The organism is Rhizobium sp. SL86 (genome assembly GCF_026672545.1).
GTDB lineage: Bacteria > Pseudomonadota > Alphaproteobacteria > Rhizobiales > Rhizobiaceae > Neorhizobium.
In genome coordinates, this window is sequence record NZ_JAPPRJ010000002.1 from 672251 (window position 1) to 787593 (window position 115343).

General features: G+C 62.0%; 109 protein-coding genes and 2 pseudogenes (2 of these 111 running past the window's edge). 67 read left to right on the top strand and 44 right to left on the bottom strand.

Annotated features, from left to right (window positions below; translation table 11 throughout):
• From ytfQ to OU993_RS15335, 5 genes are all read left to right on the top strand, one after another.
• Window positions 1-94: the 3' end of a galactofuranose ABC transporter, galactofuranose-binding protein YtfQ gene (gene ytfQ / locus OU993_RS15315; protein WP_268158804.1), read on the top strand. Its footprint begins 869 nt before the window's first position; the window shows 94 of its 963 coding nt (coding positions 870-963); the start codon falls outside the window, past its left edge; it ends in the stop codon at window positions 92-94.
• A gap of 96 nt (window positions 95-190) precedes the next feature.
• Entirely contained in the window at window positions 191-1723 is a 1533-nt protein-coding gene (locus OU993_RS15320) for a sugar ABC transporter ATP-binding protein (protein ID WP_268158806.1), read from the top strand.
• A complete protein-coding gene (locus OU993_RS15325) occupies window positions 1720-2721 on the top strand; it encodes an ABC transporter permease (RefSeq protein WP_268158808.1) in 1002 nt (333 codons plus the stop codon). Before OU993_RS15320 ends, OU993_RS15325 begins: the two co-directional genes overlap by 4 nt.
• Before the next feature lies 1 nt (window position 2722).
• Window positions 2723-3703, top strand: coding sequence for a galactofuranose ABC transporter, permease protein YjfF (yjfF, locus tag OU993_RS15330; protein WP_268158810.1), 981 nt, complete (start codon window positions 2723-2725; stop codon window positions 3701-3703).
• A complete protein-coding gene (locus tag OU993_RS15335) occupies window positions 3700-4422 on the top strand; it encodes a FadR/GntR family transcriptional regulator (protein ID WP_268158812.1) in 723 nt (240 codons plus the stop codon). The genes yjfF and OU993_RS15335 overlap by 4 nt, the downstream gene beginning before the upstream one ends.
• A 13-nt stretch (window positions 4423-4435) precedes the next feature.
• On the opposite strand, the gene OU993_RS15340 is transcribed toward OU993_RS15335, so the two are convergent.
• A complete protein-coding gene (locus tag OU993_RS15340; RefSeq protein WP_268158814.1) occupies window positions 4436-5029 on the bottom strand; it encodes a TetR/AcrR family transcriptional regulator in 594 nt (197 codons plus the stop codon).
• 230 nt (window positions 5030-5259) lie between these two features.
• Between OU993_RS15340 and OU993_RS15345 the strand changes: the two genes are divergently transcribed.
• From OU993_RS15345 to OU993_RS15355, 3 genes are read left to right on the top strand one after another with little or no spacing between them, the layout of a single operon-like run.
• Window positions 5260-5739: a (2Fe-2S)-binding protein gene (locus OU993_RS15345; protein ID WP_268158816.1), complete on the top strand. Its 480-nt coding sequence runs from the start codon at window positions 5260-5262 to the stop codon at window positions 5737-5739.
• Entirely contained in the window at window positions 5732-6751 is a 1020-nt protein-coding gene (locus OU993_RS15350) for an FAD binding domain-containing protein (RefSeq protein WP_268158818.1), read from the top strand. The genes OU993_RS15345 and OU993_RS15350 overlap by 8 nt, the downstream gene beginning before the upstream one ends.
• Entirely contained in the window at window positions 6748-9036 is a 2289-nt protein-coding gene (locus OU993_RS15355) for a xanthine dehydrogenase family protein molybdopterin-binding subunit (protein WP_268158820.1), read from the top strand. The genes OU993_RS15350 and OU993_RS15355 overlap by 4 nt, the downstream gene beginning before the upstream one ends.
• Before the next feature lie 73 nt (window positions 9037-9109).
• On the opposite strand, the gene OU993_RS15360 is transcribed toward OU993_RS15355, so the two are convergent.
• Together OU993_RS15360 and OU993_RS15365 are read right to left on the bottom strand one after the other, a co-directional pair.
• Window positions 9110-10804, bottom strand: a complete 1695-nt coding sequence (locus OU993_RS15360; protein ID WP_268158822.1) for a methyl-accepting chemotaxis protein — start codon at window positions 10802-10804, stop codon at window positions 9110-9112.
• A gap of 326 nt (window positions 10805-11130) precedes the next feature.
• On the bottom strand, window positions 11131-12534 hold the full coding sequence (locus OU993_RS15365) for an aminotransferase-like domain-containing protein (RefSeq protein ID WP_215567632.1): 1404 nt from the start codon (window positions 12532-12534) through the stop codon (window positions 11131-11133).
• Between the two features lie 393 nt (window positions 12535-12927).
• Here OU993_RS15365 and OU993_RS15370 point away from each other — a divergent pair, with 393 nt between their 5' ends.
• From OU993_RS15370 to OU993_RS15410, 9 genes are all read left to right on the top strand, one after another.
• A complete protein-coding gene (locus OU993_RS15370; protein WP_215567633.1) occupies window positions 12928-13410 on the top strand; it encodes an MSMEG_0572/Sll0783 family nitrogen starvation response protein in 483 nt (160 codons plus the stop codon).
• Window positions 13411-13475: 65 nt separating this feature from the next.
• Window positions 13476-14537 (top strand): Nit6803 family nitrilase, encoded by a 1062-nt coding sequence (locus tag OU993_RS15375; RefSeq protein ID WP_268158827.1) that lies wholly within the window; start codon window positions 13476-13478, stop codon window positions 14535-14537.
• Window positions 14461-15582, top strand: coding sequence for an MSMEG_0568 family radical SAM protein (locus tag OU993_RS15380; RefSeq protein ID WP_268158829.1), 1122 nt, complete (start codon window positions 14461-14463; stop codon window positions 15580-15582). Before OU993_RS15375 ends, OU993_RS15380 begins: the two co-directional genes overlap by 77 nt.
• Entirely contained in the window at window positions 15579-16121 is a 543-nt protein-coding gene (locus tag OU993_RS15385; RefSeq protein ID WP_268158831.1) for an MSMEG_0567/Sll0786 family nitrogen starvation N-acetyltransferase, read from the top strand. Before OU993_RS15380 ends, OU993_RS15385 begins: the two co-directional genes overlap by 4 nt.
• 2 nt (window positions 16122-16123) lie before the next feature.
• Window positions 16124-17098 (top strand): sll0787 family AIR synthase-like protein, encoded by a 975-nt coding sequence (locus OU993_RS15390; RefSeq protein WP_268159682.1) that lies wholly within the window; start codon window positions 16124-16126, stop codon window positions 17096-17098.
• A complete protein-coding gene (locus OU993_RS15395) occupies window positions 17095-18258 on the top strand; it encodes an MSMEG_0565 family glycosyltransferase (RefSeq protein ID WP_268158833.1) in 1164 nt (387 codons plus the stop codon). The genes OU993_RS15390 and OU993_RS15395 overlap by 4 nt, the downstream gene beginning before the upstream one ends.
• Window positions 18251-18535, top strand: a complete 285-nt coding sequence (locus OU993_RS15400; protein WP_268158835.1) for an MSMEG_0570 family nitrogen starvation response protein — start codon at window positions 18251-18253, stop codon at window positions 18533-18535. Before OU993_RS15395 ends, OU993_RS15400 begins: the two co-directional genes overlap by 8 nt.
• Window positions 18536-18546: 11 nt before the next feature.
• The gene (locus OU993_RS15405; RefSeq protein WP_268158837.1) at window positions 18547-19821 is read left to right on the top strand and encodes an MSMEG_0569 family flavin-dependent oxidoreductase; all 1275 of its coding nucleotides are present in this window, start codon (window positions 18547-18549) and stop codon (window positions 19819-19821) included.
• A gap of 15 nt (window positions 19822-19836) precedes the next feature.
• Window positions 19837-20664 (top strand): Pnap_2097 family protein, encoded by an 828-nt coding sequence (locus OU993_RS15410; RefSeq protein ID WP_268158839.1) that lies wholly within the window; start codon window positions 19837-19839, stop codon window positions 20662-20664.
• 28 nt (window positions 20665-20692) lie between these two features.
• On the opposite strand, the gene OU993_RS15415 is transcribed toward OU993_RS15410, so the two are convergent.
• Window positions 20693-21583: a helix-turn-helix transcriptional regulator gene (locus OU993_RS15415; RefSeq protein ID WP_268158841.1), complete on the bottom strand. Its 891-nt coding sequence runs from the start codon at window positions 21581-21583 to the stop codon at window positions 20693-20695.
• Between the two features lie 176 nt (window positions 21584-21759).
• On the opposite strand from OU993_RS15415, the gene OU993_RS15420 reads away from it, so the two are divergent.
• The 6 genes from OU993_RS15420 to OU993_RS15445 all read left to right on the top strand — a co-directional run bounded on the left by OU993_RS15420 (window position 21760) and on the right by OU993_RS15445 (window position 27767).
• Entirely contained in the window at window positions 21760-22977 is a 1218-nt protein-coding gene (locus OU993_RS15420) for an amino acid ABC transporter substrate-binding protein (protein WP_268158843.1), read from the top strand.
• 108 nt (window positions 22978-23085) lie between these two features.
• Complete coding sequence (locus tag OU993_RS15425) at window positions 23086-23949, top strand: branched-chain amino acid ABC transporter permease (protein ID WP_268158845.1); 864 nt, start codon at window positions 23086-23088, stop codon at window positions 23947-23949.
• Window positions 23946-24860, top strand: a complete 915-nt coding sequence (locus OU993_RS15430; protein WP_268158847.1) for a branched-chain amino acid ABC transporter permease — start codon at window positions 23946-23948, stop codon at window positions 24858-24860. The genes OU993_RS15425 and OU993_RS15430 overlap by 4 nt, the downstream gene beginning before the upstream one ends.
• Window positions 24857-25585, top strand: a complete 729-nt coding sequence (locus OU993_RS15435; RefSeq protein WP_268158849.1) for an ABC transporter ATP-binding protein — start codon at window positions 24857-24859, stop codon at window positions 25583-25585. The genes OU993_RS15430 and OU993_RS15435 overlap by 4 nt, the downstream gene beginning before the upstream one ends.
• Window positions 25578-26291, top strand: coding sequence for an ABC transporter ATP-binding protein (locus OU993_RS15440; protein WP_268158851.1), 714 nt, complete (start codon window positions 25578-25580; stop codon window positions 26289-26291). Before OU993_RS15435 ends, OU993_RS15440 begins: the two co-directional genes overlap by 8 nt.
• A 27-nt stretch (window positions 26292-26318) precedes the next feature.
• A complete protein-coding gene (locus tag OU993_RS15445) occupies window positions 26319-27767 on the top strand; it encodes an aldehyde dehydrogenase (RefSeq protein WP_268158853.1) in 1449 nt (482 codons plus the stop codon).
• 126 nt (window positions 27768-27893) lie between these two features.
• Here OU993_RS15445 and OU993_RS15450 read toward each other — a convergent pair whose 3' ends face one another.
• From OU993_RS15450 to OU993_RS15465, 4 genes are read right to left on the bottom strand one after another with little or no spacing between them, the layout of a single operon-like run.
• Window positions 27894-29294 carry an ABC transporter ATP-binding protein gene (locus tag OU993_RS15450; RefSeq protein WP_268158855.1) on the bottom strand — a complete coding sequence of 467 codons (1401 nt, stop codon included), beginning with the start codon at window positions 29292-29294 and terminating at the stop codon, window positions 27894-27896.
• Complete coding sequence (locus OU993_RS15455) at window positions 29291-30109, bottom strand: ABC transporter permease (RefSeq protein WP_268158857.1); 819 nt, start codon at window positions 30107-30109, stop codon at window positions 29291-29293. The genes OU993_RS15450 and OU993_RS15455 overlap by 4 nt, the downstream gene beginning before the upstream one ends.
• The gene (locus OU993_RS15460) at window positions 30106-31041 is read right to left on the bottom strand and encodes an ABC transporter permease (protein ID WP_268158859.1); all 936 of its coding nucleotides are present in this window, start codon (window positions 31039-31041) and stop codon (window positions 30106-30108) included. Before OU993_RS15460 ends, OU993_RS15455 begins: the two co-directional genes overlap by 4 nt.
• Window positions 31038-32561, bottom strand: a complete 1524-nt coding sequence (locus OU993_RS15465; RefSeq protein WP_268158861.1) for an ABC transporter substrate-binding protein — start codon at window positions 32559-32561, stop codon at window positions 31038-31040. The genes OU993_RS15460 and OU993_RS15465 overlap by 4 nt, the downstream gene beginning before the upstream one ends.
• Before the next feature lie 243 nt (window positions 32562-32804).
• Here OU993_RS15465 and OU993_RS15470 point away from each other — a divergent pair, with 243 nt between their 5' ends.
• Genes OU993_RS15470 through OU993_RS15495 form a run of 6 tightly spaced genes read left to right on the top strand, consistent with a single transcriptional unit; the run spans window position 32805 to window position 38517 of the window.
• Window positions 32805-34064 (top strand): ABC transporter substrate-binding protein, encoded by a 1260-nt coding sequence (locus OU993_RS15470; RefSeq protein WP_268158863.1) that lies wholly within the window; start codon window positions 32805-32807, stop codon window positions 34062-34064.
• Between the two features lie 57 nt (window positions 34065-34121).
• Window positions 34122-34991, top strand: a complete 870-nt coding sequence (locus tag OU993_RS15475) for a carbohydrate ABC transporter permease (RefSeq protein WP_268158865.1) — start codon at window positions 34122-34124, stop codon at window positions 34989-34991.
• A complete protein-coding gene (locus OU993_RS15480; protein WP_268158867.1) occupies window positions 34981-35790 on the top strand; it encodes a carbohydrate ABC transporter permease in 810 nt (269 codons plus the stop codon). The genes OU993_RS15475 and OU993_RS15480 overlap by 11 nt, the downstream gene beginning before the upstream one ends.
• Before the next feature lie 35 nt (window positions 35791-35825).
• On the top strand, window positions 35826-36578 hold the full coding sequence (locus OU993_RS15485; protein ID WP_268158869.1) for a glycerophosphodiester phosphodiesterase family protein: 753 nt from the start codon (window positions 35826-35828) through the stop codon (window positions 36576-36578).
• Complete coding sequence (locus tag OU993_RS15490) at window positions 36575-37636, top strand: ABC transporter ATP-binding protein (RefSeq protein ID WP_268158871.1); 1062 nt, start codon at window positions 36575-36577, stop codon at window positions 37634-37636. The genes OU993_RS15485 and OU993_RS15490 overlap by 4 nt, the downstream gene beginning before the upstream one ends.
• Entirely contained in the window at window positions 37636-38517 is an 882-nt protein-coding gene (locus tag OU993_RS15495) for a MurR/RpiR family transcriptional regulator (RefSeq protein WP_268158873.1), read from the top strand. The genes OU993_RS15490 and OU993_RS15495 overlap by 1 nt, the downstream gene beginning before the upstream one ends.
• A 408-nt stretch (window positions 38518-38925) precedes the next feature.
• Here the strand turns inward: OU993_RS15495 and OU993_RS15500 are convergent, their stop codons facing one another.
• The 22 genes from OU993_RS15500 to OU993_RS15605 all read right to left on the bottom strand — a co-directional run bounded on the left by OU993_RS15500 (window position 38926) and on the right by OU993_RS15605 (window position 58485).
• Window positions 38926-39930, bottom strand: a complete 1005-nt coding sequence (locus OU993_RS15500; protein ID WP_268158875.1) for a porin — start codon at window positions 39928-39930, stop codon at window positions 38926-38928.
• Window positions 39931-40509: 579 nt separating this feature from the next.
• Window positions 40510-40857: a DUF6481 family protein gene (locus OU993_RS15505; protein WP_268158877.1), complete on the bottom strand. Its 348-nt coding sequence runs from the start codon at window positions 40855-40857 to the stop codon at window positions 40510-40512.
• Window positions 40858-40885: 28 nt separating this feature from the next.
• Window positions 40886-41110 carry a hypothetical protein gene (locus tag OU993_RS15510; protein WP_268158879.1) on the bottom strand — a complete coding sequence of 75 codons (225 nt, stop codon included), beginning with the start codon at window positions 41108-41110 and terminating at the stop codon, window positions 40886-40888.
• 134 nt (window positions 41111-41244) lie between these two features.
• On the bottom strand, window positions 41245-41454 hold the full coding sequence (locus OU993_RS15515; protein ID WP_268158881.1) for a cold-shock protein: 210 nt from the start codon (window positions 41452-41454) through the stop codon (window positions 41245-41247).
• A 335-nt stretch (window positions 41455-41789) separates the two neighbouring features.
• On the bottom strand, window positions 41790-42884 hold the full coding sequence (locus OU993_RS15520; RefSeq protein WP_268159684.1) for an extracellular catalytic domain type 1 short-chain-length polyhydroxyalkanoate depolymerase: 1095 nt from the start codon (window positions 42882-42884) through the stop codon (window positions 41790-41792).
• A 187-nt stretch (window positions 42885-43071) separates the two neighbouring features.
• Complete coding sequence (locus OU993_RS15525) at window positions 43072-44103, bottom strand: fatty acid desaturase (protein WP_268158883.1); 1032 nt, start codon at window positions 44101-44103, stop codon at window positions 43072-43074.
• Window positions 44103-44297, bottom strand: coding sequence for a DUF4167 domain-containing protein (locus OU993_RS15530; RefSeq protein ID WP_268158884.1), 195 nt, complete (start codon window positions 44295-44297; stop codon window positions 44103-44105). The genes OU993_RS15525 and OU993_RS15530 overlap by 1 nt, the downstream gene beginning before the upstream one ends.
• A 509-nt stretch (window positions 44298-44806) precedes the next feature.
• Window positions 44807-45055, bottom strand: a complete 249-nt coding sequence (locus OU993_RS15535) for a hypothetical protein (RefSeq protein WP_268158885.1) — start codon at window positions 45053-45055, stop codon at window positions 44807-44809.
• A gap of 11 nt (window positions 45056-45066) precedes the next feature.
• Complete coding sequence (locus tag OU993_RS15540; RefSeq protein WP_268158887.1) at window positions 45067-45300, bottom strand: hypothetical protein; 234 nt, start codon at window positions 45298-45300, stop codon at window positions 45067-45069.
• A 160-nt stretch (window positions 45301-45460) separates the two neighbouring features.
• The gene (locus tag OU993_RS15545; RefSeq protein WP_268158889.1) at window positions 45461-45664 is read right to left on the bottom strand and encodes a hypothetical protein; all 204 of its coding nucleotides are present in this window, start codon (window positions 45662-45664) and stop codon (window positions 45461-45463) included.
• A gap of 301 nt (window positions 45665-45965) precedes the next feature.
• Window positions 45966-47492, bottom strand: coding sequence for a UxaA family hydrolase (locus OU993_RS15550; protein WP_268158891.1), 1527 nt, complete (start codon window positions 47490-47492; stop codon window positions 45966-45968).
• Between the two features lies 1 nt (window position 47493).
• Window positions 47494-48504 (bottom strand): zinc-binding alcohol dehydrogenase family protein, encoded by a 1011-nt coding sequence (locus tag OU993_RS15555; protein WP_268158893.1) that lies wholly within the window; start codon window positions 48502-48504, stop codon window positions 47494-47496.
• Window positions 48504-49619 (bottom strand): mannitol dehydrogenase family protein, encoded by a 1116-nt coding sequence (locus tag OU993_RS15560; protein ID WP_268158895.1) that lies wholly within the window; start codon window positions 49617-49619, stop codon window positions 48504-48506. Before OU993_RS15560 ends, OU993_RS15555 begins: the two co-directional genes overlap by 1 nt.
• 14 nt (window positions 49620-49633) lie before the next feature.
• Window positions 49634-50923: an L-fuconate dehydratase gene (locus OU993_RS15565; protein WP_268158897.1), complete on the bottom strand. Its 1290-nt coding sequence runs from the start codon at window positions 50921-50923 to the stop codon at window positions 49634-49636.
• Between the two features lie 82 nt (window positions 50924-51005).
• A complete protein-coding gene (locus OU993_RS15570) occupies window positions 51006-51851 on the bottom strand; it encodes a fumarylacetoacetate hydrolase family protein (RefSeq protein WP_268158899.1) in 846 nt (281 codons plus the stop codon).
• Between the two features lie 37 nt (window positions 51852-51888).
• A complete protein-coding gene (locus OU993_RS15575) occupies window positions 51889-52620 on the bottom strand; it encodes an SDR family oxidoreductase (protein ID WP_268158901.1) in 732 nt (243 codons plus the stop codon).
• A 14-nt stretch (window positions 52621-52634) separates the two neighbouring features.
• Window positions 52635-52964, bottom strand: a complete 330-nt coding sequence (locus OU993_RS15580; protein ID WP_268158903.1) for an L-rhamnose mutarotase — start codon at window positions 52962-52964, stop codon at window positions 52635-52637.
• 12 nt (window positions 52965-52976) lie between these two features.
• Window positions 52977-53789 carry an amidohydrolase family protein gene (locus OU993_RS15585; RefSeq protein WP_268158905.1) on the bottom strand — a complete coding sequence of 271 codons (813 nt, stop codon included), beginning with the start codon at window positions 53787-53789 and terminating at the stop codon, window positions 52977-52979.
• 2 nt (window positions 53790-53791) lie between these two features.
• On the bottom strand, window positions 53792-54796 hold the full coding sequence (locus tag OU993_RS15590; RefSeq protein ID WP_268158907.1) for an aldo/keto reductase: 1005 nt from the start codon (window positions 54794-54796) through the stop codon (window positions 53792-53794).
• A 67-nt stretch (window positions 54797-54863) separates the two neighbouring features.
• The gene (locus OU993_RS15595) at window positions 54864-55805 is read right to left on the bottom strand and encodes an ABC transporter substrate-binding protein (protein ID WP_268158908.1); all 942 of its coding nucleotides are present in this window, start codon (window positions 55803-55805) and stop codon (window positions 54864-54866) included.
• A 90-nt stretch (window positions 55806-55895) separates the two neighbouring features.
• Window positions 55896-56933 (bottom strand): ABC transporter permease, encoded by a 1038-nt coding sequence (locus OU993_RS15600; protein ID WP_268158910.1) that lies wholly within the window; start codon window positions 56931-56933, stop codon window positions 55896-55898.
• Window positions 56926-58485 carry a sugar ABC transporter ATP-binding protein gene (locus tag OU993_RS15605; protein ID WP_268158912.1) on the bottom strand — a complete coding sequence of 520 codons (1560 nt, stop codon included), beginning with the start codon at window positions 58483-58485 and terminating at the stop codon, window positions 56926-56928. Before OU993_RS15605 ends, OU993_RS15600 begins: the two co-directional genes overlap by 8 nt.
• Window positions 58486-58652: 167 nt before the next feature.
• Here OU993_RS15605 and OU993_RS15610 point away from each other — a divergent pair, with 167 nt between their 5' ends.
• Entirely contained in the window at window positions 58653-59324 is a 672-nt protein-coding gene (locus OU993_RS15610; RefSeq protein ID WP_268158914.1) for a FadR/GntR family transcriptional regulator, read from the top strand.
• Window positions 59325-59330: 6 nt separating this feature from the next.
• Here OU993_RS15610 and OU993_RS15615 read toward each other — a convergent pair whose 3' ends face one another.
• From OU993_RS15615 to OU993_RS15625, 3 genes are all read right to left on the bottom strand, one after another.
• A complete protein-coding gene (locus OU993_RS15615) occupies window positions 59331-60158 on the bottom strand; it encodes a VOC family protein (RefSeq protein ID WP_268158916.1) in 828 nt (275 codons plus the stop codon).
• A gap of 68 nt (window positions 60159-60226) precedes the next feature.
• Entirely contained in the window at window positions 60227-61345 is a 1119-nt protein-coding gene (locus OU993_RS15620; protein ID WP_268158917.1) for a mandelate racemase/muconate lactonizing enzyme family protein, read from the bottom strand.
• A 78-nt stretch (window positions 61346-61423) separates the two neighbouring features.
• Complete coding sequence (locus tag OU993_RS15625; protein WP_268158919.1) at window positions 61424-62401, bottom strand: GntR family transcriptional regulator; 978 nt, start codon at window positions 62399-62401, stop codon at window positions 61424-61426.
• A gap of 114 nt (window positions 62402-62515) precedes the next feature.
• On the opposite strand from OU993_RS15625, the gene OU993_RS15630 reads away from it, so the two are divergent.
• The 8 genes from OU993_RS15630 (at window position 62516) to OU993_RS15665 (ending at window position 71219) form a co-directional block, all read left to right on the top strand.
• Window positions 62516-63607 (top strand): Ldh family oxidoreductase, encoded by a 1092-nt coding sequence (locus tag OU993_RS15630; RefSeq protein WP_268158921.1) that lies wholly within the window; start codon window positions 62516-62518, stop codon window positions 63605-63607.
• A gap of 114 nt (window positions 63608-63721) precedes the next feature.
• Window positions 63722-64435: a FadR/GntR family transcriptional regulator gene (locus OU993_RS15635; RefSeq protein WP_268158923.1), complete on the top strand. Its 714-nt coding sequence runs from the start codon at window positions 63722-63724 to the stop codon at window positions 64433-64435.
• 55 nt (window positions 64436-64490) lie between these two features.
• Window positions 64491-65465: a sialic acid TRAP transporter substrate-binding protein SiaP gene (locus tag OU993_RS15640; RefSeq protein ID WP_268158924.1), complete on the top strand. Its 975-nt coding sequence runs from the start codon at window positions 64491-64493 to the stop codon at window positions 65463-65465.
• A gap of 74 nt (window positions 65466-65539) precedes the next feature.
• A complete protein-coding gene (locus tag OU993_RS15645; protein WP_268158926.1) occupies window positions 65540-66115 on the top strand; it encodes a TRAP transporter small permease in 576 nt (191 codons plus the stop codon).
• 3 nt (window positions 66116-66118) lie between these two features.
• On the top strand, window positions 66119-67525 hold the full coding sequence (locus tag OU993_RS15650; RefSeq protein WP_268158928.1) for a TRAP transporter large permease: 1407 nt from the start codon (window positions 66119-66121) through the stop codon (window positions 67523-67525).
• Window positions 67526-67550: 25 nt separating this feature from the next.
• Window positions 67551-68594 carry an L-idonate 5-dehydrogenase gene (locus OU993_RS15655; protein WP_268158929.1) on the top strand — a complete coding sequence of 348 codons (1044 nt, stop codon included), beginning with the start codon at window positions 67551-67553 and terminating at the stop codon, window positions 68592-68594.
• Window positions 68595-68616: 22 nt separating this feature from the next.
• Complete coding sequence (gene uxuA / locus OU993_RS15660; protein ID WP_268158931.1) at window positions 68617-69816, top strand: mannonate dehydratase; 1200 nt, start codon at window positions 68617-68619, stop codon at window positions 69814-69816.
• Window positions 69816-71219 (top strand): mannitol dehydrogenase family protein, encoded by a 1404-nt coding sequence (locus OU993_RS15665; protein ID WP_268158933.1) that lies wholly within the window; start codon window positions 69816-69818, stop codon window positions 71217-71219. Before uxuA ends, OU993_RS15665 begins: the two co-directional genes overlap by 1 nt.
• A gap of 88 nt (window positions 71220-71307) precedes the next feature.
• Here OU993_RS15665 and OU993_RS15670 read toward each other — a convergent pair whose 3' ends face one another.
• Together OU993_RS15670 and OU993_RS15675 are read right to left on the bottom strand one after the other, a co-directional pair.
• Window positions 71308-72282, bottom strand: a complete 975-nt coding sequence (locus OU993_RS15670) for an alpha/beta fold hydrolase (protein WP_268158935.1) — start codon at window positions 72280-72282, stop codon at window positions 71308-71310.
• A 28-nt stretch (window positions 72283-72310) separates the two neighbouring features.
• Window positions 72311-72829: a Dps family protein gene (locus OU993_RS15675; protein WP_268158937.1), complete on the bottom strand. Its 519-nt coding sequence runs from the start codon at window positions 72827-72829 to the stop codon at window positions 72311-72313.
• A 507-nt stretch (window positions 72830-73336) separates the two neighbouring features.
• Here OU993_RS15675 and OU993_RS15680 point away from each other — a divergent pair.
• From OU993_RS15680 to OU993_RS15730, 12 genes and pseudogenes are all read left to right on the top strand, one after another.
• Window positions 73337-74929, top strand: a complete 1593-nt coding sequence (locus OU993_RS15680) for a sensor histidine kinase (protein WP_268158939.1) — start codon at window positions 73337-73339, stop codon at window positions 74927-74929.
• Complete coding sequence (locus OU993_RS15685) at window positions 74922-75578, top strand: response regulator transcription factor (RefSeq protein WP_268158941.1); 657 nt, start codon at window positions 74922-74924, stop codon at window positions 75576-75578. Before OU993_RS15680 ends, OU993_RS15685 begins: the two co-directional genes overlap by 8 nt.
• A gap of 81 nt (window positions 75579-75659) precedes the next feature.
• Window positions 75660-76031, top strand: coding sequence for a response regulator transcription factor (locus tag OU993_RS15690; RefSeq protein WP_268158943.1), 372 nt, complete (start codon window positions 75660-75662; stop codon window positions 76029-76031).
• Between the two features lie 210 nt (window positions 76032-76241).
• Window positions 76242-77165, top strand: coding sequence for a 2-hydroxyacid dehydrogenase (locus OU993_RS15695; protein ID WP_268158945.1), 924 nt, complete (start codon window positions 76242-76244; stop codon window positions 77163-77165).
• A gap of 186 nt (window positions 77166-77351) precedes the next feature.
• A complete protein-coding gene (locus OU993_RS15700; protein ID WP_326493843.1) occupies window positions 77352-77681 on the top strand; it encodes an STAS domain-containing protein in 330 nt (109 codons plus the stop codon).
• Window positions 77678-78046: a response regulator gene (locus tag OU993_RS15705; protein ID WP_268155755.1), complete on the top strand. Its 369-nt coding sequence runs from the start codon at window positions 77678-77680 to the stop codon at window positions 78044-78046. Before OU993_RS15700 ends, OU993_RS15705 begins: the two co-directional genes overlap by 4 nt.
• A complete protein-coding gene (locus OU993_RS15710; protein ID WP_268158946.1) occupies window positions 78043-80208 on the top strand; it encodes a chemotaxis protein CheA in 2166 nt (721 codons plus the stop codon). The genes OU993_RS15705 and OU993_RS15710 overlap by 4 nt, the downstream gene beginning before the upstream one ends.
• A complete protein-coding gene (locus OU993_RS15715) occupies window positions 80205-80723 on the top strand; it encodes a chemotaxis protein CheW (RefSeq protein WP_268158947.1) in 519 nt (172 codons plus the stop codon). The genes OU993_RS15710 and OU993_RS15715 overlap by 4 nt, the downstream gene beginning before the upstream one ends.
• A gap of 142 nt (window positions 80724-80865) precedes the next feature.
• Window positions 80866-81387: pseudogene (locus OU993_RS28885) on the top strand (MCP four helix bundle domain-containing protein); the annotation flags it as partial.
• A 141-nt stretch (window positions 81388-81528) separates the two neighbouring features.
• A pseudogene (locus tag OU993_RS28890) lies at window positions 81529-82471 on the top strand (methyl-accepting chemotaxis protein); the annotation flags it as partial.
• A 293-nt stretch (window positions 82472-82764) separates the two neighbouring features.
• Entirely contained in the window at window positions 82765-84684 is a 1920-nt protein-coding gene (locus OU993_RS15725; protein WP_268158950.1) for a methyl-accepting chemotaxis protein, read from the top strand.
• Window positions 84685-84687: 3 nt separating this feature from the next.
• Window positions 84688-85176 (top strand): chemotaxis protein CheW, encoded by a 489-nt coding sequence (locus OU993_RS15730; protein ID WP_268155745.1) that lies wholly within the window; start codon window positions 84688-84690, stop codon window positions 85174-85176.
• Window positions 85177-85243: 67 nt separating this feature from the next.
• Here OU993_RS15730 and OU993_RS15735 read toward each other — a convergent pair whose 3' ends face one another.
• The gene (locus OU993_RS15735; protein WP_268158951.1) at window positions 85244-86233 is read right to left on the bottom strand and encodes a LysR family transcriptional regulator; all 990 of its coding nucleotides are present in this window, start codon (window positions 86231-86233) and stop codon (window positions 85244-85246) included.
• A gap of 155 nt (window positions 86234-86388) precedes the next feature.
• Here OU993_RS15735 and OU993_RS15740 point away from each other — a divergent pair, with 155 nt between their 5' ends.
• From OU993_RS15740 to OU993_RS15805, 14 genes are all read left to right on the top strand, one after another.
• Window positions 86389-87183, top strand: coding sequence for an alpha/beta hydrolase fold domain-containing protein (locus tag OU993_RS15740; protein WP_268158952.1), 795 nt, complete (start codon window positions 86389-86391; stop codon window positions 87181-87183).
• Window positions 87184-87248: 65 nt separating this feature from the next.
• Window positions 87249-88421, top strand: a complete 1173-nt coding sequence (locus tag OU993_RS15745) for an efflux RND transporter periplasmic adaptor subunit (RefSeq protein WP_268158954.1) — start codon at window positions 87249-87251, stop codon at window positions 88419-88421.
• Between the two features lie 91 nt (window positions 88422-88512).
• Window positions 88513-91704 carry an efflux RND transporter permease subunit gene (locus OU993_RS15750; protein ID WP_268158956.1) on the top strand — a complete coding sequence of 1064 codons (3192 nt, stop codon included), beginning with the start codon at window positions 88513-88515 and terminating at the stop codon, window positions 91702-91704.
• Window positions 91705-91918: 214 nt separating this feature from the next.
• Complete coding sequence (locus OU993_RS15755; protein WP_268158958.1) at window positions 91919-92977, top strand: aromatic ring-hydroxylating dioxygenase subunit alpha; 1059 nt, start codon at window positions 91919-91921, stop codon at window positions 92975-92977.
• A 2-nt stretch (window positions 92978-92979) separates the two neighbouring features.
• On the top strand, window positions 92980-93720 hold the full coding sequence (locus tag OU993_RS15760) for a GntR family transcriptional regulator (RefSeq protein WP_268158960.1): 741 nt from the start codon (window positions 92980-92982) through the stop codon (window positions 93718-93720).
• 86 nt (window positions 93721-93806) lie between these two features.
• Window positions 93807-94820: a PDR/VanB family oxidoreductase gene (locus OU993_RS15765; RefSeq protein ID WP_268158962.1), complete on the top strand. Its 1014-nt coding sequence runs from the start codon at window positions 93807-93809 to the stop codon at window positions 94818-94820.
• Between the two features lie 308 nt (window positions 94821-95128).
• Window positions 95129-95566: a helix-turn-helix domain-containing protein gene (locus OU993_RS15770; RefSeq protein WP_268158964.1), complete on the top strand. Its 438-nt coding sequence runs from the start codon at window positions 95129-95131 to the stop codon at window positions 95564-95566.
• Window positions 95567-95572: 6 nt separating this feature from the next.
• Window positions 95573-97396, top strand: a complete 1824-nt coding sequence (locus OU993_RS15775; protein WP_268158966.1) for a hypothetical protein — start codon at window positions 95573-95575, stop codon at window positions 97394-97396.
• 14 nt (window positions 97397-97410) lie between these two features.
• On the top strand, window positions 97411-97626 hold the full coding sequence (locus tag OU993_RS15780) for a hypothetical protein (RefSeq protein WP_268158968.1): 216 nt from the start codon (window positions 97411-97413) through the stop codon (window positions 97624-97626).
• 64 nt (window positions 97627-97690) lie between these two features.
• Entirely contained in the window at window positions 97691-97900 is a 210-nt protein-coding gene (locus OU993_RS15785; RefSeq protein ID WP_268158970.1) for a hypothetical protein, read from the top strand.
• 7 nt (window positions 97901-97907) lie between these two features.
• Window positions 97908-99089, top strand: a complete 1182-nt coding sequence (locus OU993_RS15790; protein WP_268158972.1) for a YcaO-like family protein — start codon at window positions 97908-97910, stop codon at window positions 99087-99089.
• Window positions 99086-99787, top strand: coding sequence for a TfuA-like protein (locus tag OU993_RS15795; RefSeq protein WP_268158973.1), 702 nt, complete (start codon window positions 99086-99088; stop codon window positions 99785-99787). Before OU993_RS15790 ends, OU993_RS15795 begins: the two co-directional genes overlap by 4 nt.
• 138 nt (window positions 99788-99925) lie before the next feature.
• Complete coding sequence (locus OU993_RS15800; RefSeq protein ID WP_268158975.1) at window positions 99926-100141, top strand: hypothetical protein; 216 nt, start codon at window positions 99926-99928, stop codon at window positions 100139-100141.
• 151 nt (window positions 100142-100292) lie between these two features.
• Window positions 100293-101096, top strand: coding sequence for a potassium channel family protein (locus tag OU993_RS15805; protein ID WP_442792971.1), 804 nt, complete (start codon window positions 100293-100295; stop codon window positions 101094-101096).
• Window positions 101097-101139: 43 nt separating this feature from the next.
• On the opposite strand, the gene OU993_RS15810 is transcribed toward OU993_RS15805, so the two are convergent.
• From OU993_RS15810 to OU993_RS15825, 4 genes are all read right to left on the bottom strand, one after another.
• The gene (locus OU993_RS15810) at window positions 101140-102573 is read right to left on the bottom strand and encodes an NAD(P)(+) transhydrogenase (Re/Si-specific) subunit beta (RefSeq protein ID WP_268158977.1); all 1434 of its coding nucleotides are present in this window, start codon (window positions 102571-102573) and stop codon (window positions 101140-101142) included.
• Window positions 102574-102589: 16 nt separating this feature from the next.
• The gene (locus tag OU993_RS15815; protein WP_268158979.1) at window positions 102590-104161 is read right to left on the bottom strand and encodes a Re/Si-specific NAD(P)(+) transhydrogenase subunit alpha; all 1572 of its coding nucleotides are present in this window, start codon (window positions 104159-104161) and stop codon (window positions 102590-102592) included.
• Window positions 104162-104390: 229 nt separating this feature from the next.
• The gene (locus tag OU993_RS15820; RefSeq protein WP_268158981.1) at window positions 104391-105839 is read right to left on the bottom strand and encodes an aldehyde dehydrogenase; all 1449 of its coding nucleotides are present in this window, start codon (window positions 105837-105839) and stop codon (window positions 104391-104393) included.
• 47 nt (window positions 105840-105886) lie between these two features.
• A complete protein-coding gene (locus tag OU993_RS15825) occupies window positions 105887-107389 on the bottom strand; it encodes an aldehyde dehydrogenase family protein (protein WP_268158983.1) in 1503 nt (500 codons plus the stop codon).
• Window positions 107390-107540: 151 nt separating this feature from the next.
• Between OU993_RS15825 and OU993_RS15830 the strand changes: the two genes are divergently transcribed.
• Window positions 107541-108398, top strand: coding sequence for a helix-turn-helix transcriptional regulator (locus OU993_RS15830; RefSeq protein ID WP_268158985.1), 858 nt, complete (start codon window positions 107541-107543; stop codon window positions 108396-108398).
• A 28-nt stretch (window positions 108399-108426) separates the two neighbouring features.
• Here the strand turns inward: OU993_RS15830 and OU993_RS15835 are convergent, their stop codons facing one another.
• The gene (locus tag OU993_RS15835) at window positions 108427-108891 is read right to left on the bottom strand and encodes an Lrp/AsnC family transcriptional regulator (protein ID WP_268158987.1); all 465 of its coding nucleotides are present in this window, start codon (window positions 108889-108891) and stop codon (window positions 108427-108429) included.
• Between the two features lie 133 nt (window positions 108892-109024).
• Here OU993_RS15835 and alr point away from each other — a divergent pair, with 133 nt between their 5' ends.
• Both alr and OU993_RS15845 read left to right on the top strand, forming a co-directional pair.
• Window positions 109025-110143 (top strand): alanine racemase, encoded by a 1119-nt coding sequence (gene alr, locus OU993_RS15840; protein ID WP_268158989.1) that lies wholly within the window; start codon window positions 109025-109027, stop codon window positions 110141-110143.
• Window positions 110144-110173: 30 nt separating this feature from the next.
• On the top strand, window positions 110174-111427 hold the full coding sequence (locus OU993_RS15845; RefSeq protein ID WP_268158991.1) for a D-amino acid dehydrogenase: 1254 nt from the start codon (window positions 110174-110176) through the stop codon (window positions 111425-111427).
• Between the two features lie 16 nt (window positions 111428-111443).
• On the opposite strand, the gene bglB is transcribed toward OU993_RS15845, so the two are convergent.
• The 3 genes in view from bglB to OU993_RS15860 are tightly spaced (at most 31 nt apart) and all read right to left on the bottom strand, a layout consistent with a single transcriptional unit that may run on beyond the window.
• Window positions 111444-112532, bottom strand: a complete 1089-nt coding sequence (bglB, locus tag OU993_RS15850; RefSeq protein ID WP_268158993.1) for a beta-galactosidase BglB — start codon at window positions 112530-112532, stop codon at window positions 111444-111446.
• A gap of 31 nt (window positions 112533-112563) precedes the next feature.
• Entirely contained in the window at window positions 112564-115071 is a 2508-nt protein-coding gene (locus OU993_RS15855; protein ID WP_268158995.1) for a hypothetical protein, read from the bottom strand.
• A protein-coding gene (locus OU993_RS15860; protein ID WP_268158997.1) for an HAD family hydrolase crosses the window boundary here: on the bottom strand, window positions 115068-115343 show its 3' end. It continues 1026 nt past the right edge of the window; 276 of the gene's 1302 nt are visible here — the last part of the coding sequence; its start codon lies off the right edge, out of view; the stop codon is at window positions 115068-115070. Before OU993_RS15860 ends, OU993_RS15855 begins: the two co-directional genes overlap by 4 nt.

Consider the following 115343-nt stretch of genomic DNA (forward strand, 5'->3'; position numbering starts at 1 on the left):
GCCTGCAAAGTTCATCATCACGGAGTCGAAGCTCTACACGCCTGCGGACGATCCGAAGGGCGAATACGAGCGCCGCAAGGGCCTCGGTTACTGAGCCACGGCCTCGGACGGGACCGCGATGCGGTCCCGTCTGCGATTTCGGCCGGCCTTGGCCAGCCTCAGGATGCATGACGGGTGGGCGTGAAAGACGATGACAACAGACAATGAGGTGGTGCTCGAAGCCAGGGGCATCATCAAGACGTTCGGCAATCATGCGGCGCTGAAGGGCGTCGACATCAGTTTCCGGCGCGGCGAGGTGCATGCGCTTCTGGGCGAAAACGGCGCCGGCAAATCGACCCTCATCAAAATCGTCACGGGCGCCTATATTCCGGATGGTGGAACGATCCATCTCGAGGGGCAACCCGTTTCCTTCGCAACCCCGCAGCAGGCACAGTCGCTCGGCATTGGCACGGTCTATCAGGAGGTGAACCTCCTGCCGAACATGACGGTCAGCGACAACCTCTTCATCGGCCGCCAGCCGACCTCTGCCGGCATCGTCAACCGCAAGGCAACCGACGAGATGGCGCGCGAGGTCCTGTCCCGTTACGGTCTCGATATCGATGTCCGTGCGGAACTCTCCACCTATTCCGTCGCCGTTCAGCAGATCGTTGCCATCGCACGTGCCGTCGAACTTTCCGGCAAGGTGCTGATCCTCGACGAACCGACCGCCAGCCTCGACCGCCACGAGGTCGACAAGCTGTTCCAGATCATCCGCACTCTGAAGGCGAGGGGCCTTGCCATCGTCTTTATCACCCATTTTCTCGATCAGGTATTTGAGTTGTCCGACCGCGTGACGGTGCTGCGCAACGGCTCCCTGATCGGCTCGGAACGGATCGATGCGCTCAACCGGACAAGCCTGGTGCGCATGATGCTCGGCAAGGATCTCGTCCAGCATCACCACACACCGGTGGAAGGGCAGGCGGAAGGCGGCGAAACGCTGATGACGGTGCGCCAGCTGGGTCTGACCGGCAAGGTGCAGCCGATCGATCTCGAAATCCGGAAGGGAGAGGTCGTCGGCGTTGCCGGCCTGCTCGGATCAGGCCGCACGGAAATGGCGCGGCTGATGTTCGGCATCGACATTGCCGACAGCGGCGGGCTGCATATCGACGGCAGGGAACGCGTTGTGCGCTCCGCGCGCGAGGCGGTGGATCTCGGTTTCGGTTTCTGCCCCGAGGATCGCAAAGCCGATGGCATTTTCGGTGATCTTTCTGTGCGCGAAAACATTGTCATCGCCATGCAGGCTCGGCTTGGCTGGTTCAAGGCGCTGAACCGCGACGAACAGATGGAAATCGCCGGCAACTTTATTGAGGCGCTCGATATTCGCACCGCTTCCGCCGACCTGCCTGTCAAGCTTCTGTCGGGGGGTAACCAGCAGAAGGTGATCCTGGCCCGCTGGTTGGCGACGGACCCGCGTTTCCTCATCCTCGACGAGCCGACGCGCGGTATCGATGTCGGGGCGCATGCGGAAATCGTCCGCATGATCAGCCGGCTGCGCGAGGACGGACTGGCGCTCGTCGTCATTTCGTCCGAACTGGACGAGATCGTCAGTTATTCCTCCCGCGTCGTGGTCATGCGGGACCGGACGCTCGTTGCCGAACTGGAAGGGGCGGATATCACACCCTCGAAGATCGTCCAGAGCATTGCGGGACAGGCGGGCGAACCGGTCGCGGAGGTGACCGCATGAGACGCCTCAGCCTGAGTGACATCGCCAAACCGCAGCTTCTGGCGCTCGCCTTCATCCTGGTGCTCAACTGGATGGTCTTTCCCGGATTTTTCAACGTCACCTGGCAGGATGGCCGGTTGTTCGGCAGTCTGATCGATGTCATCAATCGTGGCGCGCCGGTCGCGATCCTTGCCATCGGCATGACGGCGATCATCGCGACGCGCGGTGTCGACCTCTCCGTTGGCGCCGTTATGGCCGTTGCGGGTGCTGTTGCCGCGACATCCGCCGTCGCCGGCCAGCCGCTCATCGTCACGCTGGCCGGGGCACTGCTGGTGGGACTTGCCTGCGGCCTGTGGAACGGCTCGCTCGTCGCCTTCCTCGGTATCCAGCCCTTCGTCGCGACACTGGTGCTCATGGTGGCCGGGCGCGGCGTGGCGCAATTGATCACCGAGGGCTCGATTGTCACCTTTTCCGATCCCGCCCTGATCTTCGTCGGTACGGGCTCGGTCCTCGGCCTGCCGATGCCGGCGGTGATCGCGCTGATCCTGATGATCGCAGCCCATCTGGTCATGCGGCGCACCGCCATCGGCCTCTTTGTCGAAGCGATCGGCACCAATCTTTCGGCGGCCAACTATACCGGCCTGCGCGCCCGCACGGTCATTCTTGGGCTGTATGCCTTCGGCGGTTGCTGTGCGGCGCTTGCCGGCGTCATCGCGGCTGCCGATATTCGCGGCGCGGACGCCAACAATGCCGGGTTGTGGCTGGAACTGGACGCCATCCTTGCCGTCGTCATCGGTGGGACATCGCTTTTGGGTGGACGCTTTTCCATCCCGATGTCCGTGCTGGGCGCCGTCATCATCCAGGCGATGAATACCGGCATCCTGGTCTCGGGGCTGCCGCCGGAATTCAACCTGATCGTCAAGGCAAGCGTCATCATCCTGATCCTCGTGATGCAATCCGACAGGGTCGCGGAGGTGGTGTCGCGCCGCTTTGGCCGCATGACGACGAGGGGAAAATAACATGAACCCGCGCTACAGACCTCTCGCCGCGACGACGATCATCTTCGTCATCGCCTATGCCATCTGCATCAGCCAGTACCCCAGCATGTGGTCCACTCGCGTGCTCGGCAACTTCCTCACCGACAACGCCTTTCTCGGCATCGCCGCGGTGGGGGCAACCTTTGTCATCATCTCCGGTGGCATCGATCTCTCGGTGGGCGCCGTGGTCGGCCTTGCCGGTGTGCTTGTCGCGGTGCTTGTTTCCCAGTTGGGGGTTCACCCCGTGGCGGCCTTCGTCATCGTGCTGGCCATTTCGGCTGCCTTCGGTGCCAGCATGGGAGCGGCGATCCATTTCCTGCGCGTGCCGCCCTTCATCGTCACGCTGGCCGGCATGTTCATGGCGCGCGGCCTTGCCTCGATCCTGACGCAGGATTCGATCCCGATCGATCACGATGTCTATCGTGCCATTTCGGGGCTCTATTACCGGCTGCCGGGCGGTGGGCGCCTCAGCGCCATCGGCCTGTTGATGCTCTTCGTCTTCCTCGTCGGCGGCATCATTGCCCACAAGACCCGCTTCGGATCCTACGTCTATGCGCTTGGCGGCAACCCTACGTCGGCAGCGCTGATGGGGGTTCCCGTCGCACGAACAACGATCGGCATCTATGCGCTTGCCTCCTTCCTGGGCGGGCTTGCGGGTATCGTTTATTCGCTCTACACCTCCTCCGGTTATCCGCTTGCGGCCGTCGGAATGGAACTCGATGCGATCGCTGCGGTGGTGATCGGCGGCACACTGTTGACCGGCGGTTATGGCTTCATTTTCGGGACACTCATCGGCGTGATGTTGCAAGGCCTCGTCCAGACATACATCGTCTTTGACGGAACCCTGTCGAGCTGGTGGACCAAGATTGCGATCGGTCTCCTGCTGTTCATGTTCATTCTTCTGCAGAAACTGGTGTTTTCCGCACAGGGGCGCGGCCCAAGGCTGAAGAGAGCTCCTGCATGATCGAGCCGGGGAGCCTTCTTCGCTCCCTGACCGAGCGAACGGTGGCACGCAATTTCCAGTCGCGTGTCATTCATGAAATCGGGGCCGGAGTGATCTCCGGCCATTTTCCGATTGGCAGCACGCTTCCAAATGATGCCGCCCTGATGGATGAGTTCGGCGTCTCGCGCACCGTGCTGCGCGAGGCGTTGAAGACACTGGAGGCCAAGGGGCTTCTGGAGGCGCGGCCGAAGGTCGGCACCAAGGTTGCCAAGAAAAGCCGCTGGAACCTCTATGATCCGCAGGTGCTTGCCTGGCACCTGACGGCGCCGCCGGACCGCGAGTTCCTGACAGGTCTAGGCGAAGTGCGCCGCTCGCTGGAGCCGCTGGGTGCCGCCCATGCCGCAAGCCGCCGCAGCGCCGAGCAGGTGCGCCTGATGCGCTACTGGATCCAGCAGATGGAGATGTCACTCGACCAGGCGAGCAACTTTTGCGTCGCCGATTTCGAACTTCACCGGATCATTGCCGAAGCCTCCCGCAATCCCTTCATTCGGGGGCTCAACGGAGTGATCGAGCTGTCGCATGCCTTCGCTTACCTGAAGCCCGTCAACGAGCCCGACGATGCTGATCTCCTGCCGTTCCTCACGCTCCATCGAGATCTGGTGATCGCCATCGAACGGGCGCGCGAGGACGAGGCGCAGGAGGCCATGCTGAAGGTGATCGCCTTCGAGCAGATCCTGTAGGGAGCCGGGAGGGTCAGGCGGACGGTATCCGGCGATGACGCAAGCCATCCATCAGAAGGCCGATCAGGCGGTTGGCGCGTTCACGCCATTGGGGTGTGTCGGGAATGGAATAGATGCTGGAGAGCGCGTGGAGAACGTCCTCAGTCTCCACATCGGAGCGGATCGTGCCTGCCTCGATCGCCTTGGCGATGAGGGCGGAGAAGGCGTTTCGAAGCAGCGCAGACCCATCCGAAAAGAGGGCAGCGTTGGACACAATGAGAAGCTTCAGGCTGTTGGCCATGCCTCGTTTGGTCGCCATATAGGTGACGAAGCGGTACATCCAGTCTTCCAGCGCCTCATCCGGCGCCTTTTCCGCGGCCAACTGTTCTGCGGCTTCGGCAAGCAATTCCAGTTCGCGACGGTAGACCACTTCAACCAGATGTTCGCGCGTCGGAAAATGCCGGTACAGCGTGCCGATGCCGACGCCGGCGCGTCTGGCAATCTCTTCCAGCGAGGCGCCGGATCCGCGTTCTGCAAAGGCCTCGGCCGCCATCCGAATGAGCTTGTCGCGGTTGCGACGTGCATCGGCCCGCAGACGCGGGGCGTTCTTCGGCTCGGGAGAGGCCAATTGTTACGCTCCAGCACAGAAGGGCTTGACGAACATGCGCGAGCCACTAGGTTAAACGGAGGCGCCTCCGTTTGTGTGGAGAGCCTGACACTCCTTAATTCATGAGGGGGCCGGATGTCATGTCGAATTGGACATACGCCCTTGCTCATCATCATCTAGGCTCTGGCCGCATCTTGGCCAGCCCACCCGCCCCACAGATTTGCATTCGTGACGAGAAGCAGGAGCTTATCATGACACGGACCATCACACTCTCGCTCGACATCAATGATCGACGATATGACGTCGACGTCGAGCCCCGCGTGACGCTGCTCGATGCGCTGCGCGAGCATGCCGGCCTGACCGGTACCAAAAAGGGCTGCGATCAGGGCCAGTGCGGCGCCTGCACCTGCCATGTAGACGGCAAGCGGGTGCTATCCTGCCTGATGCTGGCCGCACAGGCGGAAGGCCGCAAGATCACGACCATCGAAGGACTGGCGACGGGTGGCGGAGATCTGCACCCGGTTCAGGTCGCCTTCATGGAAAACGACGCCTTCCAGTGCGGTTACTGCACGCCGGGCCAGATCATGTCGGCGGTGGCCTGCATTCGAGAAGGCCATGCCGGCTCCGACGAAGAAATCCGCGAATACATGTCCGGCAATCTCTGTCGCTGCGGGGCCTACAACAACATCGTCGCCGCCGTGCGGCAAGCCGCGGAGATGGCCGATGCTTGATTTTTCCTATTCCCGTGCCGGCTCGCTGGCGGAGGCCGGCACTCTGGCCGCAGGCGAGGGTGTGCGTATCCTGGCGGGTGGAACGACGCTGCTCGATCTCGCTAAATGCGGCGTGGAAATGCCGGAGACCGTGATCGACATCCTCAGTCTTGAAGGTCTCGACGGCATCAGCGTCGAGGCCACTGGCGCGCGGATCGGGGCCCTCGCAAAGATGAGCGCGGTGGCCGATCACGCCGGTATCTCCGCGCACTGTCCCGCCATCTCCCAGTCGCTGACGCTGGCCGCCTCTGCCCAGCTGCGCAACATGGCGACCATTGGCGGCAACCTGCTTCAACGGACCCGCTGTCCGTACTTCCGCGATCCGGTTAGCTTCCCGAATTGCAACAAGCGCAATCCGGGATCGGGTTGCGCCGCCATCGGCGGGGTGACCCGCAATCACGCGGTGCTCGGCACGAGCGAGCAGTGTATTGCCACCTATCACGGCGATCTGGCCGTCGCGCTCACGGCCTTCGATGCGGTGGTCGAGACGGATCGGCGAACAATCCCGATCGATGCGTTCTTCCTGCTGCCGCAGGATCGGCCGGACCGGGAGACGGTTCTGGAACGCGGTGAGATGATCACCGGAATTTCGATCCCCGCCTCGGCTGCGGCGAAGAACTCGCTGTATCTCAAGGTCAGGGACAGGCAATCCTACGAATTTGCGGCGGCGAGTGCGGCGGTCGGTCTGGAGTTTGAGGCGGATGGGCGCACACTGAAGGATGTCCGCGTGGCTGTGGGCGGCGTCGCGACCAAGCCGTGGCGGGCGAAAGGCGTCGAGGAGGCACTTTTGGGAAAACCGCTGACGACGGCGGCGCTCGCGGAGGCCGCGCGTCTTTCCGTGGATGGCGCGATGTCGCATGGCGGCAATCACTACAAGATCGACCTTCTGCCGCGCGTCGTGGCGCGCGCCATAGAGACTGTTGCCGTAACGCTTGCACCGCAGTTGGCTGCAGAGCTGGGAGAACCCGCATGACGATCATGGAACCCCGCAAACACGGCAGTTCTGCCGATGGCGTCGTTGGAGGCCGGCTCTCGCGCATCGAGGGCCAATTGAAGGTCACAGGCGCCGCGACCTATGCGCTGGAATATCCGACCGAAGGCCTTGCCCATGCGGTGCTCGTGCAGAGCACCGTTGCGGCCGGTCGTGTCGTCAAGGTCGATACCGCAAGCGCCCTTTCCTCACCCGGCGTGCTGATGGTGCTGACCCCGGAGGACGATCTGGGACTTCGCGTCTCGGGTGACTGGGGCGGCAACCCTCCCGAGGATCTTCCCTATCATCCGCTGCCGCGCGAAGTGCAGTTCAACGGCCAGTCGATCGCCGCCGTCGTGGCGGAGACCCGTGAACAGGCCGCCGAAGCCGCACGGCTGGTGAGCGTGACCTATGAGGAGCAGCCAGGCGTTGCGGATCTTGACGATCCGAAGGCGGGCGAGGGCAAGCTTCTGGCCCATCTGAGCGTCGCCTGGGGCGATGCAGAGGCGGCTCTTGTCGCCGCTCCGGTTCGGATCGAGGCAGACTATCGCACCCCGCGCGAATACCATTGCGCCATGGAACCGCATGGCCTGACCGCCAAATGGGAAGATGATCAGCTGATCATCTGGGAACCCAGCCAGTGGTCGCATGGCATGGCGCGCATGTATGCGGAATGGTTCTCGCTGCCGAGCGAGAATGTGCGGATCATCTCGCCCTTCATCGGCGGGGGTTTCGGCTCCAAGGGCCAGCCGCTGGCCTTCGGCGCGGTGGCTGCGGCGGCCGCCCGGAAGCTTGGTCGCCCCGTGCGCCTCGCTGTGACACGCCCGCAGAACTTTACCAGCTATGGTGGACGTGCCGCCACACGCCAGACGATCAAGCTTGGTGCCACGCCGGACGGCATTTTGCAGGCGATCATCCATCGCGGTGCCAATGAGACTTCGGTTTATGCCGACGTTCCGGAACAGACCGGTGCGGCAACACCGATCCTCTACAAGGTGGAGAATTTTTCCTCCGAGTCCCGGGTCGTGCCGGTCAACACCGTCAGCCCTGGCGCGTTGCGCGGCCCCGGCAAGAATCCCAGTGCCTTCGGCATCGAATGCGCCATGGAGGAACTGGCCTATGCGCTGAACATGGATCCGCTGGAACTCAGGCTGAAGAACTATGCGGATCACGACTATCAATCCGGCAAGCCGTGGTCGACGCGCCAATTGCGCGAAGCCTTGACGCAAGGGGCGGAGGCCTTCGGCTGGTCAAAACGCAATCCGGCGCCGCGTTCCATGCGCAAGGGCCGAAAACTCCTTGGCTGGGGCATCGGTTGCGGTACGTTCCCGGTCATCCAAGCGCCGAGCGAAGCGATGATCCGCATTCTCTCGAATGGTCGCGTCGAAGTCGTCTCCGGATCGATCGACATGGGGCAGGGGACCTACACCATCCTCGCCCAGACGGCATCCGAAGCGCTCGGCGTGCCCGTGGACCAGGTGGATGTGGTGCTGGGAGACTCGCGCCTTCCGGGTGCTGCCATTGCCGGCGGCTCCATGCTGGCGGGCTCGATCACGGGGGCCGTCCACAAGGCGGCGCTTGCGGCCCGCGACGAACTGATCGGACTGGCGCTCGGTGCTTCCGGCTCACCCTTCCGGGACACCGGCGCCAATACGCTCACCATCCAGGACGGTCGCCTGTCCCTTCCGCGCGAGGACAGCCCCACCATGAACCTGCCGGAGCTGCTGGCATCCCTCGGACGCGACCACATCGAGATCCGACGCAACACACTGCCGGAAGACCTCTCGCTGCAGGACCAGCAGAAGAGCTGGGGCAATATGTCGAGGGTGCAGGGCCCGACCATGGGCGACTATTCGATGCACAGCTGGTGCGCGCATTTTGCCGAAGTGGAGGTCGATGAAGACTTCGGCACGGTGCGGGTGTCGCGCATGGTCTCCGCCTTCGATTGCGGCAGGCTCTATAATCCGCGCCTCGTCGAAAGCCAATGGCGCGGCGGCATCATCATGGGCATCGGCCAGGCGTTGTTGGAAGAAGGTGTCGTCGATCCGCGCAACGGCCGCACGATGAACAGCAATCTCGGGGATTATCTGGTGCCGACGAATGCGGATATTCCGGACATCGAGGTGATCTCCGTCGGCATTCCCGATCTGCGGGCCTCGGCGCTCGGCGGCAAGGGCGTTGGTGAGGTCGGTATCGTCGGCGTTGCGCCGGCCATTGCCAATGCGGTGTTTCATGCCACCGGTAAACGGGTGCGAGACCTGCCTATCACACTGGAAAAACTCATCTGAGTTGCTGAATGTCCGAGCCCCAACAGGGGCTCGGACGATGTCTACCGAGTTGCGCTCGTGGACCAGCCGAGGGTCAGGCACTCTGCCTGAAATCCTGGTCTTCTCCGTCCGGACCGCCCATCGACATGTCCAGGACAAAACCCTGGGCGCGCGCCTGTTGCTGAGCCACGCTGCGGGGTGCATGACGGGATCCCGGATGAGCTTTTGCAGCCTGTCCCTTCCGGGCGGGCGCCGAAACCGCCTGGGCCTTGCCAGCTGTTTTCTGTGCGCCCTTGGCCCTGTCGACGCGGAAAAAGGCGATCGAGGCCTGCAGTTCCTCGGCCTGGGCCGCAAGCTCTTCCGAGGTTGCCGACATTTCTTCCGAGGCCCCGGCATTCTGCTGCGTTACCTGGTCAAGCTGCTGGATCGCCTCGTTGATCTGGCCCGCTCCGACATCCTGTTCGCGGCAGGCCGCCGAAATTTCGGCGACCAGTTCGGCCGTCTTCTGGATATCCGGCACCAGGCGGTTCAGCATTTCGCCCGCTTCGGTCGCAACCTGCACCGTGCTGCTGGACATGGCCGAGATTTCAGCGGCCGCCGCCTGGCTGCGCTCGGCAAGCTTGCGCACTTCGGAGGCCACGACCGCAAAACCCTTGCCATGTTCGCCCGCACGGGCGGCCTCGACAGCGGCGTTCAGCGCCAGAAGGTCGGTCTGGCGGGCGATTTCCTGGACGATGGAAATCTTCTCCGCAATCGTCCGCATGGCACTGACCGCCTTGCTGACGGACTTCCCGGAGGCCTCGGCGTCACGCGAGGACTGGCGGGCGATCTTTTCCGTCTGGGCGGCGTTATCTGCCGTCTGCTTGATGTTGGCGGCCATCTGTTCCATCGAAGCCGAGGCTTGCTCCGTGGCTGCGGCCTGTTCGGTAGCGCCCTGGCTCAACTGTTCGGAACTTGCCGAGAGTTCCTGGCTGCCGGATGAGACGTTGTCGGAGGCAGTTAGCGCGTCGCCCACAACGCCGCGCAGGCGTTCAATCATGTTGTTAACATAGTTCAGAAGTTCTCCGATCTCATCCTTTGTCTGAATGACGGCAAGTTGGGTCAGGTCCCCTTCGGAAACATCCCGTACGGTTGCGACGGCAACACGCAGGCCGCGATTGATGGAACGGGCAATCAGTAGCACAAGGATCGTCGCCGCAAGCGTAGCGAGGCCAGCAATCGACAGCATGATCATCCGCGTCTTTTCGTAATCTGCATGTGCCGCATGTTTTGCTTCATCCAGCAGGTTGGCTTCCAGAGCAACGATCTCGTCAAGAAGCGCGTCGATCTCACCCACCGTTGCCCGGTTTTCGGTCGATGACAGGGTCAGGGCGCCGGATTGATCGCCGGCCAGCATCAGTTCGCGGATCCGGTCGTCCTGTCGGCGGTAGGTTGCTTCAAGCTGATGCAGCTTTTCAAAAATCACTTTCTCTTCGCCACTGGCGAGTGCCATCACCTTATCGAAGGCGGCATCATGCAGCTGGCGGTGATGATCGATGGCGGCGATCGACTTTCGCGCCTCCTCGTTCGAAGCTGCAAGCAGCATGATCTTCTGGTGCCGGACCTGCTGGAGTTGTTCGACCTCGATGCTTTGCGCCAACTGAAGCCGTGCCGCCGGTTCCTCCAGGACGGCCTCGAGCTCAGCGCTGAGGTTCCCAAGCGCCACAATGCCCAGCGTTGCGATGCCCAGCAGCATCGCGATCAGGAAACCGAATGCCAATGTCAATTTCAGTTTGATGCTAGCACGCATGGTGCCCCCTTACGTCGTTGAAGCCCGAACAGCCCACGAAATGACTCGATCGACACAGAAGTGGAGAAAAGCCGGCAGCTGCCGGCACGCGCATCTCATTTGCGGTGACAGGAGCATTGTTCAGACGCATCTAAGGAATCGCTAAAACAATAAATCCAATTATTGGGACTAGCAAAAATAGATCACAGGGGCGGCAATTATGTTCCTATAGTTGGTTATCAAGTTCTTTCGCTGTATCGCCCCGCTTCGTATGACAAAGTGGATGCACAGTTTTCCGAAAACCTTCAGGGCTTGCGATATCTGAGCGACCTTGCCGATTGCGCCGATCAGAAGAACGATCCGGCCATTTCAGGTGTGCCCTCCAGGGCATGCGCCATGAATTCCAGGCTGTGGTGCAGTTTTTCGCGGGTAATGGGGCCGCCAATGCAGATGCGGACGGTTTCCTGAGGCTGCTGCTCCACCGTGAAAGCGTCGCTGACCACGATGCCGAGGCCGGTATGACGCATATGCGAGGCGAAGGTCGATCGGGTCCAGCCTTCGGCCAGCGGCAGCCAGATGTTGAAGCTGAGCGGATCGGCCCTGTAGCTCCCGGCGCGTAAATGACTGGCAACGATCTGCTGGCGGGCCTCAGTCTCCTTGCGGATGAAACGCAGGATCATGTCCGCCGTACCGTCCTCGATCCAGCGGGTGGCGAGTGCCGTGTTGAGCGGCGAGGCCATTACCGTATTGGCGCGCATGGCGGCTCCGAAGGGCCAGGCGGATTTCGTGTCGGGGGCGACCACGAAGGCCAACCGCAGTCCCGCGCCGATGCATTTCGCCAGTCCGCCGATGTGCCAGGTGAGGTCCGGCGCCATGGAGGCAAGCGGCGGCGGCGCATGCAGCGGAATAAAACCGTAGGCGTCGTCCTCGATGATCGGCAGGTGGAATTTTCGGGCGACCGCACAGATTTCCTCGCGCCGCTGGACGGGAATGGTCAGCGTCGTCGGGTTCTGCAGGGTGGGGTTCAGGTACAGCGCCTTGGGCGATCGTGTCGCGCAGGCATGCGCCAGCGCATCCGGCAGGATGCCGTGTTCATCCATCGGCAGGCCGCACATGCTGAGCCGCAACTGTGCAGCGATCGAGCGGATGCCGGGATAGGTGATGTTTTCCGAGAGGATCACCTGACCGGGTTTGGCGAGCAACGTCAGGATCGCAAGCAGCGCCGGATGGGCACCGGGGGTCACGAAAATCCGCTCCTGCGAGGGAACCAGCGCGCGCCGGCCAAGCCAGGCGGCAGCGGCATCCTTGTCCATCTCCGCGCCGCCAAAACCCTGGTAGCGCAGCAGCGGCACGATGGAGGAAGCGACCGCACACAGCCCTTCGCGCATCCGCTCGATCAGGTCCGGGTCATCCGGTTCCGGCGGCATGTTCATGGAATAATCGGCGGCGGACAGCCGCCGTTGGTCCGGTGCAGCCTCGAGGGCAAAACCGCGGCGTTCCTTGTCCTGTCCGCCGGTCACGAAGGTGCCGCGCCCGACATGGCTGTCAATCAGGCCGCGCTTCTTTGCTTCGACATAACCGCGGGCGACGGTGGTGAAGTCGATGCCGAGCCGCTTCGCCAGATCGCGCTGTGGGGGAAGGCGATCCCCGACGACAAGCACGCCGCTGCGCAGGTCCATCTCGATCACGTCCGCGATGGCCATATAGCGCGGGCTACTGCTGCGCCGAAGGTCCGGCATCCATTCCATCATCTTTTGTCCCTTCATTCTCTGATTGACCGTATATCGATGCGATCAATTCCTGTCATCTCTTTTCAAATGCGGCCGGTCTCTTGCGGCGCTGTCGTTCGAAACACGTTCCGCTTTGCGCGTCATCGTCATGGTGCCGGATGGCCTGGAGGTTCGTCTATCGCCCGATTGTTCGCATATTGACGGGGTTACGGAAGCGGCAAATCGCCTGAACTTTGGCAGGCTCTTGCGCGAGTCTTGAACCGTGTTTCTGCGAGGCGGGAATAATTGACAGGATAAATGAATGGATATGCTCACGGATTGATCGGTTCTTGCCAAAACTCAATTTGGCACGACCCTTGCAGATTACCCTGTGCCCCAGGAGGGGAGCCAGTTTTTACGTCACAGGAGCCACGGATGCCCGCAGTCACGAAACCCGCCCATGAAACCGGGGATTTTTTTGTCGATTATGAAGAGAAGGTGTTTGAGGACGTACAGGCCAAGGAAGGCGAGAAAGCCCTCATTACCTTTCATACGGTGGCCTTCGAAGGCTCCATCGGTCTTGTCAACCTGCTGCAGGCCAAGCGCCTGAAGCGCAAGGGTTTCGAGACCTCGGTGCTGTTGTATGGCCCCGGCGTCACGCTCGGCGTGCAGCGGGGTTTTCCCAAGCTCGGCGACGAGGCCTTCCCGGGTCACCTCAACTTCAACAACCAGATCAAGGGCTTCATGGAGGAGGGCGGCAAGGTCTATGCGTGTCGTTTTGCCCTGCAGGCGCTTTATGGCCACGGCGAGCCCTCGCTGATCCCGGGCATCAAGCCGATCAGCCCGCTCGACGTGCTCGACCTGATCCTCATCCACCGCCGCGACGGGGCCTTCATCCTCGATACCTGGACGCTGTGACGTGCTGTGGGGCGCGGACAATCCGCCGCGTCCCGCTTTTCCATGACAAGGCAAGGAATTCGACCGTGGACAAAAAGACCGTCAAGGTGGCCGCAGCCCAGATCTCTCCCGATCTCACCGCGCGCGACAAGACGCTGGCGCGGGTGCTGGAGACGATCCGCGACGCCGCGGCACAGGGCGTGGAACTGATCGCCTTTCCGGAAACCTTCGTGCCCTGGTATCCCTATTTCTCTTTCGTGCTGCCGCCGGTCCTTTCCGGCAAGGAGCATGTCCGGCTTTACGAAGAGGCCGTCACGGTGCCCTCCGATGCCACCCGCGCGGTGGCGTCTGCCGCCCGCGAGGCCGGCATGGTCGTGGTGCTCGGCGTCAACGAGCGCGATCATGGTTCGCTCTACAATAGTCAACTGGTGTTTGATGCCGATGGCCGCCTGATCCTGAAGCGTCGTAAAATCACGCCCACCTTCCACGAGCGGATGATCTGGGGCCAGGGTGATGGTGCTGGCCTTAAGGTGGTCGAAAGCGCGGTCGGCCGCATCGGCGCGCTCGCCTGCTGGGAGCACTACAATCCGCTTGCCCGTTATGCGCTGATGGCGCAGCACGAGGAAATCCACGTCGCGCAGTTTCCGGGCTCGATGGTCGGACCAATCTTCGCCGACCAGATGGAAGTCACCATCCGCCATCATGCGTTGGAAAGCGGCTGTTTCGTCGTTAATGCCACCGGCTGGCTGACAGATGAGCAGATCCGTTCAATCACGCCTGACGAGGGTCTGCAGAAGGCGCTGCGCGGCGGCTGCATGACCGCCATCATCTCGCCGGAAGGCAAACATCTCGCGCCGCCGATTACCGAAGGTGAGGGGCTCCTCGTCGCCGATCTCGACATGAGCCTGATCGTAAAACGCAAGCGGATGATGGATTCCGTCGGCCACTATGCACGGCCCGAACTTCTGTCGCTGGCGCTCGACAACCGGCCAACCGCGCCGATGGTGACGAGCCTTGCGACCTTTCCCCCTTTCTCGACCGAAACCGATACCGCCACAGGGAGCACGACCGATGGACACGCTGCAGCCGTCGCCAATGACCGAAACGCTGATCAACGAGTTGCAGTCCTACGGAGCGAGGCTCGTTGATCCGAAGGCCGGGCACGAGAGCCGAAGGGGCGGCGCCGGTCCCTCCGACCACAAAGCGCTGACGATCGACGGCATGACGGTGATGGTGCCGGTGCATACGGCACCGGCTTTTGAGAGCCCTTATCTGGTGGAAAAACCGGATGAGCAGGGCAAAAGCCGCATCAGTCGCGATGGGCGCGTGCTGGGGGAGGTGAGTTTTCCCCTACGTCCGCGCTTTTACGAACGGAGCACGGCGGACGGCATTCCCTATTCGCAGATTGCCGTGCTGCATGGGCGCGACGTGTTGGCGACCACGGTTTTGCAGACGTGCATCCGTTACCAGAGCCGCACGAAGACCTGTCAGTTCTGTGCCATCGGCCAGTCGCTGGCGGCTGGCCGCACCATTGCCCACAAGACCCCGGCACAATTGGCAGAGGTCGCCAAAGCCGCCGTCGAACTGGACGGCGTCAAACACATGGTGATGACAACCGGCACGCCGAAAGGGGACGACCGGGGTGCGGCCGTTCTGGCGGAAAGCGCCCGGGCCATCAAGGTGGCGGTTGACCTTCCGATCCAGGGCCAGTGCGAACCACCCGAGGACGACATCTGGTTCGAGCGCATGAAGGAGGCCGGCATCGATACGCTCGGCATGCATCTGGAGGCGGTGACGCCCGAGGTGCGGGCGCGCATCATGCCCGGCAAGGCGCAGGTCTCACTTGCCAAATACATGGCCTCGTTCGAGGCGGCGGTAAAGGTGTTCGGGCGCGGCCAGGTCTCCACCTATATCCTTGCCGGCCTTGGCGATACGCGCGAGGCAATCCTCGAGATCAGCGAGAAGCTGGTGGCGCTTGGCGTCTATCCTTTCGTGGTGCCCTTCGTGCCAATTTCCGGCACGCCGCTGGAAAGCCATCCGGCGCCGGCACCGGAGTTCATGCATTCGATCCTGAAACCGCTGTCGGAAATGCTGGTGGTGAGCGGACTGAAGGCCGTCGATATCAAGGCCGGTTGCGGCAAGTGCGGTGCCTGTTCGGCGCTGTCCACCTATGAACGGAGGCTGACGGCATGATGATCGAGCCGATAGAGGCTTTCCGTGCCGCCGAATATCAGGTGAAGTTCGCCACCTGCCCCTGGGAACGGGAAAGGGCGCATGCCCTGCGTCAGGCGGTGTTCTGCCGCGAGCAGGGGATTTTCCGCGGCAGTGACCGCGACGCGATCGACGAGACGGCGATCCCCATCGTCGCGCTCTCGATGCTCGGTGTGGTGGCGGATGATGTTGTCGGCACGGTGCGTATCCACGAGCCGGAGCCGGGGCTGTGGTGGGGTTCTCGGCTGGCCGTGCACCGCGATTATCGCAAGATCGGTGCGCTGGGTGCTACCCTGATCCGGCTTGCCGTCTCCTCCGCGCATGCCATGGGCGCCCATACCTTTCTCGCGCATGTGCAGGTGCAGAATGCGCTTCTGTTCCGCCGCCTGCACTGGAGTGTGCTGGAGGAGGTGGAGATCCACGGCAAGCCGCATCTGCGCATGCAGGCTGATCTTTCACACTATCCGCCCTGTTTTTCGCCGGAAGCCGGTTTCGTTGCCTTGCCGAGGAAGGCCGCATGACGATGACGCAGGAGGAGTTCCAGGCGGTCGTGTCGGCGCTGCGGGGAAGTGCCGGCATCGCCGCCAAGCGCGATATTGCTGTCGCCACGCAACAGCTCAGTCTCGCCGTCCAACCGATTGCGGTGGGTGATGATTGCGCGGCGATCGCCGACGGCGACGGCTTCCTGCTGCTGGCGATCGAGGGTTTCATGAACGAATTCGTGGCCGGCGATCCCTGGTTTGCCGGCTGGTGCGGCGTGATGGTCAATCTCTCCGACATCGCCGCCATGGGCGGCCGGCCGATCGCTGTGGTGGACGCCCTCTGGGCGGCGGGGGAGCAGGGTGCCGAACCGGTTCTTGCCGGCATGAAGGCCGCTTCCGCGGCCTTCGGCGTCCCCATCGTCGGCGGTCATACCAACCTGAAGACCGATCGCGGGCAATTGTCGGTCGCGATCCTCGGGCGTGCGAAGAACCTGCTGACGAGTTTCGACGCCAAGCCCGGCGAACGGTTGCTGGCGGTCATCGATCACCGCGGCGGCTACCGCGAACCCTTCAACAACTGGGAGGCCGCGACCCGGGCGCCTGCCGAAAGACTGCGCGGCGATCTCGATCTTTTGCCGCAGATCGCCGAGGCCGGCTGGTCGAAGGCGGCCAAGGATATCAGCCAGGGCGGGATCGTCGGCACGGCAATCATGCTGGCGGAATGTTCCGGCGTTGCCATCGAGATCGACCTGGAGGCCATTCCGGTCCCGGCAGGCGTCACTCTTGGCCGGTGGCTCGCGACCTTCCCGAGCTTCGGTTTTATCCTCTCCGTGCCGCAGGTGCATGTGGCCGATGTGCTTGCACTGTTCGCCAGCCGAGATCTGACTGCCGCCGCTATCGGCACGATTGGCGAAGGCTCGAAGGTCCGGGTCACCTCATCGGCGGGTACGGCCATCATCCGCGATTATACAGAGCAACCGCTGATGCAGTTCACGCTGGCGGAGGCTGCCGAATGAACCGGCCTTTGCGCATTGCCATGCTTGCCCATTCCACCAATCCACGCGGCGGCGTGGTACATGCCATGCATCTGTCGGAGGCCTTGGCCGAACTCGGCCACGAGGTGACGCTGTTTGCGCCGGATTCCACCGGCAAAGGGTTCTTTCGCAGCCCAAAGGTTCCGTCACAGGCCTTTGCCGTCGAAAGAGCCATGTCGGGGATGACGGCGATGGTCGAACAGCGCATCCGGGACTATGTGCACTTCTTCGAACGGCGTGGCACGCGGGATTTCGACCTCTTCCATGCCCATGACGGCATTTCGGGCAATGCACTCGCAACCCTTGCCGCACGTGGACACATCGACGGTTTTCTGCGCACCGTGCATCATGTCGATGACTTTGCCGATCCAAAGCTGATGGATCTGCAGGCCCGTTCGATTGATGCGGCCTCTCGGCTTTTCACCGTGAGCGATCACTGGAGGCAGTATTTCCGGCACAAGGGCCGTGTGGCGACCTGCGTCGGAAATGGTGTCGATGCCAGACGCTTCCGGCGGCTGGAAGACGAAAGCGATGTGCGGCTGAGAACCCGGCTTGGCATTACCGGTGCCCCGATCTTTCTCGCGGTCGGCGGCATCGAAGCGCGCAAGAACACCCTGAACATCCTGAAGGCTTTCGCGGAAACACGCGCCGTGCTGCCCGCTGCCCAACTGGTCATCGCCGGTGGCGTGTCGCTTCTGGATCATCACGATTATCAATCCGCCTTCAACGTGATGCTCGCGTCCAGCCCTCCGCTTGCCGGTGCGGTGCATGTGATCGGGGCTGTTCCCGACGCGGAGATGCCGGCGCTTTACCGGATGGCGGATGCCCTCGTTTTTGCTTCGCTGAAGGAGGGCTTCGGTCTGGTGGTGCTGGAGGCGATGGCAAGCGGCCTGCCCGTTGTGCTGTCGTCCATTCCACCGTTTACCGAATACGTGCCGGAGGCTGCTGCGCTCTGGTGTGACCCGCGCCGCGCTGCCTCGATTGCCGATGGCATGGTGTCCGCCGTGCGCGCGGACGTGTCGAGCGCCCGAATTGCCGCCGGGTTCGAAACGACCGCCCGCCATGACTGGAAAAACGCCGCAGCCGCCCACCTGCCGGCCTATCGCGCGGCGGCGCGCAGCAAGGAGACCGTCCATGCCTGAAATGCGGTTCATCGTCATCTGGCCGAATGACGTGGAGGAGGAATGTTATTCGCCCTCGCTCGTCATCCGCGACTTCTTCGAGGAAGGCCGAACCTATCCGCTGGCGGATTTTCTCGCTCGCAGCCGCGAGTCCCTGACGATTGCCAGCGACCGTGTGAAGGCCCGTTACGGCCATGCCTGCTCGCTGGCGCTCGGCCAGCTCGCCGCGATCGAACAACGCGCCAAAACGTTCGATGCCGCCTCTGCCGAGGTCGCGGTCAAGCGTTTCATTCTCTGAAAGGTGTCCCAATGCCCATGTCTCCTCTTAAGAGCCATTACAGCACCGTTGTCGTCGGTGGCGGTCAGGCGGGTCTTTCGGTCAGCCATTACCTGAGCCGTGCCGGGATCGATCATGTCGTTTTCGAAAAGAAGACGGCGGCGCACAAATGGAAGGACGAGCGCTGGGATGCCTTTTGCCTGGTGACGCCCAACTACCAGTGCCTGCTCCCCGACCACCCCTATGACGGACCAGACCCACACGGGTTCATGGTCAAGGAAGAGATCCTTGCCTATCTCGACCGCTTCAAGGCCAAGGTGAAGGCGCCGATCTTTGAGCATACCGATGTGCGTCTGGTCGAGCCGCTGGCCTCGGGCTTTCGGGTGGAAACGAGCGCCGGCACGGTGACGGCGGATGCGGTGATCCTGGCGACAAGCCTCTACGCCGACCGTTTCATTCCGCGCGCGGCAGAGCGCCTGCCGGACGACATCCTGCAGCTTCACACGGCGGATTATCGCAATCCGCAGAGCCTGCCGGAGGGCGCCGTGCTGGTGGTCGGCTCCGGCCAGTCCGGCTGCCAGATCGCCGAGGATCTGCATATGGCCGGCCGCAAGGTGCACCTCGCCACCGGCAACGCACCGCGCTGCGCCCGTTTCTATCGGGGCCGCGACGTGGTGGACTGGCTGACCGATATCGGCCAGTACGAGATCACCGTCGAGCATGACGGGATGACCAAGAAAAAACACGACACGAACCATTATCTGACTGGCCGCGATGGCGGGCGGGATATCGACCTGCGCAAATTCGCGCTGGAGGGCATGGCCCTTTATGGCCGTTTCGATACGGCAAATGGCGCCCGGATGCAGTTCCAGCCGAACCTGCGCCGCAACCTCGACGAGGCGGACCGGGTCTATAACGGCATCAACGCGCTGATCGATCGCCATATCGAAACAAATGCCATCAAGGCGCCGCCACCGAGCGTCTATGAGCCGCTTTGGGAGCCCGCGGCAGAGGTGACCGAACTGGACCTCGATGCGGCCGGCATCACCAGCATCATTTGGGCGACGGGTTTTACCCCCGACTGGTCTTATGTCGCCGTCCCGATCTTCGATGGCACCGGCTACCCGGTCCAAAGGTGGGGGGTCACCGGTGTACCCGGCGTCTACGTCCTGGGTCTGCCCTGGCTCTGGACCTGGGGCTCCGGCCGTTTCCTCAGCGTCGCCAAGGATGCCGAACATGTGGTGGATCACCTCATCTCCTGCCTGCCGCAGCGACTGGGTGAAACGCGACGTGCGGCCAATGCCTGAGGTTTCGCCTTGGACATGCTGACCCCACACCATCTTGCCGTGGCAGGGCGCACGCCACCCGACCCGGTGGACCACGCGCTCCATCCCGAACTGCTGCTCGGCATGCCGCATCTGACGCCGTTCGGCCTGTCGCGCACGTTCCTGCTGAAGGAGCTCGGGCATCGGCACTGGCTTCTGCTTGGCCGGCATCTGGGGCTTGCCGTGCCGGATTTTTGCACCCCCGACGGGCGGGAGGCCTATGCGGCGATCTCCGCCATGCGGGTGGATGTGCGCCTGTCGGCTGCCCGTGCCAATGACCGTCTGGAGATTGTCTCGGATGTCTATCCGGTCTCCGGGTCGCGTATGGAAAGCCTGCACCGGCTGTTCGTGAATGGCCGCGCGATTGGAGAGGTCGTTTTGCAATCGGTGTTCGTTGCCCGTCAGGAGAAGGAGAACCGCTCGATCCGCCGGGCAATGGTTCGCCATTTCCGCAGTGACGGTGAGCCTCAGGACAGTCTCCTTATGCGCGAAATAGCTACGTTGCGGGATTGGCCGGTGATAGGACAGGCAATGGCACGGCAGATGCGCTTCCGTCCCTGTCCCTTCGAGGAGTTCAACGGCGCCGGCCTCTTTTATTTCGCCGAGTTTGCCGCCCTCGTCACCCGCGCCTTCTGCGCCTGGGAGGGTGAGGAGGCAGCTTTGCGTCTCGACCGGCCAATGTCCATGCTGTTTCTCGGCAATATCGAAGCGGGCGAGGAACTGACGATTGGCCTCCATTCCCAAGAAGACGGCGATCGGGCTGACAGATGCAGCATCAGTGGCTCTGACGGAGTGGTGCTTGCCCGGGTGCTGATGGCGGTGTGAGACGCAGGCTCTGCCGCGGCGTCTTTTCTCACGGCCACGCGGCGTAGGAGGAATCCTTGCCGGCCTGGCGTTGCAGGAAGCGTCGGCGGTAGCGCCCCGGGGTCTGACCGGTCCTCGCCCGGAAGAAGCGGTTGAAATACCCCGCATCCGCAAATCCGAGCCGGAAGGCGATCTGGCCAACGGTCATGCCGGTGTTCGTCAGAAGTTCGCACGCCTCGCGAATGAGCACCTGATGCAGATAGGCCTGCGGCGAAAGCCCGGTCGACCGCTGGACGGCCGAACCCAGTCGCTCGCGGCTCACCTGCAAGGTGGAGGCATAACGGGCGATCGGCCAGTGATCGCGCATGTGATGGTGAGCCAGCGCCACGAAACGTTCGGCGATGCCCTGTGGCGCGCGTCCATGATTGCTCATGTCAATGCGCAATAGGCGCCAGACCTGCAGAAGCAGCAGCGTGATGTAGAGTTCCTGGGCCAGTTCGGAGCCCGGCGGTCTGTCCACCCGCTCGCGCGCCAAGCCGTCGACGATCTGCAGGAAGGGATTCGGATCATCGAGCGGCAGAGAAATGCGTTGCTCCAGCGCGCGGCGGATCTCGCCGCCCACGGCATCGGCGGTCAGGGCATGGGCAATCACCGTGTCCCGCACGAACAGCAGTGTCGCGCGCGTTCCGGCACGCGCCTTGATTTCGTGTCTCGCGCCGGGTGGCAGCCAGATCAACCGTGCACCGAGGACTTCGGCGACTTCAGCGCCGTCGTCGGGGGAGACAAGGCCGATCCCGCCGGCCTGTGCCAAGATGAGAGCCGCATGCCCGACCGGCACCGCATAGCCGACACGCGTCAGTGGGCTGCGGATCTGCTGCAGCGAAAGCGCTGCCGTCAGGTAGAGCAGCGGGGTTTCTCGATGGGGCAGGGTGCGGAACATGTCCCTACTCTGCAAGAAATTGGATGTTCACGCAAACAGAAGTACAATTTTTCATCGCAAGAGTGCATTTCAAACATTTGTCACCCTGATAGGGTCACGGTGCAACCAGTAGCGACTGTGGAGGGTCCTGCGCGTTGCGGAACGCCCGCTCATGTGCCGGGCCACGGGAGGACATCATGACAAGAATGACACGTCGCAAGGCGATGACGGCTTTGGCCTGCGCAACGGCGATTGGGTTTTCGTTCGCATCGAGCGCTGCCGTCGCAGCCGAGCCGCCGATCAAGATCGGCTATGCAGTGGCAAAAACCGGCGCCAACGCGACCGGCGCCGGCATTACCACCATTCCCAACTATCAGCTCTGGGTCAAAGAGGTGAACCAGGCCGGCGGGCTGACCATGCCGGACGGAAAGAAGCGGATGATCGAAGTCGTCGAATATGACGACCGGTCGTCCAACGAGGATCTCGTGCGTGCCATCGAGCGCCTGGCGAGCCAGGACAAGGTGGATTTCATCCTGCCGCCATGGGGCACCGGCCCGAACCTCGCGATCGCGCCGCTGATGGACCGGTTCGGTTATCCGCAGCTGGCGGTGACCTCGGTGACCGACAAGGCGCCGGAGTTTGCGGCACGCTGGAAACGCAGCTACTGGATGCTCGGCGGCGGGCATGATTATGCCGTTGGTCTCGCCAATGTCCTGAAGGCCGCAAAGGCCGCGGGTACGATCAACAACAAGATCGCGATGGTCTCGGTTGCCGACGGCTTCGGCATCGATCTCGTCAAGGGCGCCCGTCCGGCCTTCAAGGACGCCGGTTTCGAGGTTGCCTATGACAAGACCTATCCGCTTGGCACCTCCGATTTCGCCGCACTGATGAACGAGGCGAAGAAGAGCGGCGCCGACAGTTTCGTCGCCTTCTCTTATCCGCCGGATTCCTTCGGCATGACGAAGACAGCGCAGTCGATCGGCTTCAATCCGAAGGTCTTCTACGTCGGTGTCGGCGGGGCTTTCCCGATCTTTCCGAAGGTGTCTGACGGCAAGGCCGAAGGCGTGATGTCGATTGGCGGGGTCGATGCAAGCTCACCGGCAATCCAGGACTATTTTAAGCGCCACACGGCAAGCGCCGGCGCGCCGCCGGACAGCTGGGCATCGGCGATCACTTATGCCTCGCTGCAGATGCTGCAGCAGGCCGTGCAACGGGTAGGCCTCGATCATGCCAAGCTCGCCAACGAGTTTTCGACCAGCAGCTTCGATACGATCATCGGCCCGGTGAAGCTGAAGGACAATCAGCTGCGCGACCTGTGGTGGGTCGGCCAGTGGCAGGGCAATGCCTTCAAGGGACTTGATCCCGCCGGCAAGACCGGAGCGGTCCCGGCGGTCATTCCGAAACCCACTTGGTAATTCTGCCTGAACGCCGCCACCGGCCCGTCAAGGGGACGGTGGCGGATCAAGCCTGCACCCCGTGACGGATCCGGCCGCTGCGGCACGGGTCCATCTCCAGGACACGCCATGACAACCCTCATTCTCGGCCTGGTGCTTGGCGGCACCTATGCGCTTCTGGCGCTTGGCCTGACCATTCAGTACGGCATTGCCCGGATCATGAACCTCGCTTACGGCGAGATCACGCTTGCGGCGGCCTTCGTGCTCGTCTTCCTGTTCCAGGCCGCCGGCATCTCGCCTCTCGCCGCCATTCTTCTCGTTGGCCCCTTGGGTTATGCGATTGGCTGGGCTCTTTACGCTGTGATGATGCGCCCGCTCGTTGCCCGGTCCGGCGGCGGCAGCCGACTGGAGGTGGATTCGATCCTCGCCACCTTCGGCCTGCTTTTCGTCATCCAGGGCCTGCTGTTGATGGTCTTCGGCTCGAACTTCACCTCGATCGCCTATCTGGATCAGGGGATCTCCGTGTTCGGCGTGACAGTTGCGCTGAACCGGCTGCTGGCATTCGCCGTCTGCGTGATTGCCGGAGGCGCACTCACCTTGGCGATTTCCCGCAGCCGCTGGGGCCTCGTCATGCGCGCTGTTGCCCTGACACCGTCCTCCGCACCGCTGGTCGGCATCGATGTCAACCGCGTCGCGCGGCAGGCCTTCGCACTTGGCTCTGCTCTTGCCGCCATCGGCGGAACGAGCGTGGCAATGTACCAGACCTTTTCCGCGACGGACGGCGTCGTATTCACGATGAAGGCGCTCGTTATCGTCATCATGGGCGGCGTCGGCAATGTGCCCGGGGTTCTGGTGGCCGGTTTCGCGCTCGGCCTCGTCGAGACATTCGTCGCCACCATGATCGATCCCGGCCTGACGCTCGCGGCCACCTTCGCCATCTTCCTTGGTGTGCTGCTCTGGCGCCCGCAGGGCATCTTCGGGAGACGCGCATGAGCAGGATCGCGCTTGCCGTCGTCACCGTCGTCCTGCTTGCGGCTATTCCGGGCTATCTCTCGGACTACAGCCTGGGCCTGATGATCGGCCTTGTCACTTACGTCACGCTCGCGTCCGCCTGGGCGCTGTTTTCCGGCCATACGCGGTATGTGTCGCTTGCCACCGTCGCCTTCTATGGCTCCGGCGCCTATACGGTCGCGGTGCTGAACGAAAGCCTTCCTTATCCGCTGGTCCTGCTGTGCGCCGGGCTTATCGGTTTCCTGCTGGCCCTGATCGTCGGACTGTCGACGCTCAGGCTCGCCGGCATCTATTTCGTCATCTTCAGCTTCGGGCTTGCCGAACTGATCCGGCAGCTCATCACCTGGTACGAAGTCAATGTTACGGGCACGCTTGGCCGCTACATCTTCCTCGATGTCACGGCCCGCGGCATCTATTGGCAGATGCTCGCACTCGCCGTATTCACCATCGGCCTCAGCGCCTGGATCGGGCGTCATCGCCTGGGTCTCGCCCTCAAGGTGATTGGCGATGACGAGATGGTGGCGGCGCATTCCGGCATCGACCTTTCCCGAACCAAGCTCATTGCTTTCACTCTTTCATCGACGATCATCACGCTCGCGGGGGCGATCGCCTCGCCGCGCTGGACCTATGTGGAGCCCAGCCTCGTGTTCAACCCGACGGTGAGCTTCCTGACCGTGATCATGGCGCTTCTCGGCGGCGCAAACCGCCTTTGGGGGCCTCTGATGGGTGCCGTGCCGCTGTTTTTGCTCTTCGAATGGCTGTCCGTCAGTTTCCCAGATACCTATCCGGTCATTCTCGGCTTGATGTTCATTGCGGTCGTCTTCCTGTTCCCGCAAGGTTTGCTGAGCAGCGCCGAGGCATTCCGAAATCGCTTGAAGGGAGGCACTGCATGACCATGCTTCACGTTACACGCGCCCGGAAGAGTTTTGGCGGGCTGGTTGCGGTCAACGACGTGTCCTTCGACGTGGCAGGCGGCGAGATCCTCGGCCTGCTGGGGCCAAACGGATCCGGCAAGACGACGCTTCTCAATCTGATCTCCGGGGCGCTTGCCCCCACCGCCGGTCGCTTCGTGCTGAACGGGCAGGATATGACGGGACAGCGGGCGGACATCATTGCCCGGCAGGGCATTGCCCGGACCTTCCAGCTGGTGCGAATCCTGCCGTCACTGACGCTACTTGAGAACGTCATGGTGCCTGCCGCCTTCGGTCCCGCCCGGCTCTGGGGTGAGGCGGTGGTTTCGGTGGCCCGCGAGGCACTGGAACAGGTCGGGCTGTCCGACCGCCTGTCCGCCACGGCGGGTGATCTCACCTATCTCGATCAGAAGCGCCTGGAACTTGCCCGTGCGCTTGCGGCACGGCCCAGGCTTCTGTTGCTGGACGAGTGGCTCGCTGGACTCAATCCCACCGAGCTTCGCGATGGCATCGCGTTGATCCAGAGCCTGTCGACCACCGGCATCACCATCATCATGGTCGAACACATCATGGAGGCCGTGCGTGCGCTGTGCCCACGCTGCCTGGTGATGAATTCCGGCACGCTGATTGCCGATGGACCGACGCAAGCCGTGCTTTCGGATCGTCATGTGATCGCCGCCTATCTCGGGGAGGTGGAACATGCTTGAGGTGCGCAATCTTTCGGTCCGCTACGGCAAGCATCTCGCCCTCGACGATGTTTCGGTCACGGTGAACACAGGCGAGATGGTGGCCATTCTGGGCGCCAACGGGGCTGGAAAATCCTCGCTGCTCAACGCGATCGGACGGCGCGTTCAGGCTGCTTCCGGCACGCTGCTCTACAGGGGCCAGGAATTGAGCCAGCTGCCGCAGCATCTGCTCGTTGCCTCCGGCATTGCGCTGGTGCCGGAAGGACGCGGGATCTTTCCGCGCCTGTCCGTGGAGGAAAACCTGACGCTCGGTTCCCTGCCGGCCCGGGACAAGAGGAATACAGGGCAAAGACGTGAGCTCGTCCATGCCATCTTTCCAAAGCTTGCCGAGCGACGGCATCAGATCGCCGGCACCATGTCCGGCGGCGAGCAGCAGATGGTGGCCATCGGCCGGGCGCTGATGTCGGATCCGGATCTCCTTCTGCTGGACGAGCCATCCCTCGGCCTGGCGCCGATCGTGACGCAGGAGGTCTTTGCCGCTCTGGCGCGGATCCGCGGCAACGGCCTGACGATCATGCTGGTGGAGCAGAATGCGCGGGCGACGCTTGCCCTAGCGGACAGGGCCTACCTGCTCGAGGCCGGCCGGGTGACAGGAAGCGGTACCGCTTCCGATCTGCGCAACGATCCGGCCGTCGTCAACGCCTTCCTGGGAGGATCGGCCGCATGAACGGCAATGCGAGCGTGAAATAGGCCGATGGACGCCGTGAACCTCTTTATTGGCGGGCGAAAACACTCGGCGGAAGGCGGACGTACGTTCACACGTGCCAATCCGGTGACGGGAGAGGTGGTCACCGTCGCCGCCGCCGCGTCGCTTGAAGACACGCACCGCGCCGTCGATGCTGCAGCGCAGGCCTTTCCAGACTGGTCGGACAGTGGACCCGGCATCCGACGCAACGCGCTTCTGGCGGCTGCGGCCAATCTCAAGAGCCGTGCCGACGACATCATCGATGCGATGACGCAGGAGATCGGGGCGACGAAGGCATGGGCGCAGTTCAACATCAGCCTGGCCTGCGACATGCTGATCGAGGCGTCGGCGCTGACCACGCAGATCAGGGGAGAGATCATTCCCTCGAACCGTCCTGGATCGACCGCCTATGCGATGCGACAGCCGGCAGGTGTCGTCCTTGCCATGGCGCCATGGAATGCTCCGGTCATTCTGGGCGTGCGATCGATCGCCACGCCGCTCGCCTGTGGCAATACCGTCGTCATGAAAACCTCGGAGCTTTGCCCGCGCACCCATTCCCTCGTTGTGGAAGCGGTGGCGGCAGCCGGCTTTCCACCCGGTGTTCTCAATGCCATCTCCAACCACCCCGATGATGCACCCTGTCTGGTGGAGGCGCTGATCCGCAATCCGGCCATCCGGCGGATCAACTTCACCGGGTCGACGCGGGTCGGCCGCGTCATCGGAGAACTGGCAGGACGTCACCTGAAGCCGGCCGTGCTGGAGCTTGGGGGAAAAGCGCCGATGATCGTGCTGGACGATGCCGACATCGACAAGGCGGTCGCAGCGGCCAGTTTCGGCGCCTACATGAACCAGGGCCAGATCTGCATGTCGACGGAGCGGATCATCACGGTCGGCTCCATTGGCGATGCCTTTGCGGCGGCCTATGCGGGCAAGGTTGCGACGCTTGTCGCGGGCGATCCGAGACAGGGTACCGCGCCGCTCGGCTGCCTCGTGAACCAGGCTGCGGCAGATCGGGTGAACGATCTCGTCGCCGATGCCATTGCGAAGGGCGCAACCCTGATCGCAGGCGGTGGGACCCGAACCCTGATGAATGCCGCGGCGCTGGATCACGTGACGCCCGAAATGCGTCTCTACCAGGAAGAAAGCTTCGGACCGGTCTCTGCCATCATCCGGGCGGAATCGATCGATGAGGCCCTGCGGATCGCCAATGAAAGCGAATTCGGCCTCGCGTCCTCGGTCTTCGGCCGCGACGTCGCGCGCGCCATGCGGGTGGCAAAACGGGTCGAAGCCGGCATATGCCACATCAACGGCCCCACGGTGCACGACGAGGCGCAAATGCCGTTTGGCGGCGTGAAGGCCTCTGGATACGGTCGCTTCGGCGGGGCCTGGGGTATTGCGGAATTCACCGAACTCCGCTGGATCACCGTTCAGGATGGCGATCTGGACTACCCGATCTGAACGAACCGCGCGGGCCGCAAGTCGTTGAAACTGTGGGCAGAGCGATGGGGGGCAAAGAATGGCGAACCATCGACGTCCGCCAGGTTGCGCACAACCTGGCGGCCATCCGCCTGCGCCGCTTTTGTCTCATGCCGCAGCGATGTCGATGACCTTGTCACATGTTTTGTCGATCAAGGCCTTGTCATGGCTCGTGAGCAGGATTGCGCAGTCGCGCTCGCGGGCAAGCTCGACCAGCAGATCCACCGTTTCCTGCTGCGTGATCGGGTCGAGCCTGGACGTCGGTTCATCAGCAAACAGGAAGACAGGCTCCAGAAGCATGGCGCGGGCAATGGACAAACGCTGGAGTTCGCCACCGGACACGTCCGACGGGCGCCGTTGGAGGAGGTCTTCAGACAAGCGCAATCGCTTGAGAAGCGCCGATAGGATCCGCCTGTCCAGCCCATGAAGGCGGATCAGGTCGTCGAGGTTCTGCCCGATCGTGATCCTGGCGGGAAACGAGGAGGGCGGGTCCTGGTAGATCTTCTGGAAGCGATGCCGGGCAGCGCCGGGCAACCGCGCAATCACGCCGTCATCCGGTTTGATCAAACCGAGCAGGATATCGCCGAGAGAGCTTTTACCCGAACCACTCGGCCCGCTGACGCCGATGATCTCGCCCCGGTGGATCTTGAGGTTCTGGCCGGAGAACAGCAGCTTGCCGCCACGGGTCTTCGACAGAGCGTCGGCAACCAGAATGGGCTCACTTTGCAGGCCTTGTCTTGCCATCGCCGTCCAGTTGGCGGGATCGGCCGCAATCAGCCGCTTCGTGTAGTCGTGCGACGGGTTCGAGAGGACGGCCTCAGTCTCGCCCTTTTCGATGACCTGACCCTGCAGGACGACGGCGATCTCGCCGCCCATCTGTCTTGCCAGCGCAAGATCGTGGGTGATGACGAGCACCGAGCCGCCTGCCTCGACTTCCTTCATCAGCAACGCGATCACGTCGTCGCGGCGGGCGACGTCGAGCCCCTTCGTCGGTTCGTCGGCAATCACGATGCGCGCTCCGCCGGCACGGGCTGCGGCAAAGGCGACCCGTTGTGCCATCCCTCCGGACAGCTGGTCGGGAAGCTTTCCTTCGGCATCCTCCACGCCCAGCGCCTTCAGGTCACGACGGGCCTCATCCAGGGCGGCCGCCCGTTCAAGATGACGCACAAGCCGATGCCCCTCGGCCACCTGATCGAGGGCGCGCATGGTCGGATCGAGTGCCAGCCACGGTTCCTGCGGCAGAATTCCGAGGGTCCGTCCCCAGAGGGGGCGCAGCGAGGCCGGTTTTGCCAGATCGAAGTGCGTGCCGTTGAGATTGGCCACGCCCGTTGCTGAAAGCCCGTCCGGCAGAAGCCCCGCGACCGCCTGTGCGAGCAAGCTTTTCCCCGAGCCCGTCTCGCCGACGATGGTGAGCACGCGGCCCTGTGCCAGCTCGAACGAGGTTGGCTCAACCAGTTGCTTATTGCCGGCGAAAACGGCAGCGTCGGTGACCTTCAGGACAGTGTTCATGGCTTTTCCTTCGCGCCAATCAGCTGCAGGGCGAGAACCATCAGGAAGATGACGAGGATCGGCTGCAGCAGCGCATGGGGTGCTTCCTCGTAATAGGGCAGGAGTTCAATCATCATGGCACCGAGTTCCGGTGTTGGCGGGCGCACGCCGACGCTGACGAAACCGAGCGCTGCGATTGCCATGATCGCGGATGCCGCCCCATAAGACCCTACCGTCACAAGCATCGGCGCAAGTTCCGGCCAAAGGTGACGCCGCAGAATGGTCCAGGGACCAAAACCAAGAAGCCTCGAGGCCTCGACCGATGGCGAAAGCAGCAGCGGTTTGGAGAGTGCCCTGGTCAGGCGGAAATATTCCACCCAGAGAACGAGCGATATGCCGAGGTAAAGCATCAAGGGGTTGTCCGGCACGATCGCAGTCAACATCAGCACCAGCAGCAGGCCTGGAAGCGCCAGGAATGCTTCGGAAATTCCGCCGATGAAGCGGTCGATGATCCCGCCGCGCCACGCAGCCGCAACACCCAGCAGGACCCCCGGCACCATCGCCGTCACCACGGAGAGAAGGGCAAGCCCGAGGGAGAGGCGCAGAGCGGCCGAAAGCCTGGCCTGCATCGAGCGACCCAGGTGATCGTAACCAAACCAGTCAGCAGTACTCGGCCCCTGCAAGGATAACCTCAGACTCTGCTTCAACGGATCCGGTCCACCGAACAGAAGCGGCAGGAAGGCAAAAAGGACGAGCCCGCCAAGGATGGCAAGGCCTGCCGCCCTGCGGACCGGGAAACCGGTTGCGCGCGGCAATGCATATTCCGGGGAAGTCATGTACGGCGTTCTCTCGGATCAATCAGGTGGCACAGGGCATCAACGAGCGCATTGAGGGCAACGAACAACAAACCCATGATGAAGGCCGCGCCCTGGATCATCGGCACGTCGCGGCCGAAGATCGCGTGGACGAGGGCATGGCCGATGCCAGGCCATGCAAACAAGGTTTCGACCACGACCACGCCTTCGATCAGGTACACGAACTGAACGCCGAGATAGGTGATGATCGGCACGGCGACGTTGCGAAGCCCGTGGCCCCGGAAGACCTCCCATTCGCTCAGGCCCTTTGTTCGGCCGAAGGTGTAGAAGGCGGTTTCGGACACCGAACGCATGGCGTCGCGCGCCACCCGGTTGGACACGGCCGCCAACCCAAGAGCCAGCGTGAGGGCGGGGAGGACCAGATGTCCTGGGTGATCGTGGCCCGCGACCGGGAACAGACCCAGTGTCAGGCTGAAAATGATGATGATGCCAAGCCCGACCACGAATTGCGGCAGCGCCCGCATCCCCGTGGAGATCAGGATGAGGCTGCGATCGAGCAGCCCGCCTGGCCGCAGACCTGCAAGAATACCAAGCGGCGGTCCGATCAGCAGCGACAGAAGGATCGCAACCGCCGCCAGTTTCAGTGTGTGGCCCAGTTGGGTCGACACCTCTTCCCATACCGGCTGTCCGGAGATCAGCGAGGTGCCGAATTCGAAACGCACGAGGTCGAACATCCACTGGCCAAGCGCCACGAGCGCCGGCTGGTTGATCGACAGTTCGGCCGCCACCTTCGCCGCGGCCGCACTGTCGACGATGTCATAACCGTAACGGCCTGCCGCGATGCGGTATGCCAGATCCCCAGGCAGGAACCGCGTCATCACGAAGGTCAGGAGACCGACCATCAGGGCAACGAGTGCCGCCTGGACCAGCCTGCCGAACAGGAGACGGATCATTCAGCCCACCGCATTTTGTCGAGCCCGAAGGAACGCTCGTAGGGATCGATGCCCGCGCCTTCCAGTTTCGGAGAAATGGCAACTGTCTGCTGGTACCAGGCAATCGGGATGACCGGGAGGTCGTTTTGAATGGCGGCGACGGCTTCCCGCCGCAATTCTGCGCCCTCAGCGGCATCGGCAATACGCGTCAGCTTGGAGAGAGCCGCGTCAAAGTCCGGATTGGACCAGTTCATCGCGCCCCAGTCCCCACCCTTCGGACCGTAATCCGTCAGCATGGTGCCGATCGGGTCGGGCACGAGTGCGAAGTTGCGGGCCATGAGACCGAGGTCGAGACTGCCGTCCTGATGTTTGGCCGGGATTTCGCTCGAATTGGTGGAGTTGATGGTCAAAGAAACCCCGATCTCGGCCATCTGGTCCTGCAGTACGGCGGCGATCAAAGGCAGTTCCGGACGGTCCGGATAGGTGGTGAGCGTCAGGGCAAAAGGTTTGCCGTCTTTTTGCAGGATTCCATCGGCGCCCGGCGTCCAGCCAAGCTCGGCCAGCAGTGCCTTGGCTTTTTCCGGCTCGTAGGCCAGGGGCGGAAGATCCTTGTCATGCCAGATGCCGAGGCTCGGCGGAAAGAGCTGCGTTGCGGCCGCCGGATACCGGAGCACCGCCACGGCCAGGCCCTCACGGTCGATTGCCAGACTGAGCGCCTCACGCGCCTTGCGGTCAGCAAGGACATCGCGGCCGGCATTCACCTTCAGCATTACACTGCGCGGGATGGAGACCGAGAGGACCTTCACCTTGTTGCTCTTGGAAAGCCGGGTGCGGCTTGCCGGATCGAGGTTGAAGACGTAGTCGGCATCGCCGCTTTCTGCCATCAGAGCCCGCGTTTCGGCGCGGCTGACGGAAAGGTAGGTCGCCTTTTCGATCTGCGGCTTCGCGCCCCAATAATCGGGATTGCGTTCAACGGTCAGGCTCTGCGGCGGTGCAAAGCCGGTGAGCTTGAATGGACCGCTGCCAATGATCGCCTTGACGTCGGAACCGGTATAGGCGGAGGGCGCCAGAACCTGTGCACGGCTCTCGGCCAGGAAGGCGAGCAAGGGAGCGAAGGGCGCCGTCAGCCTGATCGTCAATTGTTTGTCGCCGACCGCATCAATGGACTGGATGGGTGTTTTGCTGAGCAGGCCCGGTTTGCCACGTGCAATCTCCAGGGCGTTGGCAACCGCCTTGGCATCGACTGGCGCGCCATCGTGGAACCTGGCGTTCGGCTGCAGCTCGAAGGTCCACAGCTTGCCATCTTCGGACAGGCTCCAGGCTTTTGCGAGAGCGGGAATCGGGCGACCTTCGGCGTCGGCCTCCACCAGTGTCTCCACTATACCCATGCGCAGGAAGACATCACCTGACGTCGTGGGGTCCATACCCTTGATCTCGAATGGCGCGACGATGTCCACGACACCGTCACCAGCGGATTTTGCAGGCCCTGAGAGAGAGATGGCTAGCGCAAGCGCAGCCAGAATGGTTGGCGTCCTGATCATGTCGTCTCCTGCCGTATGTTATATAATTACACCTCCTAGAAAGTTTGCGCCGCCCTGTCCAGAGCTGATCTGATGACACCTGTTGATAGATGATGCTTTGCCGCTGCACGGAAAAGCATCAAGGGCCGGTAAGCGCATGGGGCGGAGGCTTGCGTCATCAAGTCTTCATCCGGGCTTCATGCAAGTGTCTTGTATGGTTGCTAATTCGCTCTCATTGCAATTTCTTTTGCATTGGAGAGAGAAATGACACGCAAATTGCATTCCCTCGTTGCATCCAGCATGCTCGCCCTATTCGCCACGATCGGATCGGCTGAAGCTGCCACGACCGTGAAGTTCTGGCATACGTTCAGCAAAACCAACGGCGAAGCGCTGAACAAGATCATCGCCAATTTCGAAGCAGCCAATCCCGACATCGACGTCGAGCCGGAATTCGTTGGCAATTACAACGATCTTGTCGCCAAGCTGCAGGCTGCCATTCCGGCCAATCGTGCGCCGGATGCGGTCATCCTGGAGATTACCCGCTACGGTCTCTTTGCCAACAACAAAGTCCTGACCGACCTCACGCCTTACGTCGATGCGGATCCGCTGAAGAACGATCTGTACGATTTCGCGCGCGAAATCGGCGTGATCAACGGCAAGAATTATGTCGTGCCGTTCAACTCCTCGACCCCGGTCCTTTATTTCAACAAGGACATCCTGGCCCGCGCCGGCCTGTCCGCCGATCTCCCGCTGAAGACGTTCGACGAGGTTCTGGCCGCGGCGAAAACGATCCAGGCAAAGCTTGGTTCGGAAGGCATTTCCGGGATCGGAGCCCCTGGCCAGTTCGCCCGCTGGGGTCTCGTCATGTCCAACGACAGCGAGTTGATCAATCCGAAGACCAACGAGATCCTGCTCGACAAACCGAACACGATCGAAGCCTATCAGTGGATGGGCTCTCTGGTCAGCGAACACAAGGTTGCCTCAGCTGATGGCGTGACCGACGAGGACAAGGGCAATGCCGCCTTCCTGGCCGGCAAGGTGGGCATCGACATGGATTCGATCGGCAGCTATGGCGGCCGGAAAAAGACGCTGGGAGACAATCTGGTCGTGCGGCCCATGCCCTGCAACAAGGTCTGCTCGGTTCCGATCGGTGGCGCCGGCATCGGCATCATGGCTTCTTCGCCGAAGGCAGTTCAGGATGCCGCTTACAAGTTCATCAGTTATGCCGCTTCACCGGAGGCCAATGCCGCCTGGTTTGCCGCGACCGGTTATCTGCCGATCAACAAGAAGAGTGCTGCCCTTCCGGTTGCCGTGAAGGCGCTGGAAAGCCAGCCGGGCATCGACATGGCGATCAATTCGCTGCCTTATGCCCATGGCCGTGCCCGTTCCACCTTCGTCACCTGGATGCGCTCGAACGAATACAAGGTGTGGCAGTCGATTGCCCTTGGCCAGCGCAAGGCGGACGAAGCGCTGAAGGACTTTGCCGAACAGACGCGCAAGGAAAGCCAGCGCGCCGGAAACTGATCTCTCCTTCCTCAAGCGCGCCGGTCGGACTGGGTCCGGCCGGCGCAGGTCTTCACAATGCTCCGGAAATTGACGCCTTATCTCTTTGTCGCGCCGCTGATGATCTTCATCGCGGTGTTTACCTATGTTCCGATTGTCGCGAGCCTGAACCTCAGCGTGCGCCAGTGGAATTTCCTCACGCCGGACATGCCTTTCGTTGGCCTGCGCAATTACGAGGAATTGTTCGCCTCATCCGAATTCTGGAATTCGTTGTGGGTGACCACCGTCTTTGCGGTACTTTCGGTCCCGCTCCGGCTGGGGGCTGCTCTTGCGATCGCCAGCCGCCTGGTGCGCGAAACACTGCCCTCCCGCCTTTTGCGCGGTGCTTTGTTCCTGCCGTCTGTCACATCCACGGTCTCGATCGCTGTGGTGTTCTCCTGGGTCTTCGCCACCGATTACGGCATGATGAACGCCATCCTCAGCGGGCTTGGCCTCGGTCGACCGCAATGGTTGCAGGATCCACATCTGGCGCTCTGGGTGCTGATTATCGTCAACACCTGGCGGCAGCTTGGTTATGACATCGTCATCTATATTGCCGGCCTGCAGGCGATCCCGCAGGAACTCTACGATGCCGCCGCCGTCGATGGCGGGAGACGTTTCCACGTCTTTCGCCGCGTGACGATGCCGCTGGTCATGCCCACCACCTATTTCCTGCTGGTCATCTCAGTAATCGAGGCGTTCCAGGTCTTCACCATCGTCAATGTTATGACCAGAGGCGGACCGGCAGGCGCCACCGATATGCTGGTGAACCTGCTCTATGAGATCGGTTTTGTGCTGTTCGATATCGGGCGTGGCTCGGCACTCGCCGTCATTCTTTTCGTCCTTCTGGTGACGCTCGCCATCCTGAAGTCGCGCATCATCGGCAGCAAGGTGCATTATGAAGCCTGAAAACCCCATTCTGACGACGCTATCGGTGGCCGCCGGCCTGCTCTTCCTCTCGCCGGTGCTTTATTCGGTGTGGATGTCGTTCCAGACGGCTGATGCCTTCTACACCGGCAAACTTGTCTTCACGCTGGACAATTACGGCCGTGCCGTCGGCGAGTTCAATTTCGCCCGCTATCTCGTCAACAGCCTGATCGTCTCCGGCCTTGTCACCGTTCTCGGCATTACCGTGGCGACGCTCGCCGCCTTCGCTTTTGCCCGTTTCACTTTTCGCGGCGGCGATCTGATGTTCGGCGCAACCGTCGCGACCCTGATGATTCCGAGCCATATCAGCCTCATTCCCAATTACCTGACACTCGCCAAGGCCGGATTGCTTGATACCTATGCGGGGCTGATCCTGCCGGCGATTTCCAACGGTTTTGCTGCCTTCTTCTTGCGGCAATACATCCGCGGCATCCCGAAGGCGTTGGACGAGGCGGCCTATATGGATGGCGCAACGCCGCTCACCGTGCTGTGGCGCATCATCGTGCCGCTTTCCCGTCCGGCCATTGCCTCCATGGCGCTCTACATCTTCATCACCGAGTGGAACAACTACATCTGGCCGCTCGTCGCCGTCGGCAAGCAGGATCTCTACACGCTGCAAATCGGCCTGGCGCGGCTCTACAAGATCAATCCGGGGGAGGGGCTTGTGGACTGGCCGCTGGTCATGGCCGCCTCCACCATCACCATCCTGCCTGTGCTCATCGGCTTTCTGCTCGTCGAGCGCCACCTTGTGCGCGGCATCACCATGGGCGCCGTCAAATGATTCAGTCAGATAACGAAATGGGGAAGAACAGACGCATGACACGCATTGCATCCCATCGCGGCGGCACCCTCGAATATGGCGACAGTACACCACGCGGATTTGCGGCCACAGCCGCCATGCCCCTGGATGAGGTGGAATTCGACGTTCACCCGACATCAGACGGCGCGATTGTCGTCCATCACGACCCGACGCTGGAAGGGACGACCGACCGTTGCGGCGCGATCGCCGGCCTGACGCTTGCGGAGGTAAAGGCCGCCACCATCAATTACAGTGCCGGCGGCCATCCGCTCACGCTCGACGAACTCTGCGGGCTCTATGCCACGAGCAGTGTCGATTTTCGTTGCGAGATCAAGCCGGGCGTCGACGCCAGGCCCTATGCGGGCTTCGTGCCGCAGGTTGTCGATCTGCTGCGCAAACACGGCATGTTGGAACGCACAACCTTTTCCTCCTTCCTTCTGTCGTCGCTGGAGGAACTGGCTGCGGCAACGGGCCGGCCACGGCTCTGGCTGGTCAGTCCGCCCGTCTTGCGTCAGGTCGGCGTGCACGGGGTGATCGACCTGTGCCAGGCGCAAGGCATTCCTGAAATTGGCGTCAATATCGACACCGCAGATGCGGAACTTGCCGCGATCATACGCGCTGCCGGGATCGATTTCGGCTGCTGGGCCGCGCATACGCCAGCACAGATCAACAAGGCGCTGACGCTTGACGTCAAGGTGTTCACCACGGATCGGCCGACCTTGGCGATGGCGCTGCGCACCGCCTTTTCTCACGGGGAGGTCGCAGCATGAGCGGCATTGTTCTTCGCAATATACGCAAGACCTATCCTGGCGGCCCGACGGTTCTGCACGATGTCTCGATGGAGTTTCATCCCGGTGAATTCATCGTCATCGTTGGCCCTTCCGGCTGCGGCAAATCCACTTTGCTGCGGCTGATCGCCGGGCTTGAGCGTGCCGATGCGGGCGAGATCGAGATTGCCGGCAAACGCGCCAATGATTTGGCCCCGCAGGACCGCGACATCGCGATGATCTTCCAGAACTATGCGCTTTATCCGCACATGAGCGTGCGCGAAAACATCGCCTTCGGTCTGGAATTGCGCGGTATGCCGCGGGCCGAGCGCAACCGCCGGGCAGAGGAGGTGGCGCACATGTTACAGCTCGACGCCTACCTGGAACGCAAGCCGGCTGCGCTTTCCGGTGGCCAACGCCAGCGTGTCGCCATGGGGCGCGCCATGGCGCGCAACACCTCGACCTTCCTGATGGACGAACCGCTGTCGAATCTGGACAATGCGTTGCGGGTGGCCATGCGCACCGAAATCAAGGAACTGCATCGCCAACTGGGCGCAACGATCGTGTACGTGACCCACGATCAGACGGAGGCCCTGTCGCTTGCCGACCGCGTTGCGGTGATGAAAGACGGTCATCTGCAGCAGTTTGATCGCCCAGAGGCCATTTACGATCGTCCGCAGAACCGTTTCGTCGCGAGTTTTCTCGGCGTGCCGCCAATCAATTTCATCGCCGCCGACCGGCTGCCGGGCTGGCAGGGCATGCAAGGCCTCACGGCGGGGCTTCGCCCGGATATCCTGACGGTCCATACGGAAAGACCGGCCCGCCCGGCGCTTGAAGCCCGCATTGTCCTGTCGGAGATGACGGGTTCGGATCTGCTGTTGCATTGCGACAGCCCCGCAGGACGGCTGACGGTGACGACACCACGACGCGAGAGGATGCTGGCTGCTGATCCGTTGTGGATCTCCTACGACCTTGACCGGACGCTGTTCTTTGATAACGACAGTGGCGAGCGGGTTGATCTCGAACGGAATGTGCACAGCATTTTCAACACGGAAGAATAATGGATAAACAGGATCCGTTTCCCCCGGCGCTCGGCGATCTGATCAGCCGCCATTCCACCCGCCTGACGGATGCCGATACGCGGCTCCTGGATGTTCTGGTGCGGGATCCGATCCGGGCCGCGATGGAAAACGGCAAGGATGTTTCCTTCCGCGCCGGTGTGCACCCGGCGTCGGCGGTCAGGCTTGCCCGGCGGCTGGGCTTCAAGGGTTATCCGGAGTTTCGCAGTTTCCTGCAGGCGAACCTGATGGAAGGTGGTGGCGATTTCGAAAGCTCTGCCGCCCGAATGGCCGCACGCCTGGTGAGGGCAGAGGAGGGCGGTCTGCTCGCTTCGGTCCTCGATAGCGAGATCGCCGCGCTGAACAATGTGCGAAACACCGTCGCGGACAGCGATATACGTTCGTTTTCGGAACGCCTGCGCGACAGTCGGCGGATTTTAGTCTTCGGGCGCGGGCATTCGTCGGCGCTTTCCGCGCTGATCGCGCTTCGATTGGTGCGCTCCGGATATAACGCCATCAACCTCGCCGGGCAGATCGACCAGTTGCCGGAACTGCTCTGGTCACTTTCCAAGGGTGACGTGCTCTGGCTTTTGTCCTTCCGCCGCATCGCACCGCTTGTGCACGAGGTTCGCCGGATTGCTGCAGAACGTGGTGCTGTGACCCTGGCATTGACGGACCTGCACGCAGCCCGGATCGATCCGGCGCCGGACCATCACATCTCGATTTCACGCGGTGAACCGGGCCAGTCCCAATCGCTCGTTGTGCCGATGACCATTGCCAATGCGGTTATCCTCGATCTCGCCGCCATCGATGACGGTCGTTCGATCAGCGCTCTCAACGATCTGCGCTCGTTCCGGGCGGATTCACGGTTGAAGCTAGACTGACGGGGTCATTGCGTGTTTCGCGGGATAATACACATTATGGAACTTCCGCATCCGTCGGTGCCGAGGCAAAGATGTCTTGCTGATGATCGCATATGGCGCAGTAACGGTCGCCGCGCTGTTACGCCCGCTGATAAAAAAATCTCCCCGGCGGGACCGAGGAGATTTCGGATCTCGCTGTCGACGAGAACCTTGACTGGAGTTCTATGGCTCTCCCGAGGGTTCGGGGTGGATCAGAGCAAACATATAACTACATGTCACCTTTAGCCCACCGAGCCCCTTTTGTCGTGGAAAAAAAGCGTGAAGTGAAGATTTTTTTTGATCGTCACTAATTGTTTTGCTTCTCAACCTATTATTTTAAAACGAAAAAAGCCCAGCACAGCTGGGCTTTCTCCGTCAATCCTGAATGGATTAGAACGAACGCTGCAGACGGAAGAAGCCGGAGGTGTAACCGTCGCCGGTGTTCACATCGTCACGCTCGGTGTACTGAACGGATACCTTTGCAGCAAAGCCCTTGGTGATTGCGTAATCGAGCGTTACGCCGGCCTTCCAGCCGTCGAGGCTGCTGTTCCAGGCAATGTTGTCCCAGTACTGGAAGCCGGGAGTAACCTTGAACTTGTCGGTGATCGCAGCTTCGTAAGCAACGGCGTAGGCCCACTCGGAAGCCGAGTAATAAGCGTTGGTGCCGGACGAATAGACAACTGCACCTTCGAGAGTGCCCGGGCCGATACCGGCGCTCAGGATTCCACGAACAGCACCCTCTTCGCGGTCGACGTCGTAACCGCCGAGAAGGGCAGCCTTGACCGGTCCGAATGCGCCGGAGATCTGGCCTTCAACGCCGAGCGTGTCGTTGTTGGTGAAGGTGGGGCTGTTCAGTTCGTCCACGAAGATGCCGGCCTTGAAGGCGCCAGCCGTGAACTCGTAACCGATCTGATTGATACGGTTCGAGCCGAGTTCGTCGGTTTCACCAACGATGCCCAAGTCCCAGTAGTTGTAGCCGTAACCAGCGCGGAAGCCGCCAAGCGTCAGGAAGGCTTCGTCGAGTTCGATCAACCCGTCATTGGCGTTCGTGCTGTTGCTGGAATCGTCAGCCCAAGCACGAACCGTGATGGTGCCGCCGAGCGGACCGTATTCGGTGTCGGACTTCGAAGCGAAGGTGACCAGACCGCGCGTACGGGCATTCCAGTTCGGCTGCGAGTCACGCTCGTCCGCGTCAACCTGGAAGCGGACGTAACCGCTGATCTTGAGGCAGGTTTCGGTGCCTGGGATGTAGAAGTAACCCGCGCCGAAAGCATCGCACACGCGAACGTATTCCATCGGCTCCGGCTCAGCGGCAACGATGGCGTCGGCAGCCTGAGCGCCGGATACTGCTGCGAGGGCCGCAGCGGAGCCGAGAAGAAGGCTCTTGATGTTCATAATGACCTCCAGTCATACTGTTTTACGACGCAAGCTTGAGAAACTTTCGAATCCCATCCGCCTGCTTGCGCCCCCTCCTAATGACAGATGACCCGCTCGGCGCGCAATAAGTGATAGTCAATTACAATCGGTTCTATCCTTCATAATCCGCTTATGTAGTAAATGAGCAACAATCACATTTTCGTTCCTTGACATCGGTTTTCCCATGCCCGGTGTCGGCGTTGCGTTCAGCACCACAGACGCCGCCACACCGAAATCAAATATCTAAATAATTGAAAACATTATCGGATGTGATCCCGCACGGCGCGTGACTTCCCCCCTTCCCTCTTGTCCCTGGACGAGCGGAAGACAGAAGAAAGACCCGGACGGACATGGCGACGGCTCGTCGCGCAATAGCGGATTGGGGCGGCAGACCGGCAAGGGCTGGGCCGTTCAGTGTCCCGTTGATGGCACGCAGGCGCTGTTAAGCCGGAAAAGCCCAGGTCTGCATGGCCAGCGCCCGGAGTTGGAAGCCGCCCCGGAGGGACATGAGGATGGGCGATACGCTCCCGCAAGTGCCGCCCCTCCCGATATCGTTGATCAGGCTTTCCTTGCCTTGCGGTTGGCGTAGCGCCGGTCACGTTCGGCCTTGCGTGCCTCTTCGTCTTCGATGATCCGTGCTTGTTCGGCGAGGCCTGCTGCCTCAGCGGCTGCCTGACGCTCCGCGGCGTCCGCTTCCATCCGCTTCTGGTCTTCGAGCTTCACGCGCTCGCGTTCAATGCGTCGCTCTTCGCGAGCTGTCGCAATGGCTGTACGTTCGGCCTGCCGCGCCATTCTATCAGGGTCTGCGGCCGTCTTTGCCGCCCGATAGGCTTCGAGCAAGGCGGCCTTGGCGTCGGCGGATGCGGTGCGGCGGTCAACGATTTCGTTATTTCTGGCGTTTTTCATTCTAATCCCAGCAATGGTGCCCAGGAAATCAGCGCGTCTTGGCGCGCTTGGGCGTGAGTTTGGATGGCGCGGACAGGCTGTCGGCCTGTTCCTTGGCAAGACGTGCCTCGCGCAGCCGCAGGGTTTTGGCATCCCTGGCCTGTGCGATGGATTCCAGTTCCGTCAGCGCGCTATTCTTCGAAAAGAACTGCGTCTGAACATGACCGAATGCGATCTCCGCCTGCTGGCGGGATTTGCTGTGTGTTTGTGTCATTGGACCTGACCTTATTCAGTGGCGACATTGAGTGCCGACCGAAATGGAAAAGGCCAGGCAATTTGCCCGGCCTTTGATGAAATCGCTTCCGGCAGTGCCAGTACATCCGTGGTCACCGGGAAGCGGATAACCGTTTATGCGGCCTGCAGGTTGGTGGCCGACATTTTGCCGGACTTGTGGTCGCGCTCCAGCTCGAAGCCGATCTTCTGACCTTCGACAAGATCGCGCATTCCGGCGCGCTCGACGGCAGAGATGTGAACGAAGGCGTCAGCGCCGCCGTTGTCGGGCTGGATAAAGCCGAAGCCCTTGGTGGAATTAAACCATTTTACTGTGCCATTGGTCATGATGAACCCTTTCAAAGCATAGTGTGAGGGACCGTGAAACGGATGCTGCACGGGTGGAAACCGACAATTTTTGAAAGGGAAGTTCGCTTAAAGCGCGGTGCCAATCGCGCGGTAGACAAAGCTCGGCAAGCAAAAGATCGATGAAGTTATCTATATCGGAACGTGTTCACAAAAGCAATGAAAAGTTTTCGATAAATGTCGTTTTCGACCATAAATTGTACGGCGTGCCGCATTCGGCGTTCAATTCTGCTCATTGCCGAGGCTTCAAGACCCTCGGTAGTCTTCTCAAGGACGATCGGACAGCGGATACGCGTCAAAAGTGACAAAACAAAGCGTCACTTCATCAGGCCTGCAGACCGTAAGGCGTCTTCGATGATCTTTTGAATGCCGCCTGCATCTGTGAGCGGACCGTTTGCGATGAATGGCGCCGAACGCCTGCCGACGCCGGCAGATTTCGACTTCGATGTTTTCTTTTCGAAGGACGGGATCAAACCCCAGCCGCGAGCGGCATGCAGCGTGGAGGAAAAACCCACATCCAGCATGTAGGGAGCCGGTCTGCTATAACCATCGCCGCCGTCGATCGGCGCTCCATGTCCCATACCTTCGATTTCAATATATTCGAGGAGGACAGTGCCATCGGCATCCTGCCAAGTCGTCCGGGTATGCCTGTCGTCCGTTTCCGTGCGACCGGCCGCGTTGTCCAGCCCATGCACGGCCTGCCACTGCGCAATAATGGACTTGCCGTTCACCGGCGCCACCGTGGCATCGCTGGTCCCGTGGAAAACCGAGATCGACGGCCAGGGCCCTGCAAAGTCGGATGCCCGGCGAAGCCTTGCCTGGAGTTGTGTCGCATCGGGAATTCCGCGACCGCGCATCAGGTCGAAAGCCTGCGGCACCCTGCCCGCGCAGCCATAAGGAAGCCCTGCAAGGATGGCGCCGCCCGCAAACACCTCGGGATAGGTCGCCAGCATCACGTTCGCCATGGCGCCACCAGCCGAAAGGCCCGTAATGTAAATGCGCGCCGGGTCGATCTGATAGTGCTCGACCGTCGCGTCGATCATCTGGCGGATGGAAAGCGCCTCCCCCTCGCCGCGCCGGATATCCTCGGGCACGAACCAGTTGAAACAGGTATTGGCATTGTTCTGTCTCGTCTGCTGAGGATAAAGAACCGCAAACCCGTATTCGTCCGCAAGACGGGACCATCCGCTTCCATCTTCATAAGCGGCAGCGGATTGGGTGCAGCCATGCAAAGCAACCACCAGTCCCGACTGCGCCGGCAGGTGGGCGGGAATATGAAGTTTGGCTTGCAGCATGCCCGGATTTGAGCCGAACGGGTGAAGATCAGCCCCATTGGGATAGGGAGCTTCTGCAGGCTGGTTCATGGCCCGAAAATTCGCAAGCCGGGCCAGGGTGTCAGACATCGATCGCATTGGTTTATCCTTTTCGCATCCGACAGGATGACGATACGCTATCCTCAACGCATCGTCGCACCATACGTTGCTGCACCGCACAATGTTTGTGAATTTTTCTTTGGGACATGTTTTTCCTGCGTCGCACATTCGACCGGCGACACGGAGCCGAACGCCTTCTTGCGCGCAGCCCGTGTCTATGACGCCGTCACAGAAGCGCTTTTGCCTCCCGCAGGGTCACAAGTCTTTGTGCATTTTCATCCCACAGGATGAGCTTCACGCAACCCAGACTGTCACGCAGTCCGATGCGACCGAGACCAGCCAGTTCCGGATGGTCACGAAGGACCTCGGGCAAGCGATAAAAGGGAACCTTGCTCGACAGGTGGTGGATGTGATGCATGCCGATGTTTCCCGTAATCCAGCGCAACGGACTCGGCAGGTCGTAATGTGAAGCGCCGTGCATGGCCGCATAGGGAAAGTCCCATTCCGGGGGTCTGGACCAATGCGTGTCTTCGAACTGGTGCTGAACATAAAACAGCCAGACGCCAGCGGACCCGGCAAGCAGGACAATCGGCAGATGAACCATCAGAAACGGCACGATCCCGATCGCCCAGATCAGGATCGCGGCAAGGATCGCCACGGCCGCGTTGGTTGCCATGGTCGAAACCCAGGGCAAGGCGCCGGCCCGCATCATTCCAAAGGGCAGTCTTTGTTTGAAGAGAAACAGGAAGGCCGGGCCGATGCCGAACATCACCAATGGATGCCGATAGAGACGGTATGCCAGTTTGCCGCGGGGCGACAGCGCCGCGTATTCGGCAACGGTGAGCGTGGTGATATCACCCACGCCACGTTCATCCAAATTGCCGGCAGAGGCGTGGTGTTCGGCATGGGCGCGCCGCCAGTAGTCATAGGGTGTCAATGTCAGGATGCCGATCGCCCGTCCGGTCCAGTCGTCCCACCGGCGGCGGCCGAAAAGTGAACCGTGACCGCAATCATGCTGCAGCATGAACAGCCGCAACAGAAAACCGGCTGCCGGGATAACCAGGATCAGGCCGAACCAATAGCCATACACCAAGGAGACCCAGGTGGCTGCCCAAAGCAGCACAAAGGGCACAAGGGTCACTGCGAGCTCGAACAGGCTGCGCTCGATCCGCGGCTTGCGGTAGTTCGAGAGTATCTTGAGCCACGCCTTTTCATTTCCGGCACCCGGATGGACATCAGCGGATGTGGGGTCGATCATCAATCGGCTTCTTTCTGTTCGGCGGCGCTTCGAAGGAAATGCTCTGCGTGCTGGAGGTCATTTTCGGCGCCGACTCGGTCGCCAGCCGACAACTTGTACTCGGCAAACTGTAAATGTTGCCGATATTTTTCCAGCAACCGCTGTTTATTCGTCTGCCCGCCTTGTAGGGCACGCCGGCTCGGTTTCCTGTTCATGATTGTTCGAGCGTCATGCTCGCTCCTAATTTCGGACATGCGTCTCAATCGATCTGCTCGGCAACAATCTGGCGAAGCTCCTTGCGGCTCAATCCGCTGAAGGGCTTGGGTGCAGGTCGCTGCAAGAGGGCCTGGGATGCGGAGGCCATTGAGGAATTCAGGGCTATGGTAATGGTCATTATCTTCCACGCGCAGGAGCAGGCTCGACTGCGACTACAAAAATTGTTTGGGAGGTTGGCGAGCAGTTCGGCATCAGCCGTTCAGTGCTCGCATGATACGTGTCTATTACAGCATTGTGGCCATAACACGTCGGACGTTGTCGGGTTCCAACAGAACCGCCGGAGGGCGACGAGACCCGCACGTAATAGTGCGCCAGGCAAGCGGGGCAGCACCCGGCCCCTCGTGAAACCCTCAAACCGGCCCCTCAAAGTCAAGGGTGCGGGACAATGGGTTTTGGATCGTCCGGTCCGCCAACGCCCCTTCACCACCGGCGCGTCTCGTGGATGGCCTTACGCGGCACGCCGCGGAAGCGGATAATGGGCTGCATCATACAGCGAACGAATTTCGCTGCTTCCAAAACGTGCCCCACGAACCTCGAGAATTGCTCCCCGAAGCTGGGAGCCGGGCAGTTCTTCGATTGCGAAACGAATGGCCTCTGCCATACTGTCGAACCGCTTGTAACGGGGGCCGCTGATGCTTCCTCCGAGCCGCCTGCCAGCGAAAAAGCCGGCAGGTGATGCATAGTCAATCTCAATCATGGTCAATCTTTTCAAAGCTGTGCGGGATCAAAACCGGCATGGCCAGGATCGGTCCGCCCGATTAGAGGCATTGGGTCGCCCGCGCGACGGCCCGAGGCGGGAAACCGTGTCAGGCCGACAATCCGCAACCTGTCGCAATGCTCGGGCAGATCGACGGAGATAGAGGGACGGTTGTCGCCATACTCGCGCCGGCCGATCCTCACGAGGTTGCGCGACATGCAGGCGGAATAGAACTCTCTACGCATGGCTTTGCTCCTTGTTCAACGAGGCGCCGACCATGAAAGCAACTGTGCCAGACAAGAGCGACGAACGAGACTGCGATTAGGACGCGCGCAGTCGACGCGTTTCGAGATAGGCTGGCGGGGCGATCCGGCATCAAACACGGAGCAGACGGCAGCCCGTTTATTATTTCTTCTTGGCACGCACCGCCGGGGCAGGGTTCGCCATCGCTTCCTTTTCCAGGCGCAATTGGCGCAACCTGGAGGTCTTGCTCACTCTGAGCGCGTTTTCGGAGGATATGATGTGTCGCGCGGTCTGATCGGTCACGGCAGCCTTTTCGCCCGCTGAAAGTCTAACCGGGGCGGCGTGAGCATCCTTTGTCGTCGACATCAAATATCCTTCCATCGTGCGGAAATTACGTCCCGCCGATCGCGCGACATCACAGCCGGATATAATTCAAGCAAAATGCTGTCGCTTCGATTTCAATTCCCTTTGATATGGGACGTTTTTTCAAAATTACAATGGATTGCCATTGCCACCGAAATTTTACGTACCAAGACCTGATCGTGCCAGCTGGTAGAACTTTGCGATTACGACAGCCGGATTGGCGGAACAACAGGATCGTCCGCGCCAATCGACCAGAGGCAATTGTTCAGCAAGTCAGGCTGGTGCGTCCAATCAGAGTGGCGCCTCACATGACGGCGCCGATCTGCCAGGGCACGAACTCGTTGCGGCCATACCCCAATTCTTCCGACTTCGTCTGTTTGCCGGAGGCGACTGCCAGGATCTCGTCAAAAATCTGCCGGCCCTTCTCTTCCAGCGAAACACCTTCGACGATATCGCCGCAATTGATGTCCATGTCGTCCGGCATGCGGGCATAGAGTTCGCTGTTGGTCGCGAGTTTGATCGAGGGCACCGGCTTGCAGCCATAGGCGGAGCCGCGGCCGGTGGTGAAACAGAGGATGTTCGCACCGCCCGCCACCTGGCCCGTTGCCGCCACCGGATCGTAGCCGGGCGTGTCCATGTAGACAAAACCCTTGCGGTCGATCCGCTCCGCATAACGATAGACACCGCGCAGCGTGGAATTGCCGCCCTTGGCAACGGCACCCAGCGACTTTTCGAGGATCGTGGTCAGCCCGCCGGCCTTGTTGCCGGGAGAGGGATTGTTGTTCATCTCGCCGCCGTTCTTGGCGGTGTATTCCTCCCACCAGTGGATGAGGTCGACGATCTTCTGGCCGACTTCGGCGCTTTCGGCGCGGCGGGTCAGAAGATGTTCGGCGCCATAGATTTCGGGCGTTTCCGAGAGGATCGCCGTACCGCCCTGGCGCACCAGCATATCGGCGGCAACCCCGAGGGCCGGATTGGCGGTGAGGCCGGAATAACCGTCCGAGCCGCCGCATTGCAGGGCAAGCGAGAGCTCCGAAGCCGGGATCGGTTGGCGCTTGGTACGTGCCGCAAATGGCAGCATGTCCTTGATGCGCGCAACACCCGCTTCGACCGCCTTGCGCGTGCCCCCGGTCTCCTGGATCGTCAGCGACTGGAAATGATCCCCCTCGGCAATATGATAGGTGTCCTTCATGCGCGGGATCTGGAACACCTCACAACCGAGGCCGACGAGCAGCACCGCGGAAAAGTTCGGGTGACTGGCATATCCCCACTGGGTGCGCGCCAGAACGTCAAAGGCCTCGCCCTTGCCCGCCATGCCGCAGCCCTGGCCGTGCGGCAGAGGCACGATGCCGTCGATATCCGGATAATCGGCAAGAATGCCGGAGCGCATGATTTCGTCGGCGACATAATCCACGACGGTGGCCGAACAGTTCACCGAGGACAGGATGCCGATATAGTTACGGGTGCCGGCGCGCCCGTCTGGACGACGAAACCCGTCAAAGAAGGCCGGAACTTCCCCTGCCCTGAGGCCCTCGACGGGTTTGGCATCGGCGGCGAAGGCATAGTCGCGCTCGAAATCTTCCCCCATGGTGACGTTCTTTTCGTGCACCCATTCGCCGGGCTCGATGGCCGTGCTGGCGAAACCGATGATCTGGCCGAACTTGCGGATCGGTTCGCCCGGGGGGATCGGTCGGGCGGCGATCTTGTGGCCACGCGGCACGCGGGCGCGGGTCACGATGTCGCCTTCCACCGGGCTTCCCGCCGGCAGGTCGGCGATGGCCACGACCACATTGTCCGCTGCATTCAGGCGCAGGATACGTCCGATCGTCATCTCAAACCTCCAGGATGGCCTTGATCACGCCGGCTTCCGGTCGCGACCAGTCTTCAAAAAGCTGAACGCCGTCTTCGAGACGCCCAATATGGGTATTCAGTGCCCGGGTAGGAACCTTGGCGGCCTGAATCTGCCGCACCACTTCGGCGAAGTCGTCCGGCTGGGCATTGCGGCTGGCAAACAGCGTCGCCTCCCGTTTGTGGAACTCGGGATCGGAAAAGGTGATGTCCTGGCGAACCACGGAGAGCAGCACATAACGCGCGCCGTGGGCGAGGAAATTGAAGCCGCGCTGCATCGGGATCGCATTGCCGGTCGCGTCGATCACCACGTCGAAACCGTCGCCTTGTGTCATCTTCTGAACTTCCGCCTCGGCGGTCTCGTCGGCGAACAAGCTCGCATCGGCGCCCAGCCGTTCCACCGCAAAGGCGAGGCGATCGCTTCGCGTATCCATCACCGTCACTTCGGCCCCCCTCGCCTTGGCAAAGATGATCGCCGACATGCCAATCGGCCCGGCGCCGGTGATCAATACGCGGTCGGAACTGCCGATATTGCCGCGCTTGATGCCATGCGCGCCGATCGCCAGGAATTCGATCATCGCCGCATCGGCCAGCGCGATGTCGCCGGTCGGGATGACATTCTGCTCGGGCACGCAGACATACTCCGCCATGCCGCCGTCACAGTGAACGCCGAGAACCTGGATGTTCTGGCAGGCATTGGTCAGCCCCTTGCGGCAGGCATGGCACGCACCGCAGGAGAGATAGGGGACGATATAGACGGGATCGCCCGCCTTGAATGCGCTCGTCGCCGGCGCTTCCTCGACGGTTCCGGAAAGCTCATGGCCCATGACCCGTGGATATTCGAGGAACGGATGTTTGCCCGCATAGATGTGGAAATCCGTACCGCAGATGCCGACATGGCGGATGCGCACCAGCACCTCGCCTTCCGCCGGTTTGGGAACCGGACGCTCGATGACGGAAAGACGGCCGGGCTCGTTACAGATGAGGGCTTTCATCAGAGGGTCCTTTGCGTTTTGGCGATGATGGCCTGAAGCGTGGGCGCAGGTCTGCCGCACCAGTCCAGGAAGGCGGCAAGACGCCGCTCGATCTTCAGCGCGTGGTTTCCGGCAATGTCGGACAGCCGGTGTTCAAGATAAGGGTTGAGGAAGCGCGCCAGCGTCGTTTCGACATACGTGCGGGCCTCTCTTTCCATGCCCATCGCTGCAAAACCGGGTACGACCTCATCCCAGTATACTGCGTCGATCCGGCTGCGCACGCCCGGGTCGGAGAGAATGGCACGCACGGTTTCATCCTTCGGTCGCCCACCCGAGAGCCAGATGTCGGCCAGAACCGTGTGGCCGAGATTGAGGATATGCAGCTTCAGCCGCTCGAAGGGTTCGATATCCTCGGCCACAACGATCGCCGGATGCCGGCAGGGCAGCGTCAGGCCCGGCTGGTCCTCGATGGCCCAGAGCGCATAAGGTTCGGCGACCGCACCGACCGGTTCGAGCGCTTCGGAGACGATGCGATCCACCAGCGTATTGGCAAAGACGATGTTCGTGTCCAGCCAGTCGACAAAGTCCTGGGTCGCTCCTGCCTCGATCGCAAATGTCCGGACGAGCCCTTTCAAAACCGGTCCATTGCGGTTCACCAGTTCGCAGGGAAGGATGGTGATCGGACGCCCACCAGCCTGGAAACGGGCGTGCAGCAATTGCGCGAGCTTTGCCGGAAACGATGCGAAGGGGGTCTCGACACCAAGGCCTTTGACCCGTTCGGACACGTCTACGTCATAACCGGCATCGCCGGTATTGGAGAGCACGAACTCTGTCCGCTCAACGAAAAGGTCAACGATCTCCGCCCAGTCGCGAGCGGTGGAAAGACCCCGTTCGACGCTTTTCACCTTGACCGTCCGGTCGACCGGTTGCCCATCCTCCAGTCCGCGGATGATCACCGGGTAACCTTCTTTGTCGCCAAAGGCGGCAAGCCGCCCGGCGCGCGAAACATCGCCGGAGGTCTGCACCACAACCACGTTCGGCACGTCCTGTCCCGCCTCGCGGGCCTCATGCAGAAAGAGATCCGCATGGGCCTGAAGAAAGCGGCTGGTGCCGAACTGAAGGATCAATCCGCTCATCATCGCCTCCGGTCTCACGCCGCCTCCGGTTTGCCGAAGGTGTAGGTGGCGATCGACTCCGGCTTCATCTCGATCGAGAAACCCGGGCGCGTCGGCGGCATGTAGGCCGCATTCTCGATCCGGCAGGGATCGAGGAAATGTTCGTGCAGGTGATCGACATATTCGATCACGCGGCCGTCCTTGGTGCCAGAGACGGCGATGTAATCGATCATCGACAGGTGCTGCACATATTCGCAAAGCCCGACGCCGCCCGCATGCGGCCAGACTGGCTTGCCGTATTTCGCCGCCAGCAAGAGCACCGCCAGTACCTCGTTCAATCCGCCCATGCGGCAACTGTCGATCTGCACGATGTCGATCGCGCCCTCGGTGATGAACTGCTTGAACATGATGCGGTTCTGGCACATCTCGCCGGTTGCGACCTTGATCGGGGCAATCGCCTCGCGGATCTTGCGGTGACCGGCAACGTCATCCGGGCTCGTCGGCTCCTCGATGAAGAAGGGTTTGCAAAAGGCAAGCGCCTTCATCCATTCGATCGCCTGACCGACTTCCCAGACCTGGTTGGCATCGACCATCAGATAGCGGTCGGGGCCGATCACCTCGCGGGCGATGGTGAGGCGGCGGATGTCGTCTTCCAGGTCGCGGCCGACCTTCATCTTGATATGGTTGAAACCCTGATCGACCGCCTCCTGCGCCAGGCGCCGCAGTTTCTCGTCGCCATATCCCAGCCAACCGGCGGAGGTCGTGTAGCAGGGATAACCCTCGCATTCGAGAATGGCCATCCGCTCCGCCTTGCCGTCTTCGGCTTTGCGCAGAATCTCGAGCGCCTCGTCACGCGTCAGCGCATCGGTGAGGTAGCGGTAGTCAACGATGTCGGCAATCTCCTCCGGCGTCATCGTCGCAACGAATTTCCACACTGGAAGACCGGCTTCCTTGGCCATCGCATCCCAAAAAGCGTTGACGACGGCGCCGGTGGCGAGATGCATCGCGCCCTTGTCCGGGCCGATCCAGCGCAACTGGCTGTCGCCGGTCAGCTTGCGCCAAAACTTTCCGGGCGCCGCCTTCACCTCGCCGAGATCGACGCCCACCACCAGATGGCGCATGGCCTCGATCGCCATGCAGCAGATGTCGTTGCCGCGACCGATGGTGAAGGTCAGGCCATGACCCGCAAGACCCGCTTTATCCGTTTCCAGCACGACATAGGCCGCCGAATAATCCGGATCGGGATTCATGGCGTCGGAGCCGTCCAGACTTGCCGATGTCGGAAAGCGAAGGTCGTAAACGCGAAGGTTCGTGATGCGGGTCATGTCAACCTCTTCTGCGGGTCCGCGCTTTTCGGGAGCCGGCTCTCCCGGCGGACCAGCAGGATCGTCTTGTGCCGGATATGCCTCAGGCGTCGGCCTTAAACGTCTGCTTCTGCCTGCCGAGGCCTTCGATGCCGAGTTCGACCACGTCGCCGGGTTTGAGATAGCGTGGCGGCTTCATGCCCATGCCGACGCCGGGCGGTGTTCCGGTCGAAATCACGTCGCCCGGATGCAGCGACATGAACTGCGAAAGGTAGGAGACGAGGAAGGCGACGCCGTAGACCATCGTGGAGGTCGTGCCGTCCTGCATCGTCTCGCCGTTGACCTTCAGCCACATGGACAGGTTCTGCGGATCGGCGATCTCGTCCTTGGTGACGAGCCAGGGGCCGATCGGCCCAAACGTGTCGCAGGACTTGCCTTTCGTCCACTGGCCGGAGCGTTCGGTCTGGAAACCGCGTTCGGAGACGTCATGGCTGACGCAATACCCGGCGACGTAGTCCAGAGCCTCTGCCTCGCTGACGTATTTCGCCGTCTTGCCGATGACGATGCCGAGTTCCACTTCCCAGTCGGTCTTTTCCGAACCGCGCGGGATCAAGACGTCGTCATTCGGGCCGCAGATCGCCGAGGTGGCCTTCATGAAGATCACCGGTTCGGGCGGAACGGCCATGCCGGATTCGGCGGCGTGGTCGGAATAGTTCAGCCCGATGCAGATGAACTTGCCGGTGCCGGCCACGCAGGCGCCGAGGCGTTCGGCGGAGGATACCTCCGGCAGCGATGCCGTATCGATGGAGGCGAGCTTGGCCAAGGCGGCCGGATCAAGGGCGGCACCCGACAGGTCGGAGAGGTGGGCGGAGAGATCGCGGATCGTGCCATCGGCAGCCAGAAGGCCGGGTTTTTCGGCGCCGATCGGGCCGTAACGAAGCAGTTTCATCGGTTATTCCTTTCGCGTCATTCTGGAGTTGGCGGCGTCAGATCGACCAGCCGCCATCGATGCCGTAGGCTTGGCCCGTCGTGTAGGTGGCGCTGGCAAGGTAGACGGCGAGATCGGCGATCTCTTCCGGCTTGCCAAGACGCCCCATCGGCTGGCGGGCGATGAAGGCGGCGCGCGCCTCGTCGTAATTGCCCTGCGCACGCATGCGCTCCTCCAGCGACGGGCTCTCGACGGTGCCCGGGCAGATCGCATTGCAGCGGATGCCCTTGGCCACATAATCCGCCGCCACCGATTTGGTGAGGCCAATCACGGCGGCCTTGGTCACACCATAGGCGCAGCGGTTCGGGACACCCTTCGAGGACGATGCGATGGAGGCCATGTTGATGATGGCGCCGTCCTCGCGCTCGATCATGCCCGGCAACACCGCCCGGATGGTGCGGATCATCGCCCGGACATTGAGGTCGAAGGCGAAATCGAGGTCCTTGTCGGCCATGTCGAGAACCGTGCCGCCATGCACGACACCGGCGCAATTGAACAGGACATCGACCCGGCCGATCTTCTCGAAAAAGGCGCTCACGGCAACCGCGTCCAGCACGTCCAGCCGCGCGGTCTCCACATTCGCCACACCGTTCAATGATGCCAGCGCCGTCTCGTTGATATCGGTTGCCCAGACGGTCGCCCCGGCCTGCGCATAGGCGAGCGCGCTCGCCCGGCCGATCCCCTGCCCTGCCGCCGTCACGACGGCGATCTTTCCCTGTAATGTGCTCACGTCGAATTCCTTCTTCAATCCATATGGAAGACTTGTTCCATCATCGCCCACCATTCACCTTCCTTACGGGTTTCGAAGGGTTTCTGGCAGGGGATGCAGAAGGACCACCATTCCTGATTTTTCGGGTCGGCCGCCATTTTGGCCATGTCGGCCTCGAAATCCGTGCCGTGATATTCCCAGTAGCCGAACAGCATGTTCTCCGGCTCCTTCAGGAAGATCGAATAGTTCTTCACGTTGCAGCGGGAAATCAGGTCGAGGATTTCTGGCCAGACCGCCTCGTGCAGCCGCTTGTATTCTTCCACCTTGCCAGGCTGCAGGCCGATCACCATGCCCATTCTCTGCATCTTCGTTCCCCCTCAAAGCCGATAGAGCTGTTTGGCCGTGCCGCTGAACACCCGGTTCCAGGCGGTTTCCGGCACGATGGCGCGCGCCTGCCCGAACCAGGCCTTGTAATCGCTGACCAGATTGAGAACCGGCCAGTCGCTGCCCCACATCACCCTATCCGCACCGAAAAGCTCCAGAATGGTTTCGGCATAAGGCCGTACCGCCTGCGGCTTCTGGCTTCCGGCTTCGGTCAGCAGACCGGACAGCTTGCAGGACACGTTTTCCAGATCAGCGAGGCGTGCGATTGCACGACGCCAGTCTGTATAAAGGCCATCGGCGATGATGGGCTTTGCGCCGTGGTCGATAACGATCGGCAGATCGGGATGTCTGCGCGCAAATTTTTCCAGATGTTCGAGATGCCGCGGCAGGACCAGCGCGTCGAAGGCGAGGTCGGCCTTGCGCATCGCCTCGATTGCCGGATCAAGCGCCGGATCATCGATCCAGCCGTCCTCGGGCAGATCCTGCAGCATCGGGCGCAGGCCCTTCAGCTTGCGATGGCCTGCCAATTCGGCGATCACGGCGGGCGCATCCATGGCCTTCAGATCCACCCAGCCGACGACGCCGAGGATGAAATCGTGCCGATCCGCCAGATCCAACATGAAGCGGGTGTCGTCGACACTCGGCAGCGACTGCACGAGAACCGTGCCCTGAACGCCCGTCGCAGCCAGATGCGGCGCAAGGTCCGCCGGCAGAAAGTCGCGATGGATCGCGACAAGCTCTGGCGGCGGCCATTGGCCCTGCCGGTCCTTCATCAGCCAGAAATGCTGGTGCGCATCGATGATCATCGTCAGGCCCCGATCGGTGCGTCGGCGGCAATCACGCCTTTGTCCTTCAGGGCCTTCCAGACACCGGCGGGAATCTCTTCCTGCATCCAGGTTATGTTGGCCGTTATCTGGTCGGCATTGCGCGCTCCGGAGACGACGGTGACGACGGCGGGATGCAGCAGCGGGAAATTGAGCGCCGCGGCCTGCATGGAAACGCCTTCCGTGGCACAGGCGGCCTCGACTTCCGCCACACGCGCCAGAAGCTCGGCTGGTGCCTCGGCATAATTAAACTTCTTATTTCCGGCGAGCAGACCGGAATTGAAGGCGCCCGCAACGACGATGCCGACGCCCGCCTGATGCGCACGGTCGAGCAGTTTCAGACTGTCCTGTTCGAGGAGCGTATAACGCCCCGCCAGCATCGCCGCATCGATATCGAATTCATCCATGGCATCCCAGACGGCCTGCCATTCGTTGACGCCGAGGCCGACGGCCTTGATCTGGCCTGCCGCGCGCAGCTCACCGAGCGCCTTGAAACCGCCGCCCTTGGTCAACTGAGTCCAGTAGTGTTGGTGCTTGTCGCCATGCGTCATGCGGCCGATGTCATGCACGTAGAGAATATCCGGCTGCAGCACGCCGATGCGCTGCTGGCTGGCCTCGAAGGATTTCAGGATCGCATCGTAGCTGTAGTCATAGACGGGGCGGAACGGCAGGGGTCTGACATAGGCTTCTTCTTCCGGCCCGACGGTGGCGTCCGGAACCATCACGCGCCCGACCTTGGTCGAGAGCACATAGTCGTCCCGCTCATGCTCGGTCAGCATCGTGCCGAGGCGCCGTTCGGAACGGGTGTAGCCATAGAAGGGCGCGGTATCGAAATAGCGGATGCCGGCTGCCCAGGCGGCATTGAAGGCGCCGAGTGACTCCTGGTAGCTCGTCCAGCGATAGAGATTGCCCATCTGGGCGCAACCAAGCCCCATCACCGTAAAGGAGACATCGCGATTGCGCAGACTGCGCCTGTCCGTGACCTGCATTGTTCTACCCGTAACCTGATCCGTTGGAACGAGCGGCACGCGAAAGTGTCCGCGCGCCGCGACTGTCTTAGTAGAGAACGTTCTTCGCTTCCGGCTTGTCGATGTTGCCCTTGGTGACAACCACGACGCCCGTATCGATGACCTTCTCGACCTTTTCCTTGTTCAGGATCTTCAGAAGCGTATCGACGCCCTTTTCACCCATCTGGTAGGAGCCCTGGACAATGGTGGCTTCCAGCGTGCCGTCCTTGACGAATTCCTGAAGATCCTGATTGCCGTCGAAGCCGATGGCGACGATCTTGCCCGCCTTGCCGGCCTGCTTGATGGCGCGCCCCATGCCGATCGCCGTCGGCTCGTTGGCCCCGAAGATTCCCTTCAGATCCGCATTGGCGGCGAGCACGTCGGTGGTCTGGTTCAGCGCGGTCGCCATCTGCGACTGCGAGTAGAAGGGACCGACGATCTGGAGCTTGGAGTTTTTCTTGATGTAATCGGTGAAGCCGCCGACGCGGCCGATTTCAGAACCGGCACCTGCCACATAGGACATCACGGCAATCTTGCCTTCGGAACCCACCTTGGCAATCAGCGCCTTGGCGGCAAGTTCACCGGCGGCCTTGTTGTCCGTGGCGAGGAAGGCCTGGTAATATTTGTCGGCATCCTTCGACAGCATGGAGTCGATGATGACGACCGGAATCCGGGCTTCCCAGGCCTTCTTCACGGCGGGCACCAGCGCGTCCGGATCGGACGGGGCGAGAAGGATGGCATCGACCTTCCGGTTCACGGCGTTTTCCACCATGTTGACCTGGTCGGCAATGGCCGATTCCGCGGCCGGACCCTGGAATGTCATCGTGTGGGCCTTCTGCTTGCCGATCGCCGCATCGGCACCCTTCTGGACGTTCTGCCAGAAGGTGGAGTTCACCGTCTTGACGATGACGGCAATTTCACCGGCCGAAGCCGAGGCCGCGCCCGACAGCGCGAAGACGGAGGCCGCAAGGGCCAGAGCAAGTTTACGCATAGTTTCTCCTCCTGAGTTTGCCGGTCCCTGCCGGGGGCCGATGCGGGGGAAGGCTCCTCCCCTTCCCGTGTTTCGTGATGCCGTGCGGTGTCATTTCCGGTTGCGGATCTGGTCGATCCAGACCGTGCCGAGAATGACGAGGCCGATGATGATCTGCTGGGTGAAGGCGGAGACGCCGTTCATGTTCAATCCGTTGCGCAGGATGCCGATGACAAAGGCGCCGATGAAGGTGCCGGAGATCGTGCCAACCCCGCCGATCAGCGAGGTGCCGCCGATGACCGCCGACGCGATCGCATCCAGCTCGTAGGCCACGCCTTCGTTCGGCTGGGCGGTGACAAGACGCGACATCAGCACGCAGCCGGTCAGTCCCGCCAGGGTTCCAGACACGATATAGGTAAAGGCCGTGACCCGGGCGACATTGACACCGGAAAGCCGCGCCGCATCGGCATTCGAGCCCGTGGCATAGATGTGGCGGCCAAGCACCGTGCGGTTCAGCACGAAGGCGGCGATCACCGCAATCACGATCATCAGCACAACGGGATAGGGAATGCCGGGAAAACTCACGACCGGAAACCCCTGGTCATCAATGCTTTCGAAACGCAGCAGCGAGCCGTTGCCGAGAACGCCGAAGGATTCGCCGAGGCCCGAGACGGCGCGCGCACCGGTGATCTGCAGCGCGACCCCGCGCGCAATCAACATCATGCCGAGTGTCGCGATGAAGGGCGGAAGTTTGAGCTTGGTGATGACAAGCCCGTTGATCACGCCGCAGGCAGTCCCGGTCAAAATGCCGAGCAACACGCCGATCCAGACCGGCGTGCCAAGTTCCTTGACTGCGAGCGCCGCCACGACCCCTGCCAATGCGAGAACCGAGCCGACCGACAGGTCGATGCCGCCGGTGATGATGACATAGGTCGCGCCGATACCGAGCAGCGCGATTGAAGTCACCTGCAAGGCAATCGTCATGCCGTTGTTGACTGTCAGGAAGGCATTTGACGTGACCGAAAACACGGCCGCCAACAAAACGAGACTGCCGAGCGCTGCAAACTTCTGGATGATATCCTTCTGCCTGTCGCTCAAGCCTTTGCGCTTTTCGGCCTGTTGCGGCCTGCCGGTGGTGATGTCAGCCATTTGTCATTCCTCGCTCGCGCTGCCGGCCGCGGCCGGAGGCATACAGCATGATGTCTTCCTGCGACGTCTGACGCGTCGTCAGCGTTGCGGTGATGCGGCCCTCGTGGAAGACCGCGACGCGGTCGGACAGACCAAGAATTTCCGGGAGTTCCGAACTGATCAGCACGATGCCGATGCCCTTTGCCGCCAGCTCGTCCATCACGCGGTAGATGGCGAGCTTGGCACCCACATCGATGCCGCGTGTCGGCTCGTCGAAGAACATGATCTTCGGCTGACGGAACAGCCATTTTCCGATGATGATCTTCTGCTGGTTGCCGCCCGACAGCAGGCGAACCGGCTGACTGAGACTCGGTGTGCGGATGTTGAGGAGATCGACATAATGCTGACTGGACTGGCGGTGCAGTTCCCGGTCGATCACACCGAACGGATTGGCGACCGCATCCATGTTTGCCAGCATCAGGTTGGCATCCACGGGCATCTTGACCGCCAGCCCCTCGGCCTTGCGATCCTCGGAAAGGTAGGCGATGCCCGCCTCGATGGCGGAGCCCGGATCGCGGATCACAAGCTCACGCCCTTCCAGCGTGATCGTGCCGCTGTCGAACGGATCGGCACCAAAGATGGCCCGCGCCACTTCCGTGCGCCCTGCCCCCATCAACCCGGCAAAACCTAAAATTTCGCCCCGCCGAAGCTCGAAACTGATGTCGGAGAAAACGCCTTCGCGGGTAAGGCCGGAAACGGAAAAGATGACGTCTTTCGAGGGATGGCGCGTCGGCGCCGGAAACTTCTCCTCAAGCGACCGCCCAACCATACGCGCCACGATGTCGTCCACGGTAATCGCGTGAAAATTGTCGGTTGAGATGTAGCGGCCGTCGCGCAAGACCGTCACCCGGTCGACGATCTCGGCCATCTCGTCCAGACGATGCGAGATGTAGATGATGCCGGTGCCTTCCCGCTTCAGATCGCGGATAACACGAAACAGCAGTTGCGCTTCCTGTTCCGTCAGCGAGGAGGTGGGCTCGTCCATGATCAGGATGGAAGCGTCGAGCGACAGGGCTTTGGCGATCTCCACCATCTGCCGCTGCGCCACCGACAGCGTGCGAACCTGCGCATCCGGATTGATGTCGACGCCGAGGCGATCAAGACAGCGTTTGGAATCCTCGCGCAGCTTGCGCCGATCGACCAGAAACCCTCGCCGCGGCTCCCGCGCCAGATAGATGTTTTCGGCAACAGTCAGATGCGGAACGAGGTTCAGTTCCTGGTGGATGATGGCGATACCGGCGGCTTCCGACTGCAGGGTCGAGGTGAAATGCACCGACTGACCCTTGTAGAGCATGTCGCCGGCATCCCTCTGGTAGACGCCGCTGATGATCTTCATCAGGGTCGACTTGCCGGCGCCGTTTTCGCCGCAGACGGCGTGAACCTCGCCAGCGCGCAGTTCCAGCCGCACACCCTGCAATGCCTTGACGCCCGGAAACTCCTTGGACACGTCCTCGAGCTTCAAAAGCAGCGGCGCGGGTTCGCGCTCGCTGTACGCAAGCGACACTCCTCCCATCGCGATGTCCTCCAAACTTCGAAAGCCTCCCAGACTTCCGTTAGGGCAGACATAGGACAGGCCGCAATAATTGGTCAAGCCAATTTTCGAAATTAACTTGCAGACAGGCGTCGTCGCCGCCTATTATCCAAATAATTGGTGTATTCTCCACGATTGGCCTGACCAGAATGCCTTTGCCCAAACGCCTCTACCAGCAGATCGCGGACCAGGTTCGCCAGTTGATCCAGAGTGGTCCTTATCCGGCGGGATCGAGACTGCCGCCAGAACGGGAACTTGCTCAGACGCTCGGCGTGTCCCGGCCTTCGTTGCGCGAGGCGCTGATCGCGCTGGAAATCGACGGCACCATCGAGATCCGCATGGGGTCGGGCATCTATGTCCTGTCCGTGGGAAAGCCGTCGACTTCTGGCCGCTCGCTGGGCGAAAGCCCGACCGAACTGATGCAGGCGCGTGCGGTAATCGAAAGTGCCGTCATCACGAAGGCCGCCGCCGCGATGACCGATGCCACGCTCTCGGCTCTTTCCAGGATCGTCGAGACGATGCGCCGGGAAATAACCGAAGGCCGAAAGCCGATCGAACAGGACCGCCTGTTTCACCTGACAATTGCCGAACAAGCGGGCAATTCCGTGCTGGCGGAAATCGTCGCCAATCTGTTTGACGAACGCCACAGTCCTATTTCCGATCGTATGCGCGGACGGTTTGAGACGCCGCAAACCTGGTCGGAGGCGCTGCTGGAGCACGAGGCGATCCTCGCTTCGCTGGAGGCGCGCGATCCGCTCGCAGCACAAGCGACCATGCACGCCCACCTCACCGCATCGCGCCGGCGATGGCTGGAAAGCTGATGCCTATCACGCCGGCTCGAACTGCAACCTTGCACCGAAACCGTCGTCTTCCAAAATCGTGATGACCTCTTCAGACGCCGTGTGGGCGATGCCGGCATGCTGAAGCCTGGTTGCGAGGCCTGCGATATCCTTGACTGCAACGGTGAAGGCGGCAAGCCTCCCCTCCCCCGGCTGCGTTGAAACCTCGATGCGGCCCTGATTGCGCAAGGGGAAGGACGAGATCTGCCGTGCGTCGCCGCCGCCGGCGAAGGCCGCCAGGAAGGCGGCATGTGCTGCAGGATCCGTCGCTTCCACCGTCACGGCACTGATATTGACCACGCCGTTCGGATGTTTCTGAAACGCAGGGCTCCAGAAGGCGTCCGGATGATGCTGCTGGCAGACGAAAAAGGAGGCGTCCGGCACGACGGGGTCAAGCGCGAAGGCGAGCGTGAACGCCACATGTGTTTCACTGCCATCCGGGCGACGGCCCTTGCGTTCGAAGAAAAATGGTTCGAACGCCCCGATGCCGCGCGCCGCAAACATCGCCGCATCCGCCTTCGCATCCGCGCTGTCCAGGACCAGCATGGCGAGCCCTTCCCGGCGTGCCAGATAATCCCGCACGAAGGCACCGAAGCTGAAGTGACCGGGACGATGTTCCGGGATCAGACCGGCATCGCCGACCGTGATCAGTTCCAGAAACGAGGACTGGAACTGCACGATGCGGTTTTCCGTGCCCCAGGGGTGGCGATTGCGCGCGCCGACCTGAAAACCGAGCGTTTCGTAAAACCTGGCCGCCGCGTCGAGGTCGCGCACGGCCAGCACAAGATGATCGATCCGCCTCTGTGATGGGCTCAATGCTCTGCCTCCCATTGCTTGTTCATCGGTATAGGCAAAGCCGCCCGCCTCGCAAAGCCGGAACGCGTCTAGTCGATCGATTTCCCGTACCGCGCCATGCTGTCGGACAGCGGTGTCGTGCTGGCGCCCGGCTGCTGCGGCCGTCGGAAGATGCCGTTTTCGACATGGGCCGGCTCTTGAAAATGATCCTTGATCCACGGAATATATTCGAGAATCGTCGAGGCGGGGTGCCAGTAGCTCAAGTGCACATGCACCTGGCTCATTTCGCCGGCATGCGGCACGACGGGAAGTCGGTTGGCAAGCGCCAGATCGGCAACCTGGATATATTCGGTGATGCCGCCGAGCCGCGTCACATCCGGCTGCACATAGTGGACAGCGCCGGCATTGATGAAACTGCGGAACGCATCAATCGTGTAGAGCTGTTCGCCGAGCGCCACCGGGATCGCCGTCGAGTGGGCAAGTGCCGCATGGCTTGTGATATCGTCATACCACATCGGCTCCTCGAACCAGTAGATATCGAGATCGCGCGCCCTTTCGCAGAAACGCTTACAGGTCGGTAGATCCCAGCGGCCATTGGCATCGATGGCAATGCGGATCCTGTCGCCCACCCGTTCCCGGACCGCCTCGAGGCGGGCAATATCGGTGTTCGGGTCGTCATGTCCGACCTTGATCTTGATGCGAGTGAACCCGTCCTCCTCGACCGCCCGTGCCGAGCCGGCGACCAGTGCATCTTTGGAAAAAGACAGCCAGCCGATATCGGTATTGTAGGCTTCGAGCGCGTCCGTCCGGGCGCCGCCGAGATGCGACCACAGCGGCACGCCCGCCCGCTTTGCCGCGAGATCCCAGAGGGCGATATCCACCGCCGCCAGCGCCAAATGGGTGATGCCGGCGCGGCCCACCCATTGCAGGGCCGGATGCCGCGCGAGTTTCGTCCAGAGGAGTTGGTGGTCTTCGGCGTCTTCACCCAGAAGCAGCGGCGTGTAGCAGTCGCGAATGCAGGCGGTGATCAGCCGGTCGGAGGCAAGATGTGCATGCGTGCCGGTAAAACCATAGCCCTCCAGCCCGTCCGCGGTGGTGATCCTGGCACCCACGACGCCCCAGTGGGTGATGCTGTGCGTCGAATCGGAAATCGAATCCGACGTCAGCGGCAGATGCAGGATGAACGGGTCTACGGCGGTAATCTTCATGATCGGCTCCTCCTCCGATGCGCATCTTGTTGAGGGACAGGCGATGCGCAGGCCTGGTGTATTCAGGCGGTCCAGTGTCTAGAGCCGCTCCAGATAGGGCAGATCCGCCGGCTTGATGGTCCGGGCGACGGCGTGAATGCGCAGCATGGCGCGATGGCGCGACACCTTCAGATGCTCGGTCAGCGCTTCGCAGGCGCCGTGGATGTCTTGCCGTTCCAGACAGTCGAAGATTTTCAGGTGCTCCGGCAAAAAGGGTTCGCTGGCAAACAGGTCCGCGGTGCGGCGGTAGAGAAAGTGGTGCGCGACGAGCAGCGCCTGCGGCAGGCTGACGGCCCTGAGCAGCGCCTGATTGTCACAATGGCCCAGCAGATCGACATGCAGGTCCTGCTCCAGCTGGTCCAACCGCTCGCTGCTGACCTGCGGTGCGGTGACCGCGTCTTCGATGTTGCGGCGCAGCCGCGCAAGCAGTCCATCGGGCACGTTCGGGACAGCCTTCTCAAGGGCCAGCGGTTCCAGCACCCAGCGCAACTCGTAAAGTTCGTTGATATGTTTTTCCGTCAGCGCCGGTGCAAACCAGCGACCGCTCGCATCCTTGCGGACGATGCCGCGTTCCTGAAGACGGGCAACGACCTCGCGTGCGACCGTGCGGCTGACATGGTAATGGCGGGCAAGCAGAGCCTCGTTGATCCGCCAGCTGGCGATCGCCGTGCGCGACACCACTTCGATCTCGACGTCGGGATAGAGGAGTTCCCAGCTGGCTTGCGGCTGCAGTTCCCCTTGGACCGGCTCGTCAAGCGGGGCGAGTGCGAGGTCCTGCTCTGCAGATACGGCTCGGACACGGTAGCCTCGCCCGTCCGCCTTCTGCACAAAACCAAGCTCTTCAAGCTCCGCCAGCGCCTGGCGCGCCGGGGCCCGGCTGATGCCAAAACGCTCGGCGACGGCCGTCTCCGTCAGCCGCGTTCCTGCCGCAACAAAGCCGCTGCGGATCTCGCGCGCCAGCATATCGCAGGCGCGTCGATACAATTTTGCTGCTGTGACGGGCAAGGTCGCCTGCATCGGTCGGTTTCCTCCGGACAGACTTCAGGGATTGCACGTCAGGAAGATAACGTCTAGTGTATGCAGTAGACATTTTGCGAAAGCGATCAGGGAGGAGCGTTCGCGGTGACTGTGATGGATACATCGGTCCGCGTTTCGCTGACCGAGTTGACCCGGTTTTCCCGCGAGATCCTGCGGGCGATCGGAGCCGACGCGGCGACCGCTGACGCGGCAACGCGCGCCATGATGCACGGCACGCGCTATGGCGTGGACAGCCACGGAATTCGACTGCTTCCCCATTATGTTCAGGCGCTCGAAGGCGGACGGATCAACCGGACACCCAACTTGCGGGCGCAAGCGGCATTTGGCGCGGTCATGACGCTCGATGCTGATCATGCCCATGGCGCGCTTTCGGCCTATACCGGGATGGACCATGCGGTCAGCCTTGCAGGACAGTTCGGCCTTGGCGCGGTTGCCATCCGCAACACCTCCCACTTCGGGCCCGCCGGCGCCTATTCGCTGGAGGCCGCACGGCAGGGCTTTATCGGCCTCACCTTCTGCAATTCGGACAGTTTCGTTCGGTTGCATGACGGTGCTGAACGCTTTCACGGCACCAATCCGATCGCCGTCGGGGTTCCGGCCACGGGTGACGATCCCTGGCTTCTCGACATGGCCACCAGCGCCGTGCCGTTCAACCGCGTGCTGCTCTACCGCAGCCTCGGCCTGCCGCTTCCGGATGCCGTCGCATCAAACGCGGATGGCGTCGACACGACGGACGCCAACCTGACGGAGATGCTGGCTCCGGTCGGCGCCGCCTTCGGTTTCAAGGGCGCGGCTCTGGCGGGTGTCGCTGAAATCTTCAGCGCCGTTCTCACCGGCATGCGGCTGTCCTTCGATATCGCCCCGATGGGCGGACCGGATTTTTCCACACCTCGGGAGTTGGGCGCTTTCGTTTTGGCGATCAAGCCGGATGCCTTCATCGACCGCAAAACGTTCGATGAGGGCATGACGCGCTACCTCGAACGGCTACGCGCCTCTCGGCCCCGGGAAGGTGGCACGGTGATGGCGCCCGGCGATCGGGAATGGGCCGTCGCTCGGGCACGGGATCAGAACGGCGTGCTGCTTGATCCGGCAAGCGCGGCGGCCTTTGCGGCTTTGGGCGAGCGCCTCGGCATCCGACAGCCGGCAGACCCGCAATCGGGAACACATGCCATGCCCGGTGAATGACAGCCGCTCACTTTGGCTTCCGCTTGACACGACGAAAAATTAACCCATAGTAGAAATTGGTCAGACAATCTGACCACATGGACATCACGGGAGAGGTGTCCGGGGAGGATTTCTATGTTCGTCGCGTTGGAGCCGCGCCGCCTCTATCGGCAGGTCGCGGAACAGATACGTGCGCTGATCGAAGCGGGAGAGCTGAAGGCCGGCTCGCGACTGCCGCCCGAGCGGGAACTGGCGGAACGCTTCGCCGTGTCGCGCCCCACCGTGCGGGAGGCTCTCATCGTTCTGGAGGTGGAAGGCCATATCCAGATCCGCATGGGCTCAGGCGTCTATATCAGCAGCCGGCCGGCGCTCGCATCGACCGTGCGTCCGGATACCGATGGCGAAGGTCCACTGGAAATCCTGCAGGCCCGCTGTCTCATCGAAAGCGGCATTGCCGAGGAAGCGGCGCGCCTGGTGAAACCCGCAAGCCTGGTCCGGATCGATGCGATCCTGGATCGCATGGCGGCATCGCTCGATGATCCGGCCGTGGCGCTTGCTTGCGACCGCGATTTTCACACCGCAATTGCCGATATCATCGGCAATTCGGCGCTCAAGCATTTTACGGGCCTCATCTACGACACGCGGATGTCGCCCTATTTCACGAAACTGGCCAGCTACTTCGAAGGCCCGCACACCTGGAAACTCGCGTTGGAGGAGCATCGCGTGATCCGGGACGCCATCGCAGCCGGCGATCCAGCCGGTGCCCGCGAGGCGATGCGGCGGCATCTGACGCTGGCACAGAAGAGATTCTCGGAAAGCTTCGGGGAGGAGCCAAGCCGGGAAGACTGACGGACCGCGCCGCGGGACCGTCTTCCATCAGTTCAGTTTCACCTGGGAGGATACAATGAAACTAAGACTGGCAACACTTTTGAGCGCAGCTGCTGTCGTGGCACTATCCGCGCTGTCTGCACAGGCGCAGACCGTCCTCAAATGGGCGCATGTCTACGAAACATCGGAGCCTTTCCACACGGATTCCGTCTGGGCCTCCGAAGAGATCGCCAAACGCACCAATGGCCGTTACAAGATCGACGTCTTCCCGGCCTCGCAGCTCGGCAAGGAAGCCGACATCAACCAGGGCCTGAAGCTTGGCACGGTCGACATCATCATTTCCGGTTCGAGCTTTGCCGCGCGTGACCACAAGCCGATCGGCGTGACCTATTACCCCTACACGTTCCGTGACCCAAGCCATCTGCTGGCCTATACGAAGAGCGATGTCTTCAAGAAGCTCGCCAAGGGTTACGAAGAAAAGACCGGCAACCACATCACCGCGGTCAGCTATTACGGGACCCGGCACACCACCTCGAACCGGCCGATCGCCAAGTGCGCCGACATGGCGGGCCTGAAGATGCGCGTGCCGGACGTGCCGGCCTATCTCGCCATGCCACGCGCCTGTGGTGCCAACACCACGCCGATCGCCTTTGCCGAGGTCTATCTCGCGTTGCAGAACGGCACGGTGGAAGCCCAGGAAAACCCGCTGACGACGATTGAAGCCAAGAAGTTCTACGAGGTTCAGAAGAACATCGTCCTCACCGGCCATATCGTCGACCATCTGAACACGGTCGTTTCCAAAAGCCGCTGGGCGAGCCTCTCCGACGAAGACAAAAAGATCTTCAGCGACGTGATGCTGGAAGCCGCCGCACGCACGACAAAGACCATCGAAGCCCGCGAAAAGGCACTGGTCGATGAGTTCAAGAAAAAGGGCATCACGGTGACGGAGGTCAACAAGGCCGACTTCGAAAAGACCGTCATCGAGAAGGTCAAGCTCGAGGATTTCGGCTACGAAAAAGCCGATTGGGAAGCCATCCGCGCCATCAAGTGATCATCTTCGCCCCGGCGTCCTTCGTGGCGCCGGGGTCTGACACGTCTAAAATCAAACCATGATGGAGCCGATCCATGACGGAGCATCCGCACGCGCCGATCAGTGTGGAGGAGATGGCGCATGCCTTCGAGGAAGCTGCAGCGCCGGTCGATCTCTCCTCTTACGCAGTCGAAGACTGGGTTACCCTGCTTGTCTTCTGGGGTATGGGCCTCTCTGTCTTCCTGCAGTTCTTCACCCGCTACGTGCTGAATGACAGCTTCGCCTGGACGGAAGAGATTGCCGCCAACTGCCTGGTCATCGTCGTCTTCCTGGGCTCGGTCATGTGCGTGCGCACCATGCGCCACATCCAGGTGGATCTCATCTACCGTTTCCTGCCGCCACACCTTGTGCGCCCGCTGCAGCTTCTGGTCGATACAGTCGGCATTGCCTTCTTCGCCTACATCACCTGGCTGATGTGGCGTTACCTGGAGATTGTCGGAGAGGAACGCATGGTCACCGTCGACCTGCCGCGCGGTTTTGTCTTCTACACCGTCTTTGCCGCCTTCGCGCTGATGTTCCTGCGCTCCGTCCACAATCTGATTAAGGACCTGACCGGATCGCGCACGATCCGCGAACAGGCTGAAGATGACATTCATGCAGGGGGAATTTGATCGATGTTGCTGCTGATCGGTTCCTTCATCCTGCTTTTGATCATCGGCACGCCGGTTGCGGTGTCCATGGCGGTCGCATCGCTTCTTTATCTGGTGATCTATGGCGTGGCGCCCGATATCATCGCCGCACAGCGCATGATCGCCGGCGTCGAGAGCTTTCCGCTGATTGCCGTGCCCTTCTTCATCCTGGCCGGCAACCTGATGAACATCGCCGGCGTCACCGGCCGCATCTATCGTTTTGCGCTGGCGCTCGTCGGCTGGATGAAGGGTGGTCTCGCACAGGTCAACATCATCGGGTCGGTGGTCTTTTCCGGCATGTCCGGCACGGCGCTTGCCGATGCGGCGGGCATCGGCACCATCGAGATCAAGGCGATGAAGGATCACGGTTATCCGGTCGAGGCGGCCGTTGGCGTCACCGCGGCCTCCGCCACGCTCGGGCCGATCTTTCCGCCGTCACTCCCCTTCGTCATCTACGGCATGATGGCCAATGCCTCGATTGGCGCCCTGTTCATGGCCGGCATTATTCCGGGCGTCGTGATGACGGCGCTGATGATGTTGACGGTCTATGTCTTTGCCAAACGCAAGGGCTGGGGTTCGGACACGCCCTTCGAACTCAAGCAGTTGTTGGGAGCCTCGCTCGAGATCCTCATCGTGCTCGCCTTCCCGGCCGCGATCTATCTCCTGATCCTCGCCGGTCTCTCGGTCAATGTGGCCGTCCTGATCGGCCTTGCGATCCTCGTGGCGCTGGACTGGTATTTCGACTTCTCCGCCGTCATGGCGCTGATGACACCGGTGCTTCTGATCGGCGGCATGACGATGGGCTGGTTCACGCCGACGGAAGCCGCGGTCGCGGCTGTCCTCTGGTCGCTCTTTCTCGGTCTGGTGCGCTACCGCACCATGACGCTGAGGACGCTCGCGAAAGCCTCCTTTGATACGATCGAGACAACGGCATCCGTACTGTTCATCGTGACGGCAGCCTCCATCTTTGCCTGGCTTCTGACAGTCAGCCAGGCGGCGCAGCTATTCTCCGATTTCATGTTCGGCCTCACCGACAACTGGTGGACCTTCCTGATCATCGTCAATCTCCTGCTGCTCGTTGTCGGCGCCTTTCTGGACACGATCGCAGCGATCAGCATTCTTGTGCCGATCCTGCTGCCAGTGGCTGCACGTTACGGCATCGATCCGGTGCATCTCGGCCTCATCATCACGCTGAACCTGATGATCGGTCTGCTGACGCCGCCGGTCGGCATGGTCCTGTTCGTCCTCTCGCGCATTGCCAAGCTCTCGGTCGAGCGGACGACGCTGGCAATCCTGCCCTGGATGATCCCGCTCTTTATCGCCCTTGGGCTGATCACCTTCGTGCCGGCCATCACGCTTTGGCTTCCGACACAACTCGGTCTGATCCGCTAAACTCTTGAGAGAAAGGCACAAACGAATGAAGACGCGTGTCGCTCGTCTCTACGCACAACGGGACCTGAAGGTCGAAGAGGCCGACTATGCCCCGCCCGGCCCCGGCGAGGTGCTGCTGGCCATGGCCGCCGGCGGCATTTGCGGATCCGATCTCCACTATTATCAGGATGGTGGGTTTGGGCCGGTCCGGGTCCGCGAGCCGATCATTGCCGGCCACGAGGCATCGGGTTTCGTCGCGGCGCTGGGCGAAGGCGTGGACGGGCTGGCTGTCGGGCAACTGGTCGCCGTCAATCCGTCTCAGCCCTGCGGTCACTGCCGGTTCTGTGACATCGGGCAGCCCATCCACTGCCTCAACATGCGCTTCATGGGCTCCGCCATGCGCCTGCCGCACGAAAACGGCATGTTCCGCGACCGCTTCATCGTGCCGGCCATTCAGTGCCACGCGGTGGGTGGCGCTGTCTCGCCCGGCGAAGCCGCCTGTGCCGAACCGCTGGCGGTCTGCCTGCATGCCGTCGCACAGGCGGGTGACCTCACGGGACGCTCCGTGCTCGTCACCGGAGCAGGCCCGATCGGCCTGCTCGTCGTTGCCGCCGCCCGCCATGCCGGGGCGGGCGAGATCGTCGTGACGGATCTGACGGATGCGGCGCTCGCCCGCGCGCCCGCCATGGGTGCGACACAGACCATCAATGTCGCCACCAACCCAGACGGTCTTGCGCCGTTCCAGGAGAACAAGGGCACCTTCGACGTCGCCTTCGATTGCTCGGCGGCAGGCCCTGCCCTGCGCTCGGTCTTTGCGGCGATCCGGCCGCGCGGCACCATCGTGCAGGTCGGTGTGACGGGAGACATGACGATTGCGCTGAATGCCCTTGTCGCCAAGGAAATCGTCTGGCGCGGTTCGCAGCGTTTTCATGACGAGTTCGCCCAGGCGGTCCGCCTGATCTCGACCCGCGGCATCGACGTGCGGCCGATCATTTCCCACACCTTTCCGCTCGAACAGGCGGTGGATGCCTTCGAGCAGGCCGGTGACCGAACGGCCGCCTGCAAGGTGCAACTGACGTTCCAGTCGTAAGACATTTTTCCGAGGATATTCCATGAGACATACCTGGCGCTGGTTCGGGCCGATCGACAAGGTGAGCGTGCGCGATGCCGCCCAGGCGGGCGCCGAGGGCATTGTCAGCGCGCTGCATCACATTGCGACCGGCGAGGTCTGGCCGGAAGACGAGATCGCCCGGCGGCACGATGCGATCAGGTCCGGCGGGCTTGTCTGGGACGTGGTGGAAAGCGTTCCCGTGTCGGAGGACATCAAGACACAGACAGGCGACTGGCGGCGGCACATCGCCAACTGGCAGGAAACGCTGCGTCGCCTCTCCGCCTCCGGCATCCGCACCGTCTGCTACAATTTCATGCCGGTGCTCGACTGGACCCGCACCGACCTACGCTGGGAGATCCGCCATGGCGCCAAGGCGATGCGGTTCGATCTCGTCGAATTCGTCGCCTTCGACCTGCATATCCTGAAGCGCCCGAACGCGGCGGAGGATTATCCGGAAACCTTGCGAGAGGACGCGGCCCGGCGCTTTTCCTCCATGAACGACGCCAAGATCGCGGCGCTGGGCAAAAATATCGGTGCTGGCCTCCCAGGCTCGGCGGATGGCTATACGCTTGCCCAACTGCTGGACAAGCTCAGGACCTATCAGGGCATTGACCGGAGCCGGCTGCAGCAGAACCTCGTTGACTTCCTGTCGGAAGTCACGCCGGTCGCCGAGGAGGTCGGCATCAATATCTGCGCGCATGGCGACGATCCGCCCTGGCCTTTGCTCGGCCTGCCGCGCATTCTCTCCACGGAAGAAGACTATGCCCACATGCTGCGTCAGGTCGATTCCCGCGCGAACGGCGTGACGCTCTGCACCGGTTCGCTCGGTGCCCGCCCCGACAACGACCTGCCCTTCATCGCCACCCGTTTTGCCAATCGCATCCATTTCGTCCACCTGCGCAACGTCACCCGCGACACCGATACCGTGCCCTGCTCCTTCTTCGAGGACGAACATCTGGAGGGTACGACGGACATGGTCGCGGTGATCGCCGCGCTGGTTTCTGAAGAAGCCAGACGCCGGGCGGAAGGGCGCGAGGATCATCGGATCCCCATGCGACCGGATCACGGCCAGGAAATCCTCGATGACCTGTCGCGCGGCGCTCAGCCCGGCTATCCGGCGATCGGTCGCCTGAAGGGGCTGGCCGAACTGCGCGGCATCGAGCGCGCGCTCACCCATGCCCGTTTTGGATTGGGGGTCTGATGACGTCGCATCTGTCGAACAGCGTCCAGCTCCCGCAAACGGTGCGCCAGCCGGGATATGATCGCGCCGCCTTGAAGCCCGGCATCCTGCATTTCGGGCTCGGGGCCTTCCACCGCGCCCATCAGGCGGTCTACACACAACGCGCCCTGCAAGACGCCTTCGGCCCCTGGGGCATCGTAGCGGTGAATCTGCGGTCCGCAGAGCCGGTAGAGGCTCTTCAGAACCAGGACGGTCTCTATTCCGTCACCATCCGCAGCCATGAAGGCGACCAGTCGGAGGTGATCGGCGCGACCGTCGACTGGATCTGCGCTGCGTCGGAGCGTGAGCGTGTTCTCGATTACCTCGCCCGACCCGAGATCCGCATCGTCACCATGACGGTGTCGGAAAAAGCCTACGGATTGGACCCGGCAACGGGCGGGCTCGATCTTGCCCATCCGGCCGTTGCGGCCGACCTCAGGACGTCCGATGCCCCCTCCGGTGTGCTTGGTCTCATCGTCGAGGGACTGTCGCGCCGGCGGAAGGCCGGCGTGAAACCCTTCACCGTGCTCTGCTGCGACAATCTGCCTTCGAACGGCAAGGTCGTCCGACGACTGGTTCTGGAGATGGCGGAACGGCGCGACCCCGGCCTTGCCGCTTGGGTGTCCGAGCACGGCGCCTTTCCGTGTTCCATGGTCGATCGCATCGTGCCAGCAGCAACCGACGAAACGCGCAAGCGGGCGCTGCGGTTGCTCGGGGTCGAAGATCGCCTGGCGCTCGACACCGAACCCTTCCTCCAATGGGTGATCGAAGATGATTTCGTGGACGGTCGGCCAAAATGGGAAGCGGGCGGCGCCATCTTTGCCGATGATGTCGAGCCCTACGAAAAAATGAAGCTGCGCCTGCTCAACGGCACGCACACGCTTCTCGCCCATCTCGGTATCCTCCATGGCCTGGACTATATCCGCGACGTAATGGCCGTTCCGCACCTTGCAGCGAAGGCGCGGGCGCATATGGAAGAGGTTGTTGCAACGCTGGACCCGGTGCCGGGCATCGATCTGCCTGCCTATATCGATCAGCTTCTGGCGCGATTTGCCAATCCGACGATTGCCCATCGCAATATCCAGATCTCTCTCGATACCACACAGAAGCTTCCGCAACGCCTGCTCTCGCCGGCACTGGACGCGCTGTCGAAGGGACAGGATGCCAGCGCCACGGCTTATGCGGTCGGTGTCTGGATTGCGGCTGTCCGGCGTCGCGGCGACTGCGACGATCCGCGCCGGGAGGAGGTTCTGCAGGCCGCCGCCGCAATGCATGATGACGATCCGTCGGCGAGCTTCTTCGCCATCCCCGGACTTTTCCCGCCGCGCCTTGTGGAAACGCGGGCGTGGCGAGACAGGGTCAACGCCGCCATCAAAACGTTCTGACGGCAGGCCTGAATTGGAACATGCGCACCTCCGCCCGAGGCGGATCGGGCGGAGGTGCGTTGTGGCGTCGAACCTTTAAGCGGCTCGATCAGCCCTTGATGAAGGCCAGGAGATCCGGGTTGATCACGTCGGCATGGGTGGTCAGCATGCCGTGCGGATACCCCTTGTAGACCTTCAGCGTGCCGTTCTTCAGCAGCTTGACGGAGAGTTCGGCAGAGTCGGCGATCGGGACGATCTGGTCGTCATCGCCATGCATCACCAGCGTCGGCACGGTGATTGCCTTCAGGTCTTCCGTCTGGTCGGTTTCGGAGAAGGCCTTGATGCCATCGTAATGGGCCTTGGCGCTGCCCATCATGCCCTGGCGCCACCAGTTTTCGACCACGGCCGGATAGACCTTGGCGCCATCCCGGTTGAAACCATAGAACGGGCCGGCCGGCACGTCGTGAAAGAACTGCGCGCGATTGGCGGCAAGCGCCGACCGGAAACCGTCGAACACTTCCAGCGGCAGGCCGCCCGGATTGGAGGCGGTCTTCAGCATCAGCGGCGGCACGGCAGCCACGAGCACGGCCTTGGCCACGCGACCGGCCGGTTCGCCGAACTTCGCCACGTAGCGGGCCACTTCGCCGCCACCGGTGGAATGGCCGATATGCACGGCGTTGCGCAGGTTCAGATGCTCAACAACAGCAAAGGCGTCGGCGGCGTAATGGTCCATATCGTGACCTTCGCTCACCTGCGACGAACGTCCATGGCCGCGGCGGTCATGGGCAACGACTCGAAAACCCTTCTGAACGAAGAACAGCATCTGCGCGTCCCAGTCGTCGGACGACAGCGGCCAGCCATGATGGAAAACGATCGGCTGGGCCTCCTTCGGACCCCAGTCCTTGTAGAAAATCTGCACGCCGTCTTTGGTTTCGACGAAGCTGTGTGTCATGGGAAAACTTCCTTCCTTGTGTGATTGGCTGGTTGGGCTGGCGGCAAAAGAGGGCATGGCAGACGCAGCAGACAGTGCTGCGCCGGCGACAAGCGCCTGTCTTCGGGAGATGAGGAAATGGTGTGGGTCCATGGCGGGTTCCCTTCGGCAATGTGTGGGATCAGTGGGAGCGGCGGGTGATCTCGAAGAGGAACCAGTGGCGGCGTTCCGTCTCATCGATCCAGTTTTCCAGAACACTCGTCGTAGCGACGTCACCGGCGCTCGAGGCGAGTTCGTGAACCTGGCGCATGATGGCCGCGAGCTGCCGATTGTCGTCGCGCAGTTCGGCGAGCATGTCGTCCGGCGTCACGAAGGCGGCATCGTTGTCGAGCAGCCGCTGCGTGCGGGCGATGTGACCGATGGAGCGAAGCGTCGAGCCGCCGATCTTGCGGGCCCGTTCGGCAATCGCATCGGTCATCGCAAAAAGCTCGGCACCCTGCTCATCCAAAAGCAGGTGATAATCGCGGAAGTTCGGGCCGGACATGTGCCAGTGGAAATTCTTTGTCTTCAGGTACAATACGAAGACGTCCGCCAGCAGGGCAGACAAAGCTGCCGAGATGTCGCGAGCGGCATCTGACCCGAGATCGGTGGGGGTTGAAAGGTCGTGGCGTCGAAGCTTTTGCGCGGCTGTCGTGTCCATGGGGTTCTCCTTGAGACCTTCGAGGAACGGCAAGCCGTGTTGTCGGCCTGTCCATTGATGATCAACCTAAGCCAGCGGCCGGCGCTCCGAAATTGCCTGCTGGTGTAGTGCACCCCATACCAAGGTACAGTGACACTGGATGCGGCGAGGCGTTACGATTGGCTTCACCGCCGCCCCGATGCCCTGAAGGGCGGCCTGCCCAGCCTGCCGCAGCTGGGTGTTCGGCTTCGGCGCTCTCCCCTCTGCCGAAGCCGCGGATCTTCAGGATCCGCTATGGCCGCCCTTTGTCCTGGGGCGGCCATAGGCGGTTACGCTCCGGCAGACGACCGCACAGGCGATCGTGCGGGTGCTGCGACCTGACGCGCGCAACGCCATGGTTCGATCAGACAAGACCTTTCGTCTTGATCGACGCATTCTGCCGACCTCCGACCGGGTGTGAGGGGCGACCTTCGGCTGGCAAATCGCTCTTGGACGGACGCGCATTGGCACATCGGGAAGTCTGGCATCATGTCCGTCGCAACTTTGCTCTTTCGCTCCGGCGAGGGTGACACCAGAAGGCAGAACTGGGCCTTCGGGCTTGCGTCATGCCTGCTGGCAGCGGTCGTCTTCTACATCGACACCTTTACCGAGATCGAAGGAGCGATTGCCGTTCTCTACGTCGTTGCGCTGTTGCTCGCCTCGCAATGTGCCTCTCCCGGCGGACTGGTCGCCACGGCGGCTGTGTTTGCGCTTGCCGCAGTGACATCCTTTCTTTCAACGCACGGAGACGCGGGCGACCTGCAGGCTTCCATCCGCCTGACGGTCGCGCTTGCAGCACTTGCCGTGACACTGATCCTTCTCATGAAGGCTGCCCGGGCACGGGAGGATCTGATGCGTGCCAACCGTGCCATGCGCAACAGCGAAAGGCGTTATCGCTCCATCTTCGAGCGGACGCGTGTCGCGCTGTGGGAGCGGGATTATTCACGTCTTCGCCAGCATCTGTCCGACCTTGTCCGTCAGGGCATTGTCGATATGCGCGCCCATGCCCGCGCCAACCCGTCCTTCGTTGATCACTGCATCGACCTGATAGAGGTCGTTGCCGCCAACGATGCCGCCCGCGACCTGATCGGGCCGAATGCGGGTGCGCATGCGATGCTGGCAAACGCGTTGGCGCCGAGCCGCGAGACATTCGTCGCGGTGCTGCAGGCCATGGTGCGTGGCGAGCAGATCTTCGAGGACACCGTTCTGGTGCGGGCGGAAAACGGCGAGGACAAGCTCGTTCTGCTCAGCATCAGCTTTCCCGAGGATCAGGCCGCTTTTCACCGCGTCGTCGTCAGCATGGTCGACGTCACCCAGCGAGAGATGGCGATCAGAGCGCTAGCCGAGGCCCAGGCGGAACTGGTCACCGCTTCGAAGGCGACGATGGTCGGAACCATGTCGGCCTCACTGGCGCACGAGTTGAACCAGCCGCTCGGCGCGATCATCCTCAATGCCGAAACCCTCCTGCGCTGGCTCAATCGCGATCCGCCGGACCTTGCCGCCGCTCGAAGGTCTGCGGAGCGGATCATCCGCGACGGGCATCGGGCCGGCGATGTGATCGACAATACCCGTCAGCTTCTCGCCGCGTCACGGCGCCGGATGGAGGCCGTTGACCTGCATGCGCTTGCGGAAGAGACAGCAGCCATGCTGGAACATGACCTGCGGCGGGCCAATGTCCGCCTCGACCTTGCGAGGCCGGATGAAGCGGCGACCATCCAGGGCGTTCGGATCGAGTTGCAGCAGGTCCTGATCAACCTGCTGACCAACGCGATCCAGGCGATCGAAGGCGCCGGCCTTGCCGAGGGGACTATCTTCGTCTCTTTCAGACGCGAACATGACCGGATCTGCGTCGAGATCCGCGATACCGGCCCCGGCTTGGCAAGCGATGTCCGCGACAAGCTGTTCAGGCCGTTCTTTACCACCAAAACCTCGGGCCTGGGCATGGGGCTCTCCATCTGCCGGAGCACGCTGGAACAGAGGGGTGGCAGGCTGGAAGGAGAAAACCACGCAGATGGAGGCGCGGTCTTCCGTATGGTCCTGCCGGTTGAGGCGGATGTCGTCCCGGAGGCCGCCAATGCCTGAGCGTCACGCGCCCTCACCAGAAGTCGAGGAGCCGATCGTCTTCATCATCGATGACGACCTCTCAATGCGGGAATCCCTGTCGGACCTGTTTCAATCCATGCGTTTCGACAGCCAGGCGTTCGAAAGCACCGCAGCCTTCCTGGCTGGCGCGGATCTGGAGAGGTCCGGCTGCATCCTGCTCGACATCCGCCTGCCGGGCATCAACGGTCTTGATTTCCAGGCACAGCTCGATCGGATGGGCAACAGGATGCCGGTCATCTTCATGACCGGTTACGGCGACATCCCCATGACGGTGCGGGCCATGAAGGCCGGAGCGATCGACTTCCTGACGAAACCCTTCAAGGAACAGGACATGCTGGATGCCGTGGCGAGCGCCTTGAAACAGGATGCCGAGCGGCGCTCACGGACCGCCCAGAACACTGCGGTCATCGCCCTTGCCGAAACCCTGACGCCCAGGGAACGGGAGGTGATGGATGCCGTCGTCAAGGGGCTGATGAACAAACAGATCGCCTTTGATCTCGGCATCAGCGAGGTCACCGTCAAGCTGCATCGCGGCAATGTCATGCGTAAGATGGCAGCCCGCTCCGTGGCGGATCTCGTCCGCAAGGCGGAACTGCTCGGTCCCGGCAAGGATCCACCCGCATCCTAGTCCCACCTGTCTCTTAGTATGGTATCATTCGAACGGTGACGGGCGCATAACGGACATCTGTCCCTCAGAAGGTCCCCGCACGTGCCCGCCGTCCCCACCATCGCCATCGTCGACGACGATCCTGCCATCCGCGAAGCCCTGGAAGACCTTGTCCATTCCTATGGTTATGGCTCTGCGCTCTTCGCATCGGCCGAGGAATTGCTCGGCTTCGATCGGCGGGACACCATCGGCTGCATGATCGTCGATATCGCCATGCCGGGTCTCAGCGGCCTTGACCTGCAGGATGAACTGCACCGCTCCGGCTGGAAGACGCCGGTGATCTTTCTGACCTCGCATCGCGACGCCCACACCCGTGAGGCCGCCATCCGCGGCGGCGCATTCGCCTACCTGACGAAACCGGCGGCCTTCCAACAGGTGATCGATGCGATCGAACAAGCGCTTGCCGGACACTGACAGCAGGCGCAAAGAGCCGCCAGTACTGCCGTGTTGATGCACGTCCTGTAACCTGCTGAAACAATCGTCTGCCAGATAGGTCCTTTTCCAAACAATCCACTGAGCGAAAGACCGCTTCGGCAAATGCGAAGATGCGCCATGCTTAGGATAGAGCACGACGGACAATCGGCCGCCTTGCGTCACGCCGGACAACAGACACTTGGGATTTCCATGACTTTTCTCTTCAATTCGGATGCAAAACGCGGCGCGATCTTCCGGGAGGCCTTTGCGGCGGCCCTGCCCGACCTTCCGTTCGTCATGGATGCGGCCTCCGTTGATCCGGATGATGTGCGGTTCATCCTGACCTGGACGGTTCCGGCTGATATTGGGAGATACCGCAACCTGGAGATCCTGTTTTCGATCGGCGCCGGAGTGGACCAGTTTCATCTCCATGTCGTACCGGATGACGTCAAGGTCGTGCGGATGGTCGAAGACGGCATTGTCCGGATGATGCAGGAATATGTCACCCTCGCCGTCCTGACGCTGCATCGCCAGATGCCGGCCTATCTCGCACAGCAGCGGTCGGAGACCTGGAAAGCCTTGCCTCAGCCGCAGGCGGCGGATCGACGGGTCGGCGTTCTTGGCCTTGGCCAACTGGGCCAGGCGGTTCTGGAGCGTCTGAAACCGTTCGGCTTTCCGCTCGCCGGCTGGAGCCGCTCGGCCCGCAGCATCGATGGCGTGACCTGCCACCACGGCGATGCGGGGCTTGTAGATCTGTTGTCCTCCAGCGATATCCTGGTCTGCCTCCTGCCGCTGACCGACGAGACGCGCGGTTTCCTGAACGCCCAGCTCTTCGAGAGCCTGCCAGACGGCGCAAGTCTCGTCCATGTCGGGCGGGGACCACAACTGAACGAAGCCGATCTTCTCGCCGCACTCGATCGGGGTCATCTGGCTGGCGCGGTCATCGATGTTACCGAACCGGAGCCGCTTCCAACCGGTCATCCCTTCTGGCAACATCCGAAGATCATCTTGACCCCGCACATCGCCAGCGTCACCCAACCACACACCGCCGCAGCGGCCGTTATCGATAACATCCGTCGTTATCGCCAAGGCCTCGCCCCGATCGGCCTGGTGGACCGCCAACGTGGTTACTGAATACCACTTGGCAACGAAACAAAGGCGCTAATATACCTTCTGTGTCACGTTCTTGCACAAACCCGCATCCACTGTGGATGTCCGGGTCTTTATTGCTCTAAATGCGACGAAGCAGAGTTTTTATTAGCGGTTTTTTAAATCCGGCTCCGCATCCTTGGGTCAACTGATTCCATGCCCGGGAGCACCGTGCCGACGATGACGAGTCCATCCGAAAAACTGGTCCTGAGCGACCCCCTGACGGTTCGTTTTGTTGGCGGGCATCAGGAGGCATTGCTTGGTGCGCTTCTTGGTCATGAGAACGTTGAGATATCGGTTTCGTCCGATCTGGTGTGTGATCTGAGTTTTCTTCAACTTTTGGAATCAGCCCGTGTTTATGCGGGCACGGCCGGTCGTGTTGTTCGTCTGTCGCGTGCGGCGGACGGGAACCTTTTGGATCTTCTCGAGCGATCCGGGTTTCTGTCTGGCATGACGGCGGAGGATCGTCGCTTCTGGCTTCACGAAGGAGTAATGCCATGAACGCCCGCATTTTGACCGTCGACGATTCCGCCAGCATCCGGCTGACCACGCGTGTCGCCTTGTCCAATGCCGGTTATGCCATCACCGAGGCGGTGGATGGCATGGACGGGCTCAGCAAGCTGAAGGGCGGCCAGTTCGATCTGGTGGTGACGGACCTGAACATGCCCAACATGGACGGTCTGACGATGATCCGCGAGCTGCGCAAGATCCCGTCCTGCATGGGGGTTCCGGTGATCTTCCTGACGACGGAATCCGACAACGAGCTGAAACAGCAGGCGAAGTCTGCCGGGGCGACCGGCTGGCTGACCAAGCCGTTTGACCCGGAAAGCCTGGTCAAGATCGTCAAGAAGGTGCTTGGCCGATGAGTTTCCCAGATCCGATTGCCGTCTTCCGCACCGAGGCCGCCGAACTGCTGGAGCAGGTGGAATCGGGTCTTCTGGATCTCAACCACGATCTCTCCGACAAGGAGCAGGTGGATGCGGTCTTTCGCGGGCTGCATACGCTGAAAGGGTCCGGGGCCATGTTCGGCTTCGAGGCGCTGGCCGCCTTTACCCATCATTGCGAAACGGCCTTCGATCAGGTGCGCAAGGGCATCGTGCCGGCAACCCATGATCTGGTGACCGCCGTCCTTGGCGCCACCGACCACATGCGGGCCTTGATCGAGGTGCCGGGCGGTGATCATGACGCCGTCAGCGAGACGCTTCTGTCGCGTCTGCGCGCCGCCGTCGCCGCCGCCGGTCATCCGGCAGGGGCGACACCTGCCGCCCATGCTGGTCCTGTCGCATCATCGGCCGCATCGCCGGTCGCATCGCCGGCCGCACCGGTCGAGGCCGCTTCGGCGGCTGGGCAAAAATCCGCCACCACCACCTACAGGATCCGCATCGGCCTGCCGCAGAACGCCATGGCGAACGGCACCAATCCGGTCGGGCTTCTGGACGAGCTTGCCGAGCTTGGCACGGCGACCATCCGCGCCGATCTCAGCCGCATTCCGGCGATCGATGATCTGATTGCCACCGATCTTTATGTCCGCTGGGACGTCGAGCTTGTCACCGACAAGCCGCGTTCGGCGATCGACGACGTGTTCATCTTCGTCATGGACGAGATGGAGCTTGTGGTGACGGTCGTCGAGCCGGAGGCCGCCCCGGCTGCGGTTGCCGCTCCTGCAACTCCTGCGGCTCCGGCCGTTTCAGTCAGCCCGGCCACCGCCCCGGTCGCTGCGGCACCCGCAGCCTCTCTACCGTCTGCTGTCCCGCCGGCCCCGGCCGCCCCGGTTGCCGCGCCGGTTACCGCGCCGGCCACGCCCGCCGCTTCTGGCCGCGGTGCGCCGCAAGCCGACGCCAAACAGCAGAAAGCCGCGGAAAATGTCCGCGTGCCGGCCGAACGCCTCGACGAACTGATGGACCGTGTCGGCGAACTGGTGATTGCCCAGTCGCGCCTCAGCCAGCTGGCCGGCTCTAGCGGCGACCTGATGCTGCGCGCCGTCTCGGAAGATGTGGAGCGCCTGTCGGGCGAGCTGCGCGACACGATGATGGTGCTGCGCATGGTGCCCGTTGCCCAGCTCTTCGGCCGTTTCCGCCGCCTCGTGCATGATCTTGCCATCGAGACCGGCAAGGCGATCGAACTCGTCACCGAAGGCGAGACCACCGAGGTCGACAAGAGCGTCATCGAACGGCTGGCCGATCCGCTCGTGCATCTGGTGCGCAATTCCTGCGACCACGGCCTGGAAAGCGCCGACGAGCGCCGCGCCGCCGGCAAGTCGCCGACGGGCCGCATCTTCCTCTCCGCCCGCCAGCAGGCCGGCGAGGTGATCATCACCATCAAGGACGACGGCCGCGGCATCAACCGCGAGCGGGTGCGCGCCAAGGCGGAAAGTTCCGGCCTGATCGCGCCCAATGCCAGCCTCTCCGACCAGGAACTCCTGCAGCTGATCTTCCAGCCCGGTTTCTCCACCGCCCAGCAGGTGACGAACCTGTCCGGCCGCGGCGTCGGCATGGATGTGGTCAAGCGCACCATCGATGCGCTGCGCGGCACGATCAACGTCGTCTCCAAACCCGGCGAAGGCTCCGAGATCTCGCTGGCCATCCCGCTGACGCTCGCCATCATCGACGGCCTGCTCGTGCGGGTCGGGACGGGCCGTTACGTCATCCCGCTCTCGGCGGTGGAAGAATGCCTCGAGCTTTCCGTCGAGGAGGACATGCGCTCGCGCGGCCGCAGCTTCATCTCGCTGCGCGACAGCCTGGTGCCCTTCATCCGCCTGCGCGACCTCTTCGAGACCGGCACCAAACCCGATCCCTTCCAGAAGGTGGTGGTCATCTCCACCGGCGCCGAACGCGTCGGCCTCGTCGTCGACCAGATCATCGGCGACCACCAGACGGTGATCAAGGCGATGTCCAAGCTGCATCATGACGTGGTCACCTTCTCGGGCGCCACGATCCTCGGCGACGGTGGTGTCGCCCTAATCCTCGATGTCGCCCATCTGGTGGCGGCCGGTCAGCAACAGGAGGCGCATTTGCGCGCGGCAGGATGAGCGAAGCATTGCGCAAACTACCCGAACACCTCTGGGAAGGCCGCGAGGAACTGGAAGTCCTCACCTTCGAAATCGCCGGCGAAATGTTCGCGCTCGAAGCGGTCCACGTCCAGGAAATCCTCGACCTCCTGTCGGAAACGGCCGTGCCGGGCGCCAAACCCTTTGTCGCCAGCGTCATCAACTTCCGCGGCAAGGTCATCCCGCTCGCCGACATAAGGCTCGCCTTCGGCATGGAGGCGACCACCACCACCATCGACAGCCGCATCATCGTCATCGAACTCGACATCGACGGTGAGGCAACACTGACCGGCATCCGCACCGACAAGGTGCACGAGGTCACGACGCTTGAAAAATCCCATGGCGAACCGCCGCCCAGCGTCGGCATGCGATGGAGACCGGACTTCATCGACTGCCTCGTCCGAAGACACGGCGAGTTCATCATCATTCCAAATCTCAAAACAATCTTCTCCGCTCAGAACGAGCGCGGAGCAGACACATCGGGTCCTCGAACCTGATCGCTACGTCGGCCGGGGTGTATCTCCGGACCGAACATAACCAGGGTCTCATGAGCGAGATCTCGCCGTGCCGAGGGGGCATGGCAACCGGACGGATGCAACGTCCATAAAACACTGAATCTGCTCATTGAAGGGACTTGCAATGCGGTTCACCATCAAACTGAAACTGGCGTTGGCCTTTGGCTTCCTTGTCATATTGATTGCCGCATTGGGGACGTTCAGCCTCCTGCAGATCGGCAATGTCAATGAAAAGGCGAACGAAGTCGCCACGAACTGGATGCCTTCCGTCGACACGTCGAACCAACTCAACACTGCGACCTCGGACTTTCGCATCGCCGAACTGCAGCACGTGATCGCGCAGGACGAGGCCGGCATGAAACAGTGGACAGGCGAGCAGGCGCGCTTGATCGACATGATCGCAAAGCTTCAGACCCAGTACGAAGGATATATCGCATCGACGGAAGAGCGCAATTTGTTCGAAACCTTCCAACGTCATTGGAAGGAGTACATGGCACTCCATGACAAAGCCTATCAGTTCGCTTCACGCAACGAGACTGACCAGGCAATGGCCATTTACAATGGCGATGGCTTGAAAGCCTTTAACGATGCGTCCAATGCACTGTTGACCGTTGTGAGCTTTAACAGCAGAGGTGGCGCCGCCGCAGCCAGCCAAGGGGTTGCCATCTATGAGTCGGCCACGCTTCTGGTCATCGGTGGAATCGGGCTTTGCGCGCTGTTTGCGATTGCTGTCGCAATCTGGATGTCTCTTTCGATCAGCCGAGGTCTGAACCGCGGAATAAGCCTTGCCGAAGCGGTTGCCATCGGTGACCTTTCTCATGAGGTCGAACACACTTCAAATGATGAGATCAAGGATCTCGTCGATGCAATGAAACGCATGACCGCCAACCTGCGCGCGACCGCCACCATTGCTGATCAGATTGCCGGCGGCGACCTGATGGTTCAGCCGAAGGCACTTTCCGATAAGGACACGCTCGGTCGGGCGCTCGCCAGCATGGTCGATCGCCTGCGCGGCGTTGTTGAGGATGCACTTTCGGCCTCCGACAATGTCTCGTCCGGCAGCCAGGAACTCTCGGCAAGCTCGGAACAGCTCTCCCAGGGCGCGACCGAACAGGCATCCGCCGCCGAACAGGCATCGGCCGCCATGGAAGAGATGGCCGCCAACATCAAGCAGAATGCCGAAAACGCCGCCCAGACCGAAAAGATCGCCCGCCAGTCCTCGCGGGATGCCGAGACCTCGGGCCAGGCCGTCAACAAGGCCGTCGGTGCGATGCGGACGATTGCCGAAAAGATCTCTATCGTCCAGGAAATTGCCCGTCAGACCGACCTTCTGGCCCTGAACGCTGCGGTCGAGGCTGCTCGTGCCGGCGAACACGGCAAGGGTTTTGCGGTCGTCGCGTCCGAAGTCCGCAAGCTTGCCGAACGCAGCCAGGCCGCTGCCGCCGAAATCTCGGCTTTGTCAGGTGACACCGTGCAGGTGGCGACCGAAGCCGGTGAGATGCTGAACCGCTTGGTTCCGGACATCCAGAAAACCGCGGAACTCGTCTCGGAGATCTCGGCTGCCTGCCGTGAACAGGATGTCGGAGCAAGTCAGATCAATGAAGCGATCCAGCAGCTTGACAAGGTGACGCAGCAGAATGCCGGCGCCTCGGAAGAGATGTCGGCCACCTCGGAAGAACTTGCCGCCCAGGCGGAAGAACTGCAGGCCTCCATCGCCTTCTTCCGTGTCGAGCGGGCCAAGAGTCCGGTTCGGAGCCATGCCGCCAAGACCACCGGTCAAACGGCCAAATCCCGGGCTCCTGCTGCAAAGGCATCCGCTGCCCGCGCGTCGCAGGCCCACAGTGTTGCCGCTCAGCAGGCCCGCGTCCAGGGTTTCGCCCTGGACCTGTCCATGGGCGGTCCGGATGAAGACGATGCCGCCTTCAGGCAGAGCGCATAAGCGCTCTGCCCATCAAACATAAACAATTCCGTTCTGGGGGGATCGGATTGAACTAGAAGCGCTCGCGCAAGAGGAACAATTGTGATGCGCCTAACCCTCAGAACCAAATTGACTGCTACATTCGGTCTTCTTCTTAGCTTGATGCTCGGCATGGGCGGTTACAGTCTGTATGCCGTTAATGATGCCGGGCAAACGCTGCACGACGTCATTGCCGGACCGGTGGCCCGGCAGGCCAACGGTCTTGGCATGGTCATCGATCAGATGAAAATCGAAGGTGCCCAGATGGCCATGATCGAAGCGACGACGCCGGACGAAATGGCTCGCCATATCCAGACCAGCGATGAAAGTCGCAGGGCCTTCAAGGAAAGCGCACAATGGGCCGCCGACCGCGCAGAGACCGAAGCCGGTAAAAGAGCCTATGCCGAACTCGTCGTGACCGCGGATGACATCGCCCGGATCGACGATCAGATCAGGGCGCTCGTTCGCAACGGCAAGATGCACGAAGCGCACGTGATGATCGAAGAGGTCAGCGGGCCGTTGATGCAGAAGGTCGAAACAACGCTTGCCGGTCGTATGGAGACCAACAAGAAACAGATGCAGGCTGCCGAAGATCATGCCGCCGCGACAAAACAATCGACGATCGTCGTGATCACCGCGATGCTGACGATCGCGCTTTTGGTCGGGGTCTCGACCTCCTTCTTCATCCTGCGCGGCATTCAGCGCGGCCTCAGCCAGATCCAGCACGCGGCCAGTGCCGTTGCCATTGGAGATCTGAACGCAAAGCTCACTGTCACCTCGAATGACGAGATCAAGGACGTCATCGATACGGTGAACGTCATGACGGAAAACCTGCGCCAGACGGCTGCTGTAGCGGACCGCATTGCCGTCGGCGATATCAGCGTTGCTGTGAAGACGCTGTCGGACAAGGATACGCTCGGCATATCGATGCAGAATATGAGCCGTTATCTGCAGAAGACCGCAGTGATCGCAAAGGCCATTTCGGAAGGCGATTTGACGATCAATGCTCGCCGGCAGTCCGATTCAGACTCGCTTGGCATTGCGCTTGAATCCATGGTGGAACGCCTGCGCGGTGTCGTCGGCGATGCGCTTTCGGCCTCCGACAACGTCTCGTCCGGCAGCCAGGAACTCTCGGCAAGTTCGGAGCAGCTCTCTCAGGGCGCGACCGAACAGGCATCCGCCGCCGAACAGGCCTCGGCTTCGATGGAAGAAATGGCCGCCAACATCAAGCAGAATGCCGAAAACGCCGCCCAGACGGAAAAGATCGCCCGTCAATCGTCGCGGGATGCCGAGACCTCCGGCAAGGCCGTCAGCAAGGCGGTCAGCGCCATGCGCACGATCGCAGAGAAGATCTCGATCGTGCAGGAAATCGCTCGCCAGACCGATCTGCTGGCGCTGAACGCTGCGGTCGAGGCTGCCCGTGCCGGCGAACACGGCAAGGGTTTTGCGGTCGTCGCGTCCGAAGTCCGCAAGCTTGCCGAACGCAGCCAGGCTGCTGCCGCCGAAATCTCGGCGCTCTCGGGTGACACCGTCCAAGTCGCGACCGAAGCCGGCGAAATGCTGAACCGGTTGGTGCCGGATATCCAGAAGACGGCGGAACTCGTCGCCGAAATCTCGGCTGCCTGCCGTGAACAGGACATCGGCTCCGCCCAGATCAACGAGGCAATCCAGCAACTCGACCGGGTGACGCAGCAGAACGCGTCAGCGTCGGAAGAGATGTCGGCCACCTCGGAAGAACTTGCCGCCCAGGCGGAAGAATTGCAGGCCTCCATCGCCTTCTTCCGTGTCGAGCGGGCAGGCGCCCCGCGTGTTGCGGGCGCCACAAAGCCTGCGCAACCGAAGGCGGCGGGGCAAAAAAACGCGGGCCTACAGCGCCGGCCGGATGCTTCCGTAGCCGGTCAGCAGGCGCGCGTGAAGGGGTTTGCCCTCGATCTTTCGATGGGCGGACCGGATGACGATGACGTTAACTTTCGGGAAAGTGCCTGAACCATGTCAACAGCCTCAGAAGCACAGTTCGTGACATTCAGCCTCGGCGAAGAGATCTTCGCCGTGCCGGTCGACGTGGTCCGGGAGATCCTGGACCACGAGGATCCGTTCAAGATCCCGCATGGTCCCGATTACCTTCTCGGTCTTCGCGACGTGCGCGGCCAGGGCGTGCCCGTCATCGATCTGCGCCTGAGGCTCGGCATGAGCCGCACCGAAAAAACGCCGCACACGCGTATCCTGGTGCTCGACGTGCCGGTGGAGGGCCGGGTCCTGGCGCTCGGGCTGGTGGCCGACAGGGTCTACGAGGTCGTGCCGTTCCAGAGCGGCCAGATCGAGGATGCCCCCGACATCGGCATCCGCTGGCGTTCCGACTACATCGCCGGCGTCGTGCGCCGCAACGGCGGCTTCGTCGTCATCATCGATCTCGCCCGCCTTTTCTCCGATTCGGGCGCAGCCCTTTCCGGCTTCGGGAAGACGCAGAACGTCGCCTAGTGGCCCGAACTCTCGGGGGCGCAGCAACGTGCATGCGCCCCCGCGCCATTTATGATGGACAATAACCTCAGGCGGAAACCCGTTTGGTGGCAATCAAATCCTGGGAATTGCGACCCGCTGCTGTCTCGGCCGCTATGCGGCCCCGATTGCATTCGGACCGTTCGACGTCCTGCAACATCTTCGCCAACCAATCGACAAACACCCTCACCTTGTTGCTGAGATGCCGGGTTTGCGGATAAACGATGTAGAGTGGGATCGGATCGCGCGGCCAGTCGCCAAGGATTTCCACCAGTTCGCCTCGGGCGACCGCATCGCGCACCATGAAGGAGACGGTCTGCGCAACGCCGATTCCGGCAATCGCAGCAGCTACATAACTTCTCGCCTCGTTGACCGAGATCACGTATTGCGGCTGAACCTCGATCACCGCATCGTCCTTGCGGAAGACCATTGGAAAATGACGCCCCTCATAGGCTTTCATATATCCAATGCCGGTGTGCTCGTTTTCGAGATCGTTCGGATGTTGCGGCACGCCCTTTCGCTGCAGATAAAGCGGCGCAGCATAGGTCCGCAGTTCCAATTCCGCCACCTTGCGCGCCACCAACGATTGATCATTCGGCGTCCCGCCCCTCAGCGCACAATCAACGTTTTCGGCAATGTAATCGACGATCCGGTCACCGATATCGAATTCCAGCTGGATCTTCGGATAACGCGTGTGGAAATCGCACAGAGCCGGCATGACGAGCTGATCGGCAAAGGCACCGGACAAGGCGACCCGCACCTTTCCGGAGGGTTGAGCCTGAGAACTTGACAGGCTGCCGTCCAATTCGTCCAGTTCCGCCAGAAGCCGGGAGGCCCGTTCGTAATACAGCGCGCCATCATTCGTCACCACGACCTGGCGGGTGGTGCGATTGAGCAGCTTCGTTCCCAGATGCCCCTCCAACCCCTGAACGAGATTGGTCACCGTTGTCTTCGGCATCTTGAGCGACAATGCCGCCTTGGAGAAGTTGCCGGTTTCCACTACACGGGTGAAGACCCTCATGGCCGTAAGCTGGTCCATCCCTCATGCTCCGTCATTGCGCACCGCATCATTGTCCCGAAATTCGGAATAGAGTTTCCTAAATTCGAATACTTGTGCATCTGAACGGAACAATAATATAAATTGCATCGAAGCGAAAGGGCACTCCTTCCGCTGGCGCGACGAAAGCAGGGCCGATGGCACGGCAATGGCAGATACCCGAAGACCGTGAGAGGAGTTTCCCCCTCCCCTACCGTGTCTACGAGGGAAAAGCAGAGGTCCGGCAGCAACCGTTGGTCCTGTATCTGCGAGGCCATGCCTTTCTGGACCAAGATCGAGCCGTTGCAGATTCGCCTGCGGCACTTGCGCTTGCCGATGCCGGCGCACTGGTGGTCGAGGCGGATTACAGCAGTGACTCGGGAAATGTATTCCCGCGGACACTGGAATGCGGGTTTGGTGCCCTGAAATACCTTGTGGCGAAGCGCAAGCGGTTTGCAACCGCCCGCTCGCCGCTCCTGCTGGCTGGGGACGAGGCCGGCGGAAATCTGGCCGCCAGCCTGGCGCTGAAGGCACGAGACTATATGCGGGATGAACTGGCAGGACAGGTTCTCCTGTCGCCGATGATCGACCCGCGTATGGTGACCGGATCGTTCAACAGGGCCGACGCCATCGGCATGCGGACGCGCTGGTCCGATGGATGGAGCCACTATCTGGCCTCCGCCTGCGGTTACCAGCATCCGTATGCGGCACCCTGCCTCTGTTCGCGGCTCGCCGGGGTGGCGCCCTCGCTCATCGTGACATCGGATGACGATCCGCTGCGCGACGAGACCCTGGACTATGCCGCACGGTTAGAGGCGGCCAATGTGCCAGTCACTACTCGTATCCTGCCGGATACCTGCGGCTGGACCGGGATCTACAGCGGCCAAGACGGCGAGTGGCGCTCGCAGGTCTCAGCCGACATCTCGCGGTTCCTCAAGGAACTGTCGACCTAGACGGCGGGCACGGAGCCCGCCCATCATCACAGTGCGGTTCTGAATAGAACCGAAGGAGAGTTGTCATGACCGCAAGGATCAGGAATGCGGCCCTGTGGGGGACCGCTTTGGCCACTGCTTTGGCAATCGCCGGTGGCTCGCTTTATCTGGACCAGCCGCGCGACGCACGGGCAGCCCCGGCTGCCGCCGCCCCGCCGGCCGTGCCGGTCACCGTTGCCACCGTCGAACCCCGTTCCGTCACCGTATGGCGGGAATTTTCCGGCCGTCTCGAAGCCGTCGACCGGGTGCAGATCCGCCCACGGGTGGCCGGCGCCATCCAGGCGGTGCATTTCCGCGAAGGCGGCCTGGTCAAGCAGGGGGACCTGCTCGTCAGCCTCGACCCGGAACCCTTCAAGGCGGCCGTTGATCAGGCCCGCGGTGAGGTCGCTTCGGCACAGGCGAGGCTTGATCTCGCCAAAACGGAACTCGATCGCGGCACGACGCTGATGGCGCGCAATACGATCTCCGAAAGCGATCTTGCGCAGCGCCAGAGCACACATGCGGCGGCGCTTGCGGCCCTCCAGTCCGCCAGGGCGGCCTTGCGGCTGGCCGAACTCAATCTCGGTTACACCGAAATCCGTGCGCCGATCGCCGGGCGTCTCGGCCGGCTCGAGGTGACGGTTGGTAATCTCGTCGCCGAAGGTTCGACCTCCCAGGCGCTCACCACGCTCGTCTCCGTTGATCCGATCTATGCGAGTTTCACCATCGACGAAGACTACCTGCAGCAGATCCTCGCGGTCCTGCCGGCGAAGGACAGGCTTGCCTCGCTCGAACAGATCCCCGTCGAGGTCAGTCTGCCGGACAATGCGGCGCCGCTCACCGGTCGCCTTCAGTTGATCAACAACGAGATCGATGCCGCGACCGGCACGATCCGTGTGCGCGCCGTCTTCGACAATCCGGATGGCCGGTTGATCCCCGGACAGTTCGTCCGCATCCGCATGGGCCAGCCCAACACGGAAAACCGGCTCGTTATCAGTGAACGCGCCGTGGGCACCGACCAGGACAAGAAGTTCGTCTTCGTGGTCGATGGCGGCAATACCGTCGCTTACCGGCAGATCGAACTCGGCGCCCCGGTCGATGGTCAGCGGATCGTCGAGAAGGGACTTGCCGCCGGTGACCGCGTCGTCGTCAGCGGCCTGCAGCGCATCCGCCCCGGCGCCGTGGTTCAGCCGCAGGAGCAAACGGCGCTGAACGACTAAACCCGCCACCCTGGCATCCTCAATCTCGAACAGCCTGCGGCCTTCTGGCCGCGGGACGGTTTTCCATTGTCCTCCGTGAGGGTCTACCCCCATGAACATATCGCGTTTTTTCATCGACCGGCCGGTCTTTGCAGGCGTTCTGTCGATCCTGATCCTGGTCGCCGGCCTGATCGGTTTGCGCGCGTTACCGATCTCCGAATATCCGGAGGTAGTGCCGCCCTCTGTCGTCGTGCGCGCCACCTATCCCGGCGCCAACCCGACGGTGATCGCCCAGACGGTGGCAACCCCACTCGAAGAGCAGATCAACGGCGTTGAAGACATGCTCTACATGTCGAGCCAGGCGACCTCTGACGGCGTGCTGACCCTGACTGTTACCTTCCGGCTGGGTACCGACCCGGACAAGGCGCAGCAGCTCGTGCAGAACCGTGTCTCGCAGGCGGAGCCCAGGCTTCCGGCCGAGGTGCGTGCGCTCGGCGTCACCACGGTCAAAAGTTCGCCCGATCTGATGATGGTCGTGCATCTGGTCTCCACCGGCGACCGTTATGATCTCACCTATCTGCGCAATTACGCCACGCTGAACGTCAAGGACCGGCTTGCCCGCATCGATGGCGTCGGACAGGTGCAGGTATTCGGGGCCGGCGATTATTCCATGCGCATCTGGCTTGATCCGCAGAAGGTGGCCGAGCGTGGCCTTGCCGCCAGCGATATCACCAATGCGATCGGCCAGCAGAACGTCCAGGCAGCGGCCGGCATCATCGGCGCCTCCCCGTCGCTTCCCGGTGTCGACCTGCAGCTCAATGTGAACGCCCGCGGCCGGCTGCAGACGCCGGAGGAATTTGGCGCCATCGTCGTCAAGACCGGCGAGAATGGCGAGATCACCAGGCTCCGAGACCTCGCTCGCATCGAGCTTGGTGCGGCCGACTATTCCCTGCGCTCGCTGCTCGACGGCGAACCGGCCGTTGCCGTTCCGATATTCCAGGCGCCCGGCTCGAATGCGATTGCCATCTCGGACGCTGTGCAGGCGACGATGCAGGACCTGCAGAAGGCCATGCCCGATGGCGTGCGCTACGAGATCGTCTACGACACGACGGAATTCGTCCGCTCGTCAATCGAGAAGGTCGTCGATACCCTGCTGGAAGCGGTCGCGCTCGTCGTGCTCGTCGTCATCCTGTTCCTGCAGACCTGGCGCGCCTCCATCATTCCGCTGATTGCCGTCCCCGTCTCCGTCGTCGGCACGTTTGCGGTGATGTATGCCTTCGGGTTCTCGATCAACGCGCTGACGCTGTTCGGTTTGGTGCTCGCGATCGGCATCGTCGTGGATGATGCGATCGTCGTCGTCGAAAACGTCGAGCGCAACATCGAAAACGGGCATTCCCCACGGGAGGCCACCTATCGGGCCATGCGCGAAGTGTCCGGGCCGATCATCGCGATTGCGCTGGTGCTCGTCGCCGTCTTCGTACCGCTCGCCTTCATCAGCGGCCTGTCCGGACAGTTCTACCGCCAATTCGCACTGACCATCGCCATTTCGACGGTGATTTCCGCCATCAACTCACTGACCCTGTCGCCGGCGCTCGCAGCCCTGTTGCTCAAGGACCACCATGCTCCGAAGGATGTGGTGACACGCGTCATGGATTGGCTGTTCGGCTGGTTCTTCCGCGGTTTCAACCGGGCTTTCGGCGCCGCATCGCGTGGTTATGGCCGCACCGTCGGCGGGCTGCTGAGCCGCAAGAGCCTGGTGATGGTGATCTACATCGCTCTCGTCGGCGCCACCTACAGCATGTTCAATGCGGTGCCCGGCGGCTTCGTGCCGGCGCAGGACAAACAGTATCTGATCGGTTTTGCCCAGCTGCCGGATGGCGCGACGCTCGACCGCACCGAAGAGGTGATCCGCAAGATGAGCGACATCGCGCTGGAGCAGCCGGGCGTCAAGAACGCGCTCGCCTTCCCGGGCCTGTCGATCAACGGCTTCACCATCGGTTCGAATGCCGGCATTGTCTTTGCGGTTCTGGATGATTTCGAGGAGCGCAAGGATCCGTCTTTGTCCGGCGGTGCGATTGCCATGGCGCTGAACCAGAAATATGCCGGCATCGAGGATGCCTTCATTGCGATGTTCCCGCCGCCGCCGGTCAACGGTCTCGGTTCGACAGGCGGCTTCAAGCTGCAGATCGAGGACCGCGCGGGCTTCGGTTACCAGACACTCGACGAAACGACCAAGGCGGTCATCGCCAAGGCCTATCAGACGCCGGAACTTGCCGGCATCTTCTCCAGCTTCCAGGTCAACGTGCCGCAGCTGTTTGCCGATCTCGACCGCGTCAAGGCACAGCAGCTCGGTGTGTCGGTAACGGACGTCTTCCAGACGCTGCAGATCTATCTGGGTTCCCTGTATGTTAACGATTTCAACGCGTTTGGCCGCACCTACAGTGTCCGGGTCCAGGCGGATGCGCAGTATAGGGCCAAGCCGGAGGATATCGGCCAGCTGAAGGTGCGCTCGCAAAGCGGCGAGATGATCCCACTCTCGGCACTTTTGAAGGTGGAAGCCTCGACCGGGCCGGAACGGACGACGCGCTACAACGGCTTCCTTGCCGCCGATATCAATGGCGGGCCGGCGCCCGGCTTCTCCTCGGGCCAGGCGCAGGCGGCCATCGAAAAGATCCTGCGGGAAACCATGCCGGCAGGCATCGATTTCGAGTGGACCGACCTCACCTATCAGCAGATCCTTGCCGGCAATTCCAGCATCGTCGTTTTCCCGCTGGCGCTGCTTCTCGTCTATCTCGTACTGGCCGCCCAGTATGAGAGCCTGACCCTGCCGCTTTCGATCATCATGATCGTGCCGATGGGTGTGCTCGCGGCGCTGACCGGTGTCTGGTACACCGGCGGCGACAACAACATCTTCACCCAGATCGGGCTTGTGGTGCTGGTGGGGCTCTCGGCGAAGAACGCGATCCTGATCGTCGAATTCGCCCGCGAACTCGAGTTCGAAGGACGAACGCCGGTGCAGGCCGCAATCGAGGCAAGCCGCCTTCGTCTGCGGCCGATCCTGATGACCTCCATGGCCTTCATCATGGGCGTCATCCCCCTGGTGGTTTCTACCGGTGCGGGCGCCGAAATGCGCGCGGCCATGGGTGTTGCCGTCTTCTCCGGCATGATCGGCGTGACCTTCTTCGGTATCTTCATGACGCCCGTCTTCTATATCCTGGCGCGGCTTTTGACCGGCAACCGTCCGCTGCGCCAGCACGGCCACAACGCGCAAGACACGGCCGGCAGTCACGCTTCGGTCAACTGACACGGTGCGCTGAACATACCCAAGACGGCTCCTCAGTCGCGAACATCGCGGCTGGGGAGCCTTTTTTTTTTGAGGGCCTCGGAGCCTGTATACAGCTTTTGTGTGATAACTGGAAAATTGCTTATTCGATAGCGTAATCATTGCATTTCAATCCCGGATCTTGACAGTATGTATACAGCTCGTTTTAATGTCCTCCATCTGAGGAGGACAGATCATGACGAAGCCCACATTCCCGCTGAACGCATGGTACGCCGCCGCCTATGACGTGGAACTCAAACGCGCGCTCCTGCCGCGCACCATCTGCAGTAAGCCGGTTGTCCTGTATCGCAAGGAAAATGGCTCTGCGGTCGCGCTGGCCGATGCCTGTTGGCACCGCCTTGTTCCGCTGTCGCTTGGCCGCCTCGAAGGTGACAATGTCATCTGTGGTTACCACGGCCTGGAGTTCGACGACACCGGCCGCTGTGTATACATGCCGTCGCAGCACACCATCAATCCGTCGGCCTGCGTCAAATCCTATCCGATCGCCGAAAAGCACCGTTTCGTCTGGATCTGGCCCGGCGATCCTGCACTGGCCGATCCGGCGCTCATTCCCGATCTTCACTGGAACCAGGACCCGGATTGGGCCGCCGACGGCAAGCTGATCGAGGTCGCCTGCGATTATCGCCTGGTGGTCGACAACCTGATGGATCTGACGCACGAGACCTTCGTGCACGGTTCCTCCATCGGCAACCGCGCGGTGGCGGAAGCTCCCTTCGAAGCGACCCATTCGGATCGTTTTGCCTATATCACCCGCTGGATGGACAATATCGATCCGCCGCCCTTCTGGCGGAAGCAGTATGGCAAGCCCGGCAAGGTCGACCGTTGGCAGATCATCCGCTTCGAGGCGCCCTGCACCGTCACCATCGATGTCGGCGTGGCGGAAGCCGGAACCGGCGCCAAAGAGGGCGACCGCTCCAAGGGCGTCAACGGCTTCGTGCTGAACACGATTACGCCTTCGACGGAAAAGAGCTGTCTGTACTTCTGGGCCTTTGCCCGCAATTACGACCTGAAGAACCAGGCCCGCACGCATGAACTGCGTGAAGGTGTGGCCGGCGTCTTCCGTGAAGACGAGGTGGTGCTGGAGGCGCAGCAGCGCGCCATCGACGCCAATCCGGACCACAAGTTCTACAACCTCAACATCGACGCCGGATCGATGTGGGCACGCCGGCTGATCGATCAGATGATCGATGCGGAACTCGGTGCCGCCACACGATACCCGGCGGCTGCGGAGTAACCATGGCCGGCGAACAGGGACTGGGCAGGCAACAGACGGAAAAAGCCCTCTCGGGCTTGCGCGATCTCGTGCTGAAGGGCGAGATCGCTGCCGGCGAACGCCTGTCGGAGGTCCTGCTCGCCGGGCGGCTCAAGGTATCGCGCACCCCCTTGAGGGCCGCCCTTCAGAAGCTGGAACTTGAGGGGCTGGTCGATCTCATCCCCTCGGGTGGCTATCAGGTGCGGCGCTTCAGCCAGGAGGATGTCATCGATGCGATCGAGCTTCGCGGCGTGCTGGAGGGAACGGCAGCGCGCCTTGCGGCCGAACGCGGCGTGGCGCCAGCGAAGCTGAAGGCCATTCACGACGTGGTCCGCAAGCTGGACGAAGCCTTCGAGCCCGCACCGCCCGACATGGATTTCGAACGGTATGCCGCCCTCAATGGCCGTTTCCACGCTCTGCTGGCCGAACTGTCGGGCAGCAATCTGCTGGTACGGGAACTGGAGCGGGCACGCCGCCTGCCGTTTGCGAGCCCCAACGCGTTTGTCGGCGCGGAAGGCCATGCACGCGCTTTCCAGCAGACGCTGATCGTCGGGCAGGCACAACACAAGGCGATCCTGTCGGCAATTGAGCTCAGGGAAGGATCGCGGGCAGAAGCACTGGCGCGCGAACATGCACGGCTTGCCCGGCAGAACCTCGACTTCGTTCTGCAGGAACGGCCGGAGCTGAAGGACAAGGTGGCCGCGCTGGCGCTGATGGCCGGCTGAGGGACGCCAGACACAGATCAAGACAAGGCACCGGTTGCCCGCAGGGAGGCATGCGGCAACGGGGCGCAAGAGACAGGGAGGATTTCATGCGTTCGAAACTGGAATGGCGCCAAGCAAAGGTCGTCGAGATCGAGACACCGGCGCCCGATATACGGCTGGTGACATTTGCCGTCGAGGCGCTGACAAGCGGCTTTGATCCCGGTTCCCATACGAACATCAAGGTGGTGATCAACGGCGCGCCGGCCATCCGCACCTATACCGTCATTCCAAGCCGCCCCGGAACGCTTGCGATTGCGGTAAAGCTGCATCCGAACAGCCGCGGCGGCTCCGCCTATGTCTGGACGCTGAAAATCGGCGACGCGACGGAGGTGACCGAGCCGGAAAACCGCTTCGAACTGTCCTGGCGCGCGTCGCAGTACCTCCTGATCGCCGGCGGCGTCGGCGTCACGCCGATTTATGGCATGGCGAAGGCATTGGCGGCGCGCGGCCAGCCGGTGCGTATGATCTACGGCGCGAAGAATGTCGCATCCATGGCCTTTGCGCCGGAGCTCAAGGGCCTTCTCGGCGAGCGGCTGGCCACCTATTCGCAGGATGATGGCGAGAGCTTCGACCTCGCAGCGGAATTCGCGACCCTGCCGGAAGATGGCGAGGTCTATATCTGCGGACCGCTTGGTCTGCTGGAGGCCGCCAAAACGGCCTGGCGCGCGGCAGGCCGCCCGGCGAGCCGACTGCGTTATGAAGTGTTCGGCGACAACGGGCGTTTTGCCGAACAGCCCTTCGAGGTGGACGTCGCAGGGTTCGGCACGACTGTATCGGTGCGCGCAGACCAGACGATGCTGGAGGCCCTGATGGAGGCCGGCGTGCCGATGATCTTTGACTGTCGCCGCGGCGAATGCGGATTGTGTGCGGTCAAGATCGTCTCCTGCTCCTCGGAGCTCGATCATCGCGACGTATTCTTCTCGCAGGAGGAGAGACGGGACGATCCGCGAATCTGTGCCTGTGTCTCGCGTGCCCGCGGTGGGCGCCTGGTCATCGACAATGGTTACGTCACCGAAGCGATTCTTCCGGCGACCTCTGCGGCCACACTGCAGGCCGGTTGACGGTGCGACTCAAAGAATAAGAGCAAACACGACGGTGGCCCGGCCCTCGACGCCGGGCCATGCGATTCGCCGTGAACCACTTGTTGCCTCACGCTACGTCTCGTTGGCGCACGGACCCGCTCACGCGCCTGCCGATGTCATAAATTGCCCGCTTTTTTACAGCTTTAAGCTTCAAAACGCGATCGAATGCATCTCTAATCATCCGCTGTTTTTTAGGACTTCATGAACAACGCCGGTGGATGAAAAAGCAAGAGCATTGCTCTTTTTAGAAATTTGGAGCAAGTTCTATCCTAGATTTGGTACTTGGAGTGGCAAGATTGAAAAAGTCCCCTAACGCGATCGACGTTCATGTTGGTTCACGCATCCGTCTGCGGCGCACGATGCTCGGCATGAGCCAGGAGAAGCTTGGCGAAAGCCTCGGCATCACCTTTCAGCAGGTGCAGAAGTACGAAAAGGGCGCGAACCGCGTCGGCGCGAGCCGTCTGCAGCACATCGCCGAAGTGTTGAACGTTCCGATCCCGTTCTTCTTCGAGGGTGTTCCGGGCGCAACGACCGCAACGCCGGAGCTGACGGGTGATGCCGCCAGCGAATTCATGGGTTCGCGTGAATGTGTGGCGCTCGCCACCGCATTCGCCTCCATCGAGGACAAGCGCGTTCGCCAGAGCATCCTCAGCCTCGTGCAGTCGCTGGCATCCGACCAGGGCGTTTCGCGCGAAAGCAAGGGCAGCCTCCACATCGCACACTGAGGCCGCATGACCTATACGCTCACCACCTTGGGCACTTGCCAGCTGACTGACCGGCAGGGCAAGGTGGTGCGCGCGCCGCTGATCAGCCTGCATCTGCTCGCTTATCTGCATGAGAGCGCACAACCGCTTTCCCGCCGGGATATCGCCCGCCTGTTCTGGCCGGCCCACCCGGAGGCTGCAAACACCAATTTGCGTTCGACACTGTTGCGCCTCGCCAAGGCAACGCCGGAATCGCCTGCGCCGCTGATCCTGGCAGAGGGTGCCACACTGCGCCTCAACCGCGAGCTTGTCGCCTGCGATCTGGACGCTGGCCGTGTGGGCGAGCCGCTTGCCCGGCTGAAAGCGACCGCAGACGCGGTCGCCCGGCAGTTCCTGCCGGCGGAAGCGCAGGGCACGATGCCGTTTGCCGCCTGGGTGCGCCGCATGCGCGACCAGCTGACAGCGGACCTGCGCGAGCTGCTGTTTGCCGTTGCCCGGTCCGAACGTTCCGCCGAGGCGCGCAGCGACCTTCATCGCGCAGTCGTTCTGCTGCTGGAGCATGATCCGCATGACGAGGAGGTGCGCCGGCACCTGGCGCCGGCCAGTGTGCCGGCTGAACCGGCCCTTATTCCGGCTATGCACTCTCTGACCACTGTGCAAACCTCGACCGGGATCGTTGCGGCTGGCATGCCGCAACAGCCCGCCATCACACCGCCGCGCGTCGCGCTTCTGCCGCCGGAAACGCACGGGGCTGCGATGAAAGCTGGCTCCGTTGCCAATGCGCTGATCGAGGATCTGACGATCGATCTTTGCGCCAGCCGCTCGGTTTCGGTCGTCGCACCCTACACATCGGAACAGATCCGTGCCTCGAAGGACAAGGCGGGGCTTCTGGAGCGCCACAAGGTAATCTACGCGCTCGACACCAAGCGCCGCGACGACATGCTCTTCGTGCAGCTGATCTTCATGCCGACCGATGAGGTTCTCTGGGCCAGCCGTTTTCCGCTCGATCCGCAATCGGTCAACGCGCAGCGCAGCCACATGGCGGAGGCGATCAAGGGCGCCGTTTCGCAGCTGGTGCAGAGCCATGCCCAACATGCCGAGCATTTCACCGCAAGGCCGGAGGCTTATTTCGCTTATCTGCGCGGTATCCAGTGCCTCACCGACCTCACCCTGCCGTCCGTCCGCAAGGCACGCCGGCATTTTCGCGAGGCGCTCGACCAGGAACGCAATTTCGGCATGGCGCTCGCCGGCATTTCGCGAACATTGAGTATGGAATGGATCCTGACCGCGCGCGGTGACGCCGAATTGCTGCGGCAGGCGGAAGTTCTTGCGCTGAGAGCGATGGCAGAGAATGAACAACTCGCCGACGCCTACAAAGAGCTGGGCGTCAGCCGGTTGTATCTCGGCAAGATCGATGAAAGCGTCGATGCATTGAGAAGCGCGGAGACACTGTCGCCGCATTATGCCGACGTCCTTTACAGCCATTCGGACAGTCTGGTGCATGCCGGAAATCCGCAGGCAGCGCTAGATAAGATCCTCTATGCAATGGATCTCAACCCGGCGCTGCCGGATGCGTACCTCTGGACTGCGGCCGGTGCTTCGTTTTTTCTGCATTCCTATGAAGACGCGATCGGCTATATTCAACGTATGCGCGATTCGAGCGCAGCAGATCGCCTCGCGGCGGCTTGTTGGGGAATGTTAGGCGACGTTGCACGCGCACGCAGATGTCGCAATCGCGTGTTAAAAGATAACCCGGGATTTGATCTGGAGCGCTGGCTGCAGGTAATTCCTAACAAAAATAAATGGCAAGCTGAACTTTACCGAGATGGCCTCATGCGGGCTGGTTTTTAACACGGAGCAAAAGTATGTCGAAAGTTGTAGTGATTGGCGTAAGTGGCGAAGAAGCGCTTTGGGTAGTAGATATTGCAAGCGGCACTGTAACTTCGCTAGAAGTCACTGAGGGGTCCGACTTTGCGGCTGCTAATTCTTTGAGAAAGCAGGGTGCGACAATAGTGAAGAATGTCGACCTTGCAGTTGGTGTTGACTCTATGGAGACACTCGCTACCGGACATTACGAATAATAACAAGCAGGTAGAGTCCCAACGTCCTCGGTTACTTTTTACTAAACCAAAAGGGGAAATCACCATGTCACGCATTATAGTCATTGGCATTCCCGGTGAAGACGGCCTCTGGATGGCCGATCTCGACGCCGGTACGGTTACTCCGGTCGACGCTTCCCTCTGCGAGGAACTGGCGCTGACAACGAACGAAAACGCGCCGGTCATCCGCGGCGTCAAGATGGCCGTTGCCATCAGTGACGGATCCGACATGGCAGGCGGTTTCCTGGAACGCTGAGCCCGCTGTGGCCATTGCTTCCTATCGCCTATGCTCTGCGGGCGAGACCCTTCAGCGGGTCTCGCCCTTTCTCTTGCGTCTCGGCATCACGCGGCTCTCCAGCCAGACCGGGCTCGATAAAATCGGCATTCCCGTCTGGTGCGCCTTCGCACCCAATGCGCGGGCCATTGTGATTGCCCAGGGCAAGGGGCTGACCGACGAGGCAGCCAAGACCTCGGCGGCGATGGAGGCCATCGAACGGTCGGTGGCAACCAACCCCACCTGCACGGTCATCACGGCCAACCTCGACGAACTGGCAAAACGCGGTGTGCGTTTCGACACGCTGCAGTCCCTTCTCGCTTTGAAGAAACAGCCGCTGAGCGGAAGTGAAGACATCGAATGGGTCGAGGGCCGCGATCTTTCGACCGGCGAACCCGTCTTGCTGCCTTTCGAGGCGGTGCATCTCGACCGCACTAAGGACGACCGGCGCTACTGGCAGTCGTCCGACGGGCTGGCTTCCGGCAATACCCGCGACGAAGCCCTGTTTCACGGACTGATGGAGCGGGTGGAGCGCGACGCACTGACGCTTTGGCAGATCGCCGCACCTGCCCGCCGTTTTGCCCGGCGTCTCGACCCGGCGGGTATCGAAGAACCCGAACTGTGCGACATGCTGGAGCGGATTGAACGGGCGGATCTCGAGATCGCGCTGTTCGATATCACCAGCGATCTCGGCCTTTCCTGTATTGCCGCGATACTCGCGCCAAGACATCGCCCTGCCTTTCCGCCGCTGCGGCATGTGGAGGTGACGCTCGGCTGCGGTGCGGCCCTTCAGCCGGAACTCGCCGCCTCCCGGGCAATCAGCGAGGCAGTGCAGTCGCGCATGACCTTTATCGGCGGCGCGCGCGACGACCTTCTGCCGGAGTTGTTCGAAAAACCCGCCGCGGGCGACACCCTGCAGGCTTTTGCGGCTAAAACCCATGTCGCGCTGTCGGACCTGCCGCGCCATGCGGCAAGCACGGCGACGGAGGGCCTCGAACGTCTGGTTCGACACCTGACGCAGAAATCGATTACCCGCCTTTATGCCGTCGATCTCGCACCGGAGTGGTTGCCCGCCGCGGTTGCCAAGGTCATCGTGCCGCAGTTGGAAAATCCCGATGGCGACCGCCGCCAGCGGTTCGGCATGCGGGCCCTGTCGAAAGCGCTCTCATGAAGGTGTTGTTTGTCGGCCCCAGCCTGCCGGATGCTGCCCGCCACGTCAGCCCGGAGATCTCCCTTCGCCCCCCTGCCCGCCAGGGCGACTTCATGCGCGCACTGGATGAGGGAGCAACCGCGATCGGACTGATCGATGGCCTGTTCGAAAACGTGGCCCCCATCTGGCACAAGGAGATCCTGTTTGCGCTGTCGCGCGGCATCCCGGTTTTTGGCGCAGCCAGCATGGGGGCACTGCGCGCCGCCGAATGTGCACCCTTCGGCATGATCGGCATCGGCGAGATCTTCGCAGAGTATGCGGACGGTCGCCGGGTCGATGATGCGGATGTGGCGCTGCTGCACGGCCCGGCAGAGATGAACTATCCAGCCGTCACCGTACCCATGGTCAATGTCGAAGCGACGCTTGCTCGGGCCGTGGCGCTTTCGCTGGTAAGCCAGGCTGCAGCCGACGAACTTGCCGCCTGCGCCCGCACCCTCTTCTACAAGGAACGAACCTGGCGAAGCATCGTGACAACCGCTGGCTTTGATTTCGGCGAGGTCTCACCGGTCTTGAAGGCCGCCGCCGTTGATCAGAAACGGTTGGATGCATTGGCTCTCGTCAAGGCGCTGACCGAGGTGCAGCATCAGGACTTTCGCGAGAAAGACTGGAAATTCAACGCCACACCACTGTGGCGGACGCTTTATGGAGTATATTCGTAAACTTTGATGGAGCCCTCCTGCCGTTACGTCATCTTTTGCGTGTGCAACGCCTTTGCAACGCGCATGCAACGCAGGTCTGTGCAATTGTTTGCATCACAAGAGTGCGGGGGCAACAGAATGAAGCGGCGGGAACTTGACGTGCAGACACAGGACAGACGCGAGGAATATCTCGCGCTGATCAACATGCTTGGTTATGCGCAGGGCATTGCTCGTTCCTTGGGCGCGACATCGGCCGCCGGCCATGTGGATTCGGCACGGCAGACACTTGTGGCTGCATTGCAGACGGAATTTCCGAGCAATCTTTCTGATGACGGAGTGAAGCGGCTTGCTGCCGCGACGGTCGGTCATTGCTGAGACTTTTCATCACGTAACATGAAATCCACCGCCACTGGCGCGTGAACGGGAGTGGGCTCAGGGGTCGAGCCCGCTCCCGTTTTAGTTCGTGACCGCTTATCCTACGGGCGCCCGGCTTGAAGCCGGTGACGGCGCCGCTAAGTTCAGCATCATGGATAGCCCCAAAACCGCCCCTTCCCCCCTGATCGACACACCCTGGAGCCGGATGCGCCAGACCTTGCAACGGATCGAGCGCGGCAGGGACGGCTGGGCACTGCGCTGGCAGGCGATCTTTGCCGGCATTGATCTGGCAATCCTCGCCTTCTTCCTCGTCGGCCCCTACCTGCGCAATGGCCCGAGTTATCTCATCATCGACTACGCGATTGCCGGCTGGATCGGCATCGAGCTTTTCGCCCGAGCCCTGTCTGCCCAATCCTGGAAGCGTTTTTTGCTGCGGTCGATGACCTGGATCGACCTCGTCATCCTCGTCACCCTGCTGTTTCCCGACGTGCTGTTCAACTTCGCCTTCCTGCGCGCCATGCGCATCTGGGCAATCGGCAACAGTCCATTGGTGCACGAGGGGCTGCGCCGGGCTGGCTGGCGCGCCTATCAGGACGTTGTGCGCGCCTGTCTGAACTTTGCCGTCTTCCTGTTTCTCGTCACCGGCTTTGTCTACACCGCCTTCTTTTATCGGCAGGAGCCGGGAGAAGGTTTCGTCGATGCGCTCTATTTCACCGTCGCGACCATCACCACAACCGGTTTCGGCGACATCACGCTGCCCGGCACGCTCGGCAAGCTCACCTCGGTGGTGACGATGATCATCGGGATTTCCTTGTTCGTCCGGTTGGCGCAGGCCGTGTTCCGGCCCTACAAGGTCTATTTCCCCTGCCCGCAATGCGGTCTTCAGCGCCATGATGCCGATGCCGTGCATTGCAAGGCCTGCGGCGTGCTTCTCAACATTCCGAACGACGGATGAGACGGCAGGACACACGACGGCGTGTGCGCCCTGCCGTGTCACATCACTTGATCATCGGCAGAAGTTCGCTGACCGATTTCTTCGCGTCGCCATAGAACATGCGGGTGTTGTCCTTGTAGAACAGCGGGTTCTCGATGCCGGAATAACCGGTACCCTGGCCACGCTTCGACACGATCACCAGTTTGGCCTTCCACACTTCCAGAACCGGCATGCCAGCGATCGGTGAATTCGGGTCCTCCTGCGCCGCCGGATTGACGATATCGTTCGAACCGATGACGATGACGACGTCCGTGTTCGGGAAGTCTTCGTTGATCTCGTCCATTTCCAGCACGATGTCGTAAGGCACCTTGGCTTCGGCAAGCAGCACGTTCATGTGGCCAGGCAGGCGGCCTGCGACCGGATGGATGGCAAAACGCACCTCCTTGCCGGCGGCGCGAAGCTTGCGCGTCAGTTCCGAAACGGCCTGCTGCGCCTGGGCCACCGCCATGCCGTAACCCGGCACGATGATCACACTGTCGGCTTCATTCAGCGCGGTCGCGACGCTGTCGGCATCGATCGCCACCTGTTCACCCGCGATCTCCATCTGCGGACCCGTCGTGCCGCCAAAACCGCCGAGAATGACGGAGATGAAGGAGCGGTTCATCGCCTTGCACATGATGTAGGACAGGATTGCCCCCGATGAGCCGACGAGCGCGCCGACCACGATCAAGAGATCGTTCGACAGCGAAAAGCCGATTGCCGCTGCCGCCCAGCCGGAATAGCTGTTCAGCATGGACACGACCACCGGCATGTCTGCGCCGCCGATGCCCATGATCAGGTGATAACCGATGAAGAAGGCAACGAGCGTCATCAGGATCAGCGCCCAGATGCCGGCGCCGTTGACGTAAAGCACCAGGAGCAACAGGGACAGAAGGGCCGCGGTGGCATTCAGCGCATGGCCGCCGGGCAGCTTCTTCGCCTTGCCATCCACCTTGCCGGCGAGCTTGCCGAAGGCGATGACCGAACCGGTGAAGGTGACGGCGCCGATGAAGACACCGAGGAAGACCTCGACCTTCAGGATAACCTGTTCGACCGGGCTCTTGTGCGCCAGGATCGCGGCAAAACCCTCGAGCGTTGCACGCGTCGCCTCGTCCATGGCGAGAACGCGTCCGAGTTCGATATGGGCGTTGAAGCCGATGAAGACAGCCGCAAGACCGACCAGCGAGTGCATGGCGGCAACCAGCTGCGGCATCTCGGTCATCTGCACGCGCTTGGCGACGACCCAGCCGATTGCGCCGCCGCCGGCAATCAGCACCAGCGACAGGAACCAGTTGCCGGCGCCGGGACCATACAGCGTCGCGAGCACGGCCAGCGCCATGCCGACAATGCCGTACCAGACGGCGCGCTTGGCGCTTTCCTGGCCGGACAGTCCGCCGAGCGAGAGGATGAAAAGAACTGCCGCAACGACGTAGGCGGCCGTGGTGAAACCGTAATCCATGATCTATCCCCCGCCGTCAGGACTTCTGGAACATGGCGAGCATGCGCCGTGTCACCATGAAGCCGCCGAAAATGTTGATGCCGGCCATGAAGACCGAGAGTGCGCCGAGCAGGATCACGAGGATGCTGCTGGAGCCCACCTGCATCAGGGCACCCAGGATGATGATCGAGGAGATGGCATTGGTGACGGCCATCAGCGGCGTGTGCAGCGAATGCGACACGTTCCAGATGACCTGGAAACCGACGAAACAGGAGAGCACAAAGACAATGAAATGGCTCATGAAGCTCGCCGGTGCATAAAGCCCCGCAAGCAGGATGAGCGCGCCACCGACGGCCAGCATCGTCACCTGGCTCTTCGTCTGCGCCTTGAAGGCGGCGGCTTCCGCCGCACGCTTTTCTTCCGGCGAAAGCTCCTTCACCTTCTCTTTGGGTTTCGCGGCCGCAATCGCCTGGATTTTGGGCGGTGGCGGCGGATAGGTGATCTCGCCATCCCGCGCGACGGTCGCCCCGCGGATGACGTCGTCATCCATGTTGTGAACGATCACGCCGTCCTTCGCCGGCGTCAGGTCCGTCATCATGTGGCGGATGTTCGTGGCGTAGAGCGTCGAGGCCTGGGTTGCCATGCGGCTCGGGAAATCGGTGTAGCCGATGACGGTCACGCCGTTGTCGGAGACGATCTTTTGGTCGGCGACAGTCAGGTCGCAGTTGCCGCCGCGTTCGGCCGCGAGATCGATGACCACCGAACCCGGCTTCATCGCGGCGACCATGTCCGCCAGCCAGAGTTTTGGCGCGTCCCGTCCGGGGATCAGCGCCGTGGTAATGACGATGTCGATGTCGGGTGCCAACTCCCGGAATTTTGCCAGTTGCTTTTCCCGGAACTCGGGTGAGGACGGGGCGGCATAACCGCCGGTCGCCGCGCCATCCTGGCTTGCTTCGAACTCCAGGAAGACGAACTCCGCCCCCATGCTTTCGATCTGCTCGGCGACTTCCGGGCGCACGTCGAAGGCGTAGGTGATGGCGCCGAGCGAAACGCTGGTGCCGATCGCGGCAAGACCGGCGACGCCGGCGCCGATCACCAGCACCTTTGCCGGCGGGATCTTGCCTGCCGCGGTCACCTGGCCGGTGAAAAAGCGGCCGAAATTGTTGCCGGCCTCGATCACCGCGCGATAGCCGGCGATATTGGCCATCGAGGACAATGCATCCATCTTCTGGGCACGCGAAATACGCGGCACCATGTCCATGGCGATGACGGTCGCGCCCTTCGTCTTCGCCTGCTCCAGCAGGTCCTTGTTCTGTGCCGGATAGAAGAAGGAGATCAGCGTCTTGCCGGGGGTCAGCAGATCCACCTCGGATGGCTCCGGCGGACGCACCTTGGCGATCACATCGGCCATACGGAACAGCGAGGCTGGATCGTCGACCACCGTCACGCCCGCCTTGGTATAAGCCTCGTCGGAAAAACCCGCCGCTTTGCCGGCGCCGGCCTCAACCAGGCATTCATGTCCCAGCTTCTGCAATTGCAATGCGCTGTCCGGCGTCAAGGCCACGCGCGCCTCGCCGGCATAAGTCTCTTTCGGTGAACCGATCTTCATTCCTCTACCCCACAAGAACAGTCATTGTTCCAGAGATTTCCGGCTGCCAGCCGACCGCGCCTTGCGCTTTGCCAGCTTGCACATTCCGGACTCCATCCCGCATTCGAATTAACACCCACACGGCAAAGCCGCCACACCACAATCGGGGAATCCGGTACGCCGATACACCTGCGGCGGAACGATGGGTTCCGCCGCAGGCATCATGCTCATTCTGCCGTCTGGCGTCCGCTCAGAACGGGTAATGCTGATGCGGGTCTTCGATGGTGATCCAGCGCAGGTCGGTGAACTCGGCAATCGCTGCCTTGCCACCGAAGCGGCCGTAACCGGAACCCTTGACGCCGCCGAACGGCATCTGCGCCTCATCGGCGACCGTCGGGCCGTTGATGTGGCAAATGCCGGATTCCAGGCGGGAAGCCAGATCCATGGCGCGCTTCACGTCGCGGCTGTAGATCGATGCCGAGAGACCATATTCGGTATCGTTGGCAATCTTCAGCGCCTCTTCTTCATCCTTCACACGGATGACCGGCTTGACCGGACCGAAGCTTTCTTCATCAAAGGAGCGCATGCCTTCCTTGACATGATCGAGCAGGGTCGCGGAGACGACGCTGCCTTCCACCTTGCCGCCGGCCGCAAGCGTTGCGCCCTTGGCAAGCGCGTCATCGATGAAGGCCTGCATCTTGTGTGCGGCTTCCGGGTTGACGAGAGAACCGAGCACCACATGACCACGCGGATCGCCGGCCGGCAGGGAGTTGGCGCGGGCAGACAGCTTCGCGACGAATTCGTCAGCCACCTTCTCATGGACGATCAGGCGCTCGGTCGACATGCAGATCTGGCCCATGTTCATGTAGCAACCGAAGACTGCGGCATTCACGGCGGCATCGATATCGGCGTCCTCCAGGACGATCAGCGGTGCCTTGCCGCCAAGCTCGAGCAGAGCCGGCTTCAGGTGACGGCCGGACAGTTCGCCGATGATGCGGCCGACCTTCGTCGATCCGGTGAAGTTCACGCGGCGCACTTCCGGTGCGGCAATCAGGGCTTCGACGACGACTGCCGCATCTTCCGGCGCATTGGTGAGGACGTTGATGACGCCATCCGGCAGACCAGCCTCGACGAGAACCTCGCCGATCAGCACGTGCATGGCCGGGCAGGCTTCCGATGCCTTCAGGATGGCGGTGTTGCCGCAGGCAATCGCCATGGCGATGGCACGCGTACCGAGAATGATCGGCGCATTCCAGGGTGCAATGCCGAGGCAGACGCCGGCGGCCTGGCGGATGCCCATGGCGATCGTGCCCGGCTTGTTGGACGGGATGACCTCACCCTGGATCTGGGTGGTCATCGAGGCGGCTTCGCGCAGGATGCCGGCGGCCAGCATGGTGTTGAAGCCCGCCCAAGGGGCAGTGCCGCCGGTTTCGGCGATCATCAGCTCTGAAAACTGGCCGGCCTTCGTTTCCATCACATCGGCTGCCTTCAGAAGCAGTGCGCGGCGGGCGCCGGGGCCGGTCTGCGACCAGGCCGGGAAGGCGGCCTGTGCCGCAGCAACGGCGAGTTTCACATCCTCAAGACCGGACGCCGGTGCGCGGGTGGCAACCTTGCCGGTAAACGGATCGACGCGGTCAAAGGTCTTGCCGGACACTGCCCCGACCTTCTTGCCGCCGATGATCTGCTGGATTTCGAACATGGTATCTCCTCTTCTCTGGTTGTTATCGTGAACTGGGATCTGTGTGTTCAGATCCGGTACTGCTGCTTTGTCTGGGCCATCGTGACCCAGCGCTGCTCGGTAAACTCGTCAAGTGCCGAGAGTCCGCCGATGCGGCCATAACCGGAGGCCTTCACGCCGCCGAAGGGCATGGCCGGGTCGTCCGTTACGGTCGCCCCGTTGATGTGCATGATGCCGGTCTCGATGCGCATCGCGACATCGAAGGCGCGGGGGAGGTTTTCGCTGAACACGGCGCCGGACAGGCCGTAGTCGCAGTCATTGGCGATGGTGACCGCCTCATCCGCATCCGCAACGCGAATGACGGCGGCCACCGGGCCAAAAATTTCCTCCCGGTAAAGCCGCATGTCGCGCGTGATGCCGTCGATGATGGTGGCATCCATCAGTGTTCCGAGCACCTTTCCGCCGAGGCAGACGTGCGCCCCTTTGCGGGTGGCGTCATCGACGAGACCCGCGAGACGCCGCCCGGCGCTTTCGGAGATCACCGCGCCAAGCGGCTGGGGCGCAAAGGCCGGATCGCCGGCCTTCAGGGCTCTGGCCCTGTCGATCATCCGCTCGAGCAGGGCATCCGCGACCGCCTCTTCAACGATGATCCGCTCCGTCGACATGCAGATCTGGCCCTGGTTGAAGAAGGCACCGAACACCGCCGCATCCGCCGCGGCATCGAGATCGGCATCGGCAAGCACGACCAACGGCGCTTTGCCGCTCAGTTCCATCAGGCAGCGTTTCATATGCCGGGCGCTGATTTCCGCAATGATGCGCCCGACGCGCGTGGAACCGGTGAAGTTGATACGGCGCACAACCGGGTGCGCGATCAGCGCCTCGACGATGTCGCGCGCGGCCTCGGGCGCGTGGGAGAGGATGTTGAGAACGCCCGGCGGCAGGCCCGCCTCCGACATGATGTCGCCCAGCACCCGCTGCGTCGCCGGGCAGAGTTCCGATGTCTTCAGGATAACGGTGTTGCCCCAGGCAATCGCGAAGGCAAACGAGCGGACGCCCAAGACGATCGGCGCGTTCCAGGGCGCTATCGCCAGGCAGACGCCAGCCGGCTGGCGGACGACAAACGATCCCGTGGGCGACATGTCCTCTGGAAGGCGGGGGGGCGAGACCTCCCCGGCAAGCAGAGCCGCCTGTTCCATGATCCGGCCCGCGAGTTCGACGTTGAAATGGCACCAGTCCAACGTGCCGCCGGTTTCGAGCGACATGATGTGGGCAATCTCGTCGGCCCGCTCCTGAAGGCGTGTCTTCGCCCGGCGCAGGATTGCCGCGCGCGTTTCGGCAGGCGTGACGGACCATTCTGAAAATGCCGCGGCTGCGGCGCAGCCGGCATCGTCCACATCCTCGGCACTCGCGGCTGCCGCGATTGTCACCACCTCGCCGGTGATGGGATTGGTGCGCTGGAAGACGGCACGCGAGCGGGCTGCGACCGATCGTCCGTCGATCAGCAACTCGGCACGAAAGGGTTCGTGCTGCGGAAAGACCCGCGCGGTGAGACGGCTGTTTGCCTCTGCCATTCCTTTTGCCTCCTCCCAAGGCTGTAGACGACACTAACTATTTTGAACGGGAGAGGAATATCATTATATGGTCAATCCTTGACGATTTCTGGTCACGCAACAACGGGAGAAGGCCATGCCTCAAGGGGCGCGACGGCAAGGTGTGAAGCTCATGCATCTGGAACCGGCGCTGCAGCAGCGCACGATGGCGCTAAGTGCGCTTGCGCTGCGTTGGCTGACACACCTCTTTCTGTTGCGGTCCGGCCGGGCGACTTTGTCGATCGATGGCGAGGAACACCGCATCGACGCACCGGCGCTTGCACTGATGCCACCGGCAGAGGGGCGCAGACTGATTCTGGAGGCTGGTGCCCGTGGCAGCCTTCTCAGCGTCGCCGGTGAGCAGCTGTCATCGGCGCTCGGCGACGAACCGGAAACGCCGGCGCTGCGTTCGATGCTTTCTACATTCACCTTGGCACCGGACCTGCCCGCCCCGCTGATTGCGCGGCTGGAAATGCTGATTTCCCTTCTTTCGGATGAGCAGGACGAGGAGCGTCCGGCCGTAGACATGGCGGTCGATGCTTTGCTGCGGCTGGTCTGCCTGTCGTTCTGGCGCGTGGTGGGCAGTTTCGAAACGGGCGGTGGCCCCGGTGGTGACGGACTTTCGGTCCTGCAGCATTTCCGCCAACTGGTGGAAGCGGAGTTCAGGCGCCATCGCCCGATCGCATATTATGCGGATCGACTGGGGATCACGCCGGACCGCCTGCATGCCATCGCGACCCGCCATCTGAAGCGATCGCCGCTGGAGTTGGTCCATGACCGCCTGCTGCAGGAGGCGCTGCAGCGGCTGGAACGCTCCCCCGCCTCGGTGCAGACCATCTCGGACAGCCTGAACTTCAAGGACCCCGCGCATTTCAGTCGCTTCGTCAAACGCAAGACGGGCCATGCGCCAGCACAGTATCGGCAACTCTTCCGGCAGGCGGCGGAAAGACAGGAGGCAAGCCTCTCCTTCCACTATCACGAATGGCCGTAATGGACGTCAACCGCTCCGGAAGCCCCATCTATCGCCGGCGACCGCGCGCCGTCAGCGCATTGCGGATGGAGAAGCTTGAGTGAATGCGGCTGACACCGGGCAATTTCGAGAGGATTTCGGTATGGATCCGCTCGAACTCACGCGGGCTTTCCACCTCGACACGCAGGAAATAGTCCCAGTCACCGGTCATCAGGTAACATTCTCTGATCTCAGGATGTTTGCGCACGGCATCTTCGAAGCGGTTGAGATAGTCCTCCGTCTGCCGGTCAAGCGTGATGTTGATCATCACCGCCAGCGTCGCCCCCTCCTCCGCCGAGCCGATCAGCGCCGTATAACCACGGATGACGCCGGTTTCTTCGAGCATGCGGATACGCCGCAGGCAGGCTGACGCCGACAGGCCGACGGTCTCCGCCATCTTGGCGCTGCTGATGCGCGCATCCAGCCGCAAAAGCCGAATGATGTTTCGGTCGATCGCATCCAGTGAAGCAGACACGCACGTTTCCTTCGTCGAAATGAGAATTTCTTGAGGGATACGAGCACAAACGCATGATAATTGCAAATCATGCTCAATTCGCGCATGATTTTCGTCCTATCCTGATGGCAAAGACAGGCTAGCGGGGTTGGCCATGGACATGCGTTCCACACAGAACTGGGAAAAGGCCGGCGCGCCGGGTTTCGTTTCGATCGATCTCACCGCTTTGCGCCGCAACTATCGACGGATTGCCCGGACGGCTGCTCCCGCAGGGGCCGCCGCCGTCGTCAAGGCCAATGCCTACGGGCTCGGCGCCGAGCGTGTCGCCCCGGCACTGTATGCCGAGGGCTGCCGGCATTTCTTCGTGGCGCAGTATGCGGAAGCCCTGCCGCTTCGCCCGCTGCTTGGCTCCGACGCCGAAATCTACGTTCTGAACGGCCTGCAGCCTGGCACGGAGGCCGATTGCGCAGCGCTCGGGATCGTCCCGGTGCTGAATTCGCTGGAACAGGTGGGCCGTTGGCGCAGCACGGCAAAGCTATCGGCCAAGGTTCTTCCGGCGCTGCTGCAATTCGACACGGGCATGTCGCGTCTCGGGATGTCGGCGGAAGAGGCAGAGGGGCTTGCGGCGGACCCTGCACTCCTCGATGGCATCGCCATTCGCTATATCATGAGCCATCTCGCCTGCGCCGATGAATCGGAAGATCCGCACAATGCAGCCCAGGCGGAAGAGATGCGCCGTTTTGCGGCGATCTTCCCGGGCGTTCCGGTCTCCTTCGGCAATTCGGCCGGCTCGTTTCTCGGCGAAGCGTTTCGCGGGGCGCTGGTGCGCCCCGGCATCGCGCTTTACGGCGGTCGGCCGACCGATCTTCTCGACCGGCCGATGGAGCCGGTCGTTCGCATCGAGGGCGCCGTCATCCAGACCCGGACGGTGCCGGCCGGAACATCGGTCGGCTATTCTGCCACCTATGTCGCGCCGCAGGAGCGCCGGCTTGCCACAGTGGCGCTCGGTTATGCCGACGGCATCCTGCGGGCGCTGAGCAATCGCGGCGCCTTCTTCCACGGCAACGTACGGCTGCCGATCGTCGGACGCGTGTCGATGGACAGCACCATCATCGATATCAGCGATCTGCCGGAAGGAACGTTGAAGCTCGGCTCGACGGTCGAGTTTCTCGGGCCACATCAATCCCTGGAAGAGGTGGCAGAACTTGCCGGCACGATTTCCTGGGAAGTGCTGACCAGCATCGGCCAGCGTTACCACCGCACCTATCTCTGACGACAGAACAAGAAGACGGGGAAGACCATCATGAAGATCACCATTCTGGGCGCGGGCGTCATCGGCGTCACATCCGCCTATTATCTCGCCAAGGCCGGTCACGAGGTCACTGTCCTCGACCGCCAGCCGGGTCCTGCGCTGGAGACAAGCTTTGCCAATGCAGGCGAAGTTTCCTTCGGCTATTGCTCGCCCTGGGCGGCGCCGGGCATTCCGCAAAAGGCGTTGAAGTGGATCTTCATGGAGCATGCGCCGCTGATCCTGCGGCCCAAGCTCGATGGCCCCATGTTGTCCTGGATGCTCAAGATGCTGATGAATTGCACCTCGGAGCGCTATGCCATCAACAAGAGCCGCATGCTGCGGCTTGCCGATTACAGCCGCCTGGCGCTTGCCGAAGTGCGCACGGAAACCAATGTGGATTACGACCAGCGCATGCAGGGAACCCTGCAGTTGTTCCGGACGCAAGCCCAGCTCGATGCCTCCGCCAAGGACGTCAAGGCGCTGGCGGCCGATGGCATTCCCTTCGAGGTGCTCGATCCAGAAGGCTGCATCAAAGTCGAGCCGGCGCTCGCCCATGTGCGCCACAAGATCGTCGGCGGGCTTCTGACTCCGAAGGACGAGACCGGCGACTGCTTCAAGTTCACCAATATCCTCGCCGAAAAGGCGACCGGCATGGGTGTGCGTTTCCAGTGGGGCGTCAACATCAAGGGGCTGGACGTTCAGGGCGGCGAGGCGAAGGGCGTCGTGACCGATCGTGGTACGATCGCATCGGATGCAGTGGTGGTGGCGCTCGGCAGTTATTCGCCGCTTCTCGTCAAGCCGCACGGCATCAACCTGCCGGTCTATCCGGTCAAGGGTTATTCGCTGACCATTCCGATCACCAATGCCTCGCGCGCACCGGAATCGACGGTCATGGACGAAACTTACAAGATCGCCATCACCCGGCTCGGCGACCGTATCCGCGTCGGTGGCATGGCGGAAATCTCCGGCTATACCAACGATCTTGGCGAAGCGCGCCGCCGCACGCTCGAACATTCCGTCACCGACCTCTTCCCGGGCGGCGACGTGTCGAAGGCGAATTTCTGGTCGGGCCTTCGCCCGATGACGCCGGACGGCACGCCGGTGATCGGCGCCACGAAGGTGCGCAACCTCTATCTGAACACCGGCCACGGAACGCTCGGCTGGACCATGAGCTGCGGCTCCGCCAAGGTTTTGGCCGACATCGTCAGCGGTCGGAAGGCCGATATCGAGACGAAGGATCTGGCAATCGGCCGTTACGCGGCCTGATCTCCTCCGGAGGGCATCAGCCCTCCAGCCCTTCCTTTTCCGCCATCACCCGGACCAGAAGCAACATCACCAGCGCCTGGCCGTAAGGGGCCGGCACGTTAGGGATCTGCCGGTAGAAATCGAGTGTATGGCCCATCGGCGTGCCGTCCGAGACTTCGAGTACAATCCCGGTATCGTCGATCCGCTGCAGGACGGCGGTGAGCGCCTTGCGCGCGACCGATTTCAGCTCTGGATCCAGCAAACCGAGATCAATGCCGCGCAGGATGCCATACGCAATGCCGGCGGTCGCCGAGGTCTCTTCCGGCGAGTCGGGGTCGCAGACCAGCGTGGTGAACATGCCGTTCTCCCGCTGGTGTTTTGCGAGTGTCGTCACCTGCGCGCGGAGAATGTAGGTCAGATGCCGGCGCAGATGGTCCGGGATCACCTCCACCAGGCTGAAGAGCTCGGGGATCGCCACCGTGATCCAGGAATTGCCGCGGGCCCAGAAGGCATTGGCAAAATTATGCCGGCCGTTGAAGGTCCAGCCGTGGTACCAGAGGCCGGTCACAGGATCGGCGAGGAAACGCTCATGCACCATGAACTGGTAGAACGCCTCCTCGATCCAGTCTTGCCGGCCGAAACGCTGCCCGGCGCGCGCCAGGAACAGGCAGGTCATGAACAGCGTGTCGTCCCAGAGCTCGCCATCGTTCAGGCGCTCCTTCACCACATGCTGAAAACCTTCGTCCTCCGTGCGGGCCAACTTCGTCATCAGCCAGTCGGCCCAGTCCTTCACCAGTTCCTCCCAGTCCGGACGGTCGACATGGTCGATCAGCACGGCAAGTGGCAACATGGGGGATGAGGAATTGACCTGGCGCGGCGGCAGGCCACGGCCGATCTGCCAGTCGTACCAGCGGGCAATCGCTTCGATCAGCGACTTGTCGCCAACCGCTTCCGCATGGCGGATGAGGCCATAGATGCCGACCCCCACTTCCCAGTCCCACTCGTCGAACTGCAGGTCATAGGAGCTGTCGGAGACGGCTGCCGTTTCATTGATGCCCTTCAGGCGGGCAAGTCCCACGGCAACGCGCGACAGGGTCTGGGAAAGAAGATCGGGCTGCATCAGCATGGGCAAAGATCCTGTATTGTCAAATCGGCATTCAGAAACGAACGGCATCCAGCGACCGTATGGCCGGCTCGAGCGTGCGGTTCGGGAAGGAATAAGGCGTGTCATCGACCGACAGGCCATCCTGCCAGTCGAGCGAAAGTTCCGGACCTTGCGGCCTGGCCAAGTGCAGCCGGGGCAGGTCGGCGTCGAGCAACAGCCGGTAGCCGGCAAGGCTTTGCCTGAAGCGGGCGAAGGCGGCTTCGTCCACGCCTTCACCCACGATGACGGCCCAGCCGCATTTGGTGCCGGCAACGCGATACTCGATACCGGCACCCGGTCCGCCGCTGATGGGTTCGATGTGTCCTGTTGCGGTCAGCGCGGCAAAACCCTTGCCGCTGCGCAGGATCAGCCAATTGTCCGTCAGTTGCACCTCGTCAAAGGCATCCGCCTCGACATAGGCATGGGTAAAGCCGATCCGCGGGCTCTCGCCGAGATCGTAGAGCAGCAACGCAACATTCTCGTGCTGCGCGGCGCGCGGCATGGAACCGTTGCCTGCCCAATAGGAGGGGCGCTGGCTTCCCCAGGGATCGTCTTCGCCCGGATGGTTCACCCAGGCGCGAGCGAAGGGATCGCCGGCAAAACGAAGATCGACGACATGCTGCTGATGGCCGCGGCCACCGGGCTTTCCATCCATCATCGATGACAATTGCACATTCGCCGTCTTGTAGAGGACCAGCCGCGCCGCCTCGTCATGTCCCTGTACGTAATGCGCGGTCAGCGCCTCGCCGGCCGGCGGCGATGTCAAAGCATCCAGCGTCTCCGGCGGTGCGTAATGGCTGGCGGCAAACATCGGAAGGGCGGCGACGCCCTGATTGAACCAGCCCTCGCCGAAGGCGACCGTTGCAAAGGGGGCAAGCTCCGTCAGCGGCCCGGCCCGCAGTTCCTTATCGTAGGCGCGGCCCATCGAACCCGCCGGAACGCCGCCCAGCGTGTGCAGCGCAATCATCGTGAACAGGCGGTCAAGCAGGGCCTTGGCACGCAGCCTGATCTGCCCGTCGCCGAGATGCTCGAGCGCCAGCAGGCCGATGAAATCGATCGGGTAATAGGCAGCCGAATTCCACTCGGCGAGCCCGTGCGCCTCGACGCTGTCGAACCATTTCATCAGCCGGTCCGTGGCAAGCTGTTCCTGTTCGCGGCCGGTGCGGCCCGAGCAGGCAAACCCCGCACGTGGCAGCAGTCGCCCTGCCAGATATTGCGAGACATGGAAGCACAGGACGTGGTTCTCGCTCCAGAACCACATCACGTCGTTGCCGGGTTCATCCACCCAATAACGGTAGTCGAGGATGGCGGTGCGGATCGCCTGCTGCAGGTCCTCCGGCAGCCTGTCGCGGTAACAGCCATAGACCCACAGGAGCGGCACCATGACAAAATCCGAGCAGTCCCGTCGCTCATTGATGGAGGCGAGCGTATTGCCGATCACCTCATGAAAACAGTCGTCGAGCGGTCTGCCGATCTCAAGGCAGGCAATCGCCTTGCCCGCCCGTTGCTCGCCATGCTCTGCCGCAAACTCCAGTGCCGCTCTCTTGCGCGCGGCAAGGCCGAGCGGGTGCAGATCACGCTTTGCCTCGCGGAGCGTGGCAAAGCCGATATGCCGGGCAATGCTGACATCGCTGACCCGGAAGATCAGGTCGAGGGCATGGAACCCGTCGGGCAGGTGCAGCACATCGGCAAGATCAAGCATCCGCTCGCCGGCTTTCAATACCGCCTTTGCGTCAAGAAGCGGCGGCTTGTCGCGCATGTGCACGCTCGCCAGCACCTTGCCTTCGACCGCGACATCCACGGTGGCGGCCTGTTCGAATTGCAGTTTTAGCCGGCCGTCCTTCACATGCAACGGCGCCGGCCGCACACTCGTCGCCAGTTCCTTCAGGAGATCGAGCGTCTCTTCGCTGCTTTCGACCGGCAGATCGACCAGGATGTTCTCCTGTGAAAGAAGCGTTAGCTCGAAATACCAGAGCGCATCACGTTCAGCGAGTTCTTCGCAGAGGACGACCACCTCGGATCCGCGCGCAGTCAGCGGCAGCGCGATTTCGGTAAGGCTTTCCTTGTTGCGCCGGAACGGCTCGAATGCGGTCGCCAGAACGCCGTCCACCCAGATGTGGACGCCGCCGCAGGTGGCAAGGCGGAAACGGTATTCTCCGTCGTGAGGCACAATGATCCGGTTTTTCAGCCAGCGGGACAGTCGGGTCGGCCGGTGCCAGAACCCGGAGAATTCGACGCGCCGGTTAAAGCCCGGCAGGTTCAGTGCCTCGACGGTAAAATCCTGTAGAGCGACGCTGCGCGTCTTCACCTCGTTCCAAAGCGCGATCCGGCACGGCAGATCGCCCACATCGACGAAGCCGTTGATGAAGCGGTAGGCGACGCGGTCTTCCGCGAGCGCCGGTTCGCCGGGATAATAATCGGCCTTCGCGGGAGACATCGCCCAGGCGGTGACGGATTGTCCCTGGCGAACGACGAAACCGGTTGGTGGCGCCTCGGCGGCGCGCTTCTTGGAGAATGTCATGGCTTATCCTTCCCCCGCGCAGAGGCCGTTGCGGGCGCATCTTTCGACGGCAGGCTGAGTTCTATCCGTTCGAGCAGCTCTGGAAGCTGCCAGATATGGGCAATCGACAATCGCGGCCGCTCGCGCCGCAGGCGTGGTTTGTGGCTGCGCCGTTTTGACCAGCCGAGGAAGATGCTGATCAGCCCGAAGCGGTTGGCGCCAAGAATATCCCGCTCCAGATTGTTGCCGACCATGACGCAATATGCGCGCTCTGCGTCGTCGAGCGACAGTGC

Coding starts and splice junctions, on each gene's coding strand:
- OU993_RS15320 (WP_268158806.1), top strand. CDS start 191: ATGACAACAGACAATGAGGTGGTGCTCGAAGCCAGGGGCATCATCAAG.
- OU993_RS15325 (WP_268158808.1), top strand. CDS start 1,720: ATGAGACGCCTCAGCCTGAGTGACATCGCCAAACCGCAGCTTCTGGCG.
- yjfF (WP_268158810.1), top strand. CDS start 2,723: ATGAACCCGCGCTACAGACCTCTCGCCGCGACGACGATCATCTTCGTC.
- OU993_RS15335 (WP_268158812.1), top strand. CDS start 3,700: ATGATCGAGCCGGGGAGCCTTCTTCGCTCCCTGACCGAGCGAACGGTG.
- OU993_RS15345 (WP_268158816.1), top strand. CDS start 5,260: ATGACACGGACCATCACACTCTCGCTCGACATCAATGATCGACGATAT.
- OU993_RS15350 (WP_268158818.1), top strand. CDS start 5,732: ATGCTTGATTTTTCCTATTCCCGTGCCGGCTCGCTGGCGGAGGCCGGC.
- OU993_RS15355 (WP_268158820.1), top strand. CDS start 6,748: ATGACGATCATGGAACCCCGCAAACACGGCAGTTCTGCCGATGGCGTC.
- OU993_RS15360 (WP_268158822.1), bottom strand. CDS start 10,804: ATGCGTGCTAGCATCAAACTGAAATTGACATTGGCATTCGGTTTCCTG.
- OU993_RS15365 (WP_215567632.1), bottom strand. CDS start 12,534: ATGATGGAATGGATGCCGGACCTTCGGCGCAGCAGTAGCCCGCGCTAT.
- OU993_RS15370 (WP_215567633.1), top strand. CDS start 12,928: ATGCCCGCAGTCACGAAACCCGCCCATGAAACCGGGGATTTTTTTGTC.
- OU993_RS15380 (WP_268158829.1), top strand. CDS start 14,461: ATGGACACGCTGCAGCCGTCGCCAATGACCGAAACGCTGATCAACGAG.
- OU993_RS15385 (WP_268158831.1), top strand. CDS start 15,579: ATGATGATCGAGCCGATAGAGGCTTTCCGTGCCGCCGAATATCAGGTG.
- OU993_RS15390 (WP_268159682.1), top strand. CDS start 16,124: ATGACGCAGGAGGAGTTCCAGGCGGTCGTGTCGGCGCTGCGGGGAAGT.
- OU993_RS15395 (WP_268158833.1), top strand. CDS start 17,095: ATGAACCGGCCTTTGCGCATTGCCATGCTTGCCCATTCCACCAATCCA.
- OU993_RS15400 (WP_268158835.1), top strand. CDS start 18,251: ATGCCTGAAATGCGGTTCATCGTCATCTGGCCGAATGACGTGGAGGAG.
- OU993_RS15405 (WP_268158837.1), top strand. CDS start 18,547: ATGCCCATGTCTCCTCTTAAGAGCCATTACAGCACCGTTGTCGTCGGT.
- OU993_RS15410 (WP_268158839.1), top strand. CDS start 19,837: ATGCTGACCCCACACCATCTTGCCGTGGCAGGGCGCACGCCACCCGAC.
- OU993_RS15415 (WP_268158841.1), bottom strand. CDS start 21,583: ATGTTCCGCACCCTGCCCCATCGAGAAACCCCGCTGCTCTACCTGACG.
- OU993_RS15420 (WP_268158843.1), top strand. CDS start 21,760: ATGACAAGAATGACACGTCGCAAGGCGATGACGGCTTTGGCCTGCGCA.
- OU993_RS15425 (WP_268158845.1), top strand. CDS start 23,086: ATGACAACCCTCATTCTCGGCCTGGTGCTTGGCGGCACCTATGCGCTT.
- OU993_RS15430 (WP_268158847.1), top strand. CDS start 23,946: ATGAGCAGGATCGCGCTTGCCGTCGTCACCGTCGTCCTGCTTGCGGCT.
- OU993_RS15435 (WP_268158849.1), top strand. CDS start 24,857: ATGACCATGCTTCACGTTACACGCGCCCGGAAGAGTTTTGGCGGGCTG.
- OU993_RS15440 (WP_268158851.1), top strand. CDS start 25,578: ATGCTTGAGGTGCGCAATCTTTCGGTCCGCTACGGCAAGCATCTCGCC.
- OU993_RS15445 (WP_268158853.1), top strand. CDS start 26,319: ATGGACGCCGTGAACCTCTTTATTGGCGGGCGAAAACACTCGGCGGAA.
- OU993_RS15450 (WP_268158855.1), bottom strand. CDS start 29,294: ATGAACACTGTCCTGAAGGTCACCGACGCTGCCGTTTTCGCCGGCAAT.
- OU993_RS15455 (WP_268158857.1), bottom strand. CDS start 30,109: ATGACTTCCCCGGAATATGCATTGCCGCGCGCAACCGGTTTCCCGGTC.
- OU993_RS15460 (WP_268158859.1), bottom strand. CDS start 31,041: ATGATCCGTCTCCTGTTCGGCAGGCTGGTCCAGGCGGCACTCGTTGCC.
- OU993_RS15465 (WP_268158861.1), bottom strand. CDS start 32,561: ATGATCAGGACGCCAACCATTCTGGCTGCGCTTGCGCTAGCCATCTCT.
- OU993_RS15470 (WP_268158863.1), top strand. CDS start 32,805: ATGACACGCAAATTGCATTCCCTCGTTGCATCCAGCATGCTCGCCCTA.
- OU993_RS15475 (WP_268158865.1), top strand. CDS start 34,122: ATGCTCCGGAAATTGACGCCTTATCTCTTTGTCGCGCCGCTGATGATC.
- OU993_RS15480 (WP_268158867.1), top strand. CDS start 34,981: ATGAAGCCTGAAAACCCCATTCTGACGACGCTATCGGTGGCCGCCGGC.
- OU993_RS15485 (WP_268158869.1), top strand. CDS start 35,826: ATGACACGCATTGCATCCCATCGCGGCGGCACCCTCGAATATGGCGAC.
- OU993_RS15490 (WP_268158871.1), top strand. CDS start 36,575: ATGAGCGGCATTGTTCTTCGCAATATACGCAAGACCTATCCTGGCGGC.
- OU993_RS15495 (WP_268158873.1), top strand. CDS start 37,636: ATGGATAAACAGGATCCGTTTCCCCCGGCGCTCGGCGATCTGATCAGC.
- OU993_RS15500 (WP_268158875.1), bottom strand. CDS start 39,930: ATGAACATCAAGAGCCTTCTTCTCGGCTCCGCTGCGGCCCTCGCAGCA.
- OU993_RS15505 (WP_268158877.1), bottom strand. CDS start 40,857: ATGAAAAACGCCAGAAATAACGAAATCGTTGACCGCCGCACCGCATCC.
- OU993_RS15510 (WP_268158879.1), bottom strand. CDS start 41,110: ATGACACAAACACACAGCAAATCCCGCCAGCAGGCGGAGATCGCATTC.
- OU993_RS15515 (WP_268158881.1), bottom strand. CDS start 41,454: ATGACCAATGGCACAGTAAAATGGTTTAATTCCACCAAGGGCTTCGGC.
- OU993_RS15520 (WP_268159684.1), bottom strand. CDS start 42,884: ATGCGATCGATGTCTGACACCCTGGCCCGGCTTGCGAATTTTCGGGCC.
- OU993_RS15525 (WP_268158883.1), bottom strand. CDS start 44,103: ATGATCGACCCCACATCCGCTGATGTCCATCCGGGTGCCGGAAATGAA.
- OU993_RS15530 (WP_268158884.1), bottom strand. CDS start 44,297: ATGAACAGGAAACCGAGCCGGCGTGCCCTACAAGGCGGGCAGACGAAT.
- OU993_RS15535 (WP_268158885.1), bottom strand. CDS start 45,055: ATGATTGAGATTGACTATGCATCACCTGCCGGCTTTTTCGCTGGCAGG.
- OU993_RS15540 (WP_268158887.1), bottom strand. CDS start 45,300: ATGCGTAGAGAGTTCTATTCCGCCTGCATGTCGCGCAACCTCGTGAGG.
- OU993_RS15545 (WP_268158889.1), bottom strand. CDS start 45,664: ATGTCGACGACAAAGGATGCTCACGCCGCCCCGGTTAGACTTTCAGCG.
- OU993_RS15550 (WP_268158891.1), bottom strand. CDS start 47,492: ATGACGATCGGACGTATCCTGCGCCTGAATGCAGCGGACAATGTGGTC.
- OU993_RS15555 (WP_268158893.1), bottom strand. CDS start 48,504: ATGAAAGCCCTCATCTGTAACGAGCCCGGCCGTCTTTCCGTCATCGAG.
- OU993_RS15560 (WP_268158895.1), bottom strand. CDS start 49,619: ATGAGCGGATTGATCCTTCAGTTCGGCACCAGCCGCTTTCTTCAGGCC.
- OU993_RS15565 (WP_268158897.1), bottom strand. CDS start 50,923: ATGACCCGCATCACGAACCTTCGCGTTTACGACCTTCGCTTTCCGACA.
- OU993_RS15570 (WP_268158899.1), bottom strand. CDS start 51,851: ATGAAACTGCTTCGTTACGGCCCGATCGGCGCCGAAAAACCCGGCCTT.
- OU993_RS15580 (WP_268158903.1), bottom strand. CDS start 52,964: ATGCAGAGAATGGGCATGGTGATCGGCCTGCAGCCTGGCAAGGTGGAA.
- OU993_RS15585 (WP_268158905.1), bottom strand. CDS start 53,789: ATGATCATCGATGCGCACCAGCATTTCTGGCTGATGAAGGACCGGCAG.
- OU993_RS15590 (WP_268158907.1), bottom strand. CDS start 54,796: ATGCAGGTCACGGACAGGCGCAGTCTGCGCAATCGCGATGTCTCCTTT.
- OU993_RS15595 (WP_268158908.1), bottom strand. CDS start 55,805: ATGCGTAAACTTGCTCTGGCCCTTGCGGCCTCCGTCTTCGCGCTGTCG.
- OU993_RS15600 (WP_268158910.1), bottom strand. CDS start 56,933: ATGGCTGACATCACCACCGGCAGGCCGCAACAGGCCGAAAAGCGCAAA.
- OU993_RS15605 (WP_268158912.1), bottom strand. CDS start 58,485: ATGGGAGGAGTGTCGCTTGCGTACAGCGAGCGCGAACCCGCGCCGCTG.
- OU993_RS15610 (WP_268158914.1), top strand. CDS start 58,653: ATGCCTTTGCCCAAACGCCTCTACCAGCAGATCGCGGACCAGGTTCGC.
- OU993_RS15620 (WP_268158917.1), bottom strand. CDS start 61,345: ATGAAGATTACCGCCGTAGACCCGTTCATCCTGCATCTGCCGCTGACG.
- OU993_RS15625 (WP_268158919.1), bottom strand. CDS start 62,401: ATGCAGGCGACCTTGCCCGTCACAGCAGCAAAATTGTATCGACGCGCC.
- OU993_RS15630 (WP_268158921.1), top strand. CDS start 62,516: ATGGATACATCGGTCCGCGTTTCGCTGACCGAGTTGACCCGGTTTTCC.
- OU993_RS15635 (WP_268158923.1), top strand. CDS start 63,722: ATGTTCGTCGCGTTGGAGCCGCGCCGCCTCTATCGGCAGGTCGCGGAA.
- OU993_RS15640 (WP_268158924.1), top strand. CDS start 64,491: ATGAAACTAAGACTGGCAACACTTTTGAGCGCAGCTGCTGTCGTGGCA.
- OU993_RS15645 (WP_268158926.1), top strand. CDS start 65,540: ATGACGGAGCATCCGCACGCGCCGATCAGTGTGGAGGAGATGGCGCAT.
- OU993_RS15650 (WP_268158928.1), top strand. CDS start 66,119: ATGTTGCTGCTGATCGGTTCCTTCATCCTGCTTTTGATCATCGGCACG.
- OU993_RS15655 (WP_268158929.1), top strand. CDS start 67,551: ATGAAGACGCGTGTCGCTCGTCTCTACGCACAACGGGACCTGAAGGTC.
- uxuA (WP_268158931.1), top strand. CDS start 68,617: ATGAGACATACCTGGCGCTGGTTCGGGCCGATCGACAAGGTGAGCGTG.
- OU993_RS15665 (WP_268158933.1), top strand. CDS start 69,816: ATGACGTCGCATCTGTCGAACAGCGTCCAGCTCCCGCAAACGGTGCGC.
- OU993_RS15670 (WP_268158935.1), bottom strand. CDS start 72,282: ATGGACCCACACCATTTCCTCATCTCCCGAAGACAGGCGCTTGTCGCC.
- OU993_RS15675 (WP_268158937.1), bottom strand. CDS start 72,829: ATGGACACGACAGCCGCGCAAAAGCTTCGACGCCACGACCTTTCAACC.
- OU993_RS15680 (WP_268158939.1), top strand. CDS start 73,337: ATGTCCGTCGCAACTTTGCTCTTTCGCTCCGGCGAGGGTGACACCAGA.
- OU993_RS15685 (WP_268158941.1), top strand. CDS start 74,922: ATGCCTGAGCGTCACGCGCCCTCACCAGAAGTCGAGGAGCCGATCGTC.
- OU993_RS15695 (WP_268158945.1), top strand. CDS start 76,242: ATGACTTTTCTCTTCAATTCGGATGCAAAACGCGGCGCGATCTTCCGG.
- OU993_RS15705 (WP_268155755.1), top strand. CDS start 77,678: ATGAACGCCCGCATTTTGACCGTCGACGATTCCGCCAGCATCCGGCTG.
- OU993_RS15710 (WP_268158946.1), top strand. CDS start 78,043: ATGAGTTTCCCAGATCCGATTGCCGTCTTCCGCACCGAGGCCGCCGAA.
- OU993_RS15715 (WP_268158947.1), top strand. CDS start 80,205: ATGAGCGAAGCATTGCGCAAACTACCCGAACACCTCTGGGAAGGCCGC.
- OU993_RS15725 (WP_268158950.1), top strand. CDS start 82,765: ATGCGCCTAACCCTCAGAACCAAATTGACTGCTACATTCGGTCTTCTT.
- OU993_RS15730 (WP_268155745.1), top strand. CDS start 84,688: ATGTCAACAGCCTCAGAAGCACAGTTCGTGACATTCAGCCTCGGCGAA.
- OU993_RS15735 (WP_268158951.1), bottom strand. CDS start 86,233: ATGGACCAGCTTACGGCCATGAGGGTCTTCACCCGTGTAGTGGAAACC.
- OU993_RS15740 (WP_268158952.1), top strand. CDS start 86,389: ATGGCACGGCAATGGCAGATACCCGAAGACCGTGAGAGGAGTTTCCCC.
- OU993_RS15745 (WP_268158954.1), top strand. CDS start 87,249: ATGACCGCAAGGATCAGGAATGCGGCCCTGTGGGGGACCGCTTTGGCC.
- OU993_RS15750 (WP_268158956.1), top strand. CDS start 88,513: ATGAACATATCGCGTTTTTTCATCGACCGGCCGGTCTTTGCAGGCGTT.
- OU993_RS15755 (WP_268158958.1), top strand. CDS start 91,919: ATGACGAAGCCCACATTCCCGCTGAACGCATGGTACGCCGCCGCCTAT.
- OU993_RS15760 (WP_268158960.1), top strand. CDS start 92,980: ATGGCCGGCGAACAGGGACTGGGCAGGCAACAGACGGAAAAAGCCCTC.
- OU993_RS15765 (WP_268158962.1), top strand. CDS start 93,807: ATGCGTTCGAAACTGGAATGGCGCCAAGCAAAGGTCGTCGAGATCGAG.
- OU993_RS15775 (WP_268158966.1), top strand. CDS start 95,573: ATGACCTATACGCTCACCACCTTGGGCACTTGCCAGCTGACTGACCGG.
- OU993_RS15780 (WP_268158968.1), top strand. CDS start 97,411: ATGTCGAAAGTTGTAGTGATTGGCGTAAGTGGCGAAGAAGCGCTTTGG.
- OU993_RS15785 (WP_268158970.1), top strand. CDS start 97,691: ATGTCACGCATTATAGTCATTGGCATTCCCGGTGAAGACGGCCTCTGG.
- OU993_RS15795 (WP_268158973.1), top strand. CDS start 99,086: ATGAAGGTGTTGTTTGTCGGCCCCAGCCTGCCGGATGCTGCCCGCCAC.
- OU993_RS15805 (WP_442792971.1), top strand. CDS start 100,293: ATGGATAGCCCCAAAACCGCCCCTTCCCCCCTGATCGACACACCCTGG.
- OU993_RS15810 (WP_268158977.1), bottom strand. CDS start 102,573: ATGGATTACGGTTTCACCACGGCCGCCTACGTCGTTGCGGCAGTTCTT.
- OU993_RS15815 (WP_268158979.1), bottom strand. CDS start 104,161: ATGAAGATCGGTTCACCGAAAGAGACTTATGCCGGCGAGGCGCGCGTG.
- OU993_RS15820 (WP_268158981.1), bottom strand. CDS start 105,839: ATGTTCGAAATCCAGCAGATCATCGGCGGCAAGAAGGTCGGGGCAGTG.
- OU993_RS15825 (WP_268158983.1), bottom strand. CDS start 107,389: ATGGCAGAGGCAAACAGCCGTCTCACCGCGCGGGTCTTTCCGCAGCAC.
- OU993_RS15830 (WP_268158985.1), top strand. CDS start 107,541: ATGCATCTGGAACCGGCGCTGCAGCAGCGCACGATGGCGCTAAGTGCG.
- alr (WP_268158989.1), top strand. CDS start 109,025: ATGGACATGCGTTCCACACAGAACTGGGAAAAGGCCGGCGCGCCGGGT.
- OU993_RS15845 (WP_268158991.1), top strand. CDS start 110,174: ATGAAGATCACCATTCTGGGCGCGGGCGTCATCGGCGTCACATCCGCC.
- bglB (WP_268158993.1), bottom strand. CDS start 112,532: ATGCTGATGCAGCCCGATCTTCTTTCCCAGACCCTGTCGCGCGTTGCC.
- OU993_RS15855 (WP_268158995.1), bottom strand. CDS start 115,071: ATGACATTCTCCAAGAAGCGCGCCGCCGAGGCGCCACCAACCGGTTTC.